The sequence below is a fragment of the Erythrobacter sp. A6_0 genome, assembly GCF_017744235.1.
Lineage (GTDB): Bacteria > Pseudomonadota > Alphaproteobacteria > Sphingomonadales > Sphingomonadaceae > Qipengyuania.
On record NZ_JAGHQR010000002.1, the window covers coordinates 577,501 to 671,813 of the forward strand.

Annotated in this window: 77 protein-coding genes, 1 tRNA gene and 2 pseudogenes; 38 read left to right on the forward strand and 42 right to left on the reverse strand. The window is 64.0% G+C overall.

Annotation, left to right across the window (positions count from 1 at the left end; genetic code table 11):
* Positions 1-35: 35 nt before the first annotated feature.
* A complete protein-coding gene (locus J7347_RS08480) occupies positions 36-1,616 on the forward strand; it encodes a lipopolysaccharide biosynthesis protein (protein WP_245173912.1) in 1,581 nt (526 codons plus the stop codon).
* Here the strand turns inward: J7347_RS08480 and J7347_RS08485 are convergent.
* The gene (locus J7347_RS08485; RefSeq protein ID WP_209161644.1) at positions 1,555-2,391 is read right to left on the reverse strand and encodes a glycosyltransferase; all 837 of its coding nucleotides are present in this window, start codon (positions 2,389-2,391) and stop codon (positions 1,555-1,557) included. The two genes, J7347_RS08480 and J7347_RS08485, sit on opposite strands and share 62 nt — an antisense overlap.
* Positions 2,392-2,548: 157 nt before the next feature.
* On the opposite strand from J7347_RS08485, the gene J7347_RS08490 reads away from it, so the two are divergent.
* Positions 2,549-4,354, forward strand: a complete 1,806-nt coding sequence (locus J7347_RS08490; RefSeq protein WP_209161645.1) for an ABC transporter ATP-binding protein/permease — start codon at positions 2,549-2,551, stop codon at positions 4,352-4,354.
* 23 nt (positions 4,355-4,377) lie between these two features.
* Here J7347_RS08490 and J7347_RS08495 read toward each other — a convergent pair whose 3' ends face one another.
* Positions 4,378-7,194 carry a pitrilysin family protein gene (locus tag J7347_RS08495; protein WP_209161646.1) on the reverse strand — a complete coding sequence of 939 codons (2,817 nt, stop codon included), beginning with the start codon at positions 7,192-7,194 and terminating at the stop codon, positions 4,378-4,380.
* A 242-nt stretch (positions 7,195-7,436) separates the two neighbouring features.
* Between J7347_RS08495 and J7347_RS08500 the strand changes: the two genes are divergently transcribed.
* On the forward strand, positions 7,437-8,954 hold the full coding sequence (locus J7347_RS08500; protein ID WP_209161647.1) for a SulP family inorganic anion transporter: 1,518 nt from the start codon (positions 7,437-7,439) through the stop codon (positions 8,952-8,954).
* Between the two features lie 6 nt (positions 8,955-8,960).
* Here the strand turns inward: J7347_RS08500 and J7347_RS13485 are convergent, their stop codons facing one another.
* The 3 genes from J7347_RS13485 to J7347_RS08515 form a co-directional block, all read right to left on the reverse strand.
* A complete protein-coding gene (locus tag J7347_RS13485; RefSeq protein WP_209161648.1) occupies positions 8,961-10,010 on the reverse strand; it encodes a PAS domain-containing methyl-accepting chemotaxis protein in 1,050 nt (349 codons plus the stop codon).
* A gap of 94 nt (positions 10,011-10,104) precedes the next feature.
* Positions 10,105-11,397 carry a sugar MFS transporter gene (locus J7347_RS08510; RefSeq protein ID WP_209161649.1) on the reverse strand — a complete coding sequence of 431 codons (1,293 nt, stop codon included), beginning with the start codon at positions 11,395-11,397 and terminating at the stop codon, positions 10,105-10,107.
* Positions 11,398-11,521: 124 nt separating this feature from the next.
* Complete coding sequence (locus J7347_RS08515; RefSeq protein WP_209161650.1) at positions 11,522-13,075, reverse strand: tryptophan halogenase family protein; 1,554 nt, start codon at positions 13,073-13,075, stop codon at positions 11,522-11,524.
* A 173-nt stretch (positions 13,076-13,248) separates the two neighbouring features.
* Between J7347_RS08515 and J7347_RS08520 the strand changes: the two genes are divergently transcribed.
* The 3 genes from J7347_RS08520 (at position 13,249) to J7347_RS08530 (ending at position 20,110) form a co-directional block, all read left to right on the forward strand.
* Positions 13,249-16,443 carry a TonB-dependent receptor gene (locus tag J7347_RS08520; protein ID WP_209161651.1) on the forward strand — a complete coding sequence of 1,065 codons (3,195 nt, stop codon included), beginning with the start codon at positions 13,249-13,251 and terminating at the stop codon, positions 16,441-16,443.
* 161 nt (positions 16,444-16,604) lie between these two features.
* Entirely contained in the window at positions 16,605-17,675 is a 1,071-nt protein-coding gene (locus J7347_RS08525; RefSeq protein ID WP_209161652.1) for a LacI family DNA-binding transcriptional regulator, read from the forward strand.
* Positions 17,676-17,701: 26 nt separating this feature from the next.
* Positions 17,702-20,110, forward strand: a complete 2,409-nt coding sequence (locus tag J7347_RS08530) for a glycoside hydrolase family 3 protein (RefSeq protein WP_245173913.1) — start codon at positions 17,702-17,704, stop codon at positions 20,108-20,110.
* Here the strand turns inward: J7347_RS08530 and J7347_RS08535 are convergent.
* From J7347_RS08535 to J7347_RS08560, 6 genes are all read right to left on the reverse strand, one after another.
* Positions 20,107-20,706 carry a nucleotidyltransferase family protein gene (locus tag J7347_RS08535; protein WP_209161653.1) on the reverse strand — a complete coding sequence of 200 codons (600 nt, stop codon included), beginning with the start codon at positions 20,704-20,706 and terminating at the stop codon, positions 20,107-20,109. The genes J7347_RS08530 and J7347_RS08535 overlap by 4 nt on opposite strands.
* Entirely contained in the window at positions 20,696-21,652 is a 957-nt protein-coding gene (locus tag J7347_RS08540) for an XdhC family protein (protein WP_209161654.1), read from the reverse strand. Before J7347_RS08540 ends, J7347_RS08535 begins: the two co-directional genes overlap by 11 nt.
* Before the next feature lie 2 nt (positions 21,653-21,654).
* The gene (gene paoC, locus J7347_RS08545) at positions 21,655-23,850 is read right to left on the reverse strand and encodes an aldehyde oxidoreductase molybdenum-binding subunit PaoC (protein ID WP_209161655.1); all 2,196 of its coding nucleotides are present in this window, start codon (positions 23,848-23,850) and stop codon (positions 21,655-21,657) included.
* Between the two features lie 4 nt (positions 23,851-23,854).
* Positions 23,855-24,817 carry a xanthine dehydrogenase family protein subunit M gene (locus tag J7347_RS08550; protein WP_209161656.1) on the reverse strand — a complete coding sequence of 321 codons (963 nt, stop codon included), beginning with the start codon at positions 24,815-24,817 and terminating at the stop codon, positions 23,855-23,857.
* Positions 24,818-24,821: 4 nt separating this feature from the next.
* Positions 24,822-25,457: an aldehyde dehydrogenase iron-sulfur subunit PaoA gene (gene paoA / locus J7347_RS08555; RefSeq protein WP_209161657.1), complete on the reverse strand. Its 636-nt coding sequence runs from the start codon at positions 25,455-25,457 to the stop codon at positions 24,822-24,824.
* A 74-nt stretch (positions 25,458-25,531) separates the two neighbouring features.
* Entirely contained in the window at positions 25,532-27,568 is a 2,037-nt protein-coding gene (locus J7347_RS08560; protein WP_245173914.1) for a TonB-dependent receptor, read from the reverse strand.
* Positions 27,569-27,663: 95 nt separating this feature from the next.
* Here J7347_RS08560 and J7347_RS08565 point away from each other — a divergent pair, with 95 nt between their 5' ends.
* The 4 genes from J7347_RS08565 (at position 27,664) to J7347_RS08580 (ending at position 32,253) form a co-directional block, all read left to right on the forward strand.
* On the forward strand, positions 27,664-29,184 hold the full coding sequence (locus J7347_RS08565) for an NAD(P)/FAD-dependent oxidoreductase (protein ID WP_209161658.1): 1,521 nt from the start codon (positions 27,664-27,666) through the stop codon (positions 29,182-29,184).
* A 320-nt stretch (positions 29,185-29,504) separates the two neighbouring features.
* A complete protein-coding gene (locus tag J7347_RS08570; protein ID WP_209161659.1) occupies positions 29,505-30,266 on the forward strand; it encodes a molybdopterin-binding protein in 762 nt (253 codons plus the stop codon).
* Between the two features lie 78 nt (positions 30,267-30,344).
* A complete protein-coding gene (locus J7347_RS08575; RefSeq protein WP_209161660.1) occupies positions 30,345-31,319 on the forward strand; it encodes a hypothetical protein in 975 nt (324 codons plus the stop codon).
* Between the two features lie 22 nt (positions 31,320-31,341).
* On the forward strand, positions 31,342-32,253 hold the full coding sequence (locus J7347_RS08580; RefSeq protein WP_209161661.1) for a GNAT family N-acetyltransferase: 912 nt from the start codon (positions 31,342-31,344) through the stop codon (positions 32,251-32,253).
* A gap of 12 nt (positions 32,254-32,265) precedes the next feature.
* Here J7347_RS08580 and J7347_RS08585 read toward each other — a convergent pair whose 3' ends face one another.
* The 5 genes from J7347_RS08585 to secE all read right to left on the reverse strand — a co-directional run bounded on the left by J7347_RS08585 (position 32,266) and on the right by secE (position 34,692).
* A complete protein-coding gene (locus J7347_RS08585; RefSeq protein ID WP_156502151.1) occupies positions 32,266-32,436 on the reverse strand; it encodes a hypothetical protein in 171 nt (56 codons plus the stop codon).
* Between the two features lie 136 nt (positions 32,437-32,572).
* Positions 32,573-33,265 (reverse strand): 50S ribosomal protein L1, encoded by a 693-nt coding sequence (gene rplA, locus J7347_RS08590; protein WP_067684447.1) that lies wholly within the window; start codon positions 33,263-33,265, stop codon positions 32,573-32,575.
* Between the two features lie 2 nt (positions 33,266-33,267).
* A complete protein-coding gene (gene rplK / locus J7347_RS08595) occupies positions 33,268-33,699 on the reverse strand; it encodes a 50S ribosomal protein L11 (protein WP_209161662.1) in 432 nt (143 codons plus the stop codon).
* 172 nt (positions 33,700-33,871) lie between these two features.
* Positions 33,872-34,408 (reverse strand): transcription termination/antitermination protein NusG, encoded by a 537-nt coding sequence (gene nusG, locus J7347_RS08600; protein WP_067684443.1) that lies wholly within the window; start codon positions 34,406-34,408, stop codon positions 33,872-33,874.
* A gap of 53 nt (positions 34,409-34,461) precedes the next feature.
* Positions 34,462-34,692: a preprotein translocase subunit SecE gene (secE, locus tag J7347_RS08605; RefSeq protein ID WP_067680221.1), complete on the reverse strand. Its 231-nt coding sequence runs from the start codon at positions 34,690-34,692 to the stop codon at positions 34,462-34,464.
* Between the two features lie 315 nt (positions 34,693-35,007).
* On the opposite strand from secE, the gene J7347_RS08610 reads away from it, so the two are divergent.
* On the forward strand, positions 35,008-36,510 hold the full coding sequence (locus J7347_RS08610; protein WP_245173915.1) for an alanine/glycine:cation symporter family protein: 1,503 nt from the start codon (positions 35,008-35,010) through the stop codon (positions 36,508-36,510).
* Between the two features lie 96 nt (positions 36,511-36,606).
* Here the strand turns inward: J7347_RS08610 and J7347_RS08615 are convergent, their stop codons facing one another.
* From J7347_RS08615 to J7347_RS08645, 7 genes are all read right to left on the reverse strand, one after another.
* A complete protein-coding gene (locus tag J7347_RS08615; RefSeq protein WP_197465512.1) occupies positions 36,607-36,756 on the reverse strand; it encodes a hypothetical protein in 150 nt (49 codons plus the stop codon).
* Positions 36,757-36,798: 42 nt separating this feature from the next.
* Positions 36,799-37,968: a glycosyltransferase family 87 protein gene (locus J7347_RS08620; RefSeq protein ID WP_209161663.1), complete on the reverse strand. Its 1,170-nt coding sequence runs from the start codon at positions 37,966-37,968 to the stop codon at positions 36,799-36,801.
* Between the two features lie 154 nt (positions 37,969-38,122).
* Positions 38,123-38,881 (reverse strand): 3'-5' exonuclease, encoded by a 759-nt coding sequence (locus J7347_RS08625; protein ID WP_209161664.1) that lies wholly within the window; start codon positions 38,879-38,881, stop codon positions 38,123-38,125.
* A gap of 67 nt (positions 38,882-38,948) precedes the next feature.
* Entirely contained in the window at positions 38,949-40,328 is a 1,380-nt protein-coding gene (locus J7347_RS08630) for a DUF3526 domain-containing protein (protein WP_209161665.1), read from the reverse strand.
* Positions 40,325-41,743, reverse strand: a complete 1,419-nt coding sequence (locus tag J7347_RS08635) for a DUF3526 domain-containing protein (protein ID WP_209161666.1) — start codon at positions 41,741-41,743, stop codon at positions 40,325-40,327. Before J7347_RS08635 ends, J7347_RS08630 begins: the two co-directional genes overlap by 4 nt.
* The gene (locus J7347_RS08640) at positions 41,740-42,486 is read right to left on the reverse strand and encodes an ABC transporter ATP-binding protein (RefSeq protein WP_209161667.1); all 747 of its coding nucleotides are present in this window, start codon (positions 42,484-42,486) and stop codon (positions 41,740-41,742) included. The genes J7347_RS08635 and J7347_RS08640 overlap by 4 nt, the downstream gene beginning before the upstream one ends.
* Positions 42,486-44,582, reverse strand: a complete 2,097-nt coding sequence (locus J7347_RS08645; RefSeq protein ID WP_245173979.1) for a TonB-dependent siderophore receptor — start codon at positions 44,580-44,582, stop codon at positions 42,486-42,488. The genes J7347_RS08640 and J7347_RS08645 overlap by 1 nt, the downstream gene beginning before the upstream one ends.
* A gap of 379 nt (positions 44,583-44,961) precedes the next feature.
* Here J7347_RS08645 and J7347_RS08650 point away from each other — a divergent pair, with 379 nt between their 5' ends.
* Entirely contained in the window at positions 44,962-47,559 is a 2,598-nt protein-coding gene (locus J7347_RS08650) for a TonB-dependent receptor (RefSeq protein ID WP_209161668.1), read from the forward strand.
* Positions 47,560-47,641: 82 nt separating this feature from the next.
* Here J7347_RS08650 and J7347_RS08655 read toward each other — a convergent pair whose 3' ends face one another.
* Together J7347_RS08655 and J7347_RS08660 are read right to left on the reverse strand one after the other, a co-directional pair.
* Positions 47,642-48,145, reverse strand: coding sequence for a DUF6702 family protein (locus tag J7347_RS08655; protein WP_067680496.1), 504 nt, complete (start codon positions 48,143-48,145; stop codon positions 47,642-47,644).
* On the reverse strand, positions 48,145-50,556 hold the full coding sequence (locus tag J7347_RS08660; protein ID WP_209161669.1) for a M1 family metallopeptidase: 2,412 nt from the start codon (positions 50,554-50,556) through the stop codon (positions 48,145-48,147). Before J7347_RS08660 ends, J7347_RS08655 begins: the two co-directional genes overlap by 1 nt.
* Here J7347_RS08660 and J7347_RS08665 point away from each other — a divergent pair.
* The 3 genes and pseudogenes from J7347_RS08665 to J7347_RS08675 all read left to right on the forward strand — a co-directional run bounded on the left by J7347_RS08665 (position 50,540) and on the right by J7347_RS08675 (position 52,243).
* Positions 50,540-51,031: a potassium transporter TrkG gene (locus tag J7347_RS08665; RefSeq protein WP_209161670.1), complete on the forward strand. Its 492-nt coding sequence runs from the start codon at positions 50,540-50,542 to the stop codon at positions 51,029-51,031. The two genes, J7347_RS08660 and J7347_RS08665, sit on opposite strands and share 17 nt — an antisense overlap.
* Before the next feature lie 8 nt (positions 51,032-51,039).
* Positions 51,040-51,654: pseudogene (locus J7347_RS08670) on the forward strand (AMP-binding protein); the annotation flags it as partial.
* Between the two features lie 124 nt (positions 51,655-51,778).
* A complete protein-coding gene (locus tag J7347_RS08675; RefSeq protein ID WP_209161672.1) occupies positions 51,779-52,243 on the forward strand; it encodes a c-type cytochrome in 465 nt (154 codons plus the stop codon).
* Positions 52,244-52,456: 213 nt separating this feature from the next.
* Here the strand turns inward: J7347_RS08675 and J7347_RS08680 are convergent, their stop codons facing one another.
* The 3 genes from J7347_RS08680 to J7347_RS08690 all read right to left on the reverse strand — a co-directional run bounded on the left by J7347_RS08680 (position 52,457) and on the right by J7347_RS08690 (position 54,358).
* Positions 52,457-52,741, reverse strand: a complete 285-nt coding sequence (locus J7347_RS08680) for a hypothetical protein (protein WP_209161673.1) — start codon at positions 52,739-52,741, stop codon at positions 52,457-52,459.
* A 314-nt stretch (positions 52,742-53,055) separates the two neighbouring features.
* The gene (locus J7347_RS08685; RefSeq protein ID WP_209161674.1) at positions 53,056-53,847 is read right to left on the reverse strand and encodes an alpha/beta hydrolase; all 792 of its coding nucleotides are present in this window, start codon (positions 53,845-53,847) and stop codon (positions 53,056-53,058) included.
* 435 nt (positions 53,848-54,282) lie between these two features.
* Positions 54,283-54,358, reverse strand: a tRNA-Trp gene (locus J7347_RS08690).
* A 108-nt stretch (positions 54,359-54,466) separates the two neighbouring features.
* Here J7347_RS08690 and aat point away from each other — a divergent pair.
* On the forward strand, positions 54,467-55,234 hold the full coding sequence (gene aat / locus J7347_RS08695) for a leucyl/phenylalanyl-tRNA--protein transferase (protein ID WP_209161675.1): 768 nt from the start codon (positions 54,467-54,469) through the stop codon (positions 55,232-55,234).
* On the opposite strand, the gene J7347_RS08700 is transcribed toward aat, so the two are convergent.
* The 4 genes from J7347_RS08700 to J7347_RS08715 form a co-directional block, all read right to left on the reverse strand.
* A complete protein-coding gene (locus J7347_RS08700) occupies positions 55,123-55,692 on the reverse strand; it encodes a DUF2155 domain-containing protein (RefSeq protein WP_209161676.1) in 570 nt (189 codons plus the stop codon). The genes aat and J7347_RS08700 overlap by 112 nt on opposite strands.
* Positions 55,693-55,695: 3 nt before the next feature.
* On the reverse strand, positions 55,696-56,118 hold the full coding sequence (locus J7347_RS08705) for an NADH:ubiquinone oxidoreductase subunit NDUFA12 (RefSeq protein WP_067684408.1): 423 nt from the start codon (positions 56,116-56,118) through the stop codon (positions 55,696-55,698).
* A 73-nt stretch (positions 56,119-56,191) separates the two neighbouring features.
* Complete coding sequence (locus J7347_RS08710) at positions 56,192-56,683, reverse strand: DUF192 domain-containing protein (protein WP_209161677.1); 492 nt, start codon at positions 56,681-56,683, stop codon at positions 56,192-56,194.
* A gap of 12 nt (positions 56,684-56,695) precedes the next feature.
* Positions 56,696-57,310 carry a RecX family transcriptional regulator gene (locus J7347_RS08715; protein WP_209161678.1) on the reverse strand — a complete coding sequence of 205 codons (615 nt, stop codon included), beginning with the start codon at positions 57,308-57,310 and terminating at the stop codon, positions 56,696-56,698.
* A gap of 128 nt (positions 57,311-57,438) precedes the next feature.
* Between J7347_RS08715 and J7347_RS08720 the strand changes: the two genes are divergently transcribed.
* Complete coding sequence (locus tag J7347_RS08720) at positions 57,439-59,199, forward strand: fatty acyl-AMP ligase (RefSeq protein WP_209161679.1); 1,761 nt, start codon at positions 57,439-57,441, stop codon at positions 59,197-59,199.
* Positions 59,200-59,208: 9 nt separating this feature from the next.
* On the opposite strand, the gene J7347_RS08725 is transcribed toward J7347_RS08720, so the two are convergent.
* On the reverse strand, positions 59,209-60,786 hold the full coding sequence (locus J7347_RS08725; protein ID WP_209161680.1) for a DUF389 domain-containing protein: 1,578 nt from the start codon (positions 60,784-60,786) through the stop codon (positions 59,209-59,211).
* A gap of 166 nt (positions 60,787-60,952) precedes the next feature.
* On the opposite strand from J7347_RS08725, the gene J7347_RS08730 reads away from it, so the two are divergent.
* The 5 genes from J7347_RS08730 to J7347_RS08750 all read left to right on the forward strand — a co-directional run bounded on the left by J7347_RS08730 (position 60,953) and on the right by J7347_RS08750 (position 66,588).
* Positions 60,953-62,194 carry a toxic anion resistance protein gene (locus tag J7347_RS08730; protein ID WP_245173917.1) on the forward strand — a complete coding sequence of 414 codons (1,242 nt, stop codon included), beginning with the start codon at positions 60,953-60,955 and terminating at the stop codon, positions 62,192-62,194.
* A 1-nt stretch (position 62,195) separates the two neighbouring features.
* A complete protein-coding gene (locus J7347_RS08735; protein ID WP_209161681.1) occupies positions 62,196-62,963 on the forward strand; it encodes a hypothetical protein in 768 nt (255 codons plus the stop codon).
* A complete protein-coding gene (locus J7347_RS08740) occupies positions 62,963-63,265 on the forward strand; it encodes a polyhydroxyalkanoic acid system family protein (RefSeq protein WP_067684396.1) in 303 nt (100 codons plus the stop codon). The genes J7347_RS08735 and J7347_RS08740 overlap by 1 nt, the downstream gene beginning before the upstream one ends.
* A gap of 189 nt (positions 63,266-63,454) precedes the next feature.
* Positions 63,455-64,006 (forward strand): biliverdin-producing heme oxygenase, encoded by a 552-nt coding sequence (locus tag J7347_RS08745; protein WP_209161682.1) that lies wholly within the window; start codon positions 63,455-63,457, stop codon positions 64,004-64,006.
* A complete protein-coding gene (locus tag J7347_RS08750; RefSeq protein ID WP_209161683.1) occupies positions 64,003-66,588 on the forward strand; it encodes an HWE histidine kinase domain-containing protein in 2,586 nt (861 codons plus the stop codon). Before J7347_RS08745 ends, J7347_RS08750 begins: the two co-directional genes overlap by 4 nt.
* A 30-nt stretch (positions 66,589-66,618) precedes the next feature.
* Here the strand turns inward: J7347_RS08750 and J7347_RS08755 are convergent, their stop codons facing one another.
* The 4 genes from J7347_RS08755 to J7347_RS08770 form a co-directional block, all read right to left on the reverse strand.
* On the reverse strand, positions 66,619-67,386 hold the full coding sequence (locus J7347_RS08755; protein ID WP_209161684.1) for a hypothetical protein: 768 nt from the start codon (positions 67,384-67,386) through the stop codon (positions 66,619-66,621).
* A gap of 130 nt (positions 67,387-67,516) precedes the next feature.
* Entirely contained in the window at positions 67,517-70,957 is a 3,441-nt protein-coding gene (locus J7347_RS08760; RefSeq protein ID WP_209161685.1) for a TonB-dependent receptor, read from the reverse strand.
* Positions 70,958-71,228: 271 nt separating this feature from the next.
* On the reverse strand, positions 71,229-72,158 hold the full coding sequence (locus J7347_RS08765; protein ID WP_067684390.1) for a 2-oxoglutarate and iron-dependent oxygenase domain-containing protein: 930 nt from the start codon (positions 72,156-72,158) through the stop codon (positions 71,229-71,231).
* A 22-nt stretch (positions 72,159-72,180) separates the two neighbouring features.
* Positions 72,181-73,503, reverse strand: coding sequence for a nucleoside transporter C-terminal domain-containing protein (locus J7347_RS08770; RefSeq protein WP_209161686.1), 1,323 nt, complete (start codon positions 73,501-73,503; stop codon positions 72,181-72,183).
* Positions 73,504-73,654: 151 nt separating this feature from the next.
* On the opposite strand from J7347_RS08770, the gene J7347_RS08775 reads away from it, so the two are divergent.
* The gene (locus J7347_RS08775; RefSeq protein ID WP_067684386.1) at positions 73,655-74,350 is read left to right on the forward strand and encodes a queuosine precursor transporter; all 696 of its coding nucleotides are present in this window, start codon (positions 73,655-73,657) and stop codon (positions 74,348-74,350) included.
* A 30-nt stretch (positions 74,351-74,380) separates the two neighbouring features.
* On the opposite strand, the gene J7347_RS08780 is transcribed toward J7347_RS08775, so the two are convergent.
* The 3 genes from J7347_RS08780 to J7347_RS08790 are packed head-to-tail and all read right to left on the reverse strand — an operon-like array spanning position 74,381 to position 77,360.
* Entirely contained in the window at positions 74,381-74,896 is a 516-nt protein-coding gene (locus J7347_RS08780; RefSeq protein WP_067684384.1) for a YetF domain-containing protein, read from the reverse strand.
* A gap of 56 nt (positions 74,897-74,952) precedes the next feature.
* Complete coding sequence (locus J7347_RS08785; RefSeq protein WP_209161687.1) at positions 74,953-75,945, reverse strand: radical SAM protein; 993 nt, start codon at positions 75,943-75,945, stop codon at positions 74,953-74,955.
* Entirely contained in the window at positions 75,942-77,360 is a 1,419-nt protein-coding gene (locus tag J7347_RS08790; protein WP_209161688.1) for an FAD-dependent oxidoreductase, read from the reverse strand. The genes J7347_RS08785 and J7347_RS08790 overlap by 4 nt, the downstream gene beginning before the upstream one ends.
* Positions 77,361-77,433: 73 nt before the next feature.
* Here J7347_RS08790 and J7347_RS08795 point away from each other — a divergent pair, with 73 nt between their 5' ends.
* Positions 77,434-78,492 (forward strand): methyltransferase domain-containing protein, encoded by a 1,059-nt coding sequence (locus J7347_RS08795; RefSeq protein WP_209161689.1) that lies wholly within the window; start codon positions 77,434-77,436, stop codon positions 78,490-78,492.
* Positions 78,486-79,523, forward strand: coding sequence for an SDR family oxidoreductase (locus J7347_RS08800; protein ID WP_209161690.1), 1,038 nt, complete (start codon positions 78,486-78,488; stop codon positions 79,521-79,523). Before J7347_RS08795 ends, J7347_RS08800 begins: the two co-directional genes overlap by 7 nt.
* On the opposite strand, the gene J7347_RS08805 is transcribed toward J7347_RS08800, so the two are convergent.
* On the reverse strand, positions 79,505-80,221 hold the full coding sequence (locus tag J7347_RS08805; RefSeq protein ID WP_348521594.1) for a glycosyltransferase: 717 nt from the start codon (positions 80,219-80,221) through the stop codon (positions 79,505-79,507). The genes J7347_RS08800 and J7347_RS08805 overlap by 19 nt on opposite strands.
* Positions 80,222-80,223: 2 nt before the next feature.
* A complete protein-coding gene (locus tag J7347_RS08810) occupies positions 80,224-80,814 on the reverse strand; it encodes a TIGR04282 family arsenosugar biosynthesis glycosyltransferase (protein ID WP_209161692.1) in 591 nt (196 codons plus the stop codon).
* A gap of 115 nt (positions 80,815-80,929) precedes the next feature.
* On the opposite strand from J7347_RS08810, the gene J7347_RS08815 reads away from it, so the two are divergent.
* The 13 genes and pseudogenes from J7347_RS08815 to J7347_RS08875 form a co-directional block, all read left to right on the forward strand.
* Complete coding sequence (locus tag J7347_RS08815) at positions 80,930-81,418, forward strand: helix-turn-helix transcriptional regulator (RefSeq protein ID WP_209161693.1); 489 nt, start codon at positions 80,930-80,932, stop codon at positions 81,416-81,418.
* Positions 81,419-81,769: 351 nt separating this feature from the next.
* Complete coding sequence (locus J7347_RS08820; RefSeq protein WP_209161694.1) at positions 81,770-82,330, forward strand: JAB domain-containing protein; 561 nt, start codon at positions 81,770-81,772, stop codon at positions 82,328-82,330.
* Positions 82,323-82,802, forward strand: a complete 480-nt coding sequence (locus tag J7347_RS08825) for a hypothetical protein (RefSeq protein WP_209161695.1) — start codon at positions 82,323-82,325, stop codon at positions 82,800-82,802. The genes J7347_RS08820 and J7347_RS08825 overlap by 8 nt, the downstream gene beginning before the upstream one ends.
* A 297-nt stretch (positions 82,803-83,099) precedes the next feature.
* Positions 83,100-83,306 (forward strand): hypothetical protein, encoded by a 207-nt coding sequence (locus J7347_RS08830; RefSeq protein ID WP_209161696.1) that lies wholly within the window; start codon positions 83,100-83,102, stop codon positions 83,304-83,306.
* A 93-nt stretch (positions 83,307-83,399) separates the two neighbouring features.
* Entirely contained in the window at positions 83,400-87,629 is a 4,230-nt protein-coding gene (locus J7347_RS08835; RefSeq protein ID WP_209161697.1) for an RHS repeat-associated core domain-containing protein, read from the forward strand.
* A gap of 70 nt (positions 87,630-87,699) precedes the next feature.
* Positions 87,700-88,104, forward strand: a complete 405-nt coding sequence (locus J7347_RS08840; protein ID WP_209161698.1) for a hypothetical protein — start codon at positions 87,700-87,702, stop codon at positions 88,102-88,104.
* Positions 88,105-88,258: 154 nt separating this feature from the next.
* Entirely contained in the window at positions 88,259-88,429 is a 171-nt protein-coding gene (locus J7347_RS08845; protein ID WP_209161699.1) for a hypothetical protein, read from the forward strand.
* A 185-nt stretch (positions 88,430-88,614) separates the two neighbouring features.
* Positions 88,615-88,902, forward strand: a complete 288-nt coding sequence (locus J7347_RS08850; protein ID WP_209161700.1) for a VirB3 family type IV secretion system protein — start codon at positions 88,615-88,617, stop codon at positions 88,900-88,902.
* On the forward strand, positions 88,881-91,256 hold the full coding sequence (locus J7347_RS08855) for a VirB4 family type IV secretion/conjugal transfer ATPase (RefSeq protein ID WP_209161701.1): 2,376 nt from the start codon (positions 88,881-88,883) through the stop codon (positions 91,254-91,256). Before J7347_RS08850 ends, J7347_RS08855 begins: the two co-directional genes overlap by 22 nt.
* 3 nt (positions 91,257-91,259) lie before the next feature.
* The gene (locus tag J7347_RS08860) at positions 91,260-92,450 is read left to right on the forward strand and encodes a type IV secretion system protein (RefSeq protein ID WP_209161702.1); all 1,191 of its coding nucleotides are present in this window, start codon (positions 91,260-91,262) and stop codon (positions 92,448-92,450) included.
* The gene (locus J7347_RS08865; protein WP_209161703.1) at positions 92,447-93,184 is read left to right on the forward strand and encodes a type IV secretion system protein; all 738 of its coding nucleotides are present in this window, start codon (positions 92,447-92,449) and stop codon (positions 93,182-93,184) included. The genes J7347_RS08860 and J7347_RS08865 overlap by 4 nt, the downstream gene beginning before the upstream one ends.
* The gene (locus J7347_RS08870) at positions 93,181-93,903 is read left to right on the forward strand and encodes a TrbG/VirB9 family P-type conjugative transfer protein (protein ID WP_209161704.1); all 723 of its coding nucleotides are present in this window, start codon (positions 93,181-93,183) and stop codon (positions 93,901-93,903) included. Before J7347_RS08865 ends, J7347_RS08870 begins: the two co-directional genes overlap by 4 nt.
* Positions 93,900-94,313 (forward strand): annotated as a pseudogene (locus tag J7347_RS08875) (hypothetical protein); the annotation flags it as partial. The gene J7347_RS08870 and the pseudogene J7347_RS08875, both read left to right, overlap by 4 nt.

A 94,313-nucleotide genomic window follows, 5' to 3' on the forward strand; every position in this document is an offset into this window, starting at 1 on the left:
GCCTTGGTAACGATTCGGCTTTACCCCTCAGGTCCATGAATGGTCCGGATCCCAGGTCGCAGTCGCCGCAAGACGAAGCGGACAGCCCGCCGCCTACGCGCGCGCACGGGAGTCTATATACGGACGACGATGCAGGCGGCTTCGGTGGCCGTGTCCGCCATGCGCTGGCCTGGCGTTACGGCAGCCAGATCGCAGCGCAGGTCATCACCTGGGTTTCCACCCTTATGGTGGTGCGCCTGCTCGAACCGAGCGATTACGGTCTTTTCGCGATGAGCCAGGTGGTGCTGGCCGCCCTCGCCTTCATGAACGGGTGGGGCTTTGCCAATTCGCTGGTGCAGGAAGCGGAAATCGATCGCCGGAAGGTCGGACAGGTCTTCGCGCTCCTCCTGCTTCTCAACGGAACGCTTGCGGTGGCGCAGTTCCTGATCGCCCCCCTCGCGGCAGACTATTATGGCGAGCCGATCGTGGCCGACATGCTCCGCGTCCAGGCGGTCCTGTTCCTGACCACGCCCTTCATCGCTTTGCCCAGCGCCCTGCTGTCGCGCGAGATCGCCTTCCGCTCGCAGGGAGTGGCCAATATGGCGGGCGCCGTCACCGGGGCGGTCAGCGCGCTGACGCTGGCCTGGATGGATTTCGGTGTCTGGGCGTTGGTCTACGCGCCGATCCTCGCTTTTTCCGCGCGGGCCATAGTGCTGACCGCGACCTCGCGCCTGCTGGTCTGGCCAGTGTTCGATTTCCGCGGCGCGGGTGCGATGGTGAGCTATGGCGGTGCGATGACGGTGGTCCAGCTGTTGTGGATCGTCCAGAGCCAGAGCGACATCTTCATCGCAGGTCGCGTCTTCGAGCCCTACGATCTGGGCCTCTACTCCGAAGCCCTGTTCCTCACCCTGATCGTGACCGGGCGTTTCCTGCCCCCGCTCAACGACGTGGCCTTTCCCGTCTATGCGGAAATGCACAAGCAGGGCCGACCGCTGGGGGATTATTTCGTGCGCACGCTGCGCGCCGTCGCTCTGGTCACGGCCCCCATCTATATCGGGCTTGCCTTGACCGCGCCCGAAGCGATCGGGACCGTCTTCGGCGAGAAATGGCTGCCCATGGCACCGATCGTGGCAGGGCTTGCGGTCGTCATGCCCGCCATGGCGCTGCAGATCGTGTGCGCGCCCGCCACCAACGCGACCGGCCATGCGCGCATCTCCGTCTATAGCGGATTGATCGGAGCGGTGGTTTTCCCGGCCTGCTTCCTCGTCGGGATCGCGAGCGGGCCGTTCGGGCTGGTTCAGGCCTGGTGGGTAGCAGCGCCGACATTGCTGATCGCCACGCTGGTCATGACCCTCCCCATCGTGGGCGTGGGCGCGATGCAATTCCTGCGGGCGATCTTTCCGGCGGCGGTGGGATGCCTTGCCATGGCTCTCGCAGTGACGGGCTTGCGGATGATTCTGCCCGACTGGCCCGCATTCCTCCGCCTGATCGCCTTCGCAACGGCCGGTGCGGCAACCTACGCCGCAGTGATGTGGTTCGGCTGGCGCGCGCTGGTCGATGAAAGCCTGGCACTGATCAGGCGGCGGCCCTTATCCGTGCCAAAGCCCGGCGATCGAATCCAAACCACATCGGGTTGAGCCGCGGGCGCAGGCGATCGAGGTAGAGACTGTAGACGCTTGCCAGCCGCGTCGGGATCATGCGCGCGCCTTCGTTCCGCATGATGTCGCTGAGGATCCGGTTCTGGAAATAGCGCAGGGCGTAATTGTCCATGCGCTTGGCCTGCCTTCGCAATCCTTCGGGCGTGATCGGATTGGGCTCGCAATAAAAGCCTGCGCCCAGGCACTGGATGACAGCGCCGCGGCGGAAATCGCGATCCGCGCCGATATCGGTATTGGCGAGCGCATTGACGAGGCCGTCATCGCCGATGAGATCGTCCGGCAGGCGGACGCCGCTTTCTCGCAGGGATCGCACGAAGGCACCGCTCAAGGCGTAGCAATCGCCGAACAGACCCTGAGAGACTTGCATCGAGCGCTGATAGAACGCCTTGCTCCTGCCATTGAGCGGTAGTGCGGCGGCGGCGTTGGCTTCGGGATTGCGCTCCAGACACTGGCCGAGCGCTCCGACCGACCCAGGCGCCAGCACCGCGTCCCCATCGACGCAGACGTAGACATCGGCTTCGGGCGCCTCGTCGAGAACGAAGCGATTCCAGCTGCGCGCCTTGCCCCCCTGTTGGTATTCGACCAGCCGGACGCCGCGAGTCCCATGATCGCGCACGATATCGGCGGTCCGGTCGCTGCTGCCGTTAACGACCACCGTTACGCCGACACTGGCATCCTCCGATGGCAGGCTGGCTAGACAGGCGGCGATGCGCCGCTCTTCATTATGCGCCAGGACGATGATTTCTATCTGCATGAATGCTCTGGGGTTTCGCCATCGTTGCAAGCCCGATGCGCCAGCGTTGCGAAGCGGCGAATTTAGAAGGCTCTGTCCGGCTGGCAATCCACCGATCGGCAGTCCGTTCCTGCGATGTGCATTGCCGGATGCCCCCGGGCTTCCCATCTTGTAGTCCGTGCCTCCTGATACTGCCGTGAATTCCAAACCGATCGACGCCGAAAGCTGGGCGGTCCTCAAGCGGTTCCTGCCCTATCTCTGGCCGCGCGAGAATGCGGGGCTGCGGCGCAGGATCGTGATCGCGATCGTGTTGGTTCTCCTCGCCAAGGCAGTCACGCTGGCGCTGCCCTTCGCCTACAAGCGCGCGGTCGATGCGATGACTGGCGAGGTGGGCGAGGCCGCGATGCTCGCCATGGCGCTGGTGCTGGCTTACGGGCTGGGACGGTTCGCCGGCACAGCGTTCGACAATCTCAGGAACATCGTGTTCGAGCGCGTCGGGCAGGAAGCGACCCGCCATCTGGCCGAAGACGTATTCCGCCGTCTCCACCGCCTGTCGCTGCGCTTCCATCTGTCACGCCGCACGGGCGAGGTGACCAAGATCATCGAGCGCGGGACGAAGAGCATCGATTCCATGCTCTATTTCCTGCTCTTCAACATCGCGCCGACGATCATCGAACTGGTTGCCGTGGGCGTCATCTTCTATCTCAATTTCGGCTGGGGGCTCGTGGCGGCGACGGCGCTGACAGTGGTCGCCTATATCGTCGTCACGCAGCGGATCACCGAATGGCGCACGCATCTGCGGCGCGAGATGAACGATCTCGACGGCACGGCCCTGTCGCGCGCGGTCGATTCGCTGCTTAATTACGAGACGGTCAAATATTTCGGTGCCGAACACCGCGAGGAAGAACGCTACGCCCAGTCGGCCCGCGCCTATTCCGAAGCGGCGATCAAGTCCGACGCTTCGCTCGGCATGCTCAATATCGCGCAGGCGCTGATCACGAACCTGCTGATGGCGGGCGCGATGGCCTATACCGTGTGGGGGTGGAGCCGGGGCGATCTGACGGTAGGCGATCTCGTTTTCGTGAACACCTATCTGATGCAGCTCTTCCGCCCGCTCGATCTGCTCGGCTTTGTTTATCGCACGATCCGGCAGGGCATGGTCGACATGGCGCAGATGTTCAATCTGATGGACACGGCAGTCGAGGTTGCGGACAGACCCGGCGCGCCCGCGCTGGTAGTGCGCCGCCCAACGCTCGCTTTCGAGAATGTCCGCTTCGGCTACGAGCCGGAACGCACGATCCTCCACGATCTCAGTTTCGAGGTTCCGGCAGGCAGCCACACCGCCATCGTCGGGCCATCGGGCGCGGGCAAGAGCACGATCGCGCGGCTCCTGTTCCGTTTCTACGATCCCTGGAGCGGGCGCATCGTGATCGACGGGCAGGATATTTCCGAGGTCCGGCAGAAGAGCCTGCGCGCCGCGATCGGCATCGTCCCGCAGGACAGTGTCCTGTTCAACGACACGGTGGGCTACAACATCGCCTATGGTCGCGAAGGCGCGAGCGCCGAGGAGGTGGAGCGGGCAGCACGCGATGCGGCGATCCTGCCCTTCATCCAATCCCTCCCCGAAGGATTTGGTACCGAAGTGGGCGAACGCGGCTTGAAACTGTCGGGCGGCGAGAAGCAGCGCGTCGCCATCGCACGCACGCTCCTGAAGGATCCGCCGATCCTTCTCTTGGACGAAGCGACGAGCGCGCTCGATTCGCGGACCGAGCAGGGCATTCTGGCGACGCTCGACCGCGTGTCGGAACACCGCACCACGCTGGCGATCGCGCACCGCCTGTCGACCATTGCCGATGCCGATGCGATCCTGGTGCTGGAGCACGGGCGCCTCGCCGAGCGCGGCACCCATTCCGAGCTTCTGCGCGCGGATGGCCTCTATGCCGAGATGTGGGCGCGCCAGGCGGTGGAGCAGGAGGAGGCCTAAGGCCCCCTCCCCTTCCTAAAGTATCACTCCAGTCCCAGATCCGCGCTCGACAGGTCGAGCGAGGCCGCCGGGATCACTTCGACATCGGGCCGGATCGCGCGCAGATCGTCGAGAAATTCGCTCGCATTCCCGACCACGATAATGGTCGCGCCATCGGCGGTGATATAATCGCCCGCCGCCTTGGCCGCCGCTTCCGGCGACACCGCCTGCAGGCGTTCGGCATAGCGCGCCGCTTCGGCAGGCTCGAGGCCGTCCAGCATCAGATTGGCGACGATAGCGTTGAACCCGCCCGACGTTTCCAGGCTGCGCGCATAATTGCCGCCCAGATAGAGCCGACGGCGATTCAACAGATCGTCGGCCACCGCTTCGTTACCCAGCCGGTCGAATTCGTCGAGAAAGACCTGCACCACCTCGTCCGCGGTCGAATTCTGAGTCTGGGAAGACGCCACCAGCCGATCGGTGATGAGCCCGCTGCCCGCGCCATAGCTGATCGAACGCTTGGTCCGGACCTCTTCGAAGAGGCGCCCGCTCGATCCGCCGCCCAGAATCGCATTCGCGATTTCGAGAGCGTAATAGTCGCTATCGGTGCGCGAGGGCGCGCGCATCCCGGCATAGACCGCCGCCTGCCCCGCATCGGGCATGTCGATCACGATCGTGCGGACGGGCTCGCCCGCGCCGGTCGGCTCAGCGATTTCGGCCGGCGGCGCGCTGGCCACCTGCCAGTCCCCGAACAGCGCGTTGGTGAGAGCGACAGCCTGCTCCGGCGCGATCCCACCGCTGACGATCACCTTGGTGCGGGCGGGATGCCAATAGGTCTCGCGGTGCCGGACCAGATCCTCGCGCGTCAGCGAAGCGAGGCTTGCCTGCGTCCCGCCCGGCAGCGTCCCGTACGGTGCATCGCCATAGAGGACGGGCCGCGCGACCATGCTGGCGAGCGCGCCCGGATCCTTCAGACTGACCGCCAGCCCATCGATCGCCCGCTTGCGTTCGCGTTCGAACGCATCCTCGGGATAGGTCGCGCCCTTGATCACTGCGGCAAGCACCTCGCCCGCCTCCGCCATATTGGCGACCGGCGCGGTCAGGCTGAAGAACGAACCTTCCGCCCCCGCCGTCGCGCCGAAGCTGGCGCCCAGCGATTCGAGCTTCTGCGCGATTTCCTGCGCGCTCATCTCCGCCGTGCCCTGATCGGCGATGCTGGCCGCCATATTGGCAAGGCCCGCTTTCATGCGCGGATCGCTGATCGATCCTCCGGGGACGAGCACCGTCATCGTCGCGATCGGCACATCGCCCGTCTGCGCCGCGACGATAGAGACGCCGTTCGCCAGATCGCGCTCGACAATCGCGGGGCGCTCCACGCTCGGCACCATTCCGGGGCCGGGAGGATCCTGCCGCTGGCCTTCGGGGAGGACCGACAGCGGCTCGCCCGTCGCGGCGGGCAGGCTGCGGAAGGTCGGCATCGGCACCGGGTTGGCATAGGCCGCCGGATTCTCCTCGCCCGCAACATAGCGCATGTCGACGCGCGCCTGCGGGTCGAGCCACTTCGCCGCCACGCGCTGGACATCTTCTACGGTGACGCGCCCGATCGCCTCCAACCGCGCATCGGCGGCGCGGGGATTGCCGGTCGATACCAGCGCTTCGCCAAGTTCGAACGCCCGACCACGCGCGGTTTCGCGGCGGCGCAGCGAATCGGAGAACAGCTCGCTCTTCGCTTCGGCCAGTTCGGCGGCGGTGATCGGTTCGGAACGGACGCGATCGAGTTCGGCTTCCAGCGACGCTTCCACCGCGTCGACGTCGGCCTGCGGATTGGTGATCGCAAAGCTGGCGAGAAAGCCGCCCTCCTCGCTTTCGGAATAGAAGAAGGACGCATCGACCGCCTGGCCGCTGCGCACCAGTGCATCGTAAAGGCGGCTGTTCTGTCCGCGCGCCATCACGGCGGCTAGAACGTCGAGCGCGGCGCTGTCCGCCTCGCCCGAGCCGGGCGCCTTCCACAAGGTGCCCGCCACCGGCAGGGGTACGTTGGGCGCGGTGGCGACGAAGCTGCGCGGCTGGGTGCGCTGGGGCTCGCGCGCCGAAATCGTCAGATCGACCGGATCGGCCCGGCGCGGAATGTCTACGAAGTATTCGTCCACCAGCGCGCGCAGGTAGTTCATGTCGAAATTGCCAGCCACGATCAGCGTCGCGGTGTCCGGCCCGTAATAGGCCTGATGGAAGGCGCGCGCATCGTCGAGCGTGGCGCTGTCGAGATCCTCGATCGAACCGATCCCCGGACGCCGCTGGGGCAGGACGTCATAAGCGTTTTCCGCGATCACGAAGCGCTGGAAGCGGCCATAGGGCGGCGCGAGCACGCGCTGGCGCAATTCCTCCTTCACCACGTCGCGCTCGCGGTCGAACACTTCCTGATCGACCACCGGCTTGAACATGCGTTCGCGGTGCGTCCACAGCATGGTTTCGAGATAGGCCGCCGGGACGGTCTCGTAATAATTGGTGCGATCGGCCCCGGTCGAAGCGTTGCGCGTGCCGCCGACATCGGCGGTGAGCCCGTAGATCTGGTTGTAGAACATGTTCTCGGTCTTACGGCTGAGAATATGTTCGAAGAGGTGGGCGAAGCCGCTGCGGCCTTCTGGATCGTGCTTCGATCCGACTTCGTACCAGAGCGAGGTAGTGACCTGCCCCGTGCTGTCGTCCGGCAGCGCGATGACGCGCAGACCGTTGTCGAGCGTCCATTCGGTGAAGGCTATTTCCGGCGCGGACAGCGTGGCTTCCTGCGCCAGAACCGGTGCCGGTGCGGCGGCGGCGAGCGCGATGGCGGCGGCGCCTGCGGCCAGGATAGTACGATACATGATTGGAAAACCCCTTCCCCATTGGTCCATGGGCACGGACCGTAGCGGCCAGCCGCGCGAGAGCAACCGTGGGGCCGCACCTATCTGCCAAGGTCAGACGATTATCGGCAAACGGCATGCATCGGGGTTGCAACGGCTTCGCATCCGCCGCGCATCGGGTTGTGTTGCAATGCAGCATCGGCCATAGGGGCCGCTCATTCTCGCCGCGCAATTTCGCCGCGGCCCAGACCCACGGACAGACCATGCTCAACACCAGCGCAATCAAGCGCGACTGGCTTTCGAACATCCGCGCCGACATCCTTGCCGGGATCGTCGTCGCCCTCGCTTTGATCCCGGAAGCGATCGGCTTCTCGATCATTGCGGGCGTCGACCCGCGCGTGGGACTTTATGCTTCGGTCGCGATCGCGATGGTGATCGCGTTTACCGGCGGGCGGCCCGGCATGATCAGCGCGGCGACCGCGGCAGTGGCCGTGGTGGTGATCCCGCTGGTGCGCGAATACGGGGTGGAATATCTCTTCGCCGCGACGATCCTGATGGGCGTGTTCCAGGGCATCGCCGCGCTGCTTAGGCTCGACCTGTTGATGCAGTTCGTCAGTCGCAGCGTCATCACCGGTTTCGTCAACGCGCTCGCGATCCTGATCTTCATGGCGCAATTGCCGCAGCTGCTCCCCGGCAATCCGGGCGTCGGCATGGAAGCCTGGATCATGGTCGCCGCCGCGCTCGCCATCATCTACCTCTTCCCGCGCATCACTACCGCCATCCCCAGCCCGCTGGTCGCGATCGTGGTGCTGACTGCGCTCGCCATCTGGCTGGGCACGCCGGTCAACACGGTGGCCGATATGGGCGAGCTGCCCGAAGGCCTGCCCTATTTCGTCCTCCCCGATGTGCCGCTGACCTGGGAAACCTTTCAGATCATCGCGCCCTATTCGCTGACGATGGCGGCGGTCGGCCTGCTCGAATCGCTGCTGACCGCCCAGATCGTGGACGACATGACGCACACCGGATCGAACAAGCGCCGCGAAAGCGCAGGCCAGGGTGTCGCCAACATCGCCGCGGCCCTGTTCGGCGGCATGGGCGGCTGCGCGATGATCGGCCAGTCGGTCATCAACGTGACGAGCGGCGGGCGCGGGCGCCTGTCGACCTTCGTCGCCGGCCTTTCGCTTCTCATCATGCTGTTCCTGCTCGGCGGCCTCGTCGGACAGGTGCCGATGCCCGCTTTGGTGGCGATCATGATCATGGTCTCGATCGGGACCTTCAGCTGGAATTCGATTCCCAACCTCGCCAAGCATCCCTGGCAGTCGAGCATCGTCATGCTGACGACGGTCGGCGTGGTCGTGGCGACGCACAATCTCGCCCTCGGCGTGGCGGCAGGCGTGCTGTTGTCGGGCGCCTTCTTCACGCAGAAGGTGATGACCCTGTTCGAGGTGGTGCGGACCCGTACCAGCGACGAGAACGGCGATATCGCGACCTACACCGCCAAGGGCCAGATCTTCTACGCCAGCGTGGAACGGTTCGAGGCGGCACTTGGCCCGGAAAGCACGCAGGACGATCCCGCCGACCATGTGGTGATCGACGTGTCGAAAGCGCATTTCTGGGACATCAGCGCGGTCGGCGCGCTCGACAAGGTGGTGGAACGGATGCGGCGCAACGGGCGCAGCGTCCAGGTGGTCGGCCTCAATCGGGCCAGCGCCGATCTGGTCGATAGGTTCGCGCTGACGGACAAGACCGGGGTCGAAATCGGCCTCGCGCCGCACCCGTAAAGGGTCTCAGGCGGCGCGGGTCTTCAGCATCTGTTCGGCCTGATCGGTCGAGCGGCGCGACGCAGTCGCCAGTTCCTTCACCTCGCGCGCGACGACAGCGAATCCCAAGCCATGATCGCCCGCCCGCGCCGCTTCGATCGTGGCGTTCAGGGCCAGCATCTGCGTCTGCGTGGCGATGCCGGAGATTGTCGTGACGATGCGCTGAATTTCGCCGAGCATCCGTTCAAGCTCCGCGCTCCGGTTCCCGAGTTTTTCGCGCAGCGATTCGCTGTCGGCGAGCTGCGAATGGACCGCGCGTTCCAGCTCGACTTCGCGCTTGATATCGGTGGCGAGCTTCACGACGCGGACGGGTTTGCCCTCCAGGTCCATCACCGGATTATAGGTCGCCTGGATCCAGATCTCCCGACCGCTGCGATCGACGCGGCAGAAACGCCCCGAAGCATGGTCACCATTCCTCAACCGATCCCAGAAACGGCGATATTCCTCGCTTTGCGAATGACCCGCCGTGCATAGCATCCGGTGATGCCGCCCGATCAGCTGATCGCGGCGATATCCGAACAGGTCTAGGAAGATCGCATTGGCCTCGAGGATTTCCCCATCGAGACCGAATTCGATGACCGCATGCGAGTGGCGCACCGCATCCGACAGGGCCTGGAAATGCGACTGGCGAAGCGTCTCTGCAGTTATGTCGGTGGCGATTTTCAGCACACCGATCACCGTGCCATCGGAGCTGCGAACCGGATTGTAATTCGCGCGCAGGCGGACGATCGAACCATCCCTGGCCGTGCGGCGATACGTCCCCTGATCGGGTTTCCCATCGGCAAGGTTTCGCCAGAAGGCACGATAGTCTTCGGACGCCGCGTAGTCTTCGTTGCAAAACAGACTGTGGTGCCGCCCGGCGATTTCCGCGAGTTCATACCCCATCGCGTCGAGAAAGAGGCGGTTCGCCCAGACGATCGTACCGTCGAGCGCGAAATGCGCGCACAGATTGGTCTGCGTCAACGCATCCCAGGCAGCCTCTATCTTTTCCGCTCTAGCCAGAGTGCAGTCTTGCATAATGTCGGCCGTTACCGACAATTGATTAAGGTGCGGTAATCGGGCGATCCGGGCGGGAGGTAATTATCGTGAAACCGCCCGGATACCGTGTCGATCAGGCAGGTCGCCGTGCGAACAGGCCGAAGCTGGCGATGATCGCGTAGCAGATCGCCGGAAGGATCAGCGCGAAGGCGAGGCTGCCCGAAAGATCCGCCAGCGCGCCGAAGGCCAGCGGCACGACCGCGCCGCCGAAGATCGCCACGTTGATGATCCCCGATCCGTCCGCCGCGCGCGGCCCCAGTTTCTCGCAGGCGAGCGAGAAGATGGTCGGGAACATGATCGAATTCATCAGGCCGACCGCCAGCAGCGTGTAACCGGCCAAGGTGCCGCTGGTGAGGGCGCTGATGACGATCAGCAGGATCGCACCCGCGGCATTGAAGGCGAGGATCTTGCCCGGCGAGAACATCCGCAAGACCGCCGATCCGATAAACCGACCCACCATCGCGCCGCCCCAATACAGGCCGATCATCCAGCCGATGACGCTTTCGGGCTGGCCGAGGACGCGCTCCAGAGCGAGATAGTTGATGATGATCGATCCGATCGAGACCTCTGCCCCAACATAAAGGAATATGCACAGCGCGCCGAAACCGAACCGCTTGCGCTTAAGAAGGTCGAGACCGGCAAGGCCCGAGGACGCTTCGTGCTTTTCGCCCTGCAGCCGGTTGCGGAACATCCACACGGCCAGCGCGACGAGCCCGATCAGGACCGCGACGCCGAGATAGCCCTGCCAGATCGCCTCGCTCTCCGCCTGCCTGTAGGCCTGGAGTTCGGCGCCCGACAATTGATCGGCGGTGATGGTGGCGAGGCTGCCGAGAATCACCACCGAGCCGACGAGCGGGAAGATCGTGGTGCCCAGCGAATTGAACGCCTGCGCGAAGGTCAGGCGACTATGCGCGGTCTTTTGCGGGCCGAGCAGCGAGATCAGCGGATTGGCGACCACCTGCACGATCACCACGCCGCTTGCGAGCACGAACAGCGCCAGCAGAAACACCCAGTATGTCGCGGTCTGGCTGGCGGGAATGAACATCAGACACCCCACCATCATGGTGACGAGCCCCGCCACCGCACCGCGCATATAGCCCAGCCGCTTGACCAGCTTGGCCCCCGGAATGCCGATCAGGAGATAGGCGGTGAAGAAGCAGAACTGCACCAGCATCGCCTGGGTGTAGTTGAGCGTGAACAGCTCCTTCAGCTTGGGAATGATCACATCGTTGAGCGAGGTGATCCCGCCGAAGATGAAGAACAGGCCGAAGACGAAATATTGCAGGCCCGGCGCCTCGACAGGCGGCGTGTCGGTATCGATCGGAGTGGGGTCGGTGCTCGACGCGATGTCGGGGGCAAGTGCCATCGTCTGTTTCCTCTTCTGATATCCCGCAGGTTCTACGCCTGCGTAACCGGTTTCATTGGCGGTATTGCGACCTTGCCGGCAAGTCCATCGCAATCGCGCGCTGGCAGCATCGCCGTAACGGGCGTCACGCGGGCGGCGCCGGGCAATAGCGTTGCAGATATTCGCCATGGCCGGGCATATGCTCGACGAGGAAGCGGATCGATTGTTCGATTCCGTCGACCTCCTTCGCCACGCCCTGATCGGCGATGCCGTGCGCCATCACATTATGGCCGCCCATCGCGATGCCCTGCCCCATCATCACCGCCGCCCAGCTGGTTTCGGTGAACAATTCATCGTCCTCGCGGAAGATCTGGCCGTTGGCGCGGAACAGCTCCATCTTCTCTGTCAGGCTGTCCGGCACGCTCATCGTGCGGCAGTAATTCCAGAATTCGGAATCGTCGCGCGCGGTGGCGTGATAATGCAGGATGAGGAAATCCCGGATCCGTTCGTATTCCTTGTTGGTCAGCCGGTTGAAGGCGCTGCGCTGCGTTTCGGTGATGCCGTCCAGCGACAGCAGCGCGACCAGCTTGTTGATCCCGGTGTTTATCAGGTGGATCGAGGTCGATTCGAGCGGCTCCATGAAGCCTGCCGCCAGGCCCAGCGCCACGACGTTGTGGTTCCAGAACTTGCGGCGGCGCCCGGTGACGAAGCGCAGGAAATTGGGATCGGCGGTCGGCTTGCCCGCCATGTTGGCGACAAGGATATCGTGCGCCTCGGCATCTTCCATATGCGCGCTCGCATAGACATGGCCGTTGCCGTTGCGATGCTGCAAGGGCACCTGCCATTGCCAGCCCGCCCGATGTGCGGTGGCGCGGGTGAAGGGCGGCGGGGGCGATCCGTCGTCGCGCTTGCACGGCAAGGCCACCGCCCGGTCGCAGGGCAGCCAATGCGTCCATTCCTCGTACCCGGTCTCCAGCGCCTGTTCGATCAGGAGCCCGCGAAACCCGCTGCAATCCACGAACAGGTCGCCTGCGATCGTGCTGCCGTCTTCCAGCACCAGAGCCGCGACATCGCCGCTTTCCCCGTCGCGCCGCACCTCGGCCACGCGCCCCTCGCGCCGGGTCACTCCGCGCTTTTCGGCATAGGCACGCAGGAAGCGCGCATAGGCGCCCGCATCGATGTGATAGGCGTAATTCATCGGCGGCATGTCGTCGCGCTTATAGTCTTCGGTGCGCGCGAACTTGCCGAAATGGGCGGCCATCGTTTCGAGGTTGAATACCTGGATCGGCCGCTTGTCCCCGCGCATGCGGTTGCGATGCCACAAATGGTGGAAGGACACGCCGTCCACCTCGTATCCGTAATTGCCGAAGGGGTGGATGTAGCTGTCGCCCAGATTGCCCCAGTTCACGAACTGGATGCCGAGCTTGAAAGTGCCCTGGACGGCGGACAGCATCTCGCGCTCGTCGATATCGAGCAGCGTGTTGAAATCGACGAAGGGCGGGATCGTCGCTTCACCGACGCCGACGGTGCCGATCGCTTCCGATTCGACGAGCTCGATCGCGACCGGGCTCTTCCTGCCGCCTTTGCCTGCCCCCTCTTTACCCGAGATACGCGACAGGGCCGCCGCCGCCATCCAGCCGGCGGTGCCCCCGCCGACGATGACGATCCGCTCTATCGCTTTTCCCGTGTCCGATCCCATTCCCATACCCCGACTGTAACCGATTTTTCGGCATACGGAAGCCGGTGATGCGCAAATGCAACGCAGATTGAGAACGTTCATTTACACGTCTTGTGAACGCTAACAATGGCGCGTATCGGTCACATTCTTGAAAGATCGGTGCACAGTGAGGCCCGATCATGGGAGGAGGACATATGCTGCGCATCGCACCCCAGGCCGGAACTACGCTTTCCCGGCGCCTGATTGCTCTTACCACCGCATCGGGGCTCGCCATCGGTGCGCTGACCGCATCGCCCGCTTATGCGCAGGATGCCGATCCTGCCGAGGAAGAAGCACGCGAGAACGAAGCGGGGATCGACGAAGGTCTCGATCCGGAAAACATCATCATCGTCAGCGGCTATCGCCAGTCGCTCGAATCGGCGCAGGATTACAAGGAAAACGCCGACACCGTCGTCGATGTGATCACTGCCGAAGATATCGGCGCGCTGGCCGACCGTTCGGTTGCCGAAGCGCTGCAGCGTGTCCCGGGTGTCAACATCTCGCGCTTCGAACAGCGCGACGATCCTGACCGCTTCTCGGTCGAAGGCTCCAACGTCATCATCCGCGGCCTTCCCTACGTCCTCTCGACTTTGAACGGGCGCGACGTGTTCTCCGCCAATGGCGGCCGCACGCTGTCGTTCAACGACGTGTCGCCCGAACTGCTCGGCCGCGTCGAGGTCTATAAGAACGTCAGCGCCGACATGATCGAGGGGAGCATCTCCGGGATCGTCAATCTCGTCACGCGCAAGCCGCTCGACAATCCGGGCCTCAATCTCGCCGGTACGGTCGAAGTCAATTACGGCGATCTCGCCGAGGAATGGTCGCCCGGTTTCTCCGGCCTGATTTCGAACACGTTCGAAACCGGTATGGGCACGTTCGGCCTCCAGTTCGGATATGCGCAGCAGGAACTGGTCACGCGCACCGACGCCTCGCAGCTGACCGATCCCTGCTATCGCGCCGACACGCTCGACGCCCCCTGCCTGCGCGTCGTCAACGTCGGATCGGGCGGTTATTTCGGCGATCCCAACTTCAACGAATCGAACTTCCCGCCGCCGGGCTCGGTCGTCGTGCCCAAGGGCGCTGGTGTCCGCACCACGGACCTCACCCGCGACCGGACTGCCTATTCCGGCGTCGGTCAGTGGGAAAGCAATGACGGCCGCGCTCTCGTCACGCTCGAATATCTGCGCGCCGAAACCGAAGGCACGCTCAACGAATTCGCCGCGCTTGCGCTGGTGAACGACGATGCGCTGTTCCCCGTCCCCGTTCCCGGCACCACGCCGACCTTCAGGGACGGCATCTTCCAGAGCGGATCGCTGACGCAGCCCCAGCCCTTCAATGGCGGGTTCGGCATTCCGACCGAGCTGCTTCGCTTCCAGCGCGAAGACGATGCGAAGACCGAAGATTACTCGATCGACGTTCAGCTCGAGCCGAGCGATCGCCTGCGCTTCAACGTTGAAGTCCAGCACATCAAATCGGATCGGAATGAAAACGGCTTCATCGCCGCGATGCAGACCTACACCGATCTCTTCATCGACAATTCGGGCGAGACGCCGCAGGTCCAGTTTTTCGAGCCGGGCACGATGGGGGATTCGACCGGTTACTTCACCGATCCTGCGGCCACCTTCTACTGGTTCCTGATCGACAATCAGGTTCGCAACGAAGGCGACCTTACCAGCATGCGCGCCGATGCCGAATACGACATCAGCGATGACGGTTTCTTCAGGACTGCTCGCTTCGGCGCACGCTTCTCCGATCGCAACCGCGTGACACGCAGCGCCAACTTTTCCAACTGGGGCAATCTCGGTGCCCCCTGGACCGGCCGTGGCGGCAATTGGAATTGCGGCGACTTCCAGCGCTTCGGCTGCGGCGGCGCCTACGCGTTCGACTTCCCCGAAAGCTCGCAGGTCCGCAATCCGTTCGGCAACAACTTCCAGCGCGGCAATGCGCCCACTCCGCTGGGCAATGGTTCGGCCTTCTTCTTCGGCGGCGACAGTCTGGTCGACGAATATCTGAACGGCACGGCCGAAGCGCGCGCCAGAGCGATCACCGATTTCACGCTGACGCCCAACGCCTGGGGTCCGATCTACAACCGCACCGGCCTTGTCGACGGCACCGTCTTCCTGCCCGGCGAAATTTCCGACGTCGAGGAATCGACCGATGCCTATTACGCTCGGGTCGATTTCGGCACAGTCTTCGGCAATGGCTGGGAACTGACCGGCAATGCTGGCGTGCGCTATGTCGAAACCGTCGTGCGGACGCAGGGGGAGATCAACTTCCCGGTCGGCAATTTCTTCGACGCAAACCTCGATAACCGCGTGACCGTTGACGAAGTCAACGCCGCCTGCGGCGAAATCCGAGAGGGTCAGGACGCGCCAAGCTATTGTAAGCTTTCCGACGCTCGCAAAGCTCAATTCGCTTCCGTTTACACCGGAGAATTGATCCGCGACAACGCCAACATCGAATTCGATAATTGGCTGCCTGCCGCAAACGTCAAGCTTGATTTCGGCGGTGGGCTGCTGGTCCGCGCTGCGGTCTCAAAGGGCATCTCGCGGCCCGACCTTGCGGCATTCCGAACCGGCGGCTCTATCGTCGAAAACACACGTGCCCTCGAGCTCGCGGGTGCTCTGGAGACGGGACCGTTGTTCCAAATTAACACCGGGAACCGCCTGCTGGGCCCGATAATGGCCTGGAATTACGACCTCAGCTTCGAATATTACTTCGACGATGTTGGTTCCATCACCGCGGCCCTCTTCTACAAGGATTTCGACGGTCTGTTCGGCAACGGCCCGACGGTGCGGAACTTTACCTCGCCCAGCGGTGTCTCAACCGATGTCGAAGTCAACGGCCCGATCAATTTCGGTTCGGCCAAGCTGCAAGGTATCGAACTCGCCTATCAGGACGTGTTCGAATTCCTGCCCGGCCCGCTGGGCAATCTCGGCACCCAGCTGACCTACACCTACATCGATTCGAAGGACTTCAGCAGCTCGGGCGACGTGTTCGGCGACCTGCCGCAGCCGGGCATCTCGAAGCACACGGTCAACGCCACGGTGTTCTACGAGGACGACGATCTGTCGGTTCGCGCCGCCTATAACTGGCGCTCGGACTTCCTGCAGACGCCGCGCGACGTGATCTTCCCGTTCTCGCCAGTCTATGGCGAAGCGACCGGGCAGCTCGACGCGTCGATCTTCTACACCGTGACTCCGGAGATCAAGGTCGGCATCCAGGGTGTGAACCTGCTCGACGAAGTGACCCGGACGAGCACCCAGATCGACTTCGACGGCAACCGCATCACGCGGTCCGCCTTCCGCAACGATCGCCGCTTCACCTTCCTGGCGCGCTTCGATTTCTGATCGAGACTTGAGGGACCGGCGTTTCGGCGCCGGTCCCGCCAGGCCGCAAAAACGCGGAGGCGCCGACGGTCGAACCGGAAACCATGGAGGCAAATTGGTGAGAGTGTGGCAACGCCCCGCAACCGCTTCCGGTTCGAACGCATGCCGAAGGATCCGATAACATGGCACGCCGCCGTCAGTCCGTAACCATCAAGCATGTCGCCGCCGATGCAGGGGTATCCCTTCAAACGGTGAGCCGCGTCATCAACAACGAGCCGAATGTGCGGCCTGCGATGAAAGAGCGGGTCCAGGCCTCGATCGACCGGCTCGGCTACACACCTTCGATCGCGGCCCAGCGGATGAGCGGATCGCGCAGCTATCTGATCATGGCGCTGAACGACCGCGAACGCACTCTGGCCGACTGGCGCGAGCGGCGCGGCACGGATTGGGTCGACCAGATGCTGCTGGGCGGAATGCTGACCTGCGCCGAGCATGGCTATCGCATGATCGTCGAACTGATCGATACGCATAGCGACCATGTGGAGCGCGAGCTGAACGCGGCGCTTACTGCGCTGCAACCCGATGGCGTGGTGCTGACCCCTCCGCACTCCGAAGATCCCCTGATCGTCGATCTGCTGGCGGAACGGTCCATCCCCTTCGCGCGGATCGGCTCGATCGCGCCCGGGCCGGGTTTTGCGCTGACAATGGGGGACAGGGGCCACGCCGAAAACGCGACGCGCCACCTGATCGAGCTCGGCCATACCCGTATCGGGATGATCGCCGGGCCCGACGCCTACAGCCTGAGCGGCTGGCGGGTGGATGGCTGGCGCAAGGCCCTGAAAGACGCCGACCTGCCATGCGAAGGCCTTTGCGCCGTGGGCGATTTCGGCTTCGATAGCGGTCTCGAAGCGGCGCGGGCCTTGCTGACGCAGGACGATCCGCCAACCGCCATAATCGCCAGCAGCGATCAGATGGCGCTCGCCACGCTCGATATCGCGCGCGATCTCGGCCTCCTCGTACCGCGCGATCTTTCGCTGATAAGCTTCGACAACACGCCGATCGTGCGGTTCACCGATCCGCCGCTGACGGCGGTGGACCAGCCGATCGCAAAAACGATTTCGCGCGCCGTCGAATTGATCATCCGTTCCCGCCGCGATGGGGCGCCCGACGGCGTGATCGATATCGAAGGCGCACTGGAGGAACGCGGATCGACCGCGCCGCCGCCGCATCTGAGGCGCATCAAGCGCGCCTGAACCGCCGACACTTGGGAGATACGACAATGGCGAAACGTTACCGGCTCAACGCCCTGACGGGCACGGGAACCATCGCGCTGGCACTGGCGATGAGCGGAGCGCTGGCAGGCTGCGCCACCGTCCCTGCCGCGAACGACGCGCCGGTTGCGCCCGTCGCAGCGGCCCAGCCCGATGGCGAGGCGCAGATCGCCGCGATCCTTTCGCGCATGAGCCTGGAAAACAAGGTCGCCCAGTTGATCCAGCCGCAGATCAACACCGTCACGGCAGAGGAAATGCGCCAGTATCGCTGGGGCAGCTATTTGAACGGCGGCAATGGCGGCCCCTATGGCGAGGAATTCGCGCCCGCAGGCGAATGGCTGCGCCTTGCCGACGAGATGTGGGACGCCTCCACCGCCCCCCTCCCCAATGGGGAACCCGCCGTTCCGACCATGTGGGGCACCGACGCCGTCCACGGCCACACCAATGTGATCGGCGCCACGATCTTCCCGCATAATATCGGCCTCGGCGCCACGCGCGATGCGGATCTCGTCCGCCGCATCGGCCACGCCACTGCAGTCGAGATCGAAGTCACGGGCATCGACTGGAATTTCTCCCCCACCGTCGCTGTCGCACGCGATGATCGCTGGGGCCGGACCTATGAAAGCTATTCCGAAGACCCGCGCCTCGTCGCCACGATGGGCGCTGCGCTGATCGAGGGCCTGCAGGGCCGCAAGGGTTCGGACGATTTCCTCGGCCAGGGCCGTGTGATCGCCACTGCCAAGCATTTCTTCGGCGATGGCGGCACCGATCAGGGCGTCGATCAGGGCGACGTCAATGGCGACATCGATGCGCTCAAGAGCATCCACGCCGTGCCCTACCCGGCTGCGATCGCGGCAGGCGTGGAAACCATCATGGCCAGCTTCAACTCGATCAACGGCAGGAAGATGCACGGCAACGAGGCGCTTCTGACCGGCGTGCTGCGCGGCGAGATGGGCTTTGACGGGCTGGTGGTCGGCGACTGGAACGGTCACGGCCAGGTCGCGGGCTGCACGGTCAGCAATTGCCCGCAATCGCTGATGGCGGGCCTCGACATCTACATGGTGCCCGACGATGCGGTGGCGCTGCACACTTCGCTTGTCTCTCAGGTGCGCGACGGGACGATCCCGATGGCGCGTGTGGACGAGGCGGTGACGCGCGTTTTGCGCGTCAAGCAGGCGGCAGGTCTGCTGGGGCCCAACGCTGAGAAGCCTTCCGAACGTGCCAATGCGGGCGACATGACCAAGCTCGGCTCGCCCGAACACCGCTCCATCGCGCGCGAGGCGGTGGCGAAGTCGCAGGTTCTCCTGAAGAATGACGGCGTCCTGCCCTTTGCGGCGGGTACGAACGTGCTGGTCGCGGGGACTGCCGCGGACAGCATCGCGCAGGCTTCTGGCGGCTGGACGCTCACCTGGCAGGGCGGCACCGAACTCGACAACGACATGTTCCCCGGCGCGACCTCCATCTTTGCCGGAATCGAGCAGGCCGCCCGCTCCGGCGGGGGCAGCGCGACGCTGTCCGAAGACGGCAACTATACCGCCAAACCCGATGTCGCCGTGGTGGTGTTCGGTGAAGAGCCCTATGCCGAATTCGCAGGCGACCGGAAGACGCTGGTCTTCCCCGACGACGAAGGGCTGGATCTGCTGCGCAAGTTCGACAGCGAAGGCGTGCCCACGGTTGCCGTCTTCCTCTCGGGTCGTCCCTTGTGGATGAACCGCGAGCTGAACGCCGCCGATGCCTTCGTCGCCTCTTGGCTGCCCGGCAGCGAGGGCGCGGGCGTGGCCGATGTTCTGTTCGGCGCGCGCCCTGCCACCGGCAAGCTCTCCTTCAGCTGGCCGGCAGGCTGCGACGGCAAGCCGCTCAATTCGGCGGACGGCGCGCTCTTCCCCTTGGGCTACGGGCGCGCTCTCACCGATACCGCGCCGCTTCCCGAGCTCGACGAGACCTGCGCCTTCCTCGGCGGCGGTGCGGCGGCCGAATGGTACGGCAATGGCCGCCTCGCCAACGGGATCGTCGCGACGGCAGGCGGGACCGATCTGCCGAACCTGCGCGGGACCGGCGGCGGGGTTACTGCGGTCGGGCTGGACAAGGATCGGCAGGAAGATGCACGCCGGATCGCCATGGCGGCGGGATCGGCGCTGACATTGCAGGGCGAAGGGACCGGATCGTTCCGGATTTCCTATTCGCTCGAAGCTGCGCCTTCAGGGCCGGTCAGCGCCTCCAGCGGCAGCGCCACGACCGATCTCACCACCGGTCTGACGCTGGCGGCGGGCAAGGGCTGGCGCGAAATGCTGCTGACGCCCGCCTGCCTTGCAGATGCGGGCAATTCGCTGACGATCCGGACCGAGGCGCCGCTGACCTTCTCGCTCGCGAGCGTGGAGCGAGTTGCGCTGCCAGAAGGGACCGCCTGCTCGTTCTAGCCCAACCGTGCCAGATCGGCCCGCGTATCGATATCGCGGGCCGATCCGGGATCTTCGGTTTCCAAATGCACGATACCGGGAAGCCGCTTCAAAGCCGCCCGCGCACCGCGATCGCCGGACAGGCGTCTCAGGCGGTCGAACACGGTCCGAGACAGCGCGACCGGATGCGCGGGCCGATTTCTGTATTGCGGCAGGACGGCTGGCGCGCCGGTGAGGACATAGCCCAGGGCAGTGTCGGCAAGGCCGGGATCGATCAGGGGCATATCGCCCAGAGCGACTGCAACGGCGCGGCAATCGGATGGGAGCGCTGCGATCCCGCATCGCAGCGAGGCGGAAAGCCCCTCCTGCCAGTCCGGACATTTGACCGTGACGAGGCGCGGTGACGCGAGGTCGGCGAGCGCAGCAGTCACCTCGTCTCCCCGCGCTCCGAGTATGACCGTCACGCGCTCGACCCGGCTTGCGAGCATCGCGCGGACCGCGTGGCGCACCAGCGCCTCGCCGCGAAAATCCGCCAGCAATTTCGCCCCGTCAAAACGCGTGCCCGCTCCCGCTGCAAGAACAAGGGCATGGCAGCCCGCCAGCGTGTCAGTCGCCACGAGAAGCGATCACTTCGGCGACGACCGACACGGCCACTTCCCAAGGGGAGCGCGCCGGGATCGCAAGGCCGATAGGCGCACGCAGCCGGTCGATCTGCGCTTGCGAGAGGCCCGCCGCAGCGAGGCGTTCCATCCGCTCGGCAAGCTTGCGCCGCGATCCGAGCACGCCGACATAGCCCGCGTCGGACTGCAAGGCCGGGATAAGAGCGCGCTCGTCCAGATCGAGATCGTGCGTCGCCACGGCGACCGCCGTCCAGCGGTTCAGATCGATATCGTCCAGCGCTTCGTCGAGAGCGCGCCGGTCGCAGGCGAGATCGAACGGAGCGTGATCGGACGGGCCGAACGGGCTCAGCAGCCTGACCTCCCAGCCCACGGTCCGCCCCATCCCGCCGATCGCCAGCGCGAAAGGATCCGAGCCGATCACGACGAGGCGCTGCACCGGATCGTAGTGCTTGCGAATGGGCGCATCGGCGGGCGCGTCATCGACTGGCTGGCAGCTCCGCTTTGTCCCGTCGCTCGCCCAGACGGCAGGACGGCGCTCGCGCGTGAAGCGTTTCAGCTCGGCCAAGGCCACGTCGCCCGCCTCAACTCTCTCGATCGCCACTTCGATCCGCCCGCCGCAGGGCAGGCGGATATCGACAAAGGGGCTGCCCTCTCCATAGATCAAGCGGCGCGCTGTCCCGTCCGCGATGGTCTCGCGCGCGTTCAGCGCCACGTCGTCTTCGATGCAGCCTCCCGACAGGAAACCCCAGGCCTGCGTTTCGGTCACCGCCATCTGCGCGCCGACCGGCCGCGGGCCGCCATCGGCAGCCACGATAGTCGCCAGCGCGAAGGGCTCGCCCCGGTCGGCAGCGGCGAACATGTGCGGGCGGATATCGTCTTCCAGCCCGGACACGAGCCAGCCGGGGCCTGCGACTGGCCCCTCCCTATCCGGCTCGTCCGTCATGTTCAGGCGATAGCGGGCAGGCGGTCGAGATATTTGTCGAGCGTCAGCGGATAGTCGCGCACGCGGATACCGGTGGCGTTGTAGATCGCATTCGCCACCGCCGCACCCGGCCCGCAAATCCCCAGCTCGCCCACGCCCTTCGCCTTAAGAGGCGTCGAGACCGGATCGAGAGTGTCGAGGAACACGCATTCCTGATGCGGAATGTCGGCGTGCACCGGCACTTCGTATCCGGCGAGATCATGATTGGCGAAGAAGCCGAAGCGCTTGTCGACATGGAGGTCTTCGGTCAGCGCCGCGCCTGCCGCCATCACCATGCCGCCGATCACCTGGCTGCGCGCCGATAGCGGATTGAGAATGCGACCGGCATCGCACACCGCCAACATGCGGGTGATGTAGGTTTCGCCCGTATAGGCATCGACCTTCACTTCGGCGAAGTGGCCCGCATAGGTGCCGACATCGTAGTCCTTCTTGAACTCGCCGAAGGTCATCGAATCCTCCGCCGTCAGCGCGCCGGCATCCCCGATCGTCCAGCTTTCGCCGTCGAGCGTAGCCTGCCCGCCATCGAACGTCGCCGCATCCGCATCGAAGCCGAGTTTCTCCCCGATCATGCGGCGCAGCGCGACGCAGGCGGCATAGACGCCCGCCGTCGAACTGGCCGCACCCCATTGGCCGCCGGAACCGGCGGATACGGGATAGCTTGAATCGCCCAGTTCGACGCGCACCGCGCTCAGCGGCAGGCCCATCGTCTCCGCCGCGGTCTGAGCCAGGATCGTGTAGCTGCCGGTGCCGATATCGGTCATGTCGGTCTCGACGATCAATTGCCCGCGATCGGTCATGCGGACCCGCGCGCCCGATTTCATCGTCGGCGCCGCACGGTATCCCGCGGCAACGCCCATGCCCGTCAGCCAGCGCCCCTGTCGCGCACTTGCCGGGCGGGCCGGTCGCTTCGACCAGCCGAAGCGCTCCGCGCCTTCGCGCAGGCAGCGGGTCAGATTGCGGTCCGAAATCTTGGTGTCGGGCTCTCCCGGCACCATGCCCTGCGCATCGTTGACGATCCGCAGTTCGACCGGGTCCATGCCCAGCTTCTCGGCCAGTTCGTCCATCGCCACTTCGAGCGCCAGATGCCCCGGCAATTCGCCCGGCGCGCGCATGGCGTTGCCTTCGGGCAGGTCCAGCTGCGCGACATGGTTCGCGATCAGGCGATTGGCCCCCGCATAGAGCTTTGGCGTCTGCAGCGTCGCATTCTCGCCCGCTTCGCCGGTGATGTTGCCGGACCAGTTCTCGTGCCCGATGGCGACGATCCGTCCGTCCCGCTCCGCACCGATGCGCAGGCGCTGTATGGTCGCATGGCGGTGGGTGGCATTGTTGAACATCAGCGGCCGCTGCATCGCGATCTTGACCGGACGCTTCGCCGCCTTCGCGCCCAGCGCGGCCATCACCGCGTCGGACCGCACGAACAGCTTCCCGCCGAAGCCGCCGCCGATATAAGGCGAATCGACGCGGATATTGTCGGCATCCATTTTCAGGATCGAGCCCAGCGCCTGGCGGCTCCATTCGATCATCTGGTTGGAGGTCCACACGGTCAGCTTCGGGCCGTCCCACGCCGCGATGGTGGCGAAAGGCTCCATCATCGCATGTGCTTCGTCGGGCGTGGTGTAGCGCTCGTCCAGCTTCACCGGCGCGACGTCGAAGGCGCTTTCGAAATTGCCGATCTCGGCGCTGTCCGACGGGCGATCGCTCGCCAGAGGCGCACCGGGCGCGACCTTCGCGAGATCGAAGCTGCCCTCGCCATTGGCATAGCTGGTGCGGATCAAACCGGCAGCGGCACGGGCCTGTTCGAAGGTTTCAGCCACGACGACCGCGATCGCCTGATGGTAATGCGAGACTTCGCGCCCCCCGAACAGGGGAGCATAGTTGAAATCGCTGCTTGCTACCGGCTCGTGCTCGGTCGCGGCGACGATCGCGATCACGCCGGGCGCGCGGCGCGCATCGTCGAGATCCATCGAGCGAATCCGGCCCTTGGCGATCCCCGACCCGACAATCCAGCCATAGGCCTGATTCGCCGCGACATCGTGCCGTTCGGCGGCGTAGGGCGCGCGGCCCGAGACCTTGAGCGGGCCGTCGATGCGGAGCGTCGATTTGCCGACGATCTTGGAGCGATCGAACAGGTTCTCACCTGCGGGAGCGTTGAATTCCATGGGTCTAGCTCCTCGTGCCGGTTTGCGCGTCGGCGAGAATGCCCGCCAGGGTCCGCTCGGCGAGCGGTATCTTGAATGCGTTCTGTTCGGTCGGGCGCGCATCGGCGAAAGCCGTGCGCACGACGGCGGCCGCCCCATTGGGCAATTGCGCGTCGGCCGCTTCGCTGCGCCACGGCTTGGGCGCCACGCCGCCGAAGGCGACTCGGCCCGTCCCGTCCGGCTGGATCACCGCCGCGACCGAGACCAGCGCATAGGCGTAGCTGCGCCGATCGCGGACCTTGTGATAGAAATGCTGTCCGCCGAGCGGCGCGGGCAGGCGCACATGGGTGATGATTTCACCCGGTTCGAGCGCGGTTTCGATATGCGGCGTGTCGCCCCACAGGCGATGGAAATCCGCCGCCGGGATGGCCCGCGCGGTCCCGTCTGGCTTCACTGTCTCCACCACCGCGTCGAGCGCGCGCATGGCGACCGCCATGTCGCCGGGATATGTCGCGATGCAGCTGTCGGACGTGCCGATCACGCCCAATTGGCGGGAAAAGCCGTCGATCGCCGCGCAGCCATCGCCCGGCTTGCGCTTGTTGCAGGGCATGTTGGTGTCGTAGAAATAGGCGCAACGCGTGCGCTGCAGCAGATTGCCGCCGGTCGTCGCCTTATTCCTCAGCTGTCCCGATGCGCCCGCCTGAATGGCGCGGGTCAGCACCGCGTAATCCTCGCGAACGCGGGGGTGGGCCGACAGCGCGGTGTTCGACACGAACGTGCCGATCCGAAGGCCGCCGTCCTCCGTATCCTCGACCTGGTCGAGGCCCAGATCCTGCACGTCGACCAGATGGGTCGGGGTTTCAATCTCCAGTTTCATCAGGTCGATGAGATTGGTGCCCCCGGCGATGAATTTCGCCCCCTGAGTCGTCGCAACGGCCTTGGCCGCTTCGGCGGGGCTGGCGGCGCGTTCGTAAGTGAAGCTGCGCATCGTCTTATCCTTTCGCGACCTGGGCCATCGCTTCGGCGATGTTGGAATAGGCGCCGCAGCGGCAGATATTGCCGCTCATCCGTTCGCGCATTTCCATTTCGGTGGCGCGCATGCGCCCGGTCAGATCCTCGGTGACATGGCTGGGAACGCCGTTCCTGATTTCTTCCAGCACGGCGACCGCCGAACAGATCTGGCCCGGCGTGCAATAGCCGCACTGATACCCGTCATGTTCGACGAAGGCGGCCTGCATTGGATGAAGATCCTCCGGACTGCCCAGACCTTCGATCGTGGTGATCTCGTCGCCCTGATGCTGCACCGCGAGGCTGAGGCAGGAATTGATCCGCGTCCCGTTGACCATGACCGTGCAGGCGCCGCATTGGCCGTGGTCGCAGCCCTTCTTGCTGCCGGTGAGCTTCAAATGTTCGCGCAGCGTGTCGAGCAGCGTGGTGCGGGAATCGAGTTCCAGCTCCTGCGGCGTGCCGTTGACGGTCAGGCGAACGGGCACCTTGGCCTCCTTCGCTGCACTGCCGGGAGCGGTGTCCTGCGCGCGCAGGATCGAGGCTTGGCCGACTGCCGCCGAAGCGACCCCGCCCGCCAACATGCCGCGGCGCGATACTTTCAGGAACCCGTTTTCCGCCATTTTCCGCCTCGCATTACAAATTTTTCGCGTTTTACATGCTCCCTGTGAAGCACCGGCACCGCTAGCGCAACGGGTCAGAAGCCCAAGCGCAGGCCCGCCCAGAAGGTTCGCGGAACGCCCAGATCGATATTCCCGTCCGAATTGCGGGTGACGATCCGTTCGTCGGTGACGTTTTCCGCCCTGAACACTGCCGAGAGCCCTCCGCCCAACGGCGCCTGAGCGAACAGGCCCAAAGTCGTCGCAGGCGGCAGGCGATCGGTTTCGAGATCGCTTTCGAACTGCGCGCCGGTATGGCGCAGGCTTGCCGCGACCTGCCAGCCGGGTGCGGGAGTCCAGATCGCGTTCGCCGCCGCTGCCCAGCGCGGCGCCTGTGCCGGGCGATTGCCGTCGAGCGCCAGCGAAGCGCCTTCGCCCACCACGCGCGCATCGGTATAGGCCAGCGTCCCGTCGAAGCGCAGCGCGCCGCGCGTGACCTTCAGACCGGCCTCGATCCCCTGCGCCTCGATCGCGGGAAGGTTCTGCCGCTGGCGCAGATTGCGCGCGAGCGTGACATTCGCGATCGCGCCGTCGACCCGGTTGTCGAACGCCGTCAGGGCCAATTCGACATTCGGTAGCGGGGTCCAGTCGAGACCCGCCTCGTAGCCCTCCAGCGTCTCGCTCTCGAGCGCGGCATTGGCCTGCGTCACCACCGGGAACACCACGAAGGGCCGCAGCAATTCGTTCAGGGTCGGTAGGCGCAAGCCGCGATAGGCTGCGGCGCGCAAACGAAGCGTTTCGCTCGCCTCCCAGGCGGCGCCGCCGCGCCACGAGACGATCCAGTCGCTGCGTTCGGGCACCAGAGTCTCGTTCACCAGCGCGCCGCCCGCATTGCGCGCCACATAGCGCCCTTCGCCGATCCGCGTCCGGTCGGCGCGCAATCCTCCGGTCAGCACCAGTGCGCCGAACACCCGATCGTATTCGGCGAACAGCCCCAGATCGCTCGTCGATCCGCCCGCCCGCCGCCGCTCGGTCAGCGCGCCGGAAAACGCGCTATAGGCGTCTTCCTGCAATTCGCCTTCGGAGCGGCGATAGTCCACGCCCAGCCGCAACAGATCGTCCGCGCCCAGCGGCGGGCGCACTTCCAGCTTACCGCCCAGCCCGGTCGAGGGCGTGTCCCTCTGGTCGAGCACGCGCACGAAACGCGTCGAACTAATCACGACATTGCTGAAGTCGCGCGCCTGCACATACGCCAGCGCATCGAATTCCCACGCGCCCCGCCCGACCAGGCGCAGGCTGGCATCGGCGCCGCTGGCGCTGCTGTCGGCCCCTTCGAAGCGCAGGGTCCGCTGATCGTCGAACACGGTGCCCGCCGCCTGCAATTCGAGCGCTTCGCCCACCGGCGCCACGCCGCGCAGGGACAGCGACCAGCTGTCGTAAGCGGCGCGCGCACTGGCGGGTACACGGTCTTCGGCAGGCGTCGTGAAAAAGCCCGGCCCGCGATCCCAGCGCACGCCTGCGGTCACGAAGCCCGCGCCAAGCGGCTGCGCCAGCAGAGCGCTCGCCTCCGTCCCCCCGCGATCGTTGGCGAGCAGGCTCGCGCCGAACGGAGGCAGCGTTTGCGCGCCCGCGCTCTCCAGCTCGATCGTGCCCGCCAGCGCGCCCGCGCCGAACGGCCCCGCCCCGCCCCCGCGCGTCACGCGCACCCGGCCGATCCGCTCGGTCGCGAGCTGGCCGAAGGGGATATACCCGAAAAACGGATCGGCGATCGGCACACCGTCGAGCAGCACCAGCGCGCGGCTGGTCGCATTGCCGCCCAGCGAGCGTAGCGTGACGCCCTGAGCGCTCGGATTGCTGGATCGGCTGTCGGAACGGCGGAATTGCTGGAAACCGGCCACAGTCCCCAGGGCTTCCTCGATACGGCCGGATGGAACGGTCAGCAGCTCGTCGCGCGTAACGGTGCGCGTGGCATAGGCCGGGACGGAGGGCGCATCTTCCAGCCCCTGCCCCGTCACCACGATCACGGGAACCTCGTCATCGCTCTCCGGCTCGCTCTCGCCCATCCCCCCATCCTGCGCGGCAAGCGGGGAGACGGCGCCCAGAAAGGCGATGAGGCTGATGGAGGTGCGACGCATGCCTGCCCCGCTATCCGCATCGGTTGCACAGAGCAACGGGCTGGTGCGACCATGCGCAAAGCGTTAGACCGTTCGCAGCACTGGGAGAAACCGACATGGCAGGCCGCGCCGCTCCGACCGATTACGACGTCCTGATCGTGGGGGCGGGCATATCCGGCATCGGGATGGCCGCCCATATGGAGGAAAAGGCGCCGCATCACAGCTATGCGATCCTTGAGCGGCGCGCCGATCTGGGCGGGACATGGGATCTGTTCCGCTATCCCGGCATCCGTTCGGATAGCGACATGCATACGCTGGGCTTCGATTTCGAACCGTGGAAGCACGAAAAAACGATCGCCGACGGGCCCGCCATCCTCGATTATCTCAACCGCATCGTGGACGAGCGTGGCATCCGCGAGCACATCCGCACGGGCCACACCGTCCTTGCCGCGGACTGGCGCGAAGCCGATGCCTGCTGGCACGTTACGGTCGAAACCGCCGAGGGCGACCGCAAGCGTCTGACCGCCAACTGGCTCTATCTCGGATCGGGCTATTACGATTACGACGAAGCCTACGATCCGGGCTTCGATCTGGGCGCCTTCGAAGGGCGCGTGGTGCATCCCCAGTTCTGGCCCGACGATCTCGATTACGCCGGCAAACAGGTGGTCGTGATCGGATCGGGCGCAACCGCCGTCACGCTGGTGCCGTCCATGGCGAAGGGCGAAGGCGGCGCGGCCAAGGTCACCATGCTCCAACGCACGCCGACCTGGATGTTCAGCCGCCCGGCGAAGGACCGGATCGCGAATTTCCTGCGCAAGGTGCTGCCCGAAAAGCTCGCCTATCGCGTCACGCGCTGGAAGAACATCACGCTCCAGCATCTCGGCTTCAAGCGCGCGCGCACCAAGCCGGAAAAGATGAAGCAGTTCCTCCACAAGCGGATCGAAAAGGCGCTGGGCCCGGATTACGACCGCGCCAGCTTCACCCCGCCCTACGATCCGTGGGATCAGCGCCTGTGTCTGATTCCCGATGACGATCTGTTCGATGCGATGAAGAAGGGCCGCGCGGAGATCGTCACCGGCCATATCGCCGCCTTCGAACAGGGCGGCGTCAGGTTGAAGGACGATCGCCACCTGCCCGCCGATATCGTCGTGACGGCGACCGGCCTGAAACTGGCCGTGGCCGGCAAGATCGCGATCAGCCAGAACGGCGAACCCGTCGATCTGGCCGAGCGGTTCTATTACAAGGGCTGCATGTTCTCGAACCTGCCGAACCTTGCCGTGGTTTTCGGCTATCTCAACGCCAGTTGGACGCTGCGGTCGGACATCAATGCCGATTTCATCTGCCGGGTGCTCGAACGCATGCGCGCAACCGGCGCCACGATCGCCGAACCCGTCCTGCCCGCCGACCACGATCTGGTGGAAGACGATATCTTCGACTTTTCGAGCGGATACATCCAGCGCTCCAAGCACCTGATGCCCAAAAACGCGGTCGCCTATCCCTGGCGCCTTAATCAGGAATACGTCACCGACAGGAAGCGCATGGCAAGCGATCCGATCGAGGACGGAATTCTGGATTTGCGGCGCGCAGACGCGGAAGAAACGAATAGAGTCAGCACCAGGCTCGAGCCCGCAGGCTAGGCCCGGACGTTTCGGCCAGTGTCTATTCGAAAAGCATCAGGCCCGCGAGACCTGCCACGGCGATCCCCCCGGCCGCCACCGCGATTTTCGCCCATTTCTTGATCCGCTGTTCCCGACGAGCCCGCTGTCGCCGAGCGGCCTCTTTCGAACCGCCTTGAACCATTTCCGTCTTTTCCGTTCTGACACGACCTGAACGTCAGCCGATACCAAACCCCATTGGCATGGCAAGCGCATCTGCCGCCAATCCTGACCGAAGCCGGGATCGATTGGGCCGCGCAAGGGACTGGCGGAGCCGCAGCCGGTCGGTTACGCCGTCGGGCATGACTTCAGACCGCATCTACACCGCCGGGCTCCTCGTGATCGGGGACGAGATCCTGTCCGGGCGCACGCATGACAAGAATATCGCCCAGGTCGCCAGCTGGCTGCAGGTGCAGGGTATTCGCCTGTCCGAAGTGAGAGTCGTCGCCGATGTGATGCCGCGTATCGTGGAAGCGGTGAACGCGCTGCGCGAAAGTTACGATTATCTCTTCACCACCGGCGGGATCGGTCCAACGCATGACGACATCACCGTGGACGCCGTGGCCGAAGCACTGGGCGTGCCCGTCATCGTCCATCCCGAAGCGCGCGCGATCCTCGAACGTTATTACGCCGACAAGCCCGGCGGGCTGACCGAGGCGCGGCTGCGCATGGCGCGCGTTCCGCAAGGATCGGACCTTATTCCCAACCGCATGTCCGGCGCGCCGGGGATCAAATGCGGCAATATCCACCTGATGGCGGGCGTCCCGCACATCACGGCCGGCATGCTCGACGCGCTGACCGGGACGCTCGAAGGCGGCGCGCCCTTGAAGGCGGAAACGATCGGCTGCTGGACGGCGGAAAGCGAAGTCGCCGACATCCTGCGCGAGGTCGAAAAAGCACACGAGAACTGCCAGATCGGCAGCTACCCCTTCTTTCGCGAGGGCCGCGTGGGCGCGAATTTCGTCGTCCGCTCGACCGACGAGACGGAACTGGCGGCCTGCGTCCACGCGCTCAGCGATGCGCTGAGCGCGGCGGGATACGACTTTACCCCCGGTGGCATCTGACCGATCGAAGCTAAGAGTAGGCTGCGGTGAGAGAGGGTCTAAGCAAAATCGCAACCATATCGACCTAAGGGAAAGGACATGACTGCCGTCTACATCACGGTCGACACGGAATATTCCTCGTCGCTGGCAAGCCGGCCCTGTCCGGTGGACCGGTCCGAAAATTTCGCGCGCTCGATTGCCGGCATCACGCCCGAAGGCCCGCTGGGCCTGCCCCACAAGCTCGCCCTGCTGGAGAAATACGGGCAACGCGGCGTCTTCTTCGTCGATCCGATGCCCGCCCTCGTCTGGGGCACCGCCGCTATCGAGGATGTGGTCGCTCCGATCCTGGAGGCGGGGCAGGACGTGCAGTTGCATTGCCATACCGAGTGGCTCGCCCATGCGCGGCCCGATACGCCCTTTGCGGGCCTGGAAGGGCGCAATATCAAGGATTTCCCGTTCGAGGAACAATGCCGCATTCTCGACTGGGCGCGCGAGACGCTGATGGCGGCGGGCGCCCCGAAACCTTCCGCTTTTCGTGCTGGAAACTACGGCGCCAATCGCGACACTTTGCGCGCTTTGAACGAACTCGACATCGGTTTCGATACCAGCTTCACGCCCGCCATCCCGGACGGCCATTGCGACATTCCGCTTGGCCAGGAAACGACGCAGCCGGTGTTGATGGAAGGTGTCGTCGAAGTGCCGACCGGGTGCATTCGCGATGCCACGGGCAATCTGCGCCATGCCCAGATCACCGCCCTGTCGCTGCGCGAGATGACCAGCGCCATCGTTCACGCGCGCGAGACCGCTCTGCCAAGCTTCACTCTGGTGTCGCACAGTTTCGAGCTGGTCAATCGCCGCCGCCTGTCGGCAAACCGGATCGTCCGCAATCGCTTCGAAGGCCTTTGCCGCACGCTCAAGAGCCTGCGCGGTGTGCGGACCGCGACCTATCGCGACGATCCGCCGCTTCGCCTGTACGATCGCGATGCCATGCCGCCGCCACCCGTTTCCGGCCCCTTTGCGACCGGGATGCGCTATGCCGAACAGGCGGTGTCGAACGCGTTCTACGGCGCGTGAGGCGAGCGGGTTCGGAAAGCCGATGGTCTCCAGGCCCGTCACGCTCTCGTTCTCGATCGGATCGCGGCGCCTGTTCGCCATCGAGCGACATCTGGCCGATATCGCCTATTCGCTCGACGATCTGACGAGCGGCCAGCGCCCGCATGCCTTAGGCGGACCCGGAGCCGACGGGCTACGCGTTCTCTCCGCGCCCCCTTGCGATATCCCATTCTGGCAGGCGCAATTCCCGCGCCATCGCATCGGCGCCGTGCAGCATTACCGCCGCCATTTCATCGCGATGCAGCACGGCTTCGACGACTATATGGCGAATTTTTCCGGCAAGACCCGTTCGACGTTGCGGCGCAAGCGGCGGCGATTCGAGAAAGCGGATGGCGGCGGGCTGGACCTGCGCTGCTATCGGAGCGAGCGCGAGATCGCGGAATTTCTCGCCCTCGCAACTCCGGTCGCACGCAAAACCTATCAGGCGCGCCTGCTCGATGCGGCCTTGCCCGACGATGCCGAATCGCAACGCGAAATCCTAGGCGCAGCCGCTCGGGACGCGGTTCGCGCCTTTCTGCTATTCCTGAAGGGAGAGCCGGTCGCCTATCTTTATCTACCGGTCGATGGGACGACGCTGATCTACGCCTTTCTGGGATATGATCCTGCGCATGCGGAGCTGTCGCCGGGAACGGTGCTGCAGATGGGCGCGCTGGAGCATTTATTCGCTGAACGGCGCTTCACCCATTTCGATTTCACCGAAGGCGATGGCGCTCACAAAGCACTGTTCGGCACGGACAGCCTGCCGTGCTGTACCTTTGTCCTCCTGACCCCACAGTGGCGCAATATCACCGCACTGGCGAGCCACGCTGCCTTCGAAAGCGCAGTCGAGGTGGGAAAACGCATTCTGTCGGGTTCGCGCGCCGAAGAATTCGTCCGGCGCGCCCTGGGCCGCTAGACCCGTACCCCGTCAGAGCGGTGTCTGATCCCGCTCGACCTTTTCTTGAAGCCGCTCCGCCCCGCGATCGGCTTCGCGCAAGGTGGACTTGCTGGCGTTGCGATTGCGCAACCAGGCAAAAATGATCGCGGCGATCAAAACGATCGGCCCCGCGATGACGACAAAACTCCAGATCCCGGCCATAAAAAACTCTCCATTCGTTACCCAAGAAACGGCTGACGCGGGAAAGCGGTTCCGATCAAAGGAAAAGGGGCCCCCGCCGGATCGGCAGGAGCCCCCTTTTTCATGTTCAGACCGCTCGCAACGGAGCGGAACCGGATCAGGCGCCTTCGACCTCGGCAAGGTCGACCTTGAGGCCGGGCCCCATCGAGCTGGTCAGCGTGATCTTGCGGACATACTTGCCCTTGGCACCCGACGGCTTCGCCTTGACGATCGCATCGGTCAGCGCCTTGAAGTTGGTCTTCAGCGCCGCATCGTCGAAGCTCAGCTTGCCGATGCCCGAATGGATGATGCCCTGCTTTTCAACGCGGAATTCGACCTGGCCGCCCTTAGCGTCCTTCACGGCCTGTTCCACGTTCGGCGTCACAGTGCCGAGCTTGGGGTTCGGCATCAGGCCCTTGGGGCCGAGCACCTTACCCAGACGGCCGACCACACCCATCATGTCGGGCGTGGCGATCACGCGGTCGTAATCGAGATTGCCGTTCTGCATGTCTTCCATGAGATCTTCGGCACCGACCTTGTCGGCTCCGGCGGCAGTCGCCTTTTCGGCGTTGTCGCCACGCGCGAACACGGCGACGCGCACGTCCTTGCCGGTGCCCGAAGGCAGCGACACCATGCCGCGGACCATCTGGTCGGCGTGGCGCGGATCGACGCCCAGGTTCATGGCGACTTCGACGGTCTCGTCGAACTTCGACTTGTATTCGCGCAGCGTGCTGAGCGCTTCGTCGACAGTGTAGAGCTTCTCGCTGTCGAGCTTGGCGAGCGTCTGCTGGCGCTTGGTCTGCTTCGGCATGATCAGCCCTCCACCACTTCGAGGCCCATGGAACGGGCGCTGCCGGCGATGATCTTCATCGCCTGATCGATGTCGTTGGCGTTCAGATCCGCCATCTTGCTCTCGGCGATTTCGCGCACGGCGCTCGCCTTGATGGTTCCGACCGAAACCTTGCCCGGCTCCTTGGAGCCCGACTTGAGATTGGCGGCACGCTTCAGCAGGAAGCTCGCCGGCGGCGTCTTCGTGATGAAGGTGAAGCTGCGATCCGCATAGACCGTGATCTTGGTCGGGATCGGCATGCCCTTTTCAAGGTCCTGCGTGGCGGCGTTGAACGCCTTGCAGAATTCCATGATGTTCACGCCGCGCTGACCCAGCGCAGGGCCGATCGGCGGGGAGGGGTTGGCGGTGCCGGCGGGCACCTGAAGGTTGATGTAACCTTCGATCTTCTTGGCCACGATGGGCCTCCTTTCTCACTGTCGCCGCGCGCTTCGCGTGCGGCTCATGGTAAGCGGTCTGACGAACGGCCCATCAGAGCCGTTCTCCCGCGGTGGTTTCCGAGCCTTGCGGCGCGGAAGGGCGCGCGTTTAGCGGATCGACCGCAAAACGCAAGATTTTCAGAGCTGTTGTCTATTTGGTGAGTTCGACCTGCTCGAAATCGAGTTCGACCGGGGTGGCGCGTCCGAAGATCGAGACCGAAACCTTGACCTTCTGCTTGTCGAAATCGAGTTCCTCGACCAGCCCGTTGAAAGTCGCGAACGGCCCGTCGAGCACTTTGACCGAATCGCCGATCTCGTAATCGACCTCGACCTGCTTCTTGGGAGCGGCCTTGGCTTCCTCGACGCCGCCGAAATAGCGCGCGGCTTCCTTTTCGGAAATCGCCTGCGGCTTGTTGTTGTTGCCGAGGAAGCCCGTCACTTTCGGAGTGTTCTTGACGAGGTGATAGACATCGTCGGTCATGTTGAGCTTGGCGAGGACGTATCCCGGCATGAACTTGCGTTCGACCTGGACCTTCTTGCCGCGCTTGACTTCGGTCACCGTTTCGGTCGGCACTTCGACCTCTTCGACGCCTTCGGACAGGCCCAGCCGCTCGGCCTCGGCGATGATGGAATCGCGGACCTTGTTCTCGAAGCCGGAATAGGCGTGGATGATGTACCAGCGTGCCATGATCGTGAAAATTACCCTGTCAAAATATCTGTGTCGGTGGCCGGAAAGCGGCCTCAGGCGAGAGTGAGCAGCCAGCTCACCACGGCCCCGAAGGCCGAATCCACGCCCAGGAAGAACAGCGAGAGGATCACCATCATGATGAAGACGAAGATCGCCGTGCGGATCGTCTCTTCGCGGGTCGGCCAGACGACCTTGCGCGTTTCGGCGCGGACCTGATTGACGAATTCCGCGGGCGACGTCTTGGTCGCAGGTTTCGGCGCAGCCTTGGGAGCGTTATCGGCCATCGGGAACTCACTCGCTTTCGAATCGAATTGTCGCGGCTTCCGGGATGGGGTCATCGCCGCCCCGATTCAAGATCGGGAGGGGCTGGATGATACCGCCGATGTCGGAAGACGGCCCCGCTGATAGGCGCGCACACGCCGAAACGCAAGCTCGTCGATTCGGCTCGTGCCGCACCCCACCATGTGCCGCGAGCGGACAAAACGGCGCGCAGGGCTGGTCAAGCGCGCCCCGCCTGACTAGCGTGCCGCGCTTCAACGGGACGTATGAGGGGTTTTGAATAGATGGCAACCAGCCAGCCAGCGTCATTCGGCGAGCGCATGATCGAGCCGGTCACCAATATCTCCGACTTTATCTGGGGGGGAACCTGGAACGGGGAAGCGGTGATACCCTTCCCGCCCTTGGCCCTGATCCTTCTGGGCATCGGCGCGTGGATCATGATCGGCCTGCGCTTCTATCCGATCGTCAAGCTGGGCAGCGCCTTTGCCGGCCTGTTCAAGGGCCGCAAGGGCAAGGGCGCAGGTGAAATCTCGCCCTTCGCCGCGTTGTCGACCGCGCTGTCGGGCCAGGTCGGGACCGGCAACCTCGCCGGCGTCGCCACCGCCATCGCACTGGGCGGACCGGGCGCGATCTTCTGGATGTGGGTGACGGCGCTGTTCGGCATGGCGCTGGGCTTTGCCGAAGGCAGCCTCGCCATCCGCTATCGCGAAAAGACTTCCGACGGCGTCTATCGCGGCGGTCCGATGACCTACATCATGATGGGCCTCGGCCCCAAATACACCTGGCTGGCGATCCTGTTCTGCCTCGGCACGCTGTTCAGCGCGCTGGTCACCGGCAATTCGATCCAGTCCAACGAAGTCGCCAGCGGCCTCAACGAGCTGTTCGGCATCGAACGCTGGCTGGGCGGTCTGATCGTGGCAGTCACCGTGTTCATCGTCATCATCGGCGGGATCAAGTCGATCGGGCGCGTCGCCGAAAGCGTCGTTCCCTTCATGGCCGCCGCCTATATCGTGATGGCGGTGATCGCGCTGATCCTCAATTTCGGCGATCTGCCGGAAACGTTCGGGCGGATCTTCGACGGCGCGTTCAACGTGCAGAGCGCGACGGGCGGCTTCGCCGGTGCGGCGATCATCCTGGCGATCCGGGCGGGTGTGGCGCGCGGCCTGTTTTCGAACGAAAGCGGCCAGGGTTCGACCCCGATCGCCCACGCCGTGGCGCAGACCGACGATCCCGAACTGCAGGGCCGCATGGCAATGCTGGGCACGTTCATCGACACGATCATCATCTGCACCATGACGGCGCTGGTGATCCTGACCGTGGAAGGCGACTTCACCTATAACGGCGAAGCGGTGCGCCATGTCTGGCAATCCGACTTGGGCACCACCGCGATGAGCGGGTTCGTGACCACCAGCGGCGCCTTCGCGGCGGCGTTCCCCACGCTGATCGGCGGCATTCCGCTCGGAACATTGGTGGCCAGCGTCGCGCTGATCCTGTTCGTGTTCACCACGCTGCTGACCTGGAGCTATTACGGCGAGCGCGCGATCACCTTCCTCTATGACCGGGTGCCGGGATCGACGCGCGGCGGGGAAAAGGCATTGCACATCGCGTGGCGCGTGATCTGGTGCATCGGCATCTTCGTCGGCGCGACTCAGCCGAGCCAGCTGGTCTGGCGCCTGGGGGATATCTCCAATGCGGCTATGGCGCTGCCCAACCTGCTGGCGCTGGCGCTGCTATCGGGCGTGGTGTTCAAGCTGGCGCGCGGCGATCGCAAGGCGGGCAAGGACCATCTCGCCGATACGCCGGAAGAGCCGGAGGAATACTGACCGCCGGGCAATCAGCCCGACCCGAAACGAAGAAGGGGCCGGTAAGCACTGCGCTTACCGGCCCCTCTTCAAATCTAGTGTGCGTTCAACGCTGCATCAGCTTTGCCCGAACAGGCGCGCCCAGAAACCCGGCTGCTCCATCGGCTGGATCTTCCCATAGACCTGGCGGCGCAGACCTGAATCCTGCGCCGTCTTGGGCATGGTCCAGCCATCGGGACGGCTGCTGCGGAAGGACAAACTCGACATGATGGATCTCCCCATGAAATTTGCTCCCTCCGTCCACCATGCTCAACCTTCGGACCGCATATCCGGTTCCCGCCCGCCCCGGCTCCACACCAGCCAGACCAGCACGGCGGAGGCCAAAGGCATGAGATTGAGCCCGAGCGGCAGCGCAGCGGCCCGCAGCGCAAAGGGTGCGAAATAGAGGCCGACGAGAGCGAGCTTCTCGAACGGACGGAAGCCGTGCCTGCGCCCCTGTTCGACCAGCCACAGGGTCGGGAAAAGCAGGAAGGGCAGGTCGTAGGAAAAGAGATAGGGCGAGGCGAGCGCGCTCGCCGCCACCAGCAGCGCACCGCTCGCCCGCGCATCGCCCGTAAAGCGCTGCCACGACCGGACCGCGAGAGCGATAGTCGCGAGCGTCAGCAGAACCGCCAGGCCGAGCGCGACGGGATGGGCGAGATAAAGGCGCGCCTGTGCGTACAGACTGACCATGCGCAGATAGAATTCCGCCGCGTCGCGCCGCATCAGATCCGCGCTGGCGTCCCAGCTCTCGCGATATCCCAGCCATGTCGCCGTGCCGAACACCGCCCAGCTCACGAGGATCAGAGCGAGCACACAAACAGCCGCCGCCGCGAAAGCACGCCACCGCCGCCCCGCCGCGAGCCAGAACGGCCAGAGCAGCGCCAGATGCGGCTTCACGATCAGCGCGCCCACCATCGCGCCCGATCGGACGGGATGGGAATCGAGGCGATGCACGGCAGCGATCAGCAGGGCGCCGACGAACAGCCCAGTCTGTGCATGCGTCGCCGCGATCAGGGCTCCGGGGTAGACGAGGACCAGCGGCCACAGGCGCGGAAACGCACGAATGCCCGCCCACACGAACACCGCATAACCGACCGCGACCCAGGCGATCCACGCCAGCGGAAACGGCAGCAATCCGAACGGCGCGGCCGGGAACAGGAAGGGAGGCGGATTGACGAAGGCGAACCAGCCCCGGCTCGCGGTGGCGGTCTGTACGCGTTCCTGCACAGCAAGATCGTAAACGAGCGCGGGATCGCCCCCCGCCGCGATTTTTCCAGCGCCCCAGAAGGCGAGAAAATCGCTTCCGGTTTCGCCCGTCGCCTCGATCCAGGCCATCGCCAGCAAGGCAAAAGCGGCAACCCCCAGCATGAGAGCATAGGCCCGCACACGCTGAAACGTCAGCCAATCGGCATCGCGAATTGCGGATAACAAGCCCATCCCCATCCAACCGCTCTAGCCCGCCGCGCGCGGATTGCCATCCGCGTTGCGACCTGTCCGATGTCAGGAAATCGATGGAACGAGAGAGACCGAAACGCGTCGCGAACAGCTTTCCGTCACAGTGCGCCGTCACATTCGCGGCCGGGCTGCTTTCTTAAAGCAGCTCACCCTGTTTCGGCTCGTCTTCTCGGGGCAGGCTCGTTCCATCGCGTCGCTCGATTTCCCGTCGGGCGGAAAAACGCACATCCTCGTTCCGGTCCGATGTGAAGCGCCGCAACGTCTCGTCTGAAAGCTCGCGCCAGTATGCGCCGCGATCGGGGCCGTAGGGCACGCGTGGCAAAAGGCCCGGTTCACTGCTCCACGCCAGCAATTGTTCGAGCCCGGCGGCATTGAGCTGATCGCGCAGATGGTGTGCCGTCACGTAAGCGTCCGGAAAGGCACGATGGACGGGCAGGCCTTTCGACCGGTCGAGCCCTTCCGGCATCCGCCAGTACCGCAGAACCTGGTTCGAAAAGCCCGGACTGTCGGGCCACAGGCGCAGCGCACATTTCCAGGTACAGATCCATTTCGCGCCGCCAGAAAGCTTCGGCGTGCAGAAGCGCTGCTCGAACGACGCCCGGTGCGCTGCGAGGGCGAGCGCTCCACCTTCCGGGCGAAGTATGGTCGGGGCGATCTCCTGCCAGAACGGTGCGCCCTTTACGTCCTCGTCCATGATGTGATGAACGGCCATCGTCACCGGCGGAATCGATCGCCCCGGATCGACCAGCGCCGATCCGCCCTCGCCGCCTATCGCCCAAACCCCGTCTTCCTGCAGCACCACGTCCTGCCAGCCGATTTCGCATACTGCATGGGCTGGCGGGCTCGACCCGGTGGTTTCCAGATCGATCACGCGGACACGGGGATTGGGCTTCATCTCTCAGAGGTAGGAAGATCGCGCGCGTTCTCAACGCGGTGGATCGATTTCGGGCGCAGTACGCCGCCTACGATCGCTTCCGCGCGCCGATCCGTGCCAGCCGCGCGCCCCCGGCTACGAGGAACAGCAGCGCCAGAATCCCGAGGGCGATCAGCGACGCGGCATCCAGAGTGCCGGTCGCGCGTCGCGTTTCGTAACGCGGGATCTGCGCAAAGTCGGCACGCGTGAAGCTGCGCTCGTCGAACAGGTAGGGATAGTAGAACCGGCGCAATCTCTCGTGATAGGCGGCGATGCTGTCCTGATAGGCGAGCTGACCTGCAATGTCGGTATCCGCAATCCGGTGCAGGACAGTCATCGTTCCGACGCCCGGCAGCACGAGGCCGAGCATCCGCGTGAAATCCTCCCGTTCCGCCAGGCTGGCGCGATAGTCCTTCACATCAGCCGCAACCGCCTCGTCGCCCACCTGATGCATGGCGTAATACCATTTCCAGTGGAAACGGCCCTCGAACTCCTCCTTGCCGCGCCATTCGGGATGATTGACGAAGAAGCGCTCGAAGGTCTGGGCCTTGGGCACGTCCCAGCCGCGATGGACGATCTCGCGCTGTGCCAGGGTGAGGTCTATCCCCTTGGCGACGGGAACGCTGCGCGCAATGGCCGCATTGGCGAGCGTGGGGAGGATCAGAGTGAGGACGATCCAGCAGCCGATCATTGCCGCCGCCGCGGTGGCGGAGGTCCGCAGGCTCGCCCCGATCAGCATGGCAAGGCCGAACCAGAAGGCACAATAGAGCGCCGCCGCACTTAGCATGACGGCGATACCGCTGGCAGGTGCCGCCATGACGATCCCGCCAGCTATCAGCGGCAGGCCGAGAGCGGCCAGCACCGCACCGTAGCGAAGGCCGATCCGGCGCCGCCACAGACCGCTTCCGGGCAGAGACAGCAGCAGCCGGAGACGTCCGGTTTCCCTTTCGCCCGTCACCAGATCGTGGCCGAGCGCAATCACGACCAGCGGCAGAAGGTAGATCAGCACGAAAGCCCAGTCGAATACACCGGGCAGCGCCAATTCGGGATTATAGGTTTCGGAATCATAGAGCTGCGCCTGCAGGCCGAGCGCACGAACCCGCAACACGTAAGGTTGCAGGTCACGCTGGCCGATGGCCGCGAAGGCCAGCCGCGGCGGTGGATCCTGTGTGAGCATGAAAGCGTAATAGGCGTTGTAACCCGCATCGCCTTCGGGCCCGGCATTCGCCTCCTCGACCGCGGCGAGATCGCGAATTTGTTCGGCCTCCACCCGCTCGATCGTGGCACGCTGGTGCTTGATCTCGGCGATACCGGCCCAGACGGCCGCGCCCGAGAGCAGGAACAGCAGGATGAGCGCGAGCAGATTGCGTCCCGAGCGAAGCAGGAGGCGCAGTTCAGCCGTCCAGATGGACGATGCAGCCTTAGTCATCGTGCCGACCTCCCGATCCGGCGAGCGGCCACGAATGCCAGTCCACTCAGCGCAACCAGCCATCCGAGAAGGACGGTGAAGGGCCAGACGAGACTGCGTGGGCGCTCCAAGGGGTCCGGCGCATCGTAGGCGAAGCGCGGAATATCCTGCCAATAGGCCGATGAGATGCGCGGATCGTCCCCCTCGATGCCCGGCAGAAGTTCGGCCTGCATCCGGTTCAGGCGCTGCACGAAATCGTAACGGAAGGTCTCGGCCTGATCGAGGAAGTCGTAATGCGCCGCCGGATCGCTGCCTGCGAGCGCCATCGACACCTGCCGGATGGCGATCAGTGGGCTCACGACGGAAAACGCGTGGACGAAGGCGTTCTGCTCGCTTTCGCTGGCGATCTGTCGGTCGGCGGCATCGGCATAGATCTGCGTCGTCAGCCGTTCGCCTTCGATGCTGACGAGCCCGGCATACTGGACGGGCAGGTCTTCGACCGTTTCGACGCCGTACCGGGTCAGCACCTGTTTACGAAAATCGTTGAAATAGGGATCGTCGGGATCGTGGCTGTCGCCGATTTCCAGCAGATCGCGGTGCAGAGCGATTTCGGTCTCGATCTTGGTCGCCAGCTCGCTCTGCGCCGAGGCCGCTTCGGGAAGCGCACGAGGCAGGAGGATGACGACGATCATCCACAGCCCGATCAGGATTGCGAGCGCATCGCGCGGCCGCGCGGCCAGCGCGGAGACGATCACACCCAGTGCCGCCCACAGGATCAGCCAGGCGGCATAGCCGAGGATCATCAGCGCGACGCTCGCCCAGCCGGCGGCTCCCGTGGCAGCAAACGCGATCAGGACGGCGAAGGCGGGCAGGCCCACGCCAAGCGCGATCGCCCCATGCCCCAACAATTTGCCCGCGATCAGGCTGCGCCCGCTAACGCCCTGGGCGAGCATCAGCTTCAGCGTCGCGCGTTCCTTCTCACGGCCCACGCTGGCAAAGGCCAGAAAGATGATGAGGAGTGGTGCGAGCGTCTGGAGAACGAAGGCCGGAGTCAACTGACCAAACCGCAGCAGCAGCGAGGACTGGCGCGCTTCTGCAAAATTGGCGCTGTTCTGGCGGTGCCCTTCGAGGAAGACCGTGTTGCCGGTGAAGCTGTCCACGCCAGCATCGAAGAAGGCGAGCGGGGCGATCGGACGGAACACGAACTGTCCGTAATGCACCATGCGGTGCGGATGGCGATCGGGCTGCGCATCGAAGGATTCGTCAACGCTCGCCTGATAGCGCGCGCGATCCACCTCTATGGCGCTGCGCCGTTCCAGGCTGGTGAAGCTGGCAACCAGTATCAGCAGGACGAACAGCGCCCCGGCGATCAAGCCCGCCCGGTTGCGCGCCAGCACGCGCCATTCCTCGCGCGCGATGAGCGTGGCCGCGCTCATGCGGCTAATCCTGCATGGGCGTAGGAATCGTGCAGCGCGTTCAAGTCGAAGCGCGGACCGGTCGCACTTGCCGCGCGTTCCTCCTCGATCCGACCCTGCCCGAGAAAGCCGATCCTGTCGGCGATATCGACCGCGCTGACGATATCGTGCGTCACCATCAGCACTGCGACTTCCCGCTCGCGCGCGGCATCGAGCAGACGATTGAATTCGAGCACGGCGCGCGGGTCGAGGCCCGACGTCGGCTCGTCCAGCAGAAGCACGGGAACATCGCGGGCGAGCGCGAGGGCAATGGCGACCTTTTGGCGCATTCCCTTCGAGAAGCCGGAAAGGCGCTTGTCCCAGGCCTCAGGCGCGAGCCCGACGGCACTCAGGCCGCTCTCGATCGCGTCCTGTCCCTGCCCGGTCTGGGCGAGGGAGAGGAAATAGCCGATATTCTCGCGCGCCGTGAGATGCTCGTATAGCGAGACGTTCTCCGGCACATAGGCCATCGCCGCGCGCGCGGATCGTGGATCGGCGACGGGATCGATACCGCAGACCCGCACCGTGCCGGCCTGTGGCGCGACGAAGCCGAGAAGAGCGGACAGCGTGGTAGATTTGCCCGCCCCATTGCCGCCGAGCAGCACGTAGATTTCGCCCCGGCGCACGGTCATATCGAGCCCGCGCAGCACGGTATTGGCCCCATAGCTGTGATGCAGGCCCTCGATGGCGATCGCGGGAACGGCGGATGCGTCCGTCATCGTCATCAGAACCCCGCTCGAAAGCCGATGGTCGCAGTGCGCGGCGCGCCCGGCTGGACCCAGAGTTGCGAGTAACTGTTGGCGTACCAGTCGGCGTTGAAGAGATTCGCCACCGTGCCGAACAGCGTGACATCTTCGAGAAGCTCGATCTCGCCGAACACCCGGAACAGCGTGTGGTCGGGCAGGACGAAATCGGTGCCGGTCGCGCCCAGACGATCGCTGACATACTGGACCCCGCCGCCAAGCTTCGCCGTGCGTCCCGCAACATGGACGCGCTTGGACGCCTGCGCGTTGAAGGTGTGGTCGGCAATATTGATCAGGGGATCGCCCGGCTCGATGACGAAGGAGAAATTCGGATCGAGCACGCTCGAGCGCGATTCCGCATCGACATGGGCGTAGCTCACCAGGATATCGATATCGCCCGGCAGGCGGCCGTTGACGTCCAGTTCGATACCGCGGCTGCGCGCTTCGCCTATGGCGACGGAGAAGCCCGGATTGTTGATGTCGCTGGCGAGGACATTGTCCTTCTCGAGCTGATAGACGGTGAACGTGCCCGTCAGCGCGCCGTTCAGCAGCGTCAGCTTGGCGCCCGCCTCGATCGACTTGCTGATTTCGGGGTCGAATATCCGCCCCGTCACATCGGTGCCGATATTGGCGCGGAAGCCCTCGCTATAGGCGGCATAGAGCGTGACCGGATCGGCGATCTCGTAGACCACGCCGAATTGCGGGCTGATCCGATCGTCCTTGCGCTCGCTGTCGATGCCGGTGAGGTAGTTTTCGGTCCTCAGGCTGAAATCATCGTAACGCGCGCCGATGCGGATCTGCAGGCGATCGGTTAGCTCGATCTGATCCTGAATGAAGAAACCGGTCGATTTCTGCTCGTCCAGCCGATTGTTCTGCGGCAGCGGCGTCGGCAGGGGAAACCGCCCATAGACGGGATCGAGAACGTCGATGACGTAGGCGGCCTGCTCGCTCGGGTTGCTGTTCACCGATGGTGGGCGGACGCGGCGGAAATCCTGCAGATTGTCAAACTCGTCGTGATCGGCCCCGATCAGGACGCGATGCCGCAGCCCGCCGGTCTGGAATGCGCCGCTGATCTCTGCGCGAAGGACGAATTGCTGCGAATCGTACACGCGCGAACGGCGCTGGCGCGACAGCGACCGTCCATCGCGAAAGATCGGCTGGCGCGAGACCGCCAGTTCGGGATCGGACGATGTGCCCGTCAGCAGCGTGTCGCGCAGGCTTCCGCCCAGCAGCACGCTCCAATCGGCGTTGAAATCATGCTGGAAACGCAGGGAATGACCCTCGGCGCGCGCAATGTGGTCGCCATCGCCGGGCTCGCCGAGATAGCGGTCACGCGGGACCGTATCGAAATCGCCGCCCAGCACCACGATGCCGCGATCGAACGGCGTTTCCACGCGGGTCTTCTCAAGATCGTAAGTGAGGCGCGTATCCGGCCCGATGGCGATCCCGATGGAGGGCAGGAAACCCCAACGATATTCCTCGACCGTATCGCGGAACGTGTCGCCCCCCTCGATATAGCCGATGAGGCGCGCGCTCAGCCCTTCGGTCACAGCAAGATTGATATCGGCTTCCGATCGGAGCCGGTCGAAACTTCCGAATTGCACGCCGAACGTGCCGAACGTATCGCCGATCCGCGCCTGCTTGGTGACGAGATTGACTGTTCCGCCCGGCTCACCGCGACCGAAAAGCGCGGCGGCGGGGCCCTTCAGCACTTCGATCCGCTCGATCCCCGCCGTATCGCGCTCGCCTCCGAAACCACGCCCGCCATTGAATCCGTTGACGAGATAGCCGGTCGGAATGTTCTCGTCGCCCGCGAAGCCGCGAATGGCAAAGGAATCCCACAAGCCGCCAAGCGTGTTCTGGCGCGCGACCGACGCGTTGAGGTCGAGCGCATCGTTCAGCCGGATGGTGCTGTTTTCCTCGATCGTCCCGGCATCGATGACATCGATGGATTGCGGAATTTCGGAAAGCGCGAAATCACCGCGATAGGCCTGCCGCACACCGGTGACGACGATGGGAGCATCGGCTTGCTCCGCCGCCACGACCGGTAGGCCATCGACTGTCGCGGACTGAGCCATTGCGAGTGTCGGCAGGCAGAACAGGCCGAGCGACGAGAGCGCGGAAGTGGCAAGAAAACGGGTAATCATCGGGAAACTCACGGGTATGGGGAAACTCGATGAGACAATGTCTCAATCTAGCGACGCCCATACCCGTGAAGACTTGGGAGTCAATGATATTTTATAACGTTATTCGTGGCAGCTCTAAGGCTCCGGGGCAGTTGCGTGCCGGTTGACGCCGGGCGCGCGTCGGGGGGTAAGAAATCAATGATTTAGGCTGTCTAGAAATAGCTTTGTGTCTTTATGGAGAGATATTACAAATTAGTGAAAAGCCAGGCGTTACAATCTTGTTGCAATATTGCGTAGTGGTACAAGATCCGTGCTTCAAGGAGGGCCCGGAATGTCTCGTATCGCGCTGCTTGCTTCGTCTGCCACTTTGGCTCTTTTCGCATCGCCCGCGCTGGCTCAGCAAACGACGGACGAAACCGATTTTTCGATCGAAGAAGCGGAGACCCCGCAGGAACAGATCGTCGTCATCGGAACCCGCCGGACGGATCGCTCCGCAGCGGACAGTCCGGTTCCGATCGACGTCATCGGCGGGGACGCACTGAACAATTCCGGCTACACCGAGGTCAACAAGGTCCTCAATCAGCTGGTGCCCAGCTTCAACTTCCCCCAGCCCTCGATTACCGACGGTACGGATGCGCTGCGCCCGGCAACCTTGCGGGGCCTGGCGCCCGACCAGACGCTGGTGCTCGTCAACGGCAAGCGTCGTCACACTTCCGCCCTGCTCAATCTGAACGGGTCGGTCGGACGCGGCAGCGCGGCGGTCGATCTCAACACCATCCCGCCGCTGGCGATCGAGCGGATCGAAGTCCTGCGCGATGGCGCATCCTCCCAATACGGATCCGACGCGATCGCGGGGGTCATCAATGTAAGGCTGCGGCGTGCCGAGGGCGGGCGCGCGCAGATCACGTATGGCCAGTATCGCACCGATATGGACGGCGTGCTGCAACAGGGCGGTCCGGTCGTGAACGGGGCCAACCAGCCGGTGCTCGATCCGACCGCAGGTGCCGGCGGCGTCTATCAGCTGACCAATACCGGAGAAGATCGCTCGCGCCGCGATGGGGGCACGTTGACGCTGGCGGCGAATGTCGGCCTGCCGATGGGGCCGGACGGTTATCTGAATCTCACCGGGCAATTCCAGGATCGCAATCCCACCAACCGCGCCGCCGCCGATCCGAGGCAGCAATTCCCCAGTGTGGCCGGAAACGCCGATCCGCGCGAGCTGACCTTCGATCGCTACACCCACCGCTACGGCGATGCGGCGATCAGCGACTTCTCCCTGTTTTTGAACGGCGGATACGACCTGTCCTCTGCAGCGGAAGTCTATACCTTCGCCAGCTTCGGCAAGCGCGATGCGGAAAGCGCCGGGTTCTACCGCCGCGCCACCGACTCCCGTAACCGCAATTTCTCCGCTTCGACCACCAGCTTCGTGCCCTTCTATTCCGAAGGGTTCCTGCCGCTGATCGTCTCCGAAATCACCGACTTCGCCTTTGCCGGCGGCGTGCGCGGCGAATTGGGCGGGTTCAGCTACGACCTTTCGAGCGTCCACGGCGAAAACTCGTTTCATTTCTTCGTCGAAAACAGCTTCAACACATCGTTCGGCAATGCCAGCGCCCGCCGCTTCGACGCAGGCGAGCTGACCTTCGGGCAGACGACCTTCAATCTCGATCTGCAACGCCTGTTCGATATCGGTTTCGGCGATGGCCTGTCGGTCGCCTTCGGGGCGGAATATCGCGACGAGCGCTTCCAGATCGATGCGGGCGATCCGCAGAGCTATCAGGCTGGCCCCTTCGCCGCCGCGCCCTTCAACGCGCCTGCCGGAGCGCAGGTCTTCCCGGGCTTCCGTCCGGCGAACGAGGTGGATGCCAGCCGCGATTCCAAGGCGCTCTATGCCGAACTGGAAAGCACCTTCTTCGATGTGCTGACCCTGCAACTGGCCGGTCGCTACGAGGATTTCTCCGATTTCGGGGATACGGTAAACGGCAAGATCGCGGCCCGCGTCGAACCCATCGACGGCCTGGCCCTGCGCGGCAGCGCGTCCACGGGCTTCAAGGCACCGTCCCTCCACCAGCAATTCTACGCCACCACCAGCACCAACAACGTCAATGGCAATTTGGTGGAAATCGGCACTTTCCCGGTGTCGAGCCCTGTCGCCCTCGCTCTCGGATCGCAGCCGCTCGAACCGGAGGAATCGACCAATCTGTCCGCAGGCATCACCTTCTCGATGATCCCCGGCCTCAACATCACTGCCGATTATTACCGTATCGATATCGACGATCGCATCGTCATCACCGAAAACCTGCAAGGTGCGGCGGTGGTATCGCTGCTGCGCGGGGCGGGCTTCAACAACATCACCTCGGCCCGGTTCTTCATCAACGGAATCGACACGCGGACGAAGGGGTTCGAAATCGTCGGCACTTATCGCGTTCCCGATTTCGGTGCGGGTGATTTCTCGCTGACCGCCGGGTACAGCGACAACAAGACCGAAATCCGCGACACCGCCATTCTTCCGAGCCTGCCCGGCCTCACTCTGTTCGGACGGCAGGAATCGCTGCGCCTGACGCGAGGGCAACCGCGCACGAAACTCAATCTCGGGCTCGACTGGGATTACGATGTCTTCGGCTTGACCGCACGCGCCAACCGTTTCGGCGAGGTACTGATCCCGGGATCGACCGAAGCGACCGACCAGACGCTATCCGGCCAGTGGGTGGCGGATGTCGAAGTCCGAGCGCGGCCGATCGAGCGGCTGGAGCTGGCGATCGGCGCGAACAATGTGTTCGACAGCTATCCCGACCGGGTGCTCTTCGGCCAGCCGGGCGGTCCGGGTACGCCGAATTACGGCCTGACCGGCTCCTTCCTGCCTTACAGCTCGTTCTCGCCATCCGGTTTCAACGGACGCTTCCTCTATGCACGCGTGGGGGTGGATTTCTGACAAGCGGCAGACCGTAGGGCCTTCGAACGGCCCTACGGTTCCGTCTTTTCCGGATTGAATCGGCGAGGTCGCAAAATCCGGTTCAGCGCCGCAGTTCGCCCCGCTTGAACCCATCTCCGGCGCGAAAGATCAGCGTTTCGACGTCGGTTCCACCGCCCAGATTGACGCGGTTTTCCTGCCGCGCCCAAACGTCGGTCAGGATCTGGGAATTGATAGCGACGTCTGAAGACGACGGCGGCAACGGCATCTCCTGATAAACCCAGAGGCTTCCCCCCTTCACCTCGCTACCCACGAAGGATAATTCGGCCAAGCGATCGCCCACGCGCACCCGGAACCGGTCCGTGACGTAATCCGCAAAAGCGCGGCGGCTTTCCGGGCGGCCCACGATATCGGGAGAATGAACCCCGCCATGGCGAAGCGCGTGTTCGGCATCGTGCAGGGGCACCTGATGGACGATCTCGACCCGGTCGGTGCGCGTATTGATCGAGACGGTGGAGATCGCGAGCTTCTGCTGGTGCGCGGCGGCGGGCACGGCGGCGAACAGCACCGCCAGTGCCAACAGCACGCGACCGAAAAACGAACGCATCACTCGCTCGCTTCCCGCATCAGATCGCGGCCCTGACGCGAGCTGGAGCCTTCGGATTTGAACGCTTCGATCCGGCTCGGGATGATGCGGCGTGGGTAGTAATTGTTCTCGATATCCGCATCCGCCGTCTCCCAATTCGGATCGACGACCACTTCGGCCAGTTCCTTGCCCTTGGGGAAGTGCAGCAGCTTGGTGACGGAGCGGGAGTCGCGGCGCCAGATTTCCGCAGGGATGTTCATCCGTTCCGTGCTGCCGTCGCTGAAGGTCAGGCCGAGAATGATCGGCATCACCAGCCCGCCCTTGTTCGAGAAGTTGAGGACGTAATAATTGCAATCCTCCCTGATCGCGCGATCGAAGGTGGCGCGTTCCCACGGCTCCAGGCTGTCGAGGAAGCTGCGGTAATCCTTCCGGTCCTTGGGCGTGACGGTGAACTGGTCGTTCTCGTCGTAGAAATCGCGGATGCCGGGATTCTCCAGCACCCAGATCGGCAGGTCCTGTTCCTCGTTCAGCGTCACGCCGATGCGCTTCGGCTCGTTCGCCAGCTCATCGCGGCGGCGGCGCAGGTCGATATCCGGGTTCTCGGTATCGATCCGCAATTTGTAGATCGAATCGAGCGCGATATCGACGTGATCGGTGGTGTAGAACCAGCCGCGCCAGAACCAGTCGAGATCGGTGCCGGAGGCCTCTTCGATCGTGCGGAAGAAATCGGCCGGCGTCGGCCGCTTGAACTTCCAGCGGCGCGCATATTCCTTGAGCGCGAAATCGAACCGTTCGCGCCCGATCACCGTGTCGCGCAGGATGTGATAAGCGGCAGACGGCTTGGTATAGGCGTTGGGGCCGATATTCAGCACCGAATCCGAATGGGTCATAATCGGCACCTGATTGTCCGAGATCATGTAGGAGATCACGTCGCGCGGGATCCCGCCGCTCCACGGCAAAGTCGGATCGAATTCATAGCCCGCGATGGAATCGAGGAAGGAATTGATCCCCTCGTCCATCCAGGTCCACTGCCGCTCGTCCGAATTGACCGTCATCGGAAAATAGATGTGCCCGATTTCGTGGATCACGACGCCGAGCAGGAACATCTTTTCCGACAGCGAATAGGTGCGCGTCCCATCCTCGTTGAGATTGGTGCGCGGCCCGTTGAAGGTGATCATCGGGTATTCCATCCCGCCCACCGGCCCGTTGACGCTCTGCGCGGTGGGATAGGGATAGTCGAAGCTGAAGCGCGAATAGACCTCCATCGTGTGGACGACGGCGGCGGTCGAATATTTCTGCCACAGCTCGCCGCCTTCCTTGGGATAGAAGGACATCGCCATCACGGTCTCGTTCTGGGCACCCGGCTGGTTGTGGCCCTGCGCGTCCCAGGCGAATTTGCGGCTCGACGCCCAGGCGAAATCGCGCACGTTCTGCGCGGAATAGCGCCAGGTCTTCGTGCCCGATGCGCCGCTGCGCTCGTTGGCTTCCGCCTCCTGCGGGGTCACGATGAAGACGGGCGCGTCGGCGGTGCGCGCCCGCTCCAACCGCTGGATCTGCTGCGCTGTCAGCACCTGCGTCGGGTTCTGCAAAACGCCGGTGGACGACACGATGTGATCGTCCGGCACGGTGATCGCGACATCGTAATCGCCGAATTCCAGCGTGAACTCGCCCCGCCCCAAAAACTCCTTATTGTGCCAGCCTTCATAGTCCGAATAGGCCACCATTCGCGGAAACCATTGCGCCATCAGGAAGATGTCGTTGCCCCCGGGACGCGGATCGTCGGGGAAATGCTCGTAGCCCGATCGCGCGTAGACAGCGTTTTCCTCGACGATGTTGAAATCCCATTCGATCGCGAACTCGACGCTCTGCCCCGGCGCGAGCGCGACCGGCAGATCGATCCGCATCAGCGTGCCCACGATGGTGCGCTGCAATTCGCCGCCGCCGACCAGCCGCAGCGATCGGATGTCGTAGCCGAATTCGTTGTCCGCCATGGTCTGCTGACGGCGCAATTCCTCCAATGACAGGCGCGCGGGCTGGCTGCCGCTGGCATTGCTCACTGCCGGACCGCGCCGCCCCGCCCCGCCGAAATCGTCCGTCAATTCGGCCATGGAATCGGTGCGGAAGATGTTCTGATCAAGCTGCATCCACAGCCACGGCAGCGTGTCGGGCGAATTGTTCGTGTAGCGGATCGTGGCCCGCGAGCTCGACCGGCGGCGATCCTCGTCGAGCGTGGTTTCGATCGTGTAATCGGCTTCCTGCTGCCAATACTGATGCCCCGGCGCGCCCGACGCATTGCGATAGACATTCGCCGTCGGCAGCACTTCGTCGAGCTGCCGGAACTTGTCCTCGAACGAGCCCTTGGTCTGCTCGATCCCCTGCGCAGCAGCGGGCACGGCCAGGACCATGGCGCACAGCGTGACGATTTTCTTCAATGGTTTACCCCTTTTCGCGCCCGGCCGTTTCGATCGAAGCAGCCGGTTCGGCAATTCCTATAACCCTAACCCCGGGCCTGGCGACACGCTATTCTTGCGAAGGGTGGTTCGCGAGATAGCGTTTAAGGGCCCGAAATCGCTCGGTTCCCTGTTTGTCCGAGCGGTCATCGCCATCGTGGTCGTGGTCGTGGTCGTGGGCGGCGCGCTGCTGCTCCCCCTTGTCCAAGGGAGTAATGCGGCAACGATCGGCGCGGCTCCTTGGAGCGAGCGGATCATTACGGTCGGTTTCCAGTCGATCATCGCGCATACGGCGGGTCCTTCGACGATCGACTTCGGCGCGCTGTGCGATGAAGCGGCGCTCGTCATAATGCAGCCGATGTTTATCGGCGCAGGCGCGGCTTCGACCGCGGGCGGCACCAAGGTCGCCACGAACGAAAATCCTTTGCAGAACGACGATTTTGATAATCGTTGGTGAAAGGAAAAAGCCCGCTCACCACTCAGACCGCGACCGATGATCCACTCGACAAGCGGGTTGAGACCGTCGGCCGGGTCCATCCGCATGCCGAATGCAAGATCGTCGGACCCGACGGTAAAGTTCTGCCCATCGGGGAGCAGGGAGAGTATTGCTCGCGCGGCTATGCAGTGATGCTCGGCTACTGGGACGATCAAGAAAAAACAGTCGAAGCGATCGATAGCGATGGCTGGATGCACTCGGGCGATCTGGCAGTGATGGATGAGGACGGCTTCGTCAGCATCACCGGGCGGATCAAGGACATGATTATCCGCGGCGGCGAAAATATCTATCCGCGCGAGATCGAGGAGTTTTTGCTCACCCACCCGGCGGTTTCCGACGTGCAAGTCTTCGGCGTAGCTGACGAGAAATTTGGCGAGCAGGTTTGCGCCTGGATTATCCCGCGAAAGGGCCAGTCGCTCACCGCCGAGGACGTTCAGGCATTCTGCAAGGGCAAGATCGCCCATTACAAGGTGCCGCGATATGTCCAACTGGTCGACGAATTCATCATGACAGTCACGGGCAAGGCGCGGAAAAACGAGATGCGCAAGGCGATGGAAAGAGAGCTCGCGGCCAATGTCGGATAGGCTTCCGGACCTCGACTTTCTCAAGGTCGAGCGTGATGGAGACATTTTGCAACTCACCCTCGACCGTGCCGACAAGCGTAAGAATCTCAGCGCCGCTTTCGTTGAAGAGTTCTAGGAGCGATAGATGAGTAGAACAGTAAGAGGCAGCCAAGCAGCCGCACTGGCTATGGCTTTGGTCGTATCGGCCTGCAGCGGTGAACCGGAAGGCGCGGGCGAAACGGCCCCTGAAACACCCGCGGAGCGATCGGTGGTGACAACGCCCGATGTCGTTTCGGCGTCGGTGGATCCCGGCTCCGGCCAACCCAAGGCCTTCGCCCAATGTGCTGCGTGCCACCAAGTCAATGACGATGCTCCTGCGGGTATAGGCCCGCATCTTGTGGGCGTCTTTGGCGCGCCCGCAGGCTCGCGCGGTGATTTCAACTATTCGGCCGCGCTCAGCAATTCAGGGGTGGTCTGGGATGAAGCCACCCTGGACGCCTTTCTCGCCAATCCGCAGAAAGTGGCTCCCGGCACCATGATGGCCTTTGGCGGGATTGCTGACGCAGAACAGCGCAAGGAAGTCGTCGATTACCTCGCCACGCTCAAGTGAAGGCGGATTGCAGCGATATCGTCCTGCTTCGGGTACAAGCGAAGCGGGAGATGCCGAACTCATTCTCACCCGGTCGCAGGCTAGCAACTCGCTTTCGTCCGATCTGATCGAGGTCATGCGGACACGTCTCGATGCGCTGGCGGCTGACTAGGCGATCGAGATCATTGTCCTTGTCGGCGCCGGTGGTCGCATCTTCAACGCAGGGCACGACCTTCACGCATGTGTCGCCAATACCGATCCAAGGCCTCTAGAGCACGACTTCGCGCGGATCACTGCGCTATGCAGCAAATCATGACTCAACCGCAGATCGTGATTGCGAAGGTTGAGGGTGTCGCTACTGCGGCTGGCCCCTATCATCTCATCGAGCGTGGCGCCTTCCTTGCGCTCGAACAGCGCGATGGCCTTACCGATCTTCGTTTCGCGGGGCTCAACCGGAGTTCTTTCGGCCGCCGCCGTCGTAGTGCTGACTGTCGGCTTGGGTGTCGCCTGTTTCGTCATGGGCCATGCCGCTCCCACCGCCTATCGCCCCGGCCGAACAACGTCGCCGGGGCTGCAGCCGGTCGATGCGGCCGCGATCCATTGATCACACCAATGCTTCATTTGCCGCCGAAGTCGAATGGAAAGTGGGGCGCACGCGAAAGTCGGCTTCGCGCCCCAATTCCGGACGTTCAGGCTTTCCCTGCGGATGCCTAATAAGCGGACCGGCAGCTTTCCTCCGGTAATGAGCACCGCGAATGTCCGATTATAAAGGACCTTAAAACGGCGCCAGTCCCTGCATTGGCCCGCGCTTTGTTAGCCACCCAGTTGCAGTATTATTTCGGTTTCGAGCTGCTCGTTGCAGCCAGTATCACGCGAACGGTCTCCTCCGGTCGATCCCACATCGGGAAGTGTCCGCTACGCTCGAACCAGTGCAGCGTCGCTTCTGGGAAGGCTTTCATCGCGCGATCCGCCTGCTGCGGTAGACACAGTCGATCCTTTCGTCCCCAGCCGATGACGATGGGCGCAGCCGTTTTTGCAGGGCCCTCCTGCATCGGCCCGTTGGCGAGATCTTTCACAAGCGAATTAACGGTGCGCGTATCAGCCAATGACTTCAGTTCACTCGCGACGAATGCCGGATCGAGCGCCCAAGGCCTTGCGGAGAGCTGGGCCATGAGCGCGGTGCGGCCTGCGACATTTCCGGTGATGGCAGAAAGCGCCGGTCGCAGCGCGCGAACCAGAGCAATTGATGGCGTTATGGTGGCTTTGAAGAAGGTGCGCTCCCACCCCTGCCAGAAGCCGCCCGGATCGAGTGCCACCACCGCGCCCGTTTGGCCGCGCCGCGCCATCTCGAGCACCAGGCGACCACCCAGCGAGCTGCCAACCATATCGATACCTGTGAGATTCTCCGCGCCGACCCATTTGTCAAGACTGCGCGCAAGTCCGTCAAACGTGCCGCTGTCGGCCTCTTCGGGGGTCTGCCCATGACCAGGCAGGTCTACGGCGATAACCTCCCTGACTTGAGAAAGCGCAGGCGAGATCGTGTCCCACGAACCCGAGGTGGCCCCCAGCCCGTGGACAAGGAGGAGGGGTTTTCCGCGCCCCGTGCGCGTATGGTGCATGGTCATATTATGGCAACGTCTCGCACCGACTTATGGCCCCGTGGATGTCGATATTGCCGAAGGTGAAGCCAAGAGTGGACGGTCCGCTTCCGGCCCAATTCCCGTCGATCCTATCTCAGTGCAGGTCCAGTTCATAAAATCCGGACGTCCCCTCTCGAACACTCAGCCGCTATCGCGCTTCGAGCAATCCCAACAAAGCGGGCGCGAAAGTAGCATCAGTCACCGCTCTACAACCGCGCAGAGCCGAACGTCAGCAAACGAAATTTGTGGCTAAGGTTGTGTGAAAACCCAATTTGAAAACCAAGAAGGTTGCACTGAGAATCATCTCGATTCATGGTGCCCGTATCAAGACCGCGACGAGGTGCCACGGCATGGTACCACGCGGCTTTGATTCGCAGGGAGACCTGAATCTTTTCAGATGCTTGGTCCATCTCGAAGAAATGGCAGGGGTGACAGGATTCGAACCCGTGGCCCTCGGTTTTGGAGACCGATGCTCTACCAGCTGAGCTACACCCCTGCAGCCGGTCGCGCCCCCTACCCGGCGGGGCGGGGCTTGGCAAGCGTGTCCTTGGGATCCGACCTTTCCGCTGGGCAGTGAAGCCGTTGCAGTGCTAGAGCAGGGTCGATGCACGGATCCCCGGCCCCCACCACGATAATTCCGTCCGAATTGTTGCTGACTGCGTATCGCGCGGGCGTATTTCCCATGGCGGACCATCGCGACGATCCCGAAGTGTTCTGGGTGGAACCGCGCGAACGGGCGGTTTTCCCGCTCGAGGATTTCCGAGTGTCGAAGAGCCTGCGCAAGACGATCCGGCAGGATCGCTTCCGCGTGACCTGCGATGCCGATTTCGCCGCCACTATCGCCGCCTGCGCCGAGCCGCGCGAAGCCTTTGCCGAAAGCTGGATCAGCCACCGGATCGAAGCGAGCTACCTCGCTTTGCACCATGCGGGCCATGCGCATAGCTTCGAATGCTGGCAGGCCGACGACGGTGGAGACGGCGAAGAGCGCTGTCGCCTCGTCGGCGGGCTCTACGGAGTTGCCTTCGACCGGGTGTTCTGCGGGGAAAGCATGTTCAGCCGCGTGCCCGATGCCAGCAAGGTGGCGCTCGCCTGGCTGGTCGCCTGCATGAAAAGCGCGGGATACCGCGTGCTCGACTGCCAATTCATGACCGATCATCTCGCATCGCTCGGCGCGCAGGCGATGCCGCAAAAGGCCTATCTCGAGAAAGTGCGCGAAGCGCGCGGTACGCCCGATGCGAGCCTCCCGCAAGCGTGGGCGCGTTACGCTTCGGTTTCGGCCTCTGCGCTTTCGTCCGAGGCGTCCGAAGACGGCGCGGAACCGCCGCCCTCTTCGGGGAAGCTCATCGCGCAATCTTTCACGAAGACATCGTAGATCGGGTGTTCGACCACATTCAGGCTGGGCGAATTCTTGAACAGCCAGCCGGAAAAGATGCGCCGGAACTGATTTTCACCGCTGCGATCGGCCACCAGCACCTGAACGAAGGCTCCGGTCTCCTGTGGCAATTCCCACGGAGCGGTCCGCTCGCACGAGCGTAGGCGCACGATCACATCGCCCACGCGGCGCGAATCGCCCGGCGACATTTCCAGCTCCTGCGAGACGTTGTTGCGCTTGTTAAGGAGACCGATCGTCGCCACCCGCTCTTCGAGCGGCGTGCCCAGTTCGGCGGCGTCGCTGGCGATTTCGGGTGGCGGAGGCGCGTCGTCAGCGACGCTTTCGGGGATTTCGGTGCGGATCGCTTCCGGCTCGGGCGGATCCTCGCCGCAAGCGCTGAGGCCGACCGCGAGCAGTAACGCCGTGATCGGCGGCAACAGAGCGCCCACCTTCGCCATGATTCAGGCGTCCGGCGTCCAGGCTTCGTAATCGCCTGCTGCCCGTGCGCGCGTGCCACCACGTTCCAGCGCACCCGCCGGGCGGTAGGCAGTGGCCGTGCCGGTCGCGTTCGGCGTGTAATCCGTTTCCCAGATGCGCGAAGGCGGCAAATGGCTTTCCGGCACATCGTCGAACGATCCGTGCAGCCACCCGTGCCATTCGGACGGCACGCGGCTGGCATCGTTCGAACCTTCGTAGATCACCCAGCGCCGCTCGCGCCCGGTATAGGAACCGCCGGTCGGCAGGTTCTTGCGCTTCGGCTTGGAGCGGAAATAGCGATTGCCCTGCGCATCGGTGCCCACCTGTTCGCCGTTGCGCCAGCTCCAGAACAGCGTGCCGATGGTCGCGCCGTTCCACCAGGTGAAGATCTTGGACAGGAAGTTCATTGGGCGCGGTTAGCCTGTTTTATCGAGGGCCTCAAGCGCCTGAACGCCGTGCCATCCAGCAATACTGCGGCCCCTACCATTCGACCAAATCGCCCGGCTCGATCCCCAATTCCTCGGCCCGGCCGCCATTCAGTTCGAGCACGCCGCTCGTCACCCCTGCCGACACAACCGAGTCGAGCGAATAAGGCGTCGTCATCGCGGCGATGTTGAGAATGCGTCCGTCCGTGCCGATGAAGATGATATCGAGCGGAAGCGGCGTGTTCTTCATCCAGAAACTGCGCGGCGCGGGCGGAGCGCTGGGAAAGATCATTCCTTCGTTCGGGCCCATCTCGGTACGGTACATAAGGCCGCGATTCTGCGCCTCGGGCGAGGCGGCGACTTCGACGCGGAAGCGATGGGTATCGTCTTCCGAGCGGACCGTCAGCGGAATGACCTCCAGGCCCGAAACGGGATGCGTCGCATTTTGCATCGCCACAGCGCTCGCTTCGGCCTTCGGTTGCGCCTGGGGGAAGCAGGCCGCCAGCAAGGCGGCGGTTCCGGCCAGCAGGAACGATGCACGGATCATGTCAGATATCCTCTATTTGGGGCCCTCTTCCTGGGCCTCCTCGATCCATTCGTCGAGCGCCGCAGGATCGGGCGCGTCGATCACACGGCGGGCGTGGTCGAAATCATGGCCCGCGCGGATCATCGCCGCAAGCTGCTTTTCACGCGTCCGCGGCCAAGTCTCGCTTGCGCGCGCATCTTCTTTGGAAAAGGGGCCGAACCGCCGCTTGCGGGCGAGCGCCGCGATCGCCTCGCGCCGGGCCGCTTCGTCGGGGGAAAAGCGCGCGCGCAATCCTTCGGCGATCCCCGCCGCCTGCAAATCCTGTTCGACCCGCCGCGCGCCATAGCCGCGCCCCAGCAAGCCCGCGCTCTTGGACCGCGCGAAGCCTTCATCGTCGACATAGCCCTTCTCGACATAGCGAGCGACCAGCGCATCGAGATCGGGATCGGGCGTATCGTCCGCCCAGCCGCGTTCGCGCAATTTGCGGCGCAGATAGGCGCGCAATTTGCCCGCGCTGGTCGCGAAACGAGCGACATAGGCCAGCGCAAGCTCTTCCAGACGCGTCGGATCGAGCGGCCTCGCCCTGCGCTCGCGCCGTTTGCCGTAGCGGCTTTTGTCTTGTCGTGGGGGATCGCTATCCGGTCGCATTTGCCATATTGATGCCACACTCCTTATCGAAGGGGAAAGTTTATCGCAGGACGCATTCGGGAGACATGCGGATCTGCTCCTTCAAGGAAGCCGCAAGGCCCTGATTCTTCACGGATATCTGTAAGCTTATGAGTGACGACGCCCAGACGCCGACGCCTTCGCCAACGCCCAATGACTGCGATCTGCCGCGCCGCCGATCCGATTTCGCGACCTTCGCCGAAGCGATCGATTATGCGGCGAGAAGCGAAAAGGGCCTCAATTTTCACGATATGCGCGGCGCGCTGGAACGGGTCTATCCCTATCGCGAGATGCGCGAAGATGCCATGAAGGCCGCGCGCCAATTCGCCGCCATGGGCATCGAAAAGGGCGATCGGGTGGCCCTGGTCGCCGAGACCGGAGCGGAATTCGCCGCGCTGTTCTGCGGCTGCATCTATGCAGGCGCCTGGCCGGTCCCCCTGCCTTTGCCGACCGGGTTCGGCGGCAAGGAAGGCTATATCGAGCAATTGTCGGTCCAACTGGACAGCAGCGATCCGAAGATCCTGCTCTATCCCGCCGAGATCGGGGAAATGGCAAGCGCCGCGGCCGAACGGCAGGGCTGCGAAGGGCAAAGCTGGGAAGATTTCGTCGACCGCCCCGATCCCGAAGCCGACCTGCCCGAGGCGCAGCCGGACGACATTTGCTACCTTCAATACAGTTCGGGCTCCACGCGCTTTCCCACCGGCGTCGCCGTCACGCACGAAGCGCTGCTGCACAATCTCTACGGTCACGCCACCGGCGTGAACCTCGGCGAGAACGACCGCGTGGTGAGCTGGTTGCCGTGGTATCACGACATGGGCCTCGTCGGCTGCTTTCTGTCGCCGATCGCCAATCAGGCCTCGGTCGATTACATCAAGACCGAACATTTCGCGCGCCGCCCGCTTGCCTGGCTCGATCTCATCAGCCGCAATCAGGGCAACACGCTCAGCTATTCGCCCACTTTCGGCTACGACATCTGCGCGCGCCGCATCTCCAGCCAGTCCAATGTCGGCGAGCGGTTGGACCTGTCGCGCTGGCGCACGGCGGGCAATGGCGCGGACATGATCCGGCCCGACGTGATGCAGAATTTCGTCAACGCCTTTGCAGGCGCCGGGTTCAAGGCAAGCGCCTTCACCCCGAGCTACGGCCTCGCCGAAGCCACTCTGGCCGTCACGGTGATGCCGCCGGGCGAAGGCATTCGCGTCGAACTGGTCGAGGAAGAGCGCCTGTCGGGCCGCCCGCGCGACCTCACCCGCCCGGCGCGCTATCGCGCCATCGTCAATTGCGGGCGCCCGCTGCCGGGCATGGAAGTGGAAATCCGGGGTGAGGACGAAAGCCCTCGCGGCGACCATCAGATCGGCAAGGTCTGGTGCCGGGGAAAGAGTGTAATGCACTCCTATTTCCGCAACGAGGAGGCGACCGAGGATTGCCTTGTCGCGAAGGATAATGGCGATGTCTGGCTCGATACCGGCGATATGGGGTACGTGGCGGACGATTATCTGTTCATCGTGGGTCGCGCGAAGGACATGATCATCATCAACGGCAAGAACCATTGGCCGCAGGATATCGAATGGGCGGTCGAACAGCTGCCCGGCTTCAACCATGGCGACATCGCCGCCTTCGCGGTCGAGACCGACAATGGCGAGGAAGCGCCGGCCGTGCTGGTCCATTGCCGCGTGTCGGATCCCGAGGAGCGCATCAAGCTGCGTAACCAGATCGCCGATAAGGTGCGCGGCGTCACCGGCATGAACTGCGTCGTCGAACTGGTGCCGCCCCGCACTCTGCCGCGCACCAGCTCGGGCAAATTGAGCCGCGCCAAGGCGAAGAAGCTGTACCTTTCGGGCGAAATCCAGCCGCTCGACCTCGCCGCCTGACGCGACGGATCAGGGCGCGCCCGTCTCGTCTTCGGGTGGGTCGAGCGTCCATCCGGCCTGCATGACCGGCCCGCCGACGTTGAGGATCGGGGCGACACCGGCTTCCTCCAAAATTTGCGCCGCAATGGCGCGGGTTTGGCTCGTTCCCCCGGTCAGGCTGACCGGCTGTCCCCGGCGCGAAGCGGCCCACGCCACGAGATTGAGCGCAACGCGGCCTGCGGCGGTCAAATCCTGACCGTCGAAAGCGATCTGGGGAAGCGCGAGCAGCGGAGGCTCGATCCGCACGGTCCAGTTCGGCGATGCCGCCTGGATGCGCGCCTCGAGCGCACGATAGGCCGCGAGCCCCGCCCCCGGAAGGCGCGCCGCGCGCACCACGGCCCGGCGCGCCTCGCGATCCACGGTGACGTCGCTCGGATCGGTCCCGGCAATCAATGCCACGCGCTCGACGAGCAAACGGGTTTCCTCGTTCAAGGCCTGCTGGCTATCCTCACGCGCGCGGAGCAGCTCTACCGCCTCCGCCTCGGCCCCCGTGCCGACCCTGTATTGAGTCAGCGCCAATTCCACCGGGCGATGCAATTGGCTGGCGAGAGCTGCCTCACTGTCCGCTTCGGCGGCGGGGCGCGGGCTTGGAGTCAGGATTGTCGCGGACACGGTCACCGGATCCGCATCCAGATCGAAATCGATATTCGTCAGTCTTGCGTCGGCACCTGCTTCCGCCAGCACGGTGGTACGGATTACACGCGCGGCGTTGGTTTCCCAGACGATCTGTCTGAGCGAGAAGAACAGGGGGACGGCCAGGCCGATGAACACTGCGATGATCAGCGCGGTCTGCCAACGAGTCTGCTTTTCCGACAGGCGCGCGCTGAATCCGTAGATGCGGGCCATGATCGTCGCCACCAGCGCGATCGTCATGAGATTGGTGACGTAAAGCAGCAGCGCGCCGGAAAAGACGGTCCAGTTGGCAGTCGCCAGGCCGAAACCCACCACGCCCAGAGGCGGCATCAGCGCGGTCGCGATGGCGACGCCCACGATCGTACCCTCGCGCCCCCGGATCATCGAGTATGCGCCTGCGAGGGCGGAGAATACCGCCACGGCCAGATCGAACAGATTGGGCTGCGTGCGCGCGGCGATTTCCGGCGTCACGGTCTGCAGGGGGGATACGAACACGATCAGCGCAGTCAGCGCCACGCCCAGCACCGTGCCCGCCGCCAGCGCCACCGCCGATCCGCGCAGCCAGCTATAGTCCCCGATCGCCAGAGCGAAACCCGCACCGATGATCGGCCCCATCAAGGGCGCGATCAACATGGCGCCGATCACGACGGCCGGCGAGGACAGTAACAGGCCGAGGATCGCGATCCCCGCCGACATGGCCAGCATGAAGAGATAGCGCGGCGAGGTATAAGCCTCTTCGCGCCGCTTTTCGATCACCGCTTCCTGATCGACCGTCTCCAGCACCGCGACCCGCCACCACCGGCGCCAGGTTTCCAGCCGCGTGTTGACGATCCGGTCCATCCAGCCCGAAGGCGTGGGATCGGAATTGGCCGCCGCTGCGTCGCGCGTATCTGTTCGGTTCGGCGCGCTGGCCATCGATGCTCCCTACTTGCCTTCGACCGGCCCGATCCCATAGATTGCAAAAGATACCAGCGGCAAGACGAGACGCAGTCGCAGGACAGAGAAAGCCGATCGGATCGCGGCAGCCGTTTTATTTGCATAACACACTTGCACGCGCCATAATGGGGTAAAGGACGAATTCATGGCCGACACGCTCAACACCGAAACCTCCGGCACCGCCGCCAGCCCGGTGGCCACCAAGACCGAACCCGCCTTCGATCTGACCCCGCCCGATCCTGTCCCCCAGGTCGCGCCGGAAAAGGCCGCCGGGCTCGTTCCCGTCAGCGACGAGGTCAAGTCCAAGCTCGACACCAAGGTCGACGGGTTCGTGGCCGACCTGATCGCGTCCGATGCCAATTCGCCCGAATTCGGCAAGAAGGTCGATCAATTGACCAATATGGGCCGCAAGGAAATCATGGCGGCGGCGGGCATGTCCAACCGCTTCCTCGACCGGCCGGTGCGCGCGATGGACAAGGACGAGGGCGTGGGCGCCAATCTGGCCGAACTGCGCCGCGTGGTGGAAGATCTCGATCCCGGCAAGCGCGGCAAATTGTCGGGCACCCGCAAGATCCTCGGCATCATTCCGTTCGGCAACAAGCTGACCAATTATTTCCGCAGCTATCAGAGCGCGCAGACGCACATCCAGTCGATCCTCTCCAACCTCGCCAGCGGCAAGGACGAGCTGATCATGGACAATGCCGCGATCGACGTGGAGCGGCAGAAATTGTGGGAGGCGATGGGCAATCTCGAACAGATGATCCACATCTCCAATACGCTCGATGCGAAGCTGGAGGAGAAGGCGGCGGAACTCGACGCCACCGATCCGGCCAAGGCCAAGGCGGTGCGCGAGACGGCGCTGTTCTACGTCCGCCAGCGCACGCAGGATCTGCTGACGCAGATGGCGGTCAGCGTGCAGGGCTATCTCGCGCTCGATCTGGTCAAGAAGAACAATGTCGAGCTGGTGAAGGGCGTCGATCGCGCCAGCACCACGACGGTCGGCGCGCTGCGCACGGCGGTTACGGTGGCCGAAGCGATGACCAATCAGCGCCTCGTATTGGGCCAGATCACCGCGCTCAACGAAACGACGGCAGGGATCATCGACAGCACGAGCACGATGCTTCGCGACCAGACGGGCATGATCCACGAACAGGCCGCCGCCAGCACGATCCCGCTGGAAACGCTCCAGCGCGCCTTCCAGAACATCTACGACACGATGGACGAGGTCGACCAGTTCAAGCTGCGCGCGCTCGATTCGATGAAGCAGACCGTCACCGTGCTCAGCGACGAGGTCGAAAAATCGAAGGGCTATATCGCCCGCGCCGAAGGCCAAAACCAGGCCCAGCGTCAGGTCGCCGAAAGCGGCCTGTTGAGCATCGAAGGATAAGATGGCGGACCTTACCAGCCAGCATGACCGTCTGATCGCCGACGCGAAAAGCCTGCGCGACGACAACCGCACGGGCGGGCGCCATCGGCGCGCGGTCTCGAGCCGCTCGATCGGCGAAGCCTCCCGCAAGGCCAAGCGCGATCTGTGGGTCAAGCGCCTGCGCAATATCGCGATCGCCCTCTTCGCGATCTGGGCCACGGCCGGGGTGCTGGGGATCGTCCTCAACGGCATCGGCTTCGTCGGCGTGATGGCGCTCATTCTGGCGAGCGTGGTCGCAGTGGCGGTGCTGGCGGGCTATCCCAAGGCGAAACCGCCCAAGCGCGCCGATCTTAACAAGGGCGATGTCGGCCAGATGGTGACTCGCACCGAGTTATGGCTGGAAGCGCAGCGCCCCGCCCTGCCCGCGCCTGCCGCTGCTCTTGTCAGCGATATGGGCGTCCAGCTCGACGCGCTGGGCCTCCAGTTGCAAGGGCTCGACCAGAACCACCCAAAGGCACGCGAGGTCCGCAGACTGGTGGGCGAACAGCTACCCGAAATGATCGACAGCTATCGCAGGATACCCGCCAATCTGCGCACGGAGAAGCGCGCCGGAGCGACGCCGGACGAGCAGCTGACTGACAGTCTCGCCAAGATCAGCGGCGAAATCGATTCGATCACGCGCCAGCTTGCCGAAGGTTCGCTCGACGATCTGGCGATCAAGCACCGCTATCTCGATTACAAATTCGGCGAAGGGGCAGAGACGAGCCCGCAATTGGAGAACCGGACCTGATGCGTGTGCCTATCGCCCACCAGCTTCCCAAGGAGGAAGTCCGCCGCCGCTTGAGGGAACGCAGCCACGAAATCGCCAGTTTCGTGCCCGGCGGCATGGCCGACGTCAAAACAGACTGGCCGCATGAAGACCGGATGGACCTCTCGGTTCGCGCGATGGGCCAGGGTATCGATGGGCGCGTGCTGATCGAGGATCACGAGGTGGTGTTCGAAGTCGACCTGCCCCCCGCGCTTTCTTTCGTAGAGCCGATGATTGCCGGGGCGATCCGCGACAAGGGGCGCAAGCTGCTGGCGCCGAAGTAGCGCTTCTAACGGATGTCTCGGAAAAAAATCCCCGCTCTTGGAACAAACTCAACAGTCCATCGCTGAGGAAGATTGCGCGCGGGTGGGCTGCGCCATCGGTAAGCAGGCGCTCGTCAGACGTTTGCAAAGTGGTTGCTGGCATGCCGCTAGGGCTTTGTTCGCGACACTGGAGGGGCTAGACAGAATTTCATGGGTCGTACGGGTCGTTCCGATTTGAGAAGCGTGCTGAAGCGCGAAACCGCGTCGATGCATGATACGCTCGATGGCACCATGGGAGAGGAGGCGATCGCCTCGCCGCGCGATTATGCGCGCTTCCTCATGGCGCAGCATCGCGCGCGCAAACCCATCGAGGAATGGGTCGAGCGCAACCTTCCCGCCCATGCCGCCCCCCCGGCGCAGGCTACGCTGATCGAAGCCGATCTTGCGGCGCTGGGCCAGACGATACCCGTGCGGCACCACGGTTTCTCCCTGCCGGAAAACGCAGATCCCATCGGGCTTCAATGGGCGCTGGCGGGATCCTCGCTCGGCAATCGGGCCATGCTCGCGCAGCGGCGCAAGCTCGGACTGGACGGGCCGGAAGCTTTCCTGTCGGACGGGGCCATGCCCGCCTTTTTCAAGAAGTTGCGTCCCGAACTCGAAGTAGAGGCCGATCCCGCGCGCGCGCGCCGCGCCGTGCTGGCCGCCGAAGCGGTTTTCGCTTGCTTCCTCGACGCGCTCGAACCAGTGGCCGAAACGGCATGAACGAACATGTCGATCTCGACCCGGTCGATCTGACCAATTGCGACCGCGAACCGATCCACCAGATCGGCGCGATCCAGAATTTTGGCGCCCTGATTGCAGTCACCACCGACGGCATGATCGCCCATCGCTCGGCCAATTTCGCGGAAATGCTGTCGCTGTCCGAGCCTCCGCAGATCGGGACGCAGTTAAGCGCGCTGTTCACGCCCGAAGCCATGTCCGCGATCGGTCGCGCTAGCGGAATGCTGAACGATCCGGAAAGCGTGGAACGGCTCTTCGCCGTGCATCTGGTCGGCGGCAAAGGGCCGTTCGACTGCGCGATCCACAACACCGACGGGTTGACCGTCATCGAGTTCGAGCCGAGTGCGTCGGACGAGATGGACCGGCAGTTGCGCAGCCTGCAGCCGATCCTTCGCCAGCTCGAACGCTCCGACGATCTGCTCGAACTGTGCCAACAGGCCGCGGATCGTTTGCGCGACCTGCTCGGCTTCGACCGGGTGATGGTCTATCGTTTTCAGGCCGACGAGAGCGGCGCGGTTATCGCGGAATCGGTCGAAGAAGGGTATGACAGCTTCCACGGCCTGCGCTATCCGCGCACCGACATTCCCCAGCAGGCGCGGCGCCTTTATCTGCGCAATCGCTTCCGCATCATCAGCGATACGCTGGCCGAACCGGTGCCGATCGAACCGCAGATTCGTGCCGAAGGCGAACCGCTCGACCTGTCGATGAGCACGCTGCGCGCGGTCTCGCCCATCCATATTGAATATCTGATCAATATGGGCGTGCGCGCCTCGCTCTCGATCTCGATCGTGATCGACGGGAAGCTGTGGGGTCTGTTCGCCTGCCACCATTACGCGCCCAAAGTCCTGCCCTATTCGCTGCGCACGGCGGCGGAGTTGTTCTCCGAGCTGTTTTCGCTGACAGCCGAGCGCACCATCGGTAAAGAGCGCGCCTCCGTCCAGGACGCGGGCCGAAGCCTGCACGATCAGTTGATGCGTGCCATCGCCGGCGGCGAAGCTCTGGTCGAAGCACTCCCCACGCTGCGCCCGATCATCAAGCGCGCAATCCCGCATGACGGGATCAGCGCCTATGTCGATGGCGAATATCGCGCTCTTGGCGCTGCGCCGGACGAATCCGAATTCATGGCGCTCATGCCGGCACTCAATTCCTCCGCGACCAGCCGTACGATCGCGTCGGACAGTCTCGTGAAGCGCATACCGGCAGCGGCCGCCTTCGCCGACCGGGCGGTGGGCGCGCTGATCATCCCGGTTTCACGCAGTCCGCGCGATTACGTGATCCTGTGGCGGCGCGAATTGAAGCAGACCGTCACCTGGGCGGGTAATCCGGAAAAGCCGGTCGAATTGGGGCCGAACGGGGCACGGTTGACGCCGCGCAAGAGCTTCGAGGCGTGGCAGCAATCGGTCACCGGAAAGAGCGCGGAATGGACCGAGATAGAGCTCGGGCTCGTCGAAAGCCTGCGCGTGACGCTTCTCGAAGTTATCCTGCGCGTCACCGACGAACTCGCTACCGAGCGGGCGAAAGCCCAGCGCCAGCAGGAATTGCTGATCGCGGAACTCAATCACCGCGTGCGCAATATCCTCAACCTGATCCGCGGCCTCATCAACCAGTCGCGTCACGAGGCGGTGAATGTCGATGAATTCGCGCGCCTGATCGGTGGGCGGATCAACGCCCTGGCAAGCGCGCACGACAACATCACCCGCGAAAACTGGTCGCCCGCCTCCGTCACCGAACTGATCGAAACGGAAGCGGAAGCCTATGTTTCGGGCAAGCTCGACCGGATTTCGATTGTCGGGGACGAAGCCCTGGTCTCGCCCGAGGCCTACACCGTGTTGGCACTGGTCATTCACGAGATGATGACCAATTCCGCCAAATACGGCTCGCTTTGCGACAAGAGCGGAAGGCTTTCCGTAGAAATCGCCTGCGATGAAAGCGGGATGACGATCTGCTGGAAGGAAACCGGCGGCCCACCCGTGCGCGCTCCCGAACGCCGCGGCTTCGGCAGCACCATCATCGAAAAATCGATCCCCTTCGAATTGAACGGACGTGCGGAGCTCGATTTTAAGCTGTCGGGCGTCGAGGCCGAATTCTGGATCCCGGGTCGATTCATTACTCACAAGGGCCGCATCGATGCGGCTTCCATGGCGGAAAGGGCGCGACCCAACCGCAAGGATACCGGCATGCAGGGCGAAACCATCGAAACTCTCCCCTCACGCGTGCTGTTGGTGGAAGACGGCATGATCATCGCCATGGACACCGAAGAAACGCTGCGCGATCTCGGTGTCGCCGAGGTGACCATCGCTGCGAAGGTGTCGAGCGCTCTGAAGGAGCTGGAGGCCGAGAGCTACGATCTCGCCGTGCTCGACTACAATCTCGGCACCGAATCGAGCGAGCCTGTGGCGGTGAAGCTGAACGAGTTGGGCGTGCCTTTCTGGCTCGCGACCGGTTATGGTGAGATGGCCGACAGGCTGGAAGAGATCGGCGCTCTCGGCGTGCTTACCAAGCCTTACGGCAAGGACGAGCTGCGCCGCATGCTCGGCAAATATTCCGAAATCGCCAAAGGCTAAACCCGTCGAGATGTATCGGGCCGGGTCAGGTCATCGCCCGGTCCGGAAGAAGTCCTGCCGCCAGCCGTAACGTGCGGCGACCGGTTCGCCCTGCGCATTGCGAGCCGGATTGAAGCGGATCCGCTCGACCACCAGACGGCAGACCAGCGCGTTGGTCTGGGCATCCGGTCCGGGCTCGGCCACGCTGCAATCGGAGGCGCGCCCGTCTGGGCCGACGGTGAAGACCACCGTGACCGACGTGCCCGCCCGCGCGTCGCGGCCACCCGGCGGAGGCGGGAAATCGCGCACCGCGTCGATCGATCCGGACCGCACGCTCGGCCGTGTGACCGGTCCGCCGCCATCGCCGCCACTGCCCTGCCCGCTGCCCGAACGCCCGCTGCCCGTGCCAAGGCCACTGCCCGCAGCGCCCGTGCCATCACCGTCTTGCGTTGCGCCCGAGCGGGTTTCGATGCCTGTCGAGGACGCGCGGGGCGCGGGCGGATCGCGCCGCAGGGGCTCCGGCGGAGACGGCGCGGTAACGGGCTGCGGCACTGCATCGCGGCCGGGATCGCCCTGCGCGCCCTCGGCAGCCGGCTCTTCGTCGTCCTCCTCTAGCGGCGGGGGCGGCGGCTCTTCGGGGGTCGTGACCGTCACCGTGAAGGCCGACACGACGGAACGCTCCACAGACTGGACCGCACCCGGCGCGAGCGCACGGATCAGGCCGTAGAACAGCGCGACATGGATGACCGCCACACCGGCGATCACCCAGGGATTGGGCTTGCGGCGCGTGGCGCTGAAAGGGGTTGGACTGTCCGACACGCTAAGACGAACGCCCCGCAATGCGGCTGCGTTCCGGAACCGTTATCGCGTTCAGAAAGCGAAACGGCGGCCCTTCCGAAACGGAAAGGCCGCCGCTCTCGCCACGCACGAGGCGGGACGTGTTCGCTATTTAGAACTCGTAGCTCACGCCGAGCTGGATCTTCCACAATGACGACGAGACGCCGATGAACTGGTCACGCAGGCCAACCGTGTTGCTGGCCGCATCGTATACGCCGCCGCCGGGCGAGTAGACGTAACGGCCCTGGCTATCGATATTGCCGCGAACCAGCGCTTCGGAATACCCATACGAACGCCGGACATTCGCACCGCTATCGATCAGGTTCAGGAAGTTGTCGAAGTCCACGAACAGGCGCAGGCTGTCGTCACGCACGCCAAACACGCTCATCGGACCGGGGATTTCCTGGCCGAAACGCAGGTCGAGATCGTAATACCAGTCATTGCGGCAGCTGTTACGCTCCACCGTCTGACCGCGGAAATCGTTCAGGCAATCGTTGGCCGAAACGAATTGATCCACCGCATTGGCGAAGTTCGCATTCGAGAACACCACGTTTGGATCGTTCGGACCGGTCGGCACATAAAGCAGCGAGTTGAAATTGCCGCTCGCGCTGTCGTTGAATACCGAGCTCGACGCGTTCTGGAACACGATCGAATACGGACGGCCCGAGCTCGCGCGGAACACGAAGCCGAAGCTCGTGTCGTAATCGCCGAAGAACGCCTCACGGAAGTTGAGCGCCGCCGAGATGTTGTGACGGTTCTCGAACTCGCCCGTCGCAACGGCGACCTGCTGACGATCGGCAGCGGCAACAATGTCGAAGCTCGACGTCGCGGTGGAGCTGTTCGAATAGCGATTGTTCTCCGCATCGGTGTAGGCATAGCCGATGTTGAAATTGACGCCGCCACCATCGGTGAACAGGCCGCGATTCCAACGCTTGCTGAGCACGACCGAAGCGATCTTGCTTTCGAAATCCTCGCCATTGGTGAGCTGGATTTCATCGTCGCGGCTGGTGTTGAAGCAAGGTGCTGTGACGTTCGCGTATTGCGGCGGGCGCCCGCCCTGGTTGAGGAGAGTGGCGTTACAGCCATTCGCCGTCGGATCGATCGCACGATAGATCGGGCGGCCATCCACGCTAAAGCCGTTGAGGCCGAGGCGCGTGTCGACGACCTGGGACAGATCGACGAAGTCCACCGGGTTCTGGAAGCGGCTGTAGATGAAGTCGAGGTTCAGGCGCCAATCGGCGAAGAAGCCGGTCGGCGTGCCGAACTCGGTCGAAAGACCGAGATTGGCGCGCCACACGGTCGGCTGCTTGAAGCTCGGATCGGTCGACTGCGTATCGGCCAGGCCGCGGGCTGACTGCGCCGCCGCATTGTTGACGACGCAGGCCGGAACGCCGGTGAAGGTGTTGCCATTGGTCACGTCGGCACGGCTGCCCACGAAGCAATTATCCCGACCGGTCTGGCCGAAGCCGACCGCGAAGCCGTTGTTCGAGAACGCGTTGGAGAAGTACACCGCCGGATCGCCGCCGGTGAACCGGCCGACGCCGCCCTTGATCTGCGTGTTGCGGATGAAGCCGTCATTATAGACGTCGTAGGTCAGGCCAAGCCGCGGGAGCACGACCGGATCGATCTTGCCGAAGCTGTTGGCGTTGGTGAAGCCATACCGATTGAAGAAGGCGGGGTTGGCCGCCGGAGCGTCACCCGACAGCCATTCGACGCGCACGCCGGCCACAAGGCCGAGCTGGTCGGTCGCCTGCCATTCGTCCTGGGCGTAGACGGTCCAGGTGCGGCGCTTCCAGTTCGCTGCGGCATCGTTGATGTCGCCGCTCGCCGTGAAGTTGCCGTAGGCGCCCGCCGCTTGACCCGCATTGATGGCATCGCCATCGGGGAAGGTGTTGGTGCCGCCCGCCAGCACACCGTTGGCGAAATCGTCGAGATTGGTGAAAGTAAGCGTGCCGGTGGAGTTCTGCGCGAACAGGTTGAACACGTCGAGCTCGTTGAATTCGCCACCGATCGTGATCGTGTGATCGTCGGCGTTGATCCGGCCAAGCGCCTTCAGCTGGGTGACGGTGGTCTTGAGATCGTTCGCGGCGCGCGAGAAACCTGGGCCAGCCAAGATCGAGCCGTTATTCCCGTTATTGTTCACACCGACGACGAAGCGCGGCATCGGCATGTCGCCTTGCGCTTCGCCGCCACCGACGGGGCCCTGGACGTCCTGCACTTCGGCGCGGCTGGCGCGGATTTCCGTGGTGAAGGTGTCCGACCAGTCGGAATAGAGGCGCAGCGAGTAATAATCGCTGGTCGTGCCTTCTTCCTCGAAGCTGTTGAGGCCAGTGAAGACACGGTTGTTGAGCGAGAAATCGTCTTCTTCGACGTTGATTTCCTCGAGCCGCTGATAGGTCGCCTCAAGACGCTGGTTTTCGGTGATGTAGGCGTCGATACGACCGAAATAGCGCTGGCTGTTTTCGGCCAATGCCGTCGCCTGTCCGCCGCTTTCGAAGCCATACACGCTGCTCAGGATGTCGGAGAAGCGGTCGAATTGCGCCTGCGTCACGAAGTCGACTTCGTTGGCGAAGCCCTGGCCCGGCAGGCCGGTCAGCTGGCTGTCGCCGAGATCGGTTTCTTCATAGCCGAGGAAGAAGAACAGGCGATCGCGGATGATCGGACCGCCGAGAGTGGCACCCCAGCGCTTCTCTTCATACGGAGCACCGTCGAAATTGGTGCCTTCGATGCTGTCGCCCTGCAGGCTGTCATCGGCATAGGTGAAGAAGGCAGAACCGTGGAAGTCGTTCTGGCCCGACTTGGTGACCACGTTGATCGCACAGCCGGTGAACTGGCCGTACTGAACGTCGAACGGCGCGAATTCGACCGAGGTCTCGCGGATGGCGTCGTAGGGAAGCGGCAGCGAGTTGCGGCTGGCGAAGGGCGTGCCGTTGAGGCCGAACAGGTCGGATTGGGCGATACCGTCAACCGTGAAGGCGTTGGTACGGTCGTTGCCGCCGAGGCAGGATACGCGATCGACTTCATTCGAACGGTCGAGGCTGACGCGCGGATCGATGCGGATGATGTCGCGGATGTCGCGGCTGATCGAGGGGAAGGCTTCGATGGTTTCTTCACCGAAGGACTGGCCCGGACCGATGGCACGCTGGCTGAGCTGGACGCGCGCGCCGGTGACGACGATCACGTTTTCCGCAGCGGCAGTCGCAGCACTCGACAGCGAGAAGGTGAGCTGGCTGTTGCCCTGCAGGTTGATGAAGACGTCTTCGACCGCCTGACCTTCGTAGCCGGGCGCAGTAGCGGTGACGGTATAGGGGCCACCCGTGACGAGACTATCGACACGGAACGATCCGTCGGAACCGACGCTGAGCGTGCGGCTGGTGCCGGTGCGAGTGTCGGTGACGACGACCTGCGCGCCCGAAAGCGGCGTGCCCCCTTCGTCGGTGACGAAGCCTTGCACACCGGAGGTGATCTGCTGGGCGGCGGCGGGCGTGGCGACGAGGGCGGCGCCGGCGGTGAGACTGACGACGGATGCGGCCAGCAGATATTTCATCTTCATGGATTATCCCTAACTCGGAAGCGAAGAAAGTTCGGATCGAAAAACGGCGAAGTGCGTTGTTGCGAATCCCCCGCTAGGCGGGGTTCGTGACGTCCAAGCTATCGTTTTATGACAGCGTGATTACAAGATCGCGTGCTAAGTTACCGCATTGCAGCAGAGCCGCTAAGGCCCTGCAAATGCGCGGTTTTCTGGTGTGCCTGAATCGCAACACTGAAAGATTTTTACAAATGTCGCGGCGAGAAGTCGCTCCCACATGCTGCAATGCAGCAAGTCAGGCCAGATTGATCTCGCGCAGGCGCTGCATCAGAAAATCGTGGCTGGAGATCGGTTCGGGGCCGGTTTCGCCGCTCTTGGCATCGACACAGGAGTGCAGCGTCTCGATCACGTAATCCGGCCGAAAATGCAGGAAGAACGGCATGGAATAGCGCGCGCGATAGGCCGCCTCGCCTGTCGGATTGACGACGCGGTGGGTGGTCGAGCGAAGGCGGCCATTGGTCAGCCGATCGAGCATATCGCCGATATTGACGACGAGCGCGCCCTCGGGCGGATCGACCGCCAGCCACTCGTCTTCGGTGGTCAGCAGTTCCAGCCCCGCTTCTTCGGCGCCCAGCAAAAGCGTGATCGTGTTGATGTCGCCATGCGCGGCGGCGCGGATCGCGCCTTCGGCCTCGGCACCTTCCAGTGGCGGATAGCGCAGCAGGCGCATCACCGAATTGCCGTCCTCCACAGTGGCGGCGAAGAAATCGCGCGGCAGGTCCAGATGGAGCGCGATCGCTTCCAGAATGCGGCCCCCCGCCGCTTCGAACGCGGCGTAGAGCTCCGAAAAGGTTTCGCGGAAACCTTCGACCTCGTCCGGCCAGACATTCGGCGCCATGAATTCGGACAGCGCATGGCCTGAGGGCAGATCGCGCCCGACATGCCAGAACTCTTTCAGATCATGGACTTGGGCGTCCTTCGCCTTTTCCGTCCCGAACGGCGTATAGCCGCGCGCGCCGCCGCCGCCTTCGATCTTGTACTGCCGCTTGGTCGCATCGGGCAGCGCAAAGAAAGCCTTCGACATCTCTTCCGCCCGCGCGATCAGATCCTGCGGGATGCCGTGATCGCGCACCACGCCGAAACCGTATTCGGCGAAGGAGCGGCCCAGCTCGTCGGCGATTTCTTCGAGCGGGCGGGCAAGCGATACGGAAGCGATCTGGGACATGATGCGTCTCTAATGGGTCGGTCTAATAGGGAAGGAACAGGCCGGCGAGCGCGGCGCTCATCAAATTGGCGAGCGACCCGGCGGCCAGCGCGCGCAGGCCGAGCCTGGCGATGACGGGACGCTGATTAGGGGCAAGCCCGCCGGTCACCGCCATCTGAATTGCGATCGAGCTGAAATTGGCAAAGCCGCACAGCGCGAAGGTGACGATGGCGCGGCTGCGCTCCGTCAGCGCGGCCGCATCCAGCGCGCCCAATTCGATGAAGGCGACGAATTCATTGAGGACGATCTTGGTCCCGAACAGCCCGCCCGCGATCTGCGCCTGGCTCCATTCGGGTATCCCGATCAGGAACATGACCGGCGCGAATACCCAGCCGAGCACCATCTGGAACGAAAGCGCTTCATAGCCGAACCAGCCGCCGACCACGCCGAGCAGGCCATTGGCGAGCGCCACCAGCGCCACGAAGGCGAGCACCATCGCGCCCACTGCGACTGCCAGCTTGACGCCGGTCTGCGCGCCTTGCGCGGCTGCCTCGATCACATTGGCGGGGCGATGCCCTTCCTCGAAGGTTTCGGCGACCTCGACTTCGTGCGCCTTGTCGCCCTCGGTGATGGCGGCGGGCCCATCGCCGCTGATGCGCGTTTTGGGAAGGCTCAGCTCGCCTTCGGCTTCGGGCGAAGGCTCGCCGTCATCGGGCATGATGATCTTCGCCATCAGAATCCCGCCGGGTGCCGACATGAACGCGGCGGCGAGCAGGAAGGGAAGGTATTCGGGGCCGAGCAATCCGGCATAGGCGGCGAGAATCGTGCCCGCGACGCCGGCCATCCCCACCGTCATCAGCGTGAACAGCCGACTGGGCGCCAGCGCGGCGAGATAGGGGCGAACCACCAGCGGGCTTTCCGACTGGCCGACGAAGATGTTCGCCGCCGCGCCCAGCGATTCGACTTTGGAGATACCCGTCACCCAGCCGATCGCTCCGCCGACCCAGCGTACCACGCGCTGCATGATGCCGAGGTGATAGAGGATGGAGACGAGCGCGGCGAAGAAGATGATCACCGGCAGCGCGGCAAGCGCAAACGTGTTCGACAGCGGATTGTTCTCCGCCGCGCCGAACAGGAAGGCCGTGCCCTGATCGGCATAGGAAAGCAGCGCCGCCACCCCGTCCGACATGCCGCGGATGACCGCGCGCCCGCCGCTCGTCGCAAGCACCAGAAACGCCATCAACGCCTGCAGGGCGAAGGCGGCCGCCACCACGCGCAACCGGATGCGCCGCTTGCCGGTCGAAAGCAAGAAGGCGATGGCAAGGATCGCAACGATGCCGAGCAGGCTGAAGACAATGGGCGGCATGCGGGCCTTTCGCGCAGAGGCTGGAGCGGTGACTGGAATCGGGTAATTGCGGATGAAACCGACCGCTCTCTTGCGCGCGAAGCCGCGTTAGTCAATTTCGCGACCCTAGAAGCACACACAAACGTAGCCCCCATTTTCGGAGTCCCGCGCCATGAGCGAGCCGCACAACACCGCCCGCGCCAATGCCGCCAGCATGCCCTTGGGCCTGTTCGTCTATACGTTGCTCTATGGCGGGATGACGGTGCTGGCTGGCGTGCTGGCGTTCAAACAGGTGCGGTTGTGGCCGACCGATCTTGCGGTGGAGGCGGGCATTTTCGCCTTTCTTCTGCTCGTCGCGATCTCGAGCACTATCGCCCAGCTCTATGGCGAGAAGCTGGCCAAGCGGCTGGTCTGGTTCGGCTTTCTTCCCTTGGCGATATCGGCGGGGCTTATCCTGCTGGTGCTGCAATTGCCCGCCGCGCCCGACATGGTTCAATATCGGGGCGAGGACCTCGCCGCGTTCGAGCGCGTGCTGGCGCAGACCCCGCGCATCATGGCAGCGGGCCCGGCGGCCTATATCGTCTCGCTGCTGCTGAATGTCTGGATCTTCTCGCGCCTCAGGGGCGATGGAGAAGGCGGCACCATCGCGCTGATGATCCGAGGTGCGATCGCGTCCGCGCTCAGCCAGGCGATCGATTCGGTGATTTTCGTGACGCTCGCCTTTTACGGCCAGTTCGACATCACTCCGCTGCTGATCGGACAGGTGATCGCCAAAGTCACGCTGAGCGTGGTGCTGGTGCCGTTCCTGATTACCGGCGGCGTCGCCCTGGCGCGGTGGCTGGATCGGGACCTCGATCGGCGGGCTTGAGGGCAGTTCGCTCGACCGTGATTTTACGCTCTATTGCGCAGTCACGTTCTCGATCAGTCGTTCATCCAGCCTGTCACCGTGCAAAACGGAAACATCCCCGGTCGTCTCGAGGACCACGGCGTGTACCTTGTCGAGATCGAGCGCATTCGCCTCGCGCAGCTTGGCGATGACGTCGCTCTTCGCGACCCGCGTCGTATCAAGCGCGTCTTCGCAGAACTGACCGTCCCGCATCAGGAATACGGGCGCGTTCTGCATCACGGTCTCTATGGTGTCCGAACTCCGGCGCAATTTCGCGGTGCCCCATTGGACGAAGAACAGGGCAGCCTGAGCGGCAAGGGACTGGCCGAATACCTGCCAGCTATCGGCGCCGGCGGCAGTCGCCAGTAGCGAGCCGAGCGCGATCGTCATGACGAAGTCGAAATTCGTCATCTTGGACAGCGATCTGAGGCCGTTGAGGCGGATCAATACCACCACCCAGAAAATGCCCATCGCGGCCAGGGCGAAGCCGCGGGCGACCAGATCGAGAAGCGTGTTTTCGAAGAACATGCCCGCTCAACGTCCAGAAGCGCAGGAGTGTCCCCTGATAATTGTTTGCCGCCGGATCAGGCCGAACAGCTCGCCCCGCCCAGTACGCAGAAGCGGGCGCAGTGCGGGTGATTAAGCGAGACCTCGCGCGAGGCTTCGGCAAGATCGCCGCCCATATCGAAACCGGGATCGTAGGGGATTAGCGTGCAGGCGGCGACGCGCGGCGCGGCTTCGCCCTTGCGGTGGACGACCATGCGGCTGGTCGCGCACATCACGTCCGCTGGCGATTTGTCGAGAATCGACCAGCAGGCGGTCGTGATCTCGGCGATGTCCTTGCTCTCGTCCATTTCGGGAAACAGCACCAGCCGCGCCGGATCGCGCGCATCGACGTGGATTCCCTCGCGCTCGAACAGGGCGGCATAATGCTGGCGCGCATCCGCCTCGCCCTCGCCCGGCAGCAGCCGCCCGGCGACGGCGAGCGAGAAGCCTTCGCGCGATAGCCAGCGCAGCCCGTCCATCGCGGCCTCCCAACTTCGGGGGCCGCGCTCCGCCTCGTGGACGGTCTGCGTGTGATGATCGAGGCTCACCCGCAGCGTCAGGCGGTCGCCATGCGCCTCGCGCAGCGCGACCAGCGCCGCCTCGTGCCGCCGCATCGGCTTCATCGCATTGGTCAGGACCAGCGCTTCGAAGCCGCGCCCGAGCGCATCGTCCAGCATGGCGAGCATGTCCGGATTCATGAACGGCTCGCCCCCGGTGAAGCCGATCTCGTGTGTGCCCATCCCGTCGATTTCGATCTCGTCGAGGAAGCGGGCGACGTCCTTCGCCGCGATATAGGCCAGCGCATCGTTGGTCGGGCTGCTCTCGATATAGCAGCTCGCGCAGGCGAGATTGCACAGGGTTCCTGTGTTGAACCACAGCGTTTCGAGCGCGGTCAGCGGAACATGCGCGCGCGGCTCGCCCTTGGCCGTCACCTCGGGATCGGAAAATTTCTCGACCGGCAGCGCCGCCGCCTCGACCGCGAAGGGCGATGGTCCGGTCGGCGCGTTACGGGATTTGGTGCTCGTACTCATGCGAAAATCCGTCTCACTTTGGCGACCAGAGCCGCGTATTTCTTGGGCAGCGATCCGAACACGGTCGGCTCCCACGCGCTGAAGGCGGCGGCCTTCGAAATCTCGCTGCGGGTCGGATAGGCGATGATGGCGCTGCCGAGAGCGAAAGTGCTCGTCTTGCCGGTGATCGACTGCGCGAGCGGGAGCAGCAATTCGCCCGCATTCACGCCTACCACGCTGGCGCCGAGGACTTTCTTGCCCTTCATCACCAGCTTGAGATGGCCGCTCGACGCCCCCTCGGCGACCGCGCGCTCGTTCTCGGAAAACTCCTCGCGCACCACCGTGATAGCATCGCCGTGCTTCTCGCGCGCGTCGCTCTCGGTCATGCCGACCTGGGCGATTTCAGGATCGGTATAGGTGCACCAGGGCAGCGCGGTATAATCCACCTTGGTCGGCAGGCCGGTGACGATTTCGAGCGCCACATTCGATCCCTCATAGCCCGCAACATGCGTCAGCCTGATCCCGTCGCGGCAATCGCCGATGGCGTAGATCGAGCGCAGGCTGGTGCGGCGCCGCTTGTCGACGGCGAAGCCGTTCCTGCCGAGTTCGAGGCCGAGCTCTTCCGCTCCGAATCCTTCCACGCGCGCTGTGCGCCCGGTCGCGATCAGCAGGTGGCTGCCCTCGACCGCCTCCGCGCCCTCGATCTCCAGACGGATCGATCCGGCCGCGCCCGACACGGCCTTTGCCTTCCGGTGAACGAAGCGCACGCCCCCTTCGCGCAAGGCCTCCACCATCACCGCCACGCAGTCGGGATCGTCGCGGCCCATGATGGCATCGGGCTCGATCACCGTCACTTCGCTACCGAGTCGGCGAAAGGCTTGCGCCATTTCCATCCCGATATTGCCGCCGCCCACGATCACCAGATGGCCGGGCTGCTCGTCCAACTCGAACACATTCTCGTTGGTGAGATAGGGCACCCCGTCGATCCCCTCGATCGGCGGGACGAAGGGGCGCGATCCGGTTGCAAGGACGATGCGGGGCGCTTGCAGCGTCCTTCCCGCGACTTCGACCGAGTGCTTCCCCGTCAGCCGCGCATGGCCCAGAATGACCTCGCAGCCCATCTCCTCGAACGTCTCGACCGAATCGTGATGCTCGATATCGGCAATCGCGCGCCGGACCTGCCCCTTTACACCGCTCCAATCGATTTCTGGCGGCGCGATCCTGACGCCCATGCTCTCGCCCTTGCGCGCCACCGCGGCGCGCTTGGCCGCGGCGAGCAGCGCTTTCGACGGCACGCAGCCATTGTTGAGGCATTCGCCGCCCATCTTGTGGCCTTCGATGAGGGCCACCTTCAATCCGAACAGCGCGCAGCCGCCCGCTGCGGTCAGCCCGCCGGCACCGCCGCCGATCACGATCACGTCATGTGTGAATTTCATCGCTTGTGGCCTACCCGATAAAGCTGGCAATGCGAACCGGAACCCGCACACACGCCAATAAGGGCCGCACACGATGAACCTCGAAAACTCGCAGGACTATTACGGCAAGGTTTTGGCCGGATCGTCCGACCTGAAGACCGATGCCTGCTGCACAATGGAAGCGCCCCCGCCCGAAATCCTGTCGGCGCTGCGCAATGTGCACGAGGAAGTGAAGGCGCGCTATTATGGCTGCGGCCTCGTCGCTCCGCAGGCGATTGCGGGCTGCCATGTGCTGGATCTGGGATCGGGCAGCGGGCAGGATGCCTATATCCTGGCCCAGCTGGTGGGATCGGAAGGCTCGGTCACCGGCGTGGATGCCACGCCCGAACAACTCGCCGTCGCGCGCGGGCACGAGGACTGGCACCGCCAGCGCTTCGGCTATGACAAATCGAACGTCCGCTTCCTCGAAGGCGATATCGAGAAACTGGGCGATCTCGACCTGCCGGAAGGGCATTTCGACGTCATCGTCTCGAACTGCGTGATCAATCTCGTCGCCGACAAACGCGCCGTGTTCGAAGCGGCGCATCGCCTGCTGAAACCAGGCGGCGAGCTCTATTTCAGCGACGTCTACAGCGAGCGCCGCGTGCCCGAAAACCTGCGCGACGATCCCGTCCTGCACGGCGAATGCCTGTCGGGTGCGCTCTATTGGGGCGACTTCCTGGCGCTCGCCAAATCCTCCGGCTTCCTCGACCCGCGCCTCGTCACCAGCCGTCCGCTCGGCATCGGCGACAAGGCGGTGCAGGAAAAGCTCGACGGTATCGCCTTCCATTCGGCGACGTATCGTCTGTTCAAGCTCGACGGGCTGGAAAGCCAGTGCGAGGATTACGGACAGGCGGTCCGCTATCGCGGGACGGTTCCGGGGCAGGAGCGCGTGTTCGAACTCGACGGCCACCACCATATCGAAGCGGGCCGGATGTTCCCGATCTGCGGCAATAGCTGGAAGATGCTGGCCGACACGCGCTTTGCCGAGCATTTCGACTTCTTCGGCGATTTCACGACGCATTACGGCGTCTTCCCCGATTGCGGCGTCGCCGTGCCGTTCGGCGCGACCGGGCCCGCATCCGACACTTCCGCGCCCACAGCCTGTTGCTGAAAGTCCTCGTAACCGGTGCCGCCGGCCTCTTGGGCGGCGAGGTCTGCGCGCGCCTTGTCGCGAATGGGCACCGCGTGACCGGGCTCGTCCATCGCAATCGCGATATCCGCGCCAATGACGGGTCGGACGTCGCGATCGAGACGCTGGCGGGCGATGTCTCGCAACCGCATTTCGGCTGGAGCGAGGCGGACTTCGCGCGGATCGCCCAGACGCACGACCTCCTGATCCACTGCGCTGCGACTGTCCGCTTCGATCTGACCGACGAGGAATACGACGCCGTCAACGTGGCCGGAACGCGCCACGCGATTGCGCTGGCGGAAGCGGGCGGCATGGCGCTGCTCCACGTCTCCACCGCCTATGCCTGCGGGCGTCGGGATGGGCCGATCGCGGAGGAAGACCCGCTCCCCGAAACGGGCTTCGCCAATGGATACGAAGCGAGCAAGGCGGCGGGAGAGCGGCTGGTGCGTGCCTCCGCGCTCGACTGGGCGATCGCCCGGCCCTCCATCGTGGTCGGCGCATCCGATACCGGGGCGATCCGTCAATTCGACACGACCTATGCCGCGTTCAAGCTGATTGCCGAGGGCCGCGTGCGGCACATGCCTGCGCGCCCGAGCGCAAGTCTCGACTTCGTGCCGATCGACCACGTTGCGCGGGGGATCGTCGAACTGGCCGAGCGGATGGAGGCGGCCAGGGGCGGAACCTATCATCTGGTTTCCGCCCAGCCTCTCGCGGTCGCGGACTTCACCGCGTCGATCGGCGCCTATCCCCATTTCCACGAACCGGAGCTGGTGCCGCCCGAAAGCTTCGACGCCGCTATGCTTCCCGCGCTCGAACGCCGTCTGTTCCGGCGCGTGGCGCGGCTGTACGCCAGCTATTTCCAGCGCGATCCGCACTTTGGAGACGATAATTTCCGCGCCGTCACCGGCCTCGCCTGCCCCGTGACCGGATCGGATTACATGAGGCGGTTGATCGATTACTGCATCGCCGCAGGTTTTCTGGCCGAGCCGGACGCTCAGCGCACGTCGGGGTAATGCTTCGCCATCCGGTCCCGCAGGCCGAAGGCCCATAGCATGCCGACCTTGAAATAAATCCAGTTCGCCTTCCACGGCCCCCATTCCGCGATCCGCCGGTCCGAAGTCTCGATCCAGCGGGGCACCAGCTTCACGCGACCCAGTGTCGCGAAGCGAACGCACAGATCCGCCTCTTCCATCACCGTATCGCCCGGAGTGCAGCCGCCGAGCTTCAGGAAATCGGCGCGGCGAAAGAACATCGCATGGTCGCCGAACAGGAGGCGTACGCCGCGCACGAACAGATGCGGGCGAGTAATCAGCGGCGCGTACCAGGTCTTGACGATATTGTGCGCGGTAGTGACCCAGCGGGTCTTGTCCGGCCCGCAAATGCGCGGCGTGAAACCCGCGAGCGCGATCCGCCTGTCCGCCAGCGTCTCTTCGATTACGGCGACCATGTCCGAAGGAGGTAGGGTGTCGGCATGCAACACGCAGACCAGATCGCCGCGCGCTTGGGCCACGCCCGCATTGATCTGGACCGCCCGGCCCCGTTCGCTCTCGATCACGCGCCACCCCGCCACACGCGCAATGGCTATGGAAGCGTCCGCGCTGCCGCCATCGACCATCAGGATGTCGGTGGGCGGGGGATCGAGCGCCGCCAGCCTTTCGACCAGAGCCGGCAAGGCCTTGGCCTCGTCCAGCACCGGGATGACCAGCGCCACGCTCACTGGCCTGACACCGCAGCGAAGTCCGGCCAACGGGCGAGATCGCCGGGCGTGTCGATATCGTCCAGCTCGGGCAGGACCGCAGGGCCGATCCCTTGCGCCGCGAGCCGCGCCAGCGTTTCGGCGAAGACCGTTTCGGTGCTCCACTCCATCTCCGCGAACAGGAACGGCATCGGGCGCGCCAGGCCGATCAGGTAATAACCGCCATCGCTCGCCGGGCCGATCACCACGTCGCGCTCCGCAAGCTCGCGCGCTGCGACGCGGAACAGTTCCGGCGTCACAGCCGGGCAATCGCTGCCGATGATGATGGCAGGCGCATCGACCCGCGCCATCCGCGCGCCGAGATCGCCCTCGCCCTGTTCGACGACGCGGACATCCTTGCCGAACAACTCGCCGAACGCGGCCATCTCGCCTCCGGTCACGCGCAATTCGAACGGCAGCCCGCTCGCCTCAACCTGCGCCACTGTATGGTTCAGCAATCGCGCATAGACCCGCGCCGCGCTCTCCTCGCCGATCGCCGGGATCAGCCGCGTCTTGGCCTTCCCCGGAACCGGCAAACGCGCAAAGATCGATATCGTGGGGGACGCCATGGATACGGCGATAGCGCCGCGACGGGGGCCACGCAAAGGCAATGCGGCGCGCCATTCGCCAAGGCTTCCCACGGTCCGGCTTCCAAAGATCGCGAAGGCGCGATACGACCGCGCGATGCCGACCATTTCGACTCCTTCCGGTCCTGTGGAACTGACCGAAAAGCAGTTCGATGCGCTCGATCTGGCCGCGCGCCATTTCAATACCAAACAGATCGCTCGCGACCTCGATATCTCGCCGCGCACCGTTCAGGCGCATCTCGATGCGGCGCGCCAGCGGCTCGGCGTGGCGACACGCGCCGAGGCGGTTCAACTCCTCCTCGACACACCGTCTGCTACTACATGTAGCGCGACACCAATAGTCGATCCGGCCCCGGAACTGGCAGAAACTCCGTCGCCGAGGGGTACTTTCGAATTCCACGACGCAGCCGCCTTCAGGGAGCCTGCGCCATGGGTCGAAGCGCCTCGGTCATTGTCGGACATCGAGCCCCGGCATCTGGGAAAAGGCATGCGGGTCCTGCTGATCGTGGCGATCGCAGCCCTGACGATGGTTCTTCTCGGATCGGGCCTGGTGGTTGCGGACGCGCTGGCGAGCATGCTCGGCTGATCGCGATCCCCTCTTCCGGCGATGCCATGCACGCTGGAGGAGATCATGTTGGACCTGCATCCCGACCGGGCTCGCTGCGATCGATCGGCGGCTTCCTTTCTCGCAACCACGGACGCCGATGGCAGCCGTGCGGCTCGCGCGGGCGGCAGATAGGGTCCGGATTCCATGCTTCGCAGCATTTCAGCCCGTCTCAATCGCCAAACATCGTTCGAAGCCAATCCGCTTCGGGACACGGGAAGCGGCCGATACGACGCCGATCATAATGGCGGTCTGCGTAACGCCTGCCCTTCACCGGCTGCGCGTTGCGGGGGACGGGTCGCCTACCTCGCCGAAAGGCTGAACGAGCTGGGGGTGGACAAACCTTCGGACACGGCGGCCTCGATACTTCGGCAATTCGGGTCGATCGCCGCCTTTACGTGCAGCGACGAAAGCGAGTTTCGCAGGATCCTCGGACAAGACGATGTCGTGAAGATCGTTCTGGCGACACGCGATCTGATCGAAGCGGGTCTGCGCGAACAGCTCGACAGGACAATTCTCGCTCCCGAAGATCCAGCCCTGCACCGCTACCTGGTCAGGCGGATCGGCCATCTGCGTCACGAAGTGCTGCTGGCCTTCTTCTGCGACGAGGCGGGAGGCTTCATCGCGGAAGAAACGCTCGCATCCGGCGTTCAAGACTCTGTCGCGATCTCGGCGAGGGTCGTCGTGCAAAAGGCGATGGCGCTCGACGCCCGCTCGTTCCTGCTCGTCCACAATCATCCATCGGGAACGCCCGTTCCAAGCGCACAGGACGAACGCGAAACGCGCGCCATCCAAGCGCTCGCCCAGAAGCTCGAACTACGATTGATCGACCATCTCGTCGTGGGAGGAACCCAGATACGCTCGGTCTTCGAAAGGATTTCTCGCGATGACTAGTCGGTCCAGCGCTCTGCGGGATGAACTCGCGGATGAATTTCGCAGCCAGAGCCCCGAAACTTCCACATTGGTCGCTCCCAGGGGACGGGCGGCGATCGGCAAAAACGTGACCAAGCGATCGCCCGAAGCGATTACGACGACGAACGAGGCCGAGCTTCGCCTCGCCGCCAAGCAGGAACTCGAAGCGCGCGCCATGCGGGAGAGATATCTTCCAGAGGATCTGTGCGACGGTGCGACGTGGAACATTCTCGTCGATCTCTTCGTCAATCGGCTGGAAGAACGGGACGTATCGATCTCGTCCTCCTGCCTCGCCGCGCGCGTGCCCACTTCGACGGCTTTGCGCCACATCAACGATCTGGTGCGCAGGGGCTGGTGCCGCAGGACCAACGACGCCTCCGATGGCCGCCGCTGCTGGCTCGAATTGACCGACACGGCGGTGGCAGCCCTCTCGGACTATTTTTCGAGAAGCTGACAAACCGCGTCGCGCCACAAGCCGTCCGCAATTGGCGGACACACTATGGGGCGGACATTGACTGCGCCGAAGCTTCCCCTTGTCGCTCGTGCCACGAGACTATTGGCTCGCGCCAAGCGCGCAACTCCCGACTGATTTCGAAACCCTCCAAACAGAAATATGAAAGTGATTAATAACTTTTAAGGCCAGAGAATTTTTTTTAGATATTAAATCTAATTAATAGCGTCATTCAAGAATATTCGATGCTTGACCCTCGGCCCGATAAGCTCATGCTTTAGGCAATTGGAGGGCTACATCATGAAATTATTTTTCGCCGTCGCGGCTATATCCGCTCTTTCCTTTGCGTCCCCCGGTCACGCATCCGAAACGACGACCTATACTTACGATGCGAAGGGTCGGCTCGTGAAGGTCCAGCGTTCGGGCGGGACGAATAACGGCACGGCAACCGATTACGAGCACGACAAAGCCGACAATCGCAAGCGGGTCCGCACCACCGGCCGCTGATTTCTTAAAAACCGATCGCAAGCCAATGTTCGGGCGCCTCGCAGGAGAGGTTGGCCCTCGGCTTCGATCGTCTTCATTCGGGGAGGATTTTCCATGAGCCTATTGGGAGCGCGCGCAGGCAAGATCGGCCTGCTGGCATCGACCATTCTTTGCGCAGGCCTTTCGGCACCCGCCATGGCGCAGCAGACCGCCGCGCCGGTCGATCCATGGGTCGCGACCGACGAGAACGGCGTCGATCTCACCAATGGGCGCTATTACCTCGACATCCTCGAAGGCAGCATCGGCTCGGGCGACGGGGCGATCGCGCTCGTGCGCTATTACGGGCAGAACGGTCTTCAGGACAATTGGAGCGGCACGCTCCAGCTCACGAACAGCGGCACGGTGGCGACGGTCAGCCTCGGCAAGGTGTCGGAGAAATTCACGCTTTCAGGCTCCACTTGGGTGTCGGCGAAGGCGAATGGCGGCACGCTGACGGGAAGCGGCGGCGCGTGGACCTACCGCTCGTCCGAGGGAGTGGAGATCACTTATAAATCGCCTTCGTCTCTGTCGATGTATCCGGGAGTCCAGGCGCAATATAGCGGCCCGGGTTGCAGCACGGACGGGACCAGCTGCGGGCTTCCGGTCGAGGTGCGCCGTCCCAATGGCGTCGTCTATTCGCTTCTCTGGATGGTGCAGACCGAATGCTTCGAGAACGGTCAGCCTGCAATTCCGGGCGGAGGCCTTGGCGGCGGTGGGGAGCTGGGAGGCGGCGGCTTCGGCGGCGGCGGCAGCCAGCAGTGCTTCTCGCCCTTCCGGCTGGACCGCATTTCGAGCAACGCCGGTTACACGATGGCGATCAGCTACGACAGCGATCAGGCCAGCTATAATGCCGGCTTCCCCCCGCCGAGCTATTACAACCGCAAGACCGTCGAGTTCTACGACACCTCCAACGGGCCGGACGGCGCCGGGTCGCAAACGGTCACGTATCAGCGGCCTGCCAGCAATGTGCTCGTGATATCCAACAGCCAGTCTGGCGATTGGCGGATTACGACCAATGGCGCCAATCTTGCGATCCGCAAGCCGGGGCGTTCGAGCGACACGCTCTTCGTCACGCGCGATACGACCAACAAGGTGACCTCGGTCACCGACGATGGAGCGACCACGAATTACAGCTGGAGTTCTTCCGGCGGCAACACCGTGGTCGCCAAGAGCGATGCGGGCGGCGGCGACGGACAGGTGGTCACCAATCCCAGTATCGGGCGCCCCGGCACGGTGACCGACGCGCGCGGCGCGAGCGAGACCAACACCTATTACGCGAGCGGGCTGCTCCAGCGCACGACCTTCCCCGAAGGCAATTACGTCCACTATTATCGCGATGCGCGTGGCAATGTCACCCGGACGCAGATCGTCGGCAAGACAGGCGGCGAGATCAACACCTATGCAGAGTTCGGTCTGTCCTGTTCGTCGAACCCCAAGGCCTGCAACAAGCCGACCTATACGATCGATGCGCGCGGCAAGCAGACCGATTATTACTACAGTACGACGCACGGCATGCTCACCGAAGTCCGCCGCCCTGCAGCGGCATCGGGCCAGCGCCCGACGACCTATTTCGAATACACCGCGATCGACGGCAAGTATCAGCTCACCCGCCAGCGCGAATGTAGCTCGGCGGCCAGCTGCTCAGGCTCTGCAAATGAGCGCGTGACGACGCTGCAATACGACTCAAAGGGGCGCTATCCCGTCTCCGTCACACTGGCGAGCGGCAATGGCGCGATCTCATCGACCAGCCAGTTCACCTACGATGCGCGCGGCAATGTCCTGACCGTCGACGGGCCGCTTCCGGGCAGCGGGGATACGAGCTACCATTTCTACGACCAGCGCGACCGGCGCCGGGGCACGATCGGACCGGACCCGGACGGATCGGGCGCCATGCCGCGACAGGCCATCCGCTACACCTATGACGACGCAGGACAGGTCCTCTATGCCGATGTCGGCACCACGACCGGCACTGCGCAAAGCAATCTCGACGGGATGACCGTGCGCCAGCGGGTCGAGAACATCTTCGACGCGAATGGGCGCCGCACGCAGCAGCGGCTCGTCTCGGGCGGCCAGATCTACAGCCTGACGCAATACGGCTACGACGCGCAGAACCGCCTGCAATGCGTCGCGGTCAGGATGAACCCCTCGACCTATGCGAGCCTTCCCGCCGCCTGCACGCTGGCTACCACAGGCAATCAGGGGCCGGACCGCATCACCCGCTATCACTATGACGGCGACGATCGGATCGTGCGCGTCGAAAGCGGCGTCGGCACGGCCGAGGTCGGTAACGATTACGTCGCGACCTTCACTCTGAACGGCCGCACCCAGACGCTGACCGATGGGGAGAGCAACCGCACGACCTATGTCTACGACACGTTCGACCGGCTCTCGCAGACCCGGTTCCCCTATGCGGGATCGAAGAACGCCTCCAACCCGAACGATTACGAACAGCTGGGCTACGACAATGCGGGCAACGTCACCAGCCGCCGCCTGCGCGATGGGCAGACGATATATTACGGCTACGACAATCTCGGCCGTCTGACCTCGAAGAACCTGCCCGGCAGCGAATCCGATGCCACCTATGCCTTCGACCTGATGGGCCGGTTGACGCAGGCCGTGCAGAACGGCCAGACGCTGAGCTTCGCGCACGATGCCCTTGGCCGCAACACGTCGCAGTCCGGCCCCTACGGGACCACCAGCTACCAATACGATGCCGCCGGACGAAGGACGCGCATGACCTGGGCGGACGGGTTCTACGTCACTTACGATTATCTCGCCGACGGCTCGATGCGGTACTTGCGCGAATATGGCGGCACTGCGCTCGCGACGTGGAATTACGACAGCGCAGGCAATCCCAGCTCGATCGTTTACGCGAACGGCACCACGCAATCGGTGGCGTTCGATCCGGTCGGGCGGTTGAGCTCGCTGGTCACCGATATCGCGGGTAGCAATGGCGACAACACGCGCGGCTTCTCGTACAATCCGGCAGGCCAGATCGCGCAGACGACCCAGTCGAACGACAGCTACGCCTTCGACCAGCTGGCGAACGCCGATCGCTACTATACGGCGAACGGCCTCAACCAGTATACGCAGGCGGGCGGAGTCTCGCTCGGCTACGATACGCGCGGCAATCTGACGAGTTCGGGCAGCGACGCGTTCGGCTATTCGAGCGAGAACTTCCTCACGAGCTACTCGCATCCCAGCGGCTCGGGCCAGCTGGTCTACGATCCGATCGGGCGGCTCTACCGCTATACCGGCCCTTCGACGGACACCCGCTTCGCCTATGACGGGGTGGACATGATCGCCGAATATAACGGCGCCAACCAGATGATGCGCCGCTACGTCCACGGGCCCGGCGTCGACAATCCGCTGGTCTGGTACGAAGGTGCGGGCACGGGCGACCGCCGCTACCTCCACACCGACGAGCGCGGCTCGGTCACCGCCGTCTCGAACGCCTCGGGCGCGCTCCTCGGCATCAACAGCTACGACGAATACGGCATCCCGGGCGGCGCGGGGCTTGGACGGTTCCGCTATACCGGCCAGACCTGGTTGCCGGAGCTTGGCCTCTATTATTACAAGGCCCGCATGTACTCGCCCACTCTCGGCCGGTTCATGCAGACCGACCCGATCGGCTACGCCGATGGCATGAATATGTACAATTATGTCGGCGGAGATCCGGTGAATTTTACCGATCCGACGGGGTTAGTGACGACCTGCCGCAACGTTGGCGTCACGGTGAAATTTGACGAATGGTATGTTGGCGCACCTGGTAAAGAGAACACTCCGACCGGCGTTCTTGTGAGCTATACCGTACCCCAGAGGCTGTGCACCGAAGAAACCGAAAGTAACGGAAATTCTGAAGGTTCAGTGAGTGCAGCAAATGAAATTGTCGTCACGGCTGACAAACCTACGCATTATTATTACATAAGCGATATTGCGTTCTGTAAGCCCACCGAATTATTTGAAACCTTCAGACAGCCTGGACGTTCTGCTCCAGGCTCTCCCTATGCACGCGAGGGCACAACGCAGGATATCAGCTTGGGAGGCTCGAATCCGATCACTCAAATTGTTTCGCCAAACACGCTGACAATCGTAAATATCACTCAGCCGACACATCGCTACCATTCGGGGACTGTTACCATTCAAATATCCGTATCAGCCCTGGGTTCGCGATATGAAATAACGGGTCGAGGGGAGAATGTTTCATGGGCTAGGGCACGTGAAAACGAGGCTACCGGCTATGCATTTTTCTCGGCAATTGGCAGTTTGAACGCTGCTGACTGTAGCGCACGTAGATTGTGGTGATATGTTAAATCTTAAAACACTTATTCGGAATGCATTTCCTCTATTTTTTCTTTTTGGATGTGCCGGACATATGGCTGAGCTGAATGAAAGAGAGGAATACAGTGTCTGCTTCTCCTCTGAAGGTGGCGCGAAAGATTTTAGGGAGTATCTCATATCGCTCGCTCGCGAAGAAGGAATGGACGTTTTTGATCGGGGTGAGGAAGCGCAGCGAGAGTTGCAAAGCTTGGAGCACGGACATGCAGTTCTTGACAGTACTACCGGCCCATTGATCTTGATGACTATCGAAAAGAAAAGCATGCTTCGTATTTCGATAACTAACGCTGGCCTAGGCAATGATCTAAATCTCACTTTTCGATATAGATCAAAGCCACGGCCACATGAGGCAAGCACAGTCTTTCATTTCGCCAATCAGGAATACCGAGTAATGCCAATCGGTGGGAATGGGTCTGGCGAGTTTTCTTGTGAAAACTCTTAGCCACAACGCGAGCGTCTAGTTTTGAAGAACTATCTACCTGTCCTCGCCGGACCGGTTCCGTATTATCTGACTCCGGTTTTGCCTCGGCTCAACGCACCGACAACTTGGGCCATTCGAGCGTGAACTTCCTTTCGAGCTATGCGCATCGGCCCCGGTGGGTTTGCTCTTTTTTGTTCCAATAGGGCAGCTCAAATACCTTACCGGCCCTTCGACCGACACCCGCTCAGTCGATGACGGTCTTGTGACGATCGCCGAATATAGCAGCGCCAACCAGACGACGCGCCCCTATGTCCACGGCCATGGCGTGTGCAGTCTGCTGGTCTGAAACGAAGATTCGGGCTTGAGAGATCGCCACTACCTACAAACCGACGACCGCAGCTTTACCAAGGCAGTCTGTGAACAGGATCTAAACATCGCTTTCGGACCCATCTGCGCCCGCCCCTCGCTTGAAATCGCGTCCGTTTCCCTGAAACCAACGCCCACACCTTACGGGAGGGTCGTCGCACCATCATGGCCGAGCAGATACGTCGCGATACGCTGTTCACTGCGCTCACACGGCCGCAGATGTTTGCGGGGGTGACCTACAGCTTCTTCGTCATCAACGCCGTGATCGCGGTCGAGCTGTTTCTGATCTTTCGCGCCTGGTGGGTGCTGTTGGTGGCGGTGGCAGTGCACGGCGTCGGCGTGCTCGCATGCCTTAACGAGCCGCGCTTCTTCGACCTCTGGATCACGCGGATGCGCACCTGTCCGCGCGTCAAGAACCACGATCTGTGGCAATGCAATTCCTACCGCCCCTGACCCGCGATCCCAAGGTGGCCGCGCGCGAAATGCCGGCGGGGGCGCATCTGCCCTATGCGCGCCATATCGACGCGCACACTATCGAGACGCGCGACGGATTGCTGATGCAGACCGTGCGCCTGGGCGGATTGCTCTTCGAGACGGCGGATGGCGACGAACTCGATTACCGGGCCGAATTGCGCGATGCGATGCTGCGCGCGATCGGCACGTCGCGCTTCGCGATCTACCACCATCTCGTCCGCCGCCGCGCCGATGCCGAGCTAGATGGGTCCTTTCCGGATCAATTCTCGCAGCGGCTCGACGAGAGCTGGCGCGCGCGGCTGGCGGGCAAGCAGCTCTACGTCAACGAGCTGTTCCTGACGATCGTGCGCCGCCCCCTGCAGGGTCGGGTCGGGATAGCTGACCGGATGCGCGGCTGGTTCGCCCGCACGTCGCAGCGCGATGCGGCGCTGATCGCGGGCGAGAAGCAGGCGCTCGACAATGCGCGCGACGCGCTGGTGGCGGCGCTGGGCGCATACGATCCACGCCTGCTCGGCACGTATGAAAGCGCGGACGGGGTGCGGTCCGAACCGCTCGAATTCCTGTCCTATCTCGTCAACGGCACCATGCGGCCCATGGTGGTTCCGCATGGCGATATCGGCCATCATCTGCCCGCGCGCCGCATCAGCTTCGGACGCGATACGGTGGAGTTGGCGCCTGCGGGGCATCTGGAGCGCGGCTTCGTCGCGTTGGTTTCGATCAAGGACTGGCCCTCGCTCACCATGCCGGGAATGTTCGATGAGCTGACGCGGCTGCCGTTCGAAATGACGATGAGCCAGAGCTTCGCCTTCGTCGAACGGCGCGAGGCGCTGGGGCGGATGAATCTGGCGCTGCGCCGGATGCGTTCGGCGGAGGACGAGGCGGTATCGCTGCGCGACGAGCTCGGCCTCGCCAAGGACGAGGTCGCGGCGGGGCGCGCCGGGTTCGGCGAACATCACACGACCATCGCGATCCATGCGGACGATCTTGAGCGGCTCAATCGCCATGTGGCCGAGGTGATCGCGCTGCTCGCCGATCTGGGCATCACCGCCGTGCGCGAGGATATGGCGCTGGAGCCTGCCTTCTGGGCGCAGTTTCCGGCGAACTTCCGCTATATCGCGCGGCGCGGCCTCGTTTCGACGACGAACTTCGCAGGCTTCGCAAGCCTCCATAACTTCCCGGTCGGCCGCGCACGGCGCAACCACTGGGGCGAGGCGGTCACTCTGTTCGAGACGACGGCGGCAGGGCCGTATTTCTTCAATTTCCACCAGCACGATCTGGGCAATTTCACGATCATCGGCCCATCGGGATCGGGCAAGACGGTGGTGCTCAATTTCCTGCTGGCACAGGCAAGGCGGTTTCGTCCGCGCACGATCTTCTTCGACAAGGATCGCGGGGCGGAACTGTTCATCCGCGCGATCGGCGGCAGTTACGACCGGCTGCGTCCGGGCGAGCCGTCTGGCCTCAATCCGCTTCAACTCGAAGACACGCCCGCCAACCGCGCCTTCCTCAACGAATGGCTCGGCCTGCTGGCAGGCGGCGTCGACGGCGAGGAGGCCGAACAAATCCGCGAGGCGGTGGAGACCAGCTTCCTCCAGCCTGTCGAAATGCGGCGGCTGCGCCATCTGGTCGAACTGTTCCGTGGCGGCGACCGCCCGCATGGCGGCGATCTCTATGCGCGGCTCAAACCGTGGTGGGGTTCGGGCGAGTGGGCCTGGCTGTTCGACAATGCGCGCGATGCTACCGATCTGGCGCAGGAAACAGTCGGCTTCGACATGACCGCGATCCTCGACGATCCCACCACGCGCACGCCCGCCATGTTCTATTTCTTCCACCGCGTGGAGCAACGCCTCGACGGGACGCCCGCCGTGATCGTGATCGACGAGGGGTGGAAGGCGCTCGACGACGATATCTTCGTGAAGCGCATCAAGGATTGGGAAAAGACCATCCGCAAGCGGAACGGCATCGTCGGCTTCGCGACCCAGAGCGCGCAGGATGCGCTCGAAAGCCGGATCGCCAGCGCCATCATCGAACAGGCGGCGACCCAGATTTTCATGATCAATCCCAAGGCTCGGGCGGAGGATTACGTCAACGGCTTCGGCCTCAGCCGCCACGAATACGATCTCGTGCGGACCCTGCCCGACGCCTCGCACTGCTTCCTGATCCGCCACGGCAAGGAAAGCGTGGTCGCGCGGCTAGACCTCACGGGAGAGAGCAAATTGCTGACGATCCTGTCGGGCCGCGAGGCGACGGTGCGCCTGTTCGACGAGATCGCGGATACGCACGGCACCGATCCGGCGGACTGGATGCAGCCGCTCCTGGAGCGGGCGGCATAGATCATGGCCTGTCCCGCGATCATCACCGGCGACCGGTTCGTCTCGCGCCTGATCGAGCATATCGACTGCCAGTCGCGCTATCTTGGCAGTTACGGGTACGAGGCGCTGGGCCAGTCCGGCTCGACCGCGTCGCTGGTCGTCACCGGATTGCTGACGCTGTTCGTCGCGCTGTTCGGCATCCGCCTGCTGTTCGGCCCAACGCCCGCGGCGCGCGACGTGGTGCTGGACGTGCTCAAGATCGACATCGTCCTGACGCTCGCCTTCTCCTGGCCCGCCTTCCGCACGGTGATCCACGACGCGGTGCTGGACGCGCCCGCCGAAATCGCCGGGACGATGGGCGGATCGCTGGTCGCGCCGCAGAACGCCGGGCTGACCGACCGGCTCCAACAGGCCGACAGTGCCATGGTGCGATTGACCGAGCTGGGGACGGGCCGGCAGATCGGACAATTCGTCGACAGCGAGGATCCCGGATCGCGCTTCGGCGGCGTGGCGATCGAGGACGATGGCGGCTTCGGCTATGCGCGCGTCGTCTGGATCGCGGGACTGATCGGCTCGCTCGCTCTGCTGCGGATCGCAGGCGGTTTGCTGCTGGCTTTCGCTCCGCTTGCAGCGGCGTTGCTCTTGTTCGAAGCGACGCGCGGGCTGTTTTCGGGATGGCTGCGCGGGCTGGTGCTCGCGCTGGTGGGCATGGTGGCGGTAACGATCGCGACCGCTGTCGAGCTGTCCGTGCTCGAGCCCTGGCTGGCCGACGCGCTGCGCCTGCGCATGCTCGGATATGCCGCACCCTCCGCGCCGACCGAACTGCTTGCGATGACGCTCGCCTTCACGCTGGTGAAGCTCGGGATGATCTGGCTGATGGGCCGGATCGCCTGGCAGCGGGGATGGCTGACTCTACCCGCCATTCCAGTGATCGCAATGCGCGGGCCGGGAGCGATGCCGGCTCCGGCGGGGTCGACCAGCGACACACGGGCGCTGCCATCGCGCGCCGAACGGATATCGCAAAGCATGGAAACGACCCTGAGGCGCGAGACCTCCACCAGCTCGTCGAGCCGCACCGACATCCGCCAGCTCGCCGCCCCGGCCAGCGCTGCTCCGTCCGCTGCCGCCCAATCCCCGGACCGCCTCGGCAATAGCTGGCGGCGCAGCGCCTATCGCGGATCGCGCGCGGCGAGCGAGCGGGATCGCAACCGATGACCAGACTGGAAACCGATTTCCACACCACCGACGTCGCCATCGAGGACAGCTGGGCGCGCAGCGTCACGCAGGATATCGAGCGATCGCGCCGCACCGCCTGGATCGTCGCCAGTGTCTCCGCCGCGATAGCGCTGCTGCTGGCGATCGCATTGGTCGTCCTGCTACCGTTGAAGACGGTCGAGCCCTACACCCTTCTGGTCGATCGCCAGACGGGTCATGTCGAAGCGCTCGCCCCGCTCGATGTGGAGACGGTCAGCGCGGATACGGCGCTGACGCGGTCCTTCCTCGTCCAGTATGTGATCGCGCGCGAAAGCTACGATATCGACAGCCTGGCCCGCGACTATACGCGCGTCGCGCTCTGGTCGGCAGGCGAAGCGCGCGAGCGTTACCTGCGCTTGATGCAACCCAATTCGCCCGAAAATCCTTTCGGCGACCTGCCGCTCCGCGCAGTGATAAAGGTCGAAATCAGAAGCGTCTCCTCCCTCGCCGCCGACCGGTCGCTGGTGCGCTTCACCACCGTGCGCACCGATCCGGCAGGCCGCGATCAGGCTCCGCAATATTGGGCGGCAGTGGTGACCTGGCAGTATTCGGGAGCCGAGATGAGCGCACAGGATCGCCTGACCAACCCGCTCGGTTTCCAAGTGACGCGCTATCGCAAGGATGCCGAGACTCTGCCCGAAGCGGTCCCAACGGTCGTCGCCGTGCCCGGCGAAAGGGGCGGGACGGAGCAATGATGCGCCTCGCAATCCTGCCGGCCACGCTGCTGTTCGCCCTGCCCGCGATTGCGCAGATCCTGCCCGATCCGGGCCCGACCAATCCGCGCCTCCAGACCGTGGCCTGGCAGAACGGACAGCGCATCATCCTGACCGCCCTGCCGATGACCGGGCTCACCGTCGTGCTCCAGCCGGGCGAACGGATCGTCGCCGACAGCCTCGCCTTTCCCGAACAGTGGGACCGGCGCATCTCGCCCGAGCGCGACAGCTTCCACGTTACCCCGCGCGTTCCCGACGCGGAGAGCGCGCTCACAGTGACGACTGATCGGCGGCAATATCTGTTCACGCTCCAGACCGGAGACAATTTCAACGCAGCCTTGCTGGTGCAGGTGCTCGATAGTCGGGCCGAGCCGAAGGCACGGAATCTCGGCCCTCCCCGGCCCCCGGTCGCCACTCAGCCCGCAACCGCTCCTAAGGGAATCTATCGCCTGCGCGGCGACCGGTCGGTGCGACCGCTGCAGATAGGGGATGACGGCACGCGCACCCGCATCCTGTTTGCGCCCGGCCAAGCATTGCCCGCAATCTTCGCGATCGGCCCGACGGGCGACGAGGAGGTCGTGAACGGGTACATGCGCGGGGACGCGTTCGAAATCGACCGGGTCTACGAACGGCTGGTCTTCCGTATCGACAAGGACAAGGCGACCGCGCGCCGTGCCGAGGAAGCGGACGCTGCGCGATGATGACGGCCGCAAGCAACCCTCAGGACCCGATGCCGGTGGTCCAGCGATCCGGCGGGGGCAATACCGGTATGTGGATTTTCCTCGCTATCCTGCTCGCCGGTGGGATCGGGCTTTTCACCGCGATGAGCGCCAGCCGCGAAGCTTCGCAGGCACCGCGCGTGACCGCCGCGGGTAGCGAGAACACGCGCATCGTCGCGCCGCCGCCTCTCGCCATGCGTGACGACTACGCCGACGGGGACGATATCCGGTACATCCGCGCAATACCGCGCAATCCCCTGCCCCCTGTTCGCCCGGTCGCTCCGGCAGCTCAGCCCTCGGCCCCGCGCAATATCGCGCCGCCTCCTGCGCCGTTGCCCCCCCGCCCCGCCGACCCCGCACCCTATCGCGAAGCCCTCCCCCCCCGGCCGACA

Coding starts and splice junctions, on each gene's coding strand:
- J7347_RS08480 (WP_245173912.1), top strand. CDS start 36: ATGAATGGTCCGGATCCCAGGTCGCAGTCGCCGCAAGACGAAGCGGAC.
- J7347_RS08485 (WP_209161644.1), bottom strand. CDS start 2,391: ATGCAGATAGAAATCATCGTCCTGGCGCATAATGAAGAGCGGCGCATC.
- J7347_RS08495 (WP_209161646.1), bottom strand. CDS start 7,194: ATGTATCGTACTATCCTGGCCGCAGGCGCCGCCGCCATCGCGCTCGCC.
- J7347_RS08500 (WP_209161647.1), top strand. CDS start 7,437: ATGCTCAACACCAGCGCAATCAAGCGCGACTGGCTTTCGAACATCCGC.
- J7347_RS13485 (WP_209161648.1), bottom strand. CDS start 10,010: ATGCAAGACTGCACTCTGGCTAGAGCGGAAAAGATAGAGGCTGCCTGG.
- J7347_RS08510 (WP_209161649.1), bottom strand. CDS start 11,397: ATGGCACTTGCCCCCGACATCGCGTCGAGCACCGACCCCACTCCGATC.
- J7347_RS08515 (WP_209161650.1), bottom strand. CDS start 13,075: ATGGGATCGGACACGGGAAAAGCGATAGAGCGGATCGTCATCGTCGGC.
- J7347_RS08520 (WP_209161651.1), top strand. CDS start 13,249: ATGCTGCGCATCGCACCCCAGGCCGGAACTACGCTTTCCCGGCGCCTG.
- J7347_RS08525 (WP_209161652.1), top strand. CDS start 16,605: ATGGCACGCCGCCGTCAGTCCGTAACCATCAAGCATGTCGCCGCCGAT.
- J7347_RS08530 (WP_245173913.1), top strand. CDS start 17,702: ATGGCGAAACGTTACCGGCTCAACGCCCTGACGGGCACGGGAACCATC.
- J7347_RS08540 (WP_209161654.1), bottom strand. CDS start 21,652: ATGACGGACGAGCCGGATAGGGAGGGGCCAGTCGCAGGCCCCGGCTGG.
- paoC (WP_209161655.1), bottom strand. CDS start 23,850: ATGGAATTCAACGCTCCCGCAGGTGAGAACCTGTTCGATCGCTCCAAG.
- J7347_RS08550 (WP_209161656.1), bottom strand. CDS start 24,817: ATGCGCAGCTTCACTTACGAACGCGCCGCCAGCCCCGCCGAAGCGGCC.
- paoA (WP_209161657.1), bottom strand. CDS start 25,457: ATGGCGGAAAACGGGTTCCTGAAAGTATCGCGCCGCGGCATGTTGGCG.
- J7347_RS08560 (WP_245173914.1), bottom strand. CDS start 27,568: ATGCGTCGCACCTCCATCAGCCTCATCGCCTTTCTGGGCGCCGTCTCC.
- J7347_RS08565 (WP_209161658.1), top strand. CDS start 27,664: ATGGCAGGCCGCGCCGCTCCGACCGATTACGACGTCCTGATCGTGGGG.
- J7347_RS08570 (WP_209161659.1), top strand. CDS start 29,505: ATGACTTCAGACCGCATCTACACCGCCGGGCTCCTCGTGATCGGGGAC.
- J7347_RS08575 (WP_209161660.1), top strand. CDS start 30,345: ATGACTGCCGTCTACATCACGGTCGACACGGAATATTCCTCGTCGCTG.
- J7347_RS08580 (WP_209161661.1), top strand. CDS start 31,342: ATGGTCTCCAGGCCCGTCACGCTCTCGTTCTCGATCGGATCGCGGCGC.
- J7347_RS08585 (WP_156502151.1), bottom strand. CDS start 32,436: ATGGCCGGGATCTGGAGTTTTGTCGTCATCGCGGGGCCGATCGTTTTG.
- rplA (WP_067684447.1), bottom strand. CDS start 33,265: ATGCCGAAGCAGACCAAGCGCCAGCAGACGCTCGCCAAGCTCGACAGC.
- nusG (WP_067684443.1), bottom strand. CDS start 34,408: ATGGCACGCTGGTACATCATCCACGCCTATTCCGGCTTCGAGAACAAG.
- secE (WP_067680221.1), bottom strand. CDS start 34,692: ATGGCCGATAACGCTCCCAAGGCTGCGCCGAAACCTGCGACCAAGACG.
- J7347_RS08610 (WP_245173915.1), top strand. CDS start 35,008: ATGATCGAGCCGGTCACCAATATCTCCGACTTTATCTGGGGGGGAACC.
- J7347_RS08615 (WP_197465512.1), bottom strand. CDS start 36,756: ATGTCGAGTTTGTCCTTCCGCAGCAGCCGTCCCGATGGCTGGACCATG.
- J7347_RS08620 (WP_209161663.1), bottom strand. CDS start 37,968: ATGGGCTTGTTATCCGCAATTCGCGATGCCGATTGGCTGACGTTTCAG.
- J7347_RS08625 (WP_209161664.1), bottom strand. CDS start 38,881: ATGAAGCCCAATCCCCGTGTCCGCGTGATCGATCTGGAAACCACCGGG.
- J7347_RS08630 (WP_209161665.1), bottom strand. CDS start 40,328: ATGACTAAGGCTGCATCGTCCATCTGGACGGCTGAACTGCGCCTCCTG.
- J7347_RS08635 (WP_209161666.1), bottom strand. CDS start 41,743: ATGAGCGCGGCCACGCTCATCGCGCGCGAGGAATGGCGCGTGCTGGCG.
- J7347_RS08640 (WP_209161667.1), bottom strand. CDS start 42,486: ATGACGATGACGGACGCATCCGCCGTTCCCGCGATCGCCATCGAGGGC.
- J7347_RS08645 (WP_245173979.1), bottom strand. CDS start 44,582: ATGGCTCAGTCCGCGACAGTCGATGGCCTACCGGTCGTGGCGGCGGAG.
- J7347_RS08650 (WP_209161668.1), top strand. CDS start 44,962: ATGTCTCGTATCGCGCTGCTTGCTTCGTCTGCCACTTTGGCTCTTTTC.
- J7347_RS08655 (WP_067680496.1), bottom strand. CDS start 48,145: ATGCGTTCGTTTTTCGGTCGCGTGCTGTTGGCACTGGCGGTGCTGTTC.
- J7347_RS08675 (WP_209161672.1), top strand. CDS start 51,779: ATGAGTAGAACAGTAAGAGGCAGCCAAGCAGCCGCACTGGCTATGGCT.
- J7347_RS08680 (WP_209161673.1), bottom strand. CDS start 52,741: ATGACGAAACAGGCGACACCCAAGCCGACAGTCAGCACTACGACGGCG.
- J7347_RS08685 (WP_209161674.1), bottom strand. CDS start 53,847: ATGACCATGCACCATACGCGCACGGGGCGCGGAAAACCCCTCCTCCTT.
- aat (WP_209161675.1), top strand. CDS start 54,467: ATGCACGGATCCCCGGCCCCCACCACGATAATTCCGTCCGAATTGTTG.
- J7347_RS08700 (WP_209161676.1), bottom strand. CDS start 55,692: ATGGCGAAGGTGGGCGCTCTGTTGCCGCCGATCACGGCGTTACTGCTC.
- J7347_RS08705 (WP_067684408.1), bottom strand. CDS start 56,118: ATGAACTTCCTGTCCAAGATCTTCACCTGGTGGAACGGCGCGACCATC.
- J7347_RS08710 (WP_209161677.1), bottom strand. CDS start 56,683: ATGATCCGTGCATCGTTCCTGCTGGCCGGAACCGCCGCCTTGCTGGCG.
- J7347_RS08715 (WP_209161678.1), bottom strand. CDS start 57,310: ATGCGACCGGATAGCGATCCCCCACGACAAGACAAAAGCCGCTACGGC.
- J7347_RS08720 (WP_209161679.1), top strand. CDS start 57,439: ATGAGTGACGACGCCCAGACGCCGACGCCTTCGCCAACGCCCAATGAC.
- J7347_RS08725 (WP_209161680.1), bottom strand. CDS start 60,786: ATGGCCAGCGCGCCGAACCGAACAGATACGCGCGACGCAGCGGCGGCC.
- J7347_RS08730 (WP_245173917.1), top strand. CDS start 60,953: ATGGCCGACACGCTCAACACCGAAACCTCCGGCACCGCCGCCAGCCCG.
- J7347_RS08735 (WP_209161681.1), top strand. CDS start 62,196: ATGGCGGACCTTACCAGCCAGCATGACCGTCTGATCGCCGACGCGAAA.
- J7347_RS08740 (WP_067684396.1), top strand. CDS start 62,963: ATGCGTGTGCCTATCGCCCACCAGCTTCCCAAGGAGGAAGTCCGCCGC.
- J7347_RS08745 (WP_209161682.1), top strand. CDS start 63,455: ATGGGTCGTACGGGTCGTTCCGATTTGAGAAGCGTGCTGAAGCGCGAA.
- J7347_RS08750 (WP_209161683.1), top strand. CDS start 64,003: ATGAACGAACATGTCGATCTCGACCCGGTCGATCTGACCAATTGCGAC.
- J7347_RS08760 (WP_209161685.1), bottom strand. CDS start 70,957: ATGAAGATGAAATATCTGCTGGCCGCATCCGTCGTCAGTCTCACCGCC.
- J7347_RS08765 (WP_067684390.1), bottom strand. CDS start 72,158: ATGTCCCAGATCGCTTCCGTATCGCTTGCCCGCCCGCTCGAAGAAATC.
- J7347_RS08770 (WP_209161686.1), bottom strand. CDS start 73,503: ATGCCGCCCATTGTCTTCAGCCTGCTCGGCATCGTTGCGATCCTTGCC.
- J7347_RS08775 (WP_067684386.1), top strand. CDS start 73,655: ATGAGCGAGCCGCACAACACCGCCCGCGCCAATGCCGCCAGCATGCCC.
- J7347_RS08780 (WP_067684384.1), bottom strand. CDS start 74,896: ATGTTCTTCGAAAACACGCTTCTCGATCTGGTCGCCCGCGGCTTCGCC.
- J7347_RS08785 (WP_209161687.1), bottom strand. CDS start 75,945: ATGAGTACGAGCACCAAATCCCGTAACGCGCCGACCGGACCATCGCCC.
- J7347_RS08790 (WP_209161688.1), bottom strand. CDS start 77,360: ATGAAATTCACACATGACGTGATCGTGATCGGCGGCGGTGCCGGCGGG.
- J7347_RS08795 (WP_209161689.1), top strand. CDS start 77,434: ATGAACCTCGAAAACTCGCAGGACTATTACGGCAAGGTTTTGGCCGGA.
- J7347_RS08810 (WP_209161692.1), bottom strand. CDS start 80,814: ATGGCGTCCCCCACGATATCGATCTTTGCGCGTTTGCCGGTTCCGGGG.
- J7347_RS08815 (WP_209161693.1), top strand. CDS start 80,930: ATGCCGACCATTTCGACTCCTTCCGGTCCTGTGGAACTGACCGAAAAG.
- J7347_RS08825 (WP_209161695.1), top strand. CDS start 82,323: ATGACTAGTCGGTCCAGCGCTCTGCGGGATGAACTCGCGGATGAATTT.
- J7347_RS08830 (WP_209161696.1), top strand. CDS start 83,100: ATGAAATTATTTTTCGCCGTCGCGGCTATATCCGCTCTTTCCTTTGCG.
- J7347_RS08835 (WP_209161697.1), top strand. CDS start 83,400: ATGAGCCTATTGGGAGCGCGCGCAGGCAAGATCGGCCTGCTGGCATCG.
- J7347_RS08840 (WP_209161698.1), top strand. CDS start 87,700: ATGGCTGAGCTGAATGAAAGAGAGGAATACAGTGTCTGCTTCTCCTCT.
- J7347_RS08850 (WP_209161700.1), top strand. CDS start 88,615: ATGGCCGAGCAGATACGTCGCGATACGCTGTTCACTGCGCTCACACGG.
- J7347_RS08855 (WP_209161701.1), top strand. CDS start 88,881: ATGCAATTCCTACCGCCCCTGACCCGCGATCCCAAGGTGGCCGCGCGC.
- J7347_RS08860 (WP_209161702.1), top strand. CDS start 91,260: ATGGCCTGTCCCGCGATCATCACCGGCGACCGGTTCGTCTCGCGCCTG.
- J7347_RS08865 (WP_209161703.1), top strand. CDS start 92,447: ATGACCAGACTGGAAACCGATTTCCACACCACCGACGTCGCCATCGAG.
- J7347_RS08870 (WP_209161704.1), top strand. CDS start 93,181: ATGATGCGCCTCGCAATCCTGCCGGCCACGCTGCTGTTCGCCCTGCCC.